General features: G+C 57.1%; 98 protein-coding genes, 1 pseudogene, 3 CRISPR repeat arrays and 1 riboswitch (2 of these 103 only partly in view). Of the genes and pseudogenes, 52 read left to right on the top strand and 47 right to left on the bottom strand.

Features of this window, described 5'->3' with window-relative positions:
• From thiQ to sgrR, 4 genes are all read right to left on the bottom strand, one after another.
• A protein-coding gene (gene thiQ / locus ACMGEE_RS15135; protein WP_301251466.1) for a thiamine ABC transporter ATP-binding protein ThiQ crosses the window boundary here: on the bottom strand, nucleotides 1-389 show its 5' portion. The gene continues 313 nt to the left of window position 1, outside the view; 389 of the gene's 702 nt are visible here — the first part of the coding sequence; it begins with the start codon at nucleotides 387-389; the stop codon falls past the left edge of the window.
• Complete coding sequence (thiP, locus tag ACMGEE_RS15130) at nucleotides 373-1,992, bottom strand: thiamine/thiamine pyrophosphate ABC transporter permease ThiP (protein ID WP_436830291.1); 1,620 nt, start codon at nucleotides 1,990-1,992, stop codon at nucleotides 373-375. Before thiP ends, thiQ begins: the two co-directional genes overlap by 17 nt.
• Nucleotides 1,968-2,954 carry a thiamine ABC transporter substrate binding subunit gene (thiB, locus tag ACMGEE_RS15125; RefSeq protein WP_370735007.1) on the bottom strand — a complete coding sequence of 329 codons (987 nt, stop codon included), beginning with the start codon at nucleotides 2,952-2,954 and terminating at the stop codon, nucleotides 1,968-1,970. The genes thiP and thiB overlap by 25 nt, the downstream gene beginning before the upstream one ends.
• Nucleotides 2,955-2,993: 39 nt before the next feature.
• Nucleotides 2,994-3,092: riboswitch (TPP riboswitch) on the bottom strand.
• Nucleotides 3,093-3,127: 35 nt separating this feature from the next.
• Complete coding sequence (gene sgrR, locus ACMGEE_RS15120; RefSeq protein ID WP_369895541.1) at nucleotides 3,128-4,789, bottom strand: HTH-type transcriptional regulator SgrR; 1,662 nt, start codon at nucleotides 4,787-4,789, stop codon at nucleotides 3,128-3,130.
• 245 nt (nucleotides 4,790-5,034) lie between these two features.
• Between sgrR and ACMGEE_RS15115 the strand changes: the two genes are divergently transcribed.
• Nucleotides 5,035-6,213: a sugar efflux transporter gene (locus ACMGEE_RS15115; RefSeq protein WP_253455294.1), complete on the top strand. Its 1,179-nt coding sequence runs from the start codon at nucleotides 5,035-5,037 to the stop codon at nucleotides 6,211-6,213.
• Nucleotides 6,214-6,258: 45 nt separating this feature from the next.
• On the opposite strand, the gene leuD is transcribed toward ACMGEE_RS15115, so the two are convergent.
• From leuD to ACMGEE_RS15090, 5 genes are all read right to left on the bottom strand, one after another.
• A complete protein-coding gene (gene leuD / locus ACMGEE_RS15110; RefSeq protein WP_436830290.1) occupies nucleotides 6,259-6,864 on the bottom strand; it encodes a 3-isopropylmalate dehydratase small subunit in 606 nt (201 codons plus the stop codon).
• A gap of 2 nt (nucleotides 6,865-6,866) precedes the next feature.
• Nucleotides 6,867-8,270, bottom strand: a complete 1,404-nt coding sequence (gene leuC, locus ACMGEE_RS15105) for a 3-isopropylmalate dehydratase large subunit (protein WP_253455292.1) — start codon at nucleotides 8,268-8,270, stop codon at nucleotides 6,867-6,869.
• Between the two features lie 2 nt (nucleotides 8,271-8,272).
• Complete coding sequence (leuB, locus tag ACMGEE_RS15100; RefSeq protein ID WP_253455291.1) at nucleotides 8,273-9,361, bottom strand: 3-isopropylmalate dehydrogenase; 1,089 nt, start codon at nucleotides 9,359-9,361, stop codon at nucleotides 8,273-8,275.
• On the bottom strand, nucleotides 9,361-10,920 hold the full coding sequence (gene leuA / locus ACMGEE_RS15095) for a 2-isopropylmalate synthase (RefSeq protein ID WP_253455290.1): 1,560 nt from the start codon (nucleotides 10,918-10,920) through the stop codon (nucleotides 9,361-9,363). The genes leuB and leuA overlap by 1 nt, the downstream gene beginning before the upstream one ends.
• Before the next feature lie 256 nt (nucleotides 10,921-11,176).
• A complete protein-coding gene (locus ACMGEE_RS15090; RefSeq protein ID WP_253455289.1) occupies nucleotides 11,177-11,464 on the bottom strand; it encodes a hypothetical protein in 288 nt (95 codons plus the stop codon).
• A 365-nt stretch (nucleotides 11,465-11,829) separates the two neighbouring features.
• Between ACMGEE_RS15090 and ilvI the strand changes: the two genes are divergently transcribed.
• The 19 genes and pseudogenes from ilvI to lpxC all read left to right on the top strand — a co-directional run bounded on the left by ilvI (nucleotide 11,830) and on the right by lpxC (nucleotide 33,570).
• Nucleotides 11,830-13,551: an acetolactate synthase 3 large subunit gene (ilvI, locus tag ACMGEE_RS15085; RefSeq protein WP_253455288.1), complete on the top strand. Its 1,722-nt coding sequence runs from the start codon at nucleotides 11,830-11,832 to the stop codon at nucleotides 13,549-13,551.
• A 2-nt stretch (nucleotides 13,552-13,553) separates the two neighbouring features.
• Nucleotides 13,554-14,045, top strand: a complete 492-nt coding sequence (ilvN, locus tag ACMGEE_RS15080; protein WP_125288984.1) for an acetolactate synthase small subunit — start codon at nucleotides 13,554-13,556, stop codon at nucleotides 14,043-14,045.
• A gap of 192 nt (nucleotides 14,046-14,237) precedes the next feature.
• Entirely contained in the window at nucleotides 14,238-15,248 is a 1,011-nt protein-coding gene (gene cra / locus ACMGEE_RS15075) for a catabolite repressor/activator (RefSeq protein WP_253455287.1), read from the top strand.
• A 546-nt stretch (nucleotides 15,249-15,794) separates the two neighbouring features.
• Nucleotides 15,795-16,253: a division/cell wall cluster transcriptional repressor MraZ gene (gene mraZ / locus ACMGEE_RS15070; RefSeq protein ID WP_125288986.1), complete on the top strand. Its 459-nt coding sequence runs from the start codon at nucleotides 15,795-15,797 to the stop codon at nucleotides 16,251-16,253.
• A 2-nt stretch (nucleotides 16,254-16,255) separates the two neighbouring features.
• Nucleotides 16,256-17,197 (top strand): 16S rRNA (cytosine(1402)-N(4))-methyltransferase RsmH, encoded by a 942-nt coding sequence (gene rsmH / locus ACMGEE_RS15065; RefSeq protein WP_253455286.1) that lies wholly within the window; start codon nucleotides 16,256-16,258, stop codon nucleotides 17,195-17,197.
• Entirely contained in the window at nucleotides 17,194-17,514 is a 321-nt protein-coding gene (gene ftsL, locus ACMGEE_RS15060) for a cell division protein FtsL (RefSeq protein WP_253455285.1), read from the top strand. The genes rsmH and ftsL overlap by 4 nt, the downstream gene beginning before the upstream one ends.
• A gap of 8 nt (nucleotides 17,515-17,522) precedes the next feature.
• Nucleotides 17,523-19,287: pseudogene (locus ACMGEE_RS15055) on the top strand (peptidoglycan glycosyltransferase FtsI).
• A complete protein-coding gene (gene murE / locus ACMGEE_RS15050) occupies nucleotides 19,274-20,761 on the top strand; it encodes a UDP-N-acetylmuramoyl-L-alanyl-D-glutamate--2,6-diaminopimelate ligase (protein WP_301730715.1) in 1,488 nt (495 codons plus the stop codon). The pseudogene ACMGEE_RS15055 and the gene murE overlap by 14 nt, the downstream one beginning before the upstream one ends.
• Nucleotides 20,758-22,119, top strand: a complete 1,362-nt coding sequence (gene murF, locus ACMGEE_RS15045; protein ID WP_436830289.1) for a UDP-N-acetylmuramoyl-tripeptide--D-alanyl-D-alanine ligase — start codon at nucleotides 20,758-20,760, stop codon at nucleotides 22,117-22,119. Before murE ends, murF begins: the two co-directional genes overlap by 4 nt.
• Nucleotides 22,113-23,195 (top strand): phospho-N-acetylmuramoyl-pentapeptide-transferase, encoded by a 1,083-nt coding sequence (gene mraY, locus ACMGEE_RS15040; RefSeq protein ID WP_253455282.1) that lies wholly within the window; start codon nucleotides 22,113-22,115, stop codon nucleotides 23,193-23,195. The genes murF and mraY overlap by 7 nt, the downstream gene beginning before the upstream one ends.
• A 2-nt stretch (nucleotides 23,196-23,197) precedes the next feature.
• Complete coding sequence (gene murD / locus ACMGEE_RS15035; RefSeq protein ID WP_436830288.1) at nucleotides 23,198-24,514, top strand: UDP-N-acetylmuramoyl-L-alanine--D-glutamate ligase; 1,317 nt, start codon at nucleotides 23,198-23,200, stop codon at nucleotides 24,512-24,514.
• Nucleotides 24,514-25,728 (top strand): cell division protein FtsW, encoded by a 1,215-nt coding sequence (gene ftsW, locus ACMGEE_RS15030; protein WP_253455280.1) that lies wholly within the window; start codon nucleotides 24,514-24,516, stop codon nucleotides 25,726-25,728. The genes murD and ftsW overlap by 1 nt, the downstream gene beginning before the upstream one ends.
• The gene (gene murG, locus ACMGEE_RS15025) at nucleotides 25,725-26,783 is read left to right on the top strand and encodes an undecaprenyldiphospho-muramoylpentapeptide beta-N-acetylglucosaminyltransferase (protein ID WP_301251453.1); all 1,059 of its coding nucleotides are present in this window, start codon (nucleotides 25,725-25,727) and stop codon (nucleotides 26,781-26,783) included. The genes ftsW and murG overlap by 4 nt, the downstream gene beginning before the upstream one ends.
• A gap of 58 nt (nucleotides 26,784-26,841) precedes the next feature.
• The gene (gene murC, locus ACMGEE_RS15020) at nucleotides 26,842-28,314 is read left to right on the top strand and encodes a UDP-N-acetylmuramate--L-alanine ligase (RefSeq protein ID WP_301251452.1); all 1,473 of its coding nucleotides are present in this window, start codon (nucleotides 26,842-26,844) and stop codon (nucleotides 28,312-28,314) included.
• On the top strand, nucleotides 28,307-29,227 hold the full coding sequence (locus ACMGEE_RS15015) for a D-alanine--D-alanine ligase (protein WP_253455277.1): 921 nt from the start codon (nucleotides 28,307-28,309) through the stop codon (nucleotides 29,225-29,227). The genes murC and ACMGEE_RS15015 overlap by 8 nt, the downstream gene beginning before the upstream one ends.
• 1 nt (nucleotide 29,228) lies before the next feature.
• Nucleotides 29,229-30,068, top strand: coding sequence for a cell division protein FtsQ (gene ftsQ / locus ACMGEE_RS15010; protein ID WP_253455276.1), 840 nt, complete (start codon nucleotides 29,229-29,231; stop codon nucleotides 30,066-30,068).
• Nucleotides 30,065-31,321, top strand: coding sequence for a cell division protein FtsA (gene ftsA, locus ACMGEE_RS15005; RefSeq protein WP_125288999.1), 1,257 nt, complete (start codon nucleotides 30,065-30,067; stop codon nucleotides 31,319-31,321). Before ftsQ ends, ftsA begins: the two co-directional genes overlap by 4 nt.
• A 72-nt stretch (nucleotides 31,322-31,393) precedes the next feature.
• Complete coding sequence (gene ftsZ, locus ACMGEE_RS15000; RefSeq protein ID WP_125289000.1) at nucleotides 31,394-32,551, top strand: cell division protein FtsZ; 1,158 nt, start codon at nucleotides 31,394-31,396, stop codon at nucleotides 32,549-32,551.
• Nucleotides 32,552-32,652: 101 nt separating this feature from the next.
• A complete protein-coding gene (gene lpxC, locus ACMGEE_RS14995) occupies nucleotides 32,653-33,570 on the top strand; it encodes a UDP-3-O-acyl-N-acetylglucosamine deacetylase (protein ID WP_125289001.1) in 918 nt (305 codons plus the stop codon).
• Between the two features lie 3 nt (nucleotides 33,571-33,573).
• Here lpxC and ACMGEE_RS14990 read toward each other — a convergent pair whose 3' ends face one another.
• Nucleotides 33,574-34,086, bottom strand: coding sequence for a DUF721 domain-containing protein (locus ACMGEE_RS14990; protein WP_125289002.1), 513 nt, complete (start codon nucleotides 34,084-34,086; stop codon nucleotides 33,574-33,576).
• Nucleotides 34,087-34,107: 21 nt separating this feature from the next.
• Here ACMGEE_RS14990 and secM point away from each other — a divergent pair, with 21 nt between their 5' ends.
• Nucleotides 34,108-34,587 (top strand): secA translation cis-regulator SecM, encoded by a 480-nt coding sequence (gene secM / locus ACMGEE_RS14985; protein WP_253455275.1) that lies wholly within the window; start codon nucleotides 34,108-34,110, stop codon nucleotides 34,585-34,587.
• A 70-nt stretch (nucleotides 34,588-34,657) separates the two neighbouring features.
• Complete coding sequence (gene secA, locus ACMGEE_RS14980) at nucleotides 34,658-37,363, top strand: preprotein translocase subunit SecA (RefSeq protein WP_253455274.1); 2,706 nt, start codon at nucleotides 34,658-34,660, stop codon at nucleotides 37,361-37,363.
• A 50-nt stretch (nucleotides 37,364-37,413) separates the two neighbouring features.
• Here the strand turns inward: secA and ACMGEE_RS14975 are convergent, their stop codons facing one another.
• Nucleotides 37,414-37,563, bottom strand: coding sequence for a hypothetical protein (locus ACMGEE_RS14975; protein WP_436830287.1), 150 nt, complete (start codon nucleotides 37,561-37,563; stop codon nucleotides 37,414-37,416).
• A gap of 108 nt (nucleotides 37,564-37,671) precedes the next feature.
• On the bottom strand, nucleotides 37,672-38,217 hold the full coding sequence (locus tag ACMGEE_RS14970; RefSeq protein WP_253455272.1) for a prepilin peptidase: 546 nt from the start codon (nucleotides 38,215-38,217) through the stop codon (nucleotides 37,672-37,674).
• A 238-nt stretch (nucleotides 38,218-38,455) separates the two neighbouring features.
• On the opposite strand from ACMGEE_RS14970, the gene mutT reads away from it, so the two are divergent.
• Nucleotides 38,456-38,851 (top strand): 8-oxo-dGTP diphosphatase MutT, encoded by a 396-nt coding sequence (mutT, locus tag ACMGEE_RS14965; protein WP_301251449.1) that lies wholly within the window; start codon nucleotides 38,456-38,458, stop codon nucleotides 38,849-38,851.
• Between the two features lie 312 nt (nucleotides 38,852-39,163).
• Here mutT and yacG read toward each other — a convergent pair whose 3' ends face one another.
• From yacG to coaE, 3 genes are read right to left on the bottom strand one after another with little or no spacing between them, the layout of a single operon-like run.
• Nucleotides 39,164-39,367, bottom strand: a complete 204-nt coding sequence (gene yacG, locus ACMGEE_RS14960; protein ID WP_253455270.1) for a DNA gyrase inhibitor YacG — start codon at nucleotides 39,365-39,367, stop codon at nucleotides 39,164-39,166.
• Between the two features lie 11 nt (nucleotides 39,368-39,378).
• Nucleotides 39,379-40,122, bottom strand: coding sequence for a cell division protein ZapD (gene zapD / locus ACMGEE_RS14955; RefSeq protein ID WP_436830286.1), 744 nt, complete (start codon nucleotides 40,120-40,122; stop codon nucleotides 39,379-39,381).
• Nucleotides 40,123-40,125: 3 nt separating this feature from the next.
• Nucleotides 40,126-40,737, bottom strand: coding sequence for a dephospho-CoA kinase (gene coaE, locus ACMGEE_RS14950; RefSeq protein WP_301251446.1), 612 nt, complete (start codon nucleotides 40,735-40,737; stop codon nucleotides 40,126-40,128).
• A 235-nt stretch (nucleotides 40,738-40,972) separates the two neighbouring features.
• On the opposite strand from coaE, the gene ACMGEE_RS14945 reads away from it, so the two are divergent.
• On the top strand, nucleotides 40,973-42,013 hold the full coding sequence (locus ACMGEE_RS14945) for a GMP reductase (protein WP_253455268.1): 1,041 nt from the start codon (nucleotides 40,973-40,975) through the stop codon (nucleotides 42,011-42,013).
• A 207-nt stretch (nucleotides 42,014-42,220) separates the two neighbouring features.
• On the opposite strand, the gene hofC is transcribed toward ACMGEE_RS14945, so the two are convergent.
• The 4 genes from hofC to nadC form a co-directional block, all read right to left on the bottom strand.
• Nucleotides 42,221-43,420, bottom strand: coding sequence for a protein transport protein HofC (gene hofC / locus ACMGEE_RS14940; RefSeq protein WP_436830315.1), 1,200 nt, complete (start codon nucleotides 43,418-43,420; stop codon nucleotides 42,221-42,223).
• Nucleotides 43,413-44,804 carry a type II secretion system protein GspE gene (gene gspE, locus ACMGEE_RS14935; RefSeq protein WP_301251444.1) on the bottom strand — a complete coding sequence of 464 codons (1,392 nt, stop codon included), beginning with the start codon at nucleotides 44,802-44,804 and terminating at the stop codon, nucleotides 43,413-43,415. The genes hofC and gspE overlap by 8 nt, the downstream gene beginning before the upstream one ends.
• The gene (ppdD, locus tag ACMGEE_RS14930) at nucleotides 44,801-45,250 is read right to left on the bottom strand and encodes a prepilin peptidase-dependent pilin (protein ID WP_253455266.1); all 450 of its coding nucleotides are present in this window, start codon (nucleotides 45,248-45,250) and stop codon (nucleotides 44,801-44,803) included. The genes gspE and ppdD overlap by 4 nt, the downstream gene beginning before the upstream one ends.
• 207 nt (nucleotides 45,251-45,457) lie before the next feature.
• Entirely contained in the window at nucleotides 45,458-46,363 is a 906-nt protein-coding gene (gene nadC / locus ACMGEE_RS14925; RefSeq protein WP_436830285.1) for a carboxylating nicotinate-nucleotide diphosphorylase, read from the bottom strand.
• A 215-nt stretch (nucleotides 46,364-46,578) separates the two neighbouring features.
• Here nadC and ampD point away from each other — a divergent pair, with 215 nt between their 5' ends.
• Nucleotides 46,579-47,145 (top strand): 1,6-anhydro-N-acetylmuramyl-L-alanine amidase AmpD, encoded by a 567-nt coding sequence (ampD, locus tag ACMGEE_RS14920; protein WP_253455264.1) that lies wholly within the window; start codon nucleotides 46,579-46,581, stop codon nucleotides 47,143-47,145.
• Between the two features lie 5 nt (nucleotides 47,146-47,150).
• A complete protein-coding gene (ampE, locus tag ACMGEE_RS14915) occupies nucleotides 47,151-48,005 on the top strand; it encodes a beta-lactamase regulator AmpE (protein ID WP_253455263.1) in 855 nt (284 codons plus the stop codon).
• A gap of 246 nt (nucleotides 48,006-48,251) precedes the next feature.
• Here ampE and ACMGEE_RS14910 read toward each other — a convergent pair whose 3' ends face one another.
• The 3 genes from ACMGEE_RS14910 to ACMGEE_RS14900 form a co-directional block, all read right to left on the bottom strand.
• Nucleotides 48,252-49,202 (bottom strand): glycoside hydrolase family 43 protein, encoded by a 951-nt coding sequence (locus ACMGEE_RS14910; RefSeq protein ID WP_301730706.1) that lies wholly within the window; start codon nucleotides 49,200-49,202, stop codon nucleotides 48,252-48,254.
• Entirely contained in the window at nucleotides 49,199-50,611 is a 1,413-nt protein-coding gene (locus ACMGEE_RS14905) for a glycoside-pentoside-hexuronide (GPH):cation symporter (protein WP_253455261.1), read from the bottom strand. Before ACMGEE_RS14905 ends, ACMGEE_RS14910 begins: the two co-directional genes overlap by 4 nt.
• A gap of 206 nt (nucleotides 50,612-50,817) precedes the next feature.
• Nucleotides 50,818-52,173, bottom strand: a complete 1,356-nt coding sequence (locus tag ACMGEE_RS14900) for an amino acid permease (protein ID WP_253455260.1) — start codon at nucleotides 52,171-52,173, stop codon at nucleotides 50,818-50,820.
• Between the two features lie 496 nt (nucleotides 52,174-52,669).
• Between ACMGEE_RS14900 and pdhR the strand changes: the two genes are divergently transcribed.
• The 16 genes from pdhR (at nucleotide 52,670) to ACMGEE_RS14820 (ending at nucleotide 78,317) form a co-directional block, all read left to right on the top strand.
• A complete protein-coding gene (gene pdhR / locus ACMGEE_RS14895; RefSeq protein ID WP_253455259.1) occupies nucleotides 52,670-53,434 on the top strand; it encodes a pyruvate dehydrogenase complex transcriptional repressor PdhR in 765 nt (254 codons plus the stop codon).
• Nucleotides 53,435-53,555: 121 nt separating this feature from the next.
• Nucleotides 53,556-56,219: a pyruvate dehydrogenase (acetyl-transferring), homodimeric type gene (gene aceE, locus ACMGEE_RS14890; RefSeq protein ID WP_253455258.1), complete on the top strand. Its 2,664-nt coding sequence runs from the start codon at nucleotides 53,556-53,558 to the stop codon at nucleotides 56,217-56,219.
• 13 nt (nucleotides 56,220-56,232) lie between these two features.
• The gene (gene aceF, locus ACMGEE_RS14885) at nucleotides 56,233-58,125 is read left to right on the top strand and encodes a pyruvate dehydrogenase complex dihydrolipoyllysine-residue acetyltransferase (RefSeq protein ID WP_436830284.1); all 1,893 of its coding nucleotides are present in this window, start codon (nucleotides 56,233-56,235) and stop codon (nucleotides 58,123-58,125) included.
• Between the two features lie 171 nt (nucleotides 58,126-58,296).
• Entirely contained in the window at nucleotides 58,297-59,721 is a 1,425-nt protein-coding gene (lpdA, locus tag ACMGEE_RS14880; RefSeq protein ID WP_125289022.1) for a dihydrolipoyl dehydrogenase, read from the top strand.
• A gap of 355 nt (nucleotides 59,722-60,076) precedes the next feature.
• Nucleotides 60,077-60,646: a CRISPR direct-repeat array (repeat unit 28 nt; unit sequence GTTCACTGCCGTACAGGCAGCTTAGAAA).
• 132 nt (nucleotides 60,647-60,778) lie between these two features.
• On the top strand, nucleotides 60,779-61,753 hold the full coding sequence (gene cas1f / locus ACMGEE_RS14875) for a type I-F CRISPR-associated endonuclease Cas1f (RefSeq protein WP_436830283.1): 975 nt from the start codon (nucleotides 60,779-60,781) through the stop codon (nucleotides 61,751-61,753).
• Nucleotides 61,753-65,010, top strand: a complete 3,258-nt coding sequence (gene cas3f / locus ACMGEE_RS14870; protein ID WP_436830282.1) for a type I-F CRISPR-associated helicase Cas3f — start codon at nucleotides 61,753-61,755, stop codon at nucleotides 65,008-65,010. Before cas1f ends, cas3f begins: the two co-directional genes overlap by 1 nt.
• Before the next feature lie 594 nt (nucleotides 65,011-65,604).
• Nucleotides 65,605-66,951, top strand: a complete 1,347-nt coding sequence (gene csy1 / locus ACMGEE_RS14865; RefSeq protein WP_436830281.1) for a type I-F CRISPR-associated protein Csy1 — start codon at nucleotides 65,605-65,607, stop codon at nucleotides 66,949-66,951.
• Nucleotides 66,948-67,904 (top strand): type I-F CRISPR-associated protein Csy2, encoded by a 957-nt coding sequence (gene csy2, locus ACMGEE_RS14860; RefSeq protein ID WP_436830280.1) that lies wholly within the window; start codon nucleotides 66,948-66,950, stop codon nucleotides 67,902-67,904. The genes csy1 and csy2 overlap by 4 nt, the downstream gene beginning before the upstream one ends.
• Nucleotides 67,905-67,922: 18 nt before the next feature.
• Nucleotides 67,923-68,927: a type I-F CRISPR-associated protein Csy3 gene (gene csy3 / locus ACMGEE_RS14855; RefSeq protein ID WP_436830314.1), complete on the top strand. Its 1,005-nt coding sequence runs from the start codon at nucleotides 67,923-67,925 to the stop codon at nucleotides 68,925-68,927.
• Nucleotides 68,928-68,935: 8 nt separating this feature from the next.
• Nucleotides 68,936-69,490, top strand: coding sequence for a type I-F CRISPR-associated endoribonuclease Cas6/Csy4 (gene cas6f / locus ACMGEE_RS14850; RefSeq protein WP_301251430.1), 555 nt, complete (start codon nucleotides 68,936-68,938; stop codon nucleotides 69,488-69,490).
• 138 nt (nucleotides 69,491-69,628) lie between these two features.
• A CRISPR array of direct repeats spans nucleotides 69,629-70,136; the repeat unit is 28 nt; unit sequence GTTCACTGCCGCACAGGCAGCTTAGAAA.
• 341 nt (nucleotides 70,137-70,477) lie between these two features.
• Nucleotides 70,478-73,075 carry a bifunctional aconitate hydratase 2/2-methylisocitrate dehydratase gene (gene acnB, locus ACMGEE_RS14845; RefSeq protein ID WP_253455256.1) on the top strand — a complete coding sequence of 866 codons (2,598 nt, stop codon included), beginning with the start codon at nucleotides 70,478-70,480 and terminating at the stop codon, nucleotides 73,073-73,075.
• 261 nt (nucleotides 73,076-73,336) lie between these two features.
• Nucleotides 73,337-74,206: direct repeats of the CRISPR family, unit length 28 nt; unit sequence GTTCACTGCCGCACAGGCAGCTTAGAAA.
• A gap of 440 nt (nucleotides 74,207-74,646) precedes the next feature.
• Nucleotides 74,647-75,504 (top strand): SUMF1/EgtB/PvdO family nonheme iron enzyme, encoded by an 858-nt coding sequence (locus tag ACMGEE_RS14840; RefSeq protein WP_436830279.1) that lies wholly within the window; start codon nucleotides 74,647-74,649, stop codon nucleotides 75,502-75,504.
• On the top strand, nucleotides 75,494-76,033 hold the full coding sequence (locus tag ACMGEE_RS14835; protein ID WP_436830278.1) for a carbapenem self-resistance protein CarG family protein: 540 nt from the start codon (nucleotides 75,494-75,496) through the stop codon (nucleotides 76,031-76,033). The genes ACMGEE_RS14840 and ACMGEE_RS14835 overlap by 11 nt, the downstream gene beginning before the upstream one ends.
• Entirely contained in the window at nucleotides 76,030-76,590 is a 561-nt protein-coding gene (locus ACMGEE_RS14830; RefSeq protein WP_436830277.1) for an SEN1982 family lipoprotein, read from the top strand. The genes ACMGEE_RS14835 and ACMGEE_RS14830 overlap by 4 nt, the downstream gene beginning before the upstream one ends.
• A gap of 281 nt (nucleotides 76,591-76,871) precedes the next feature.
• Nucleotides 76,872-77,234, top strand: a complete 363-nt coding sequence (gene yacL, locus ACMGEE_RS14825) for a protein YacL (RefSeq protein WP_369895511.1) — start codon at nucleotides 76,872-76,874, stop codon at nucleotides 77,232-77,234.
• Between the two features lie 123 nt (nucleotides 77,235-77,357).
• A complete protein-coding gene (locus ACMGEE_RS14820; RefSeq protein ID WP_253455251.1) occupies nucleotides 77,358-78,317 on the top strand; it encodes a 2-keto-3-deoxygluconate permease in 960 nt (319 codons plus the stop codon).
• Between the two features lie 133 nt (nucleotides 78,318-78,450).
• On the opposite strand, the gene ACMGEE_RS14815 is transcribed toward ACMGEE_RS14820, so the two are convergent.
• From ACMGEE_RS14815 to ACMGEE_RS14775, 9 genes are all read right to left on the bottom strand, one after another.
• On the bottom strand, nucleotides 78,451-79,740 hold the full coding sequence (locus ACMGEE_RS14815; protein ID WP_436830276.1) for a glycoside hydrolase family 28 protein: 1,290 nt from the start codon (nucleotides 79,738-79,740) through the stop codon (nucleotides 78,451-78,453).
• 122 nt (nucleotides 79,741-79,862) lie between these two features.
• Nucleotides 79,863-80,540, bottom strand: a complete 678-nt coding sequence (locus ACMGEE_RS14810; protein WP_436830275.1) for an SDR family NAD(P)-dependent oxidoreductase — start codon at nucleotides 80,538-80,540, stop codon at nucleotides 79,863-79,865.
• Entirely contained in the window at nucleotides 80,537-81,013 is a 477-nt protein-coding gene (locus ACMGEE_RS14805; protein ID WP_436830274.1) for a NanQ anomerase/TabA/YiaL family protein, read from the bottom strand. Before ACMGEE_RS14805 ends, ACMGEE_RS14810 begins: the two co-directional genes overlap by 4 nt.
• Complete coding sequence (locus ACMGEE_RS14800; RefSeq protein ID WP_436830273.1) at nucleotides 81,010-82,188, bottom strand: sialidase family protein; 1,179 nt, start codon at nucleotides 82,186-82,188, stop codon at nucleotides 81,010-81,012. The genes ACMGEE_RS14805 and ACMGEE_RS14800 overlap by 4 nt, the downstream gene beginning before the upstream one ends.
• Nucleotide 82,189: 1 nt before the next feature.
• Entirely contained in the window at nucleotides 82,190-83,605 is a 1,416-nt protein-coding gene (locus tag ACMGEE_RS14795; RefSeq protein WP_253455246.1) for a sodium:solute symporter family protein, read from the bottom strand.
• A 126-nt stretch (nucleotides 83,606-83,731) separates the two neighbouring features.
• Nucleotides 83,732-85,048, bottom strand: coding sequence for an MFS transporter (locus ACMGEE_RS14790; RefSeq protein WP_253455245.1), 1,317 nt, complete (start codon nucleotides 85,046-85,048; stop codon nucleotides 83,732-83,734).
• An 81-nt stretch (nucleotides 85,049-85,129) separates the two neighbouring features.
• A complete protein-coding gene (locus ACMGEE_RS14785; RefSeq protein ID WP_253455244.1) occupies nucleotides 85,130-86,071 on the bottom strand; it encodes a phosphoglycerate dehydrogenase in 942 nt (313 codons plus the stop codon).
• Nucleotides 86,072-86,163: 92 nt separating this feature from the next.
• Complete coding sequence (locus ACMGEE_RS14780; protein ID WP_436830272.1) at nucleotides 86,164-87,048, bottom strand: dihydrodipicolinate synthase family protein; 885 nt, start codon at nucleotides 87,046-87,048, stop codon at nucleotides 86,164-86,166.
• 15 nt (nucleotides 87,049-87,063) lie between these two features.
• Nucleotides 87,064-88,209, bottom strand: coding sequence for an iron-containing alcohol dehydrogenase (locus ACMGEE_RS14775; protein WP_301251414.1), 1,146 nt, complete (start codon nucleotides 88,207-88,209; stop codon nucleotides 87,064-87,066).
• Between the two features lie 188 nt (nucleotides 88,210-88,397).
• On the opposite strand from ACMGEE_RS14775, the gene dtnK reads away from it, so the two are divergent.
• From dtnK to ACMGEE_RS14760, 3 genes are read left to right on the top strand one after another with little or no spacing between them, the layout of a single operon-like run.
• Nucleotides 88,398-89,702: a D-threonate kinase gene (gene dtnK / locus ACMGEE_RS14770; RefSeq protein ID WP_436830271.1), complete on the top strand. Its 1,305-nt coding sequence runs from the start codon at nucleotides 88,398-88,400 to the stop codon at nucleotides 89,700-89,702.
• Nucleotides 89,695-90,675 carry a D-threonate 4-phosphate dehydrogenase gene (locus ACMGEE_RS14765; protein WP_253455240.1) on the top strand — a complete coding sequence of 327 codons (981 nt, stop codon included), beginning with the start codon at nucleotides 89,695-89,697 and terminating at the stop codon, nucleotides 90,673-90,675. The genes dtnK and ACMGEE_RS14765 overlap by 8 nt, the downstream gene beginning before the upstream one ends.
• A 6-nt stretch (nucleotides 90,676-90,681) precedes the next feature.
• Nucleotides 90,682-91,446 (top strand): DeoR/GlpR family DNA-binding transcription regulator, encoded by a 765-nt coding sequence (locus ACMGEE_RS14760; RefSeq protein WP_125289038.1) that lies wholly within the window; start codon nucleotides 90,682-90,684, stop codon nucleotides 91,444-91,446.
• A gap of 45 nt (nucleotides 91,447-91,491) precedes the next feature.
• On the opposite strand, the gene speD is transcribed toward ACMGEE_RS14760, so the two are convergent.
• From speD to ACMGEE_RS14745, 3 genes are all read right to left on the bottom strand, one after another.
• Nucleotides 91,492-92,301 (bottom strand): adenosylmethionine decarboxylase, encoded by an 810-nt coding sequence (gene speD, locus ACMGEE_RS14755; RefSeq protein ID WP_125289039.1) that lies wholly within the window; start codon nucleotides 92,299-92,301, stop codon nucleotides 91,492-91,494.
• Between the two features lie 6 nt (nucleotides 92,302-92,307).
• The gene (gene speE, locus ACMGEE_RS14750; RefSeq protein ID WP_301251408.1) at nucleotides 92,308-93,186 is read right to left on the bottom strand and encodes a polyamine aminopropyltransferase; all 879 of its coding nucleotides are present in this window, start codon (nucleotides 93,184-93,186) and stop codon (nucleotides 92,308-92,310) included.
• Nucleotides 93,187-93,290: 104 nt separating this feature from the next.
• A complete protein-coding gene (locus tag ACMGEE_RS14745; RefSeq protein WP_125289041.1) occupies nucleotides 93,291-93,638 on the bottom strand; it encodes a YacC family pilotin-like protein in 348 nt (115 codons plus the stop codon).
• Nucleotides 93,639-93,821: 183 nt separating this feature from the next.
• Between ACMGEE_RS14745 and cueO the strand changes: the two genes are divergently transcribed.
• The gene (gene cueO / locus ACMGEE_RS14740) at nucleotides 93,822-95,447 is read left to right on the top strand and encodes a multicopper oxidase CueO (protein WP_436830270.1); all 1,626 of its coding nucleotides are present in this window, start codon (nucleotides 93,822-93,824) and stop codon (nucleotides 95,445-95,447) included.
• A gap of 528 nt (nucleotides 95,448-95,975) precedes the next feature.
• On the opposite strand, the gene ACMGEE_RS14735 is transcribed toward cueO, so the two are convergent.
• The 13 genes from ACMGEE_RS14735 to ACMGEE_RS14675 form a co-directional block, all read right to left on the bottom strand.
• Nucleotides 95,976-97,001, bottom strand: a complete 1,026-nt coding sequence (locus ACMGEE_RS14735; protein ID WP_436830269.1) for a HoxN/HupN/NixA family nickel/cobalt transporter — start codon at nucleotides 96,999-97,001, stop codon at nucleotides 95,976-95,978.
• Nucleotides 96,994-99,297, bottom strand: a complete 2,304-nt coding sequence (hypF, locus tag ACMGEE_RS14730; RefSeq protein WP_369895499.1) for a carbamoyltransferase HypF — start codon at nucleotides 99,295-99,297, stop codon at nucleotides 96,994-96,996. The genes ACMGEE_RS14735 and hypF overlap by 8 nt, the downstream gene beginning before the upstream one ends.
• A gap of 115 nt (nucleotides 99,298-99,412) precedes the next feature.
• A complete protein-coding gene (gene fdhF, locus ACMGEE_RS14725) occupies nucleotides 99,413-101,587 on the bottom strand; it encodes a formate dehydrogenase subunit alpha (RefSeq protein ID WP_370734567.1) in 2,175 nt (724 codons plus the stop codon).
• 22 nt (nucleotides 101,588-101,609) lie between these two features.
• Nucleotides 101,610-102,155: an electron transport protein HydN gene (hydN, locus tag ACMGEE_RS14720; RefSeq protein WP_253455235.1), complete on the bottom strand. Its 546-nt coding sequence runs from the start codon at nucleotides 102,153-102,155 to the stop codon at nucleotides 101,610-101,612.
• Nucleotides 102,156-102,336: 181 nt separating this feature from the next.
• Nucleotides 102,337-102,822: a hydrogenase maturation peptidase HycI gene (gene hycI / locus ACMGEE_RS14715; RefSeq protein ID WP_253455234.1), complete on the bottom strand. Its 486-nt coding sequence runs from the start codon at nucleotides 102,820-102,822 to the stop codon at nucleotides 102,337-102,339.
• Nucleotides 102,815-103,234: a formate hydrogenlyase maturation HycH family protein gene (locus tag ACMGEE_RS14710; RefSeq protein ID WP_253461112.1), complete on the bottom strand. Its 420-nt coding sequence runs from the start codon at nucleotides 103,232-103,234 to the stop codon at nucleotides 102,815-102,817. The genes hycI and ACMGEE_RS14710 overlap by 8 nt, the downstream gene beginning before the upstream one ends.
• A gap of 53 nt (nucleotides 103,235-103,287) precedes the next feature.
• Entirely contained in the window at nucleotides 103,288-104,082 is a 795-nt protein-coding gene (locus ACMGEE_RS14705) for an NADH-quinone oxidoreductase subunit B family protein (protein WP_436830268.1), read from the bottom strand.
• The gene (locus ACMGEE_RS14700) at nucleotides 104,079-104,636 is read right to left on the bottom strand and encodes a formate hydrogenlyase complex iron-sulfur subunit (protein ID WP_253455232.1); all 558 of its coding nucleotides are present in this window, start codon (nucleotides 104,634-104,636) and stop codon (nucleotides 104,079-104,081) included. Before ACMGEE_RS14700 ends, ACMGEE_RS14705 begins: the two co-directional genes overlap by 4 nt.
• A gap of 11 nt (nucleotides 104,637-104,647) precedes the next feature.
• Nucleotides 104,648-106,372: a hydrogenase large subunit gene (locus tag ACMGEE_RS14695; RefSeq protein ID WP_253455231.1), complete on the bottom strand. Its 1,725-nt coding sequence runs from the start codon at nucleotides 106,370-106,372 to the stop codon at nucleotides 104,648-104,650.
• 39 nt (nucleotides 106,373-106,411) lie between these two features.
• Nucleotides 106,412-107,365, bottom strand: coding sequence for a respiratory chain complex I subunit 1 family protein (locus ACMGEE_RS14690; protein ID WP_253455230.1), 954 nt, complete (start codon nucleotides 107,363-107,365; stop codon nucleotides 106,412-106,414).
• 10 nt (nucleotides 107,366-107,375) lie between these two features.
• Nucleotides 107,376-109,268: a proton-conducting transporter transmembrane domain-containing protein gene (locus tag ACMGEE_RS14685; protein WP_436830267.1), complete on the bottom strand. Its 1,893-nt coding sequence runs from the start codon at nucleotides 109,266-109,268 to the stop codon at nucleotides 107,376-107,378.
• Entirely contained in the window at nucleotides 109,265-109,867 is a 603-nt protein-coding gene (locus tag ACMGEE_RS14680) for a 4Fe-4S dicluster domain-containing protein (RefSeq protein ID WP_253461111.1), read from the bottom strand. Before ACMGEE_RS14680 ends, ACMGEE_RS14685 begins: the two co-directional genes overlap by 4 nt.
• Before the next feature lie 145 nt (nucleotides 109,868-110,012).
• Nucleotides 110,013-110,480, bottom strand: coding sequence for a formate hydrogenlyase regulator HycA (locus ACMGEE_RS14675; RefSeq protein ID WP_253455228.1), 468 nt, complete (start codon nucleotides 110,478-110,480; stop codon nucleotides 110,013-110,015).
• Between the two features lie 341 nt (nucleotides 110,481-110,821).
• On the opposite strand from ACMGEE_RS14675, the gene hypA reads away from it, so the two are divergent.
• The 6 genes from hypA to flhA all read left to right on the top strand — a co-directional run.
• Nucleotides 110,822-111,166 carry a hydrogenase maturation nickel metallochaperone HypA gene (gene hypA / locus ACMGEE_RS14670; RefSeq protein ID WP_253455227.1) on the top strand — a complete coding sequence of 115 codons (345 nt, stop codon included), beginning with the start codon at nucleotides 110,822-110,824 and terminating at the stop codon, nucleotides 111,164-111,166.
• Nucleotides 111,167-111,191: 25 nt separating this feature from the next.
• The gene (hypB, locus tag ACMGEE_RS14665; RefSeq protein WP_436830266.1) at nucleotides 111,192-111,998 is read left to right on the top strand and encodes a hydrogenase nickel incorporation protein HypB; all 807 of its coding nucleotides are present in this window, start codon (nucleotides 111,192-111,194) and stop codon (nucleotides 111,996-111,998) included.
• A complete protein-coding gene (gene hypC / locus ACMGEE_RS14660) occupies nucleotides 111,989-112,261 on the top strand; it encodes a HypC/HybG/HupF family hydrogenase formation chaperone (RefSeq protein ID WP_253455225.1) in 273 nt (90 codons plus the stop codon). Before hypB ends, hypC begins: the two co-directional genes overlap by 10 nt.
• Nucleotides 112,262-112,264: 3 nt before the next feature.
• A complete protein-coding gene (gene hypD, locus ACMGEE_RS14655) occupies nucleotides 112,265-113,422 on the top strand; it encodes a hydrogenase formation protein HypD (protein WP_253455224.1) in 1,158 nt (385 codons plus the stop codon).
• Complete coding sequence (gene hypE, locus ACMGEE_RS14650) at nucleotides 113,419-114,435, top strand: hydrogenase expression/formation protein HypE (RefSeq protein WP_253455223.1); 1,017 nt, start codon at nucleotides 113,419-113,421, stop codon at nucleotides 114,433-114,435. The genes hypD and hypE overlap by 4 nt, the downstream gene beginning before the upstream one ends.
• A 76-nt stretch (nucleotides 114,436-114,511) precedes the next feature.
• On the top strand, nucleotides 114,512-115,343 hold the start of the coding sequence (gene flhA / locus ACMGEE_RS14645) for a formate hydrogenlyase transcriptional activator FlhA (protein WP_436830265.1). It continues 1,259 nt past the right edge of the window; only the first 832 of its 2,091 coding nucleotides appear in the window; the start codon lies at nucleotides 114,512-114,514; the stop codon falls past the right edge of the window.

Below are 115,343 nucleotides of genomic sequence, written 5' to 3'. Positions count from 1 at the left end.
AGCTCGCCCGGCAGACGGGTCAGATAGTCTTCCAGACCGACCCTCTCCGCAATCGTCTGTAAGCTTCGCTGCTGTTCCGCCGTCAGCCGCAGCCCCGGATGCAGCCCCAACCCGATATTTTGCGCCACGGTAAGATGGGGAAACAGGTTATTTTCCTGAAACAGCATGGAAACCGGCCGCCTGGCCGGCGGCGTAGCGCGATGATCTTCGCCGTTCAGCCGCAGTTCGCCACTATCGGCGGTAAGAAAACCCGCAACCAGGCTCAGCAGGGTGCTTTTACCTGCGCCGCTGGGGCCAAGTATCGCCAGGCGCTCCCCGGCCTGCATCGACAGGGAAAAGCGCATCGGCAGATGCTGGTAGATCCAGGTAAGGTTAGTCAACGTCAGCATGGCGTCCCGGCAGTTTTTCAATCAGGGTAAACAAAAGAAAGCAGAGCAGCAGCAGCAACAGCGCGGTCACCGCGCCATCCTCGCTGCGATAGGCGCCCATCTGCTGGTAAAGCCAGAACGGCAGGGTGCGGAAATCTTCGTTGCCGAACAGCGCCACCACGCCGAAATCGCCGACCGACAGCACGCTGGCAAACGCCAGCGCCTGCGCCAGCGGCCGTTTTAACGCGCGCAGCTCGATCAGCCGCAGACGGTTCAGCCCGCGAATATCCAGCGCCAGACAAAGGCGGCTGTAGCGCTCGGCGATATCGCGCAGAGGATTTTCCAGCACTTTCATCGCGTAGGGCACGGCCATCAGCGCATTGGTAAAGATAACAATGCCGTCCGCAGACTGCGGCAGACCGAGGGTATCGTTCAGCAACAGGAAAAAACCGGTCGCCAGCACGATCCCCGGCATCGCCAGGATCAGCATTCCGCTCAGCTCCATCAGCTGGCCCGCGAAAGGCTGCAGGCGCAGGCGCAGCTCGCGGCTGCTCCACAGCAGCATCGTGGTCAGCAGCACGCAGAGCACGCCGGCGCCCAGGGCGATGCGTAGCGAGGTAAAGGTCGCCTGCCAGAGCGCGGGCTGTTGCAGGACGCTAAACAGGTTGCTGTTCAGGCCGCTGGCAATCACGGCCAACAGCGGCGGCGCGATCAGCAGCAGCAGCAGCAGCAGCAGTACGCCGTCCAGCAGCTTCGCGCCCGGCGCTTCCTGCTTATCCCGCCAGCCTTGCAGATGAGTGGTGCCTGACGGCAGCGCTTTACTCAGCCGCTGGCTCAGCAACACCAGGCTCAGGCAGCAGATCATTTGCAGCAGCGCCAGTAAGGCGGCGCGGCCGGGATCGTAATCAAAATTCAGCGCCTGAAAAATCGCCAGCTCGATAGTGGTGGCCTTAGGGCCGCCGCCCAGCGCCAGCACGGTGGCGAAGCTGGCGAAGCAGAGCATAAAGATCAGCGAGCCGACCGGCAGCAGCTGGCGCCGCAGCCAGGGCCACTCAACCAGGCGAAACTGATGCCAGCCCGTGACGCCCAGCTGCGCGGCCAGCTGGCGCTGTTCGGTGGGGATTTGCTCCAGCGTTTGCAGCAGCAGCCTGGCGGCCAGCGGCAGGTTAAAAAAGACGTGCGCCAACAAAATGCCCTGCAAACCATAAGGCGTAAAGTGATAGTCCATGCCCAGCCAGGCGCACAGCGACGCCAGCCATCCCGTACGCCCGTAAACGCTGAGGATACCGAATACCGCCACCAGCACCGGCAGCACCAGCGTCATCGCGCAAAGGCGCAGCACGAGTTGCCTGCCCGGAAAGCGGCGGCGATACAACGCCCGCGCCAGCGGCACGGCGGGCGTCAGCGCCAGCAAAGCGGAGAGAAACGCCTGCCAGAAGGAAAAGCGGAGGACGTGCCACAGATAGCTGTCTTCCCAAAGCGCGCGGGCGCTGACCGGCGCGTTGCGCCCCAGCGCGATAAAGGCGAGCAGCGCCACGGCGACCAGCAGCGTGGCGGCCAGGCAGCCAGGAACGAGGCTGCCTGAAGGCTGATAGCTGGCTAGCGGCTGACGGCGCGTTGCCATTCGCTGATCCATTGGCTGCGATGGCTGGCAACGTTCTGCGACGAATATTGCAGCGTGGTTTTCGGCAGGGTCAGCGTGTCAAAGCCTGCCGGCAGCTTGCCCGCCACGGCGGGATACATCCAGTTGCCCTGCGGAATGGTCTGCTGGAAAGGCTGAGCCAGTATAAACTGCATAAACTTCTGCGCCAGCTGCGGCTGTTTACTGGTTTTAAGCTGCCCGGCGACTTCCACCTGGAGGTAATGACCTTCACTAAAGTCGGCAGCGGTATACTGCGTTTTTTTCTCGGCAATCAAATGATAAGCGGGTGAGGTGGTGTAGCTCAGCACCATGTCGGCTTCGCCCTTCAGAAACAGGCCGTAAGCCTCGCTCCAGCCTTTGGTCACGGTCACGGTTTTCTGCGCCAGCTTCTGCCAGGCGGCGGGCGCGTTATCGCCATAGACTTTCTGCATCCACAGCAGCAGGCCCAGTCCCGGCGTGCTGGTGCGCGGATCTTCGTAGATAATTTTCAGCGGCTGACTGCCCTCGACCAGCTCTTTCAGGCTTTTGGGCGGGTTTTGCAGTTTAGTTTTGTCATAGACAAAGGCGAACCAGCCGTAGTCGTAGGGAACGAAAGTGCTGTTTGACCAGCCGCCCGGCACGGTGACGCTGCGCGTATCGACGCCGCTGGCGGCAAACAGGCCGGTTTTTTCCGCCGCGTCCAGCAGGTTGTTATCCAGCCCCAGCACCACGTCGGCGCGGCTGTTTTTCCCTTCCATACGCAGGCGGTTCAGCAGCGCGACGCCGTCGGGCAGGGCGACATAGCGCAGCTCGCAGCCGCAGTCGGCCTCAAAAGCCTTTTTAATGGCCGGACCGGGTCCCCATTCGGAAGAGAAAGAGTCATAGGTATAGACCGTCAGCGCGGGTTTGGCGGCAACGGCGGAAAGCGAGCAGAGCAGCAGCAGAGGCAGGATTTTTTTTAGCACCTGGAGTTCCTTGAGGGTCAGGCGACGCGCGATCTGAGCAGGTGAAGCACTCTCAAATCCCTACGCCGGTATTAGCCGGGTCAGGTTCGACGGGTTTATCTCAGCGTCGGCCAATGCCGCGCACCCCGTTGAGAACGGCTTATTCTAATGATTTCTACAGGGTAGCGAAAGCATCATGATTCGGGCGGTGCAAACCATGCGGACTTGAAGTCAAACCAGCCCAGCGTATTCATGCGCACCCCGCGCATACTGCGTTCGCCTTCCAGCAGCAGCCAGTGATGGAAAAGCGGATGAAAGTAGCAGTCGGCGATCAGCTGCCTGCTCCAGTCGGCCAGCGGCAGCTGCTGTTCGCGCCAGCGCTGCGCATCCTGCTGCCAGTCAATCGGCACGCAGTGTTGCAGCAGCGGGATCTCATACAGCAGGGCAAACAGCGAAAACTCCAGCGGCAGGGTAAAGTTAGCGCTGCCCAGCCAGATGTCGCTTTCCGCTTCGCCCTGATGCCAGCTGGCGTAATCGACCTGCTTCGTGACCAGCGTCACCCCTTGCGCAGCCAGCAGCGGATGGAGCAAATTAGCAATAGCCTGATGCTCAAGATGATCGCCATACCAGGTCAGCGTAAGCGAGGTCAGGCCCGTCGGCTTTTCCGGCGCGTCCAGATCGCGTCGATGATGCCAGCGCGGCAGCAGCCCGTAGGCCGGAAACCAGTATCGCTGATAGCCCGCTCCGGCGCGGTTCAGCAGCGCTATCGGGTTGGCGATGGCGCTGACCCAGCGACGGATCTGCTCGTCCCGTCCCAGCGGCGAACGCTGGTCGAACAGCAGAAAATAGCAGCCTTCTTCAAGGCGGCTCTCTTCCGATTTTTCATCCAGGCTGCCGCCTTCCAGCCTGACGCCGGAATAGACCAGCTCCTCGCTGATTTCCGGTAATACCCAGATGTTGACCTCATCAAGCAGCGCGCGGTAGCCGAAATAGGCGTCGAAGGCTTCGATCTTAAGCTGGCTCTGCTGATTACGCACCACGGCATAGGGCCCGGTGCCGACGGGCTGACGGCTGAAATCGGGCAGAAAAGGCCACTCTTTCGGCACGATCAGCGCGCCGACGCCCGCCAGCAGCCACGGCAGCCAGCGGTCGGGCTGGTGCAGATGAATATCCAGCGTCCAGGGCGTGGAAGAGTGAATACGGACGATATTGGCGAAAAGCGGCTGCGTCCGCGCGCGTTCCAGCGTGGCGATCACATCCGCCATCTCCAGCTCGCGTCCGTGATGGAAATGCACCGCAGGGCGTAAATAGAAGCGCCAGTGCAGCGAAGAAACCGACTGCCAGTGGTGGGCGATATCCGGCTCGATTTCCCCGTTTTCCTCATTTATGCGCGTCAGGCCGCTGAAGATCTGCCGGGCCAGATGCGTTTCCGAACGACGCAACGCGGTGGCGGGATTCAGGTTCAGCAGCGAGCGATAATAGAGCACCCGCAGGATATGTTTTCCCTGGCGAAAGCTGCGGCCGAGATGAGAGAGCAGCATCTGCCGCACGGTATTTTTATCGCCGACCAGCTGCACCAGCTGATCGATGCGATCCTGCTCCAGCAGGTCTTCCGCGCGCTGCTGCTGAAGCGCCAGGCCCGTATAGTGAAACGTCAGCTTCGAGCGCTTGCCGCGCCCGGCTTCTGCCTGCCAGGTTAGCCAGCCCGCCTGCTGCATGGCGCCAAGCAGGTTACGCATATGGCGACGCGAACAGCTAAGCTGGAGCGCCAGCTGGTCGAGCGTGGTTTCCTGCGGCTGGCCCTCGCAGCTCTGCCAGAGCCGGATAAACTGCTGCTGTAAACGCGTTGATTGCATAAAAGGGGAACTCTTGCTGAAAAGTCGCCTGTTTTTCTTGCCCTATATTAAGGCAATACTGGTTAGCGATGAAAGTGCGGGAGGCATTCTTTTGAATGGCGCGCTTTCAAGACTTTATATCTGAGTAAGGTGTGCTTTCACCAGCCAGCAGGCGTCTTGCCCGCTGGCTTTTTTCATTTCCCGTTTTCTTCTATGCTTGCTGTTTGCGCCCGCGTGCGGGCCTCTTTATTTGCAAGGGATGTGGTATGAAATCGTTGCTTACGCGTCAACGTCGTATTAACCCGGTTTACCTCGCTTTTATGGCTGTCTCTTTTATGGTGGGTATCGCGGGGGCGCTACAGGCGCCAACGCTGAGCCTGTTTCTGACGCGCGAAGTGGGCGAGCGGCCATTCTGGGTGGGGCTGTTTTATACCGTGAACGCAATTGCCGGTATTGCGGTCAGCCTGCTGCTGGCGAAACGATCGGACAACCGTGGCGATCGACGTATGCTGATCCTCTTTTGCTGTCTGATGGCGACAGGCAACGCGCTGCTGTTCGCTTTTAACCGCGATTATCTGACGCTGATCACTTTTGGCGTGCTGCTGTCGGCGTTGGCCAGCGTCGCCATGCCGCAAATTTTTGCGCTGGCGCGCGAGTATGCGGACAGCTCTGCGCGTGAAGTCGTGATGTTCAGTTCGGTAATGCGCGCCCAGCTTTCGCTGGCGTGGGTGATTGGCCCGCCGCTCTCTTTCGCGCTGGCGTTGAACTACGGCTTTACCACCATGTTTTCCGTTGCCGCCGCGCTGTTTGTGCTCTGCATCGCGCTGATCTGGTTTGCGCTGCCTTCTGTACCACGGGTGGAACAGTCGCCGGAGGTGGTTATCACGCAAATCAGCGCGTGGAAAAACAGAGACGTGCGGCTGCTGTTTATCGCCTCGCTGCTGATGTGGACCTGCAACACCATGTATATCATTGATATGCCGCTTTATATCAGCAGCGTGCTGGGCCTGCCGGACAGGCTGGCGGGCCTGCTGATGGGCGTGGCGGCGGGCCTGGAGATCCCGGCGATGCTGCTGGCCGGGCACTATGTTAAGCGCTTCGGCAAGCGCAATATGATGCTGTTTGCCGTGGCGGCGGGCGTGCTGTTTTATCTGGGGCTGGTGCTGTTTCACTCGCGTGCGGCGCTGCTGGCGCTACAGATTTTCAACGCTATTTTTATCGGCATCATCGCCGGGATTGGCATGCTCTATTTTCAGGATCTGATGCCCGGCAGACCGGGTGCGGCCACCACGCTTTTTACCAACAGCATTTCGACCGGCGTGATCCTGGCGGGCGTGTTGCAGGGCGCGCTGGCAGAAACGTTCGGCCACTATTCGGTTTACTGGGGCGCGCTGATCCTCGCCGTCGCGGCTTTGGCGATGTCGGCTAAGGTGAAGGATGTTTGAGTGGAGGGAAGCGGCCCGCTCGGGCCGCTTTTAACCCGACTGAAGCTAGCGCAAGAACGCTGGCTGCCGCCGTTCGTACTCGCTGATGCTGGCTTCGTGCTGCAGCGTCAGGCCAATACTATCCAGCCCGTTCAGCAGGCAGTGACGACGGAAAGGATCGATGCTGAAAGCGTAACGCTTGTCGCCCGCCACCACTTCCTGCCTGTCCAAATCCACGGTAAAGCTGACGCCCGGCTCGGCGGCGACCCGTTGAAACAGCGCATCAATTTCGGCTTCGCTTAACGTTACCAGCAGCAGCTGGTTATTAAACGCGTTATTGGCAAAAATATCGGCGAAATCGCTGCCGATAATCGCCTGGATACCGTAATCGGTCAGCGCCCAGGGCGCGTGTTCGCGCGAAGAGCCGCAGCCGAAGTTCTCCCGCGTCAGCATAATGCTGGCGCCGCGAAAGGCCGGTTTATTCAGGATAAAGTCAGGGTCAGGGATCTGACCTTCCGCATCCTTGTAGCGCCAGTCGTAAAACAGGTTGCGGCCAAAACCGGTGCGCGTCACCATCTGTAAAAACTGCTTCGGGATAATGGCGTCGGTGTCGACGTTGGCGGCGTCCATCGGTACCACCACGCCCGTATGCTGCGTAAATTTTTTCGCCATAGTTACTCCTTATCCAGCTCGCGGATATCGGCAAAGCGACCGGCTACCGCCGCAGCGGCGGCCATCGCCGGGCTGAGCAAATGCGTACGTCCGCCACGGCCCTGGCGGCCTTCGAAATTACGGTTGCTGGTTGAGGCGCAGCGCTCGCCCGGACTCAGGCGATCGTTATTCATCGCCAGACACATCGAGCAGCCGGGCAGGCGCCATTCGAAACCGGCAGCCAGAAAGATTTGATCCAGACCTTCCGCTTCGGCCTGCGCTTTGACCGGCCCGGAGCCGGGCACGACGTAAGCCTGCACGCCAGCGGCGATTTTATGCCCTTTGACCACGGAGGCCGCCGCGCGCAGATCCTCAATACGGGAATTGGTGCAGGAGCCGATAAATACCTTATCAATCCGCACGTCAGTCAGCCTGATGCCCGGTTTGAGATCCATATAGGCCAGCGCTTTTTCCGCCGAGGCGCGTTCAATGGGATCGCTGAAGCTGGCCGGATCGGGGATGACGTCGTTGACGGCGATCACCTGGCCGGGATTGGTGCCCCAGGTGACCTGCGGCGCGATCTCACTGGCATTAAGCGTCACGACTTTATCAAAGCGGGCACCGCTATCGGATTTCAGCGTGCGCCAGTAGGCGACTGCCTGTTCCCAGGCCCCATCTTTGGGCGCAAACTGGCGGCCCTTCACATAATTAAACGTGGTCTCATCCGGCGCGACCAGGCCCGCTTTCGCGCCCAGCTCAATCGCCATATTGCACAGCGTCATGCGGCCTTCCATGCTGAGCTGCTCCACGGCCGGGCCGCAGAACTCCACCACGTGCCCGTTGCCGCCGCCGCTGCCGGTTTTACCGATGATCGCCAGCGCGATATCCTTGGCGGTAATGCCCGGCGCCGTCTGCCCCACGACTTCGATCTTCATGGTTTTAGCGCGCGACTGCTTCAGCGTCTGCGTTGCCAGCACGTGTTCGACTTCTGACGTGCCGATGCCAAACGCCAGCGCGCCGAAAGCGCCGTGGGTAGAAGTATGCGAATCGCCGCAGACGATGGTCATACCGGGCAGCGACATGCCCTGTTCAGGCCCGATAACGTGCACAATGCCCTGAAAAGGATGCTTCAGATCGTACAGCCGCACGCCGAATTCTTCGCAGTTTTTGATCAGCATCGACATCTGAATGCGCGCCATCTCGCCGCTGGCGTTGATATCCCGCGTTTGCGTAGAGACGTTGTGATCCATCGTGGCGAAAGTTTTACCCGGCTGACGCACCGGGCGGCCGTGCGCGCGCAGACCGTCAAAAGCCTGCGCCGAGGTCACTTCATGCACCAGGTGCCTGTCGATATAAAGCAGCGGCGTCTCGTCAGGCGCTTCATACACGACATGGGCGTCAAACAGCTTCTCGTATAATGTTTTCATAATCAGGCTTCGCGGATAAATCGGGCGATAACGGAACCCATCTCCTCGGTGCCGACGGCATCGCCGTCGCCAGCCAGGTCGCCGGTACGGTAATTTTCTGCCAGCGCGCGGCTGATGGCCTGCTCAATGGCATCGGCCGCGTCGGCGGCTTGCAGGCTGTAGCGCAGCAGCAGCGCCAGCGACAGGATCTGAGCGACAGGATTGGCAATATTTTTTCCGGCGATATCCGGCGCGGAGCCGCCTGCCGGTTCAAACAGGCCAAAACCCTGTTCGTTAAGGCTGGCGGAAGGCAGCATCCCCATCGAGCCGGTAATCATCGCGCACTCGTCGGAGAGAATATCGCCAAACAGGTTAGAGCAAAGCATAACGTCGAACTGTGAAGGTTCTTTGATCAGCTGCATCGTGGCGTTATCAATATACATATGATGCAGCTCGACATCCGGGTAATCCTGCGCCACTTCCGTTACGATCTGCCGCCATAAAATGGACGATTGCAGCACGTTTGCTTTATCAATCGACGTCACTTTTTTACGGCGCTTGCGGGCAGATTCAAAGGCGATGCGGGCGATGCGTTCGATCTCGAAGCGGTGATAAACCTCGGTATCAAAGGCGCGCTCGTGCTGGCCGCTGCCTTCACGGCCTTTCGGCTGGCCGAAATAGATGCCGCCGGTCAGCTCGCGCACCACCAGAATATCGAAGCCTTTGGCGGCGATATCTGCGCGTAGCGGGCAGAACGCTTCCAGCCCCTGATGCAGGCTGGCCGGCCGCAGGTTGCTGAACAGTCTGAAGTGCTTACGCAACGGCAGCAGCGCACCGCGCTCCGGCTGCTCCGCTGGCGGCAGGTGTTCCCATTTCGGGCCGCCGACGGAGCCAAACAGGATCGCATCCGCCTGTTCGCAGCCCGCCACGGTGGCCGGCGGCAGCGGCTCGCCGTGACGGTCGATGGCAATGCCGCCGACGTCATACTCGCTGGTGGTGATGCGCAGATCGAAACGCTGACGTACCGCATCCAGCACCTTCGCGGCCTGCGCCATGACTTCCGGCCCGATGCCGTCGCCCGGCAATACGGCAATATGATAAGTCCTTGTCATTATACGGCTTCCTTTTCGTTGGCTTTGCGCTGCAGTTCCTGCTCGACCTGACGCGCGCGCCAGATATTGTTCAGGGCGTTGATCATGGCTTTGGCGGAGGATTCCACGATATCCGTCGCCAGGCCCACGCCGTGGAATTTACGGCCGTTATAGTTCACCACGATATCAACCTGGCCCAGCGCGTCTTTGCCATGGCCTTTGGCGGTCAGCTGATATTTCACCAGCTCGATATCAAAGTCGGTAATACGGTTGATCGCCTGGTAAACGGCATCCACCGGCCCGTTGCCCGTCGCGGCTTCGGCGATGGATTCTTCTCCGCAGTTCAGCTTGACCGAAGCGGTTGCCATCACGCTGGAGCCGGACTGCACGCTGAAGTAGTCCAGGCGGAAATGTTCCGGCTCTTCGTTCTGCTTGTTAATAAAGGCCAGCGCTTCCAGATCGTAATCGAACACCTGGCCCTTTTTATCGGCCAGCTTCAGGAAGGCGTCGTACAGGCTGTCCAGATTGTAATCCTGCTCTTTGTAACCCATCTCCTCCATGCGGTGTTTCACGGCCGCACGACCGGAGCGAGAGGTCAGGTTCAGCTGGATTTGGTGCAGGCCGATCGATTCCGGCGTCATGATTTCGTAGTTTTCGCGGTTTTTCAGCACGCCGTCCTGGTGAATACCGGAGGAGTGGGCGAAAGCGCCGCTGCCCACCACGGCTTTATTGGCCGGGATTGGCATATTGCAGATCTGGCTGACCAGCTGGCTGGTGCGGTAGATTTCCTGATGGTGAATATGGGTATGCACGTTCATCAGCTGGCTGCGGGTTTTTATCGCCATGATGGCTTCTTCCAGCGCACAGTTGCCCGCACGCTCGCCCAAACCGTTAATGGTGCCCTCAATCTGGCGCGCGCCAGCCTGCACGGCGGCGATAGAATTGCCGACCGCCATGCCCAAATCGTCATGGGTATGCACTGACAGGATCGCTTTGTCGATATTGGGCACGCGGTTGCGCAGCTGGGTGAAAATGTTGCTGTACTCGCTCGGCAGGGTGTAGCCCACGGTGTCAGGGATATTGATGGTAGTGGCGCCGGCGTTGATGGCGGCTTCCACGACGCGGCACAGATCGTCGATTGGCGTCCGACCGCCGTCTTCGCAGGAAAATTCGACGTCGTCGGTGTAGTTACGCGCATGTTTTACCATACGCACGGCGCGCTCGATCACTTCCGGCAGCGTGCTGCGCAGCTTGGTGGCGATATGCATGGGCGACGTCGCCAGAAAGGTGTGGATGCGGTAGGCTTCGGCCACGCGCAGCGCTTCGTAAGCCGCATCGATATCTTTTTCCACACAGCGGGCCAGCGCGCAAACACGGCTGTTTTTTACCTGGCGAGCGATAGTCTGCACGGATTCGAAGTCGCCTGGCGAAGAAACCGGAAAACCGACCTCCATCACGTCAACGCCCATACGCTCCAGCGCCAGCGCTATCTGCAATTTCTCTTTCACGCTCAGGCTGGCCTGCAATGCCTGTTCGCCATCACGCAGCGTGGTATCGAAAATAATAACTTGTTGGCTCATCAGATAATTCCTTTCATGTTTGCATCGCTAATGCTACGAGCATAAAAAAACCCGCGCAGTAGCGCGGGTTTTTTAGTTTGCAAGCCTGAATCAGTGATTCATTCCGCCCACAAGTCTACCGCGCATAAATATGCGTTTAGTAGTAGACCAGGTAGGAGGAGGGTACGGATCATTGAGTCAGGCCTCATAAATTTGCTGTTCCTTTATTGATACTTGAAAGCGGGGGGCGATGTCAAGGCGAGTCACAAGGTTATAATTAGCGACGTAAAATCAGCGCAGAGAAATTATTCTGGCTCAGCAAAGGCAGACAGAACAAAAAGGCGTACGGCAGGCCGCCCAGCAGAAAACCATCGAAAAACAAAAGGGAGTGCTGGCGGTTTTTAGCAAAAATAGCCTTTTTTATCAGGATATTACATAGGTTTTTCTTATAAACAACTTTCACCAACAATGCCCGGTTAGTTAGCGCATTCTTTTTCAGATAGATCGGGAAGCAGCAGAAAAAACTAAATCCGCCGCGATGTTTGAACAGGTAAACTTTATTCAAAGAAGTTCACTCATTAATAACGAAACGATCACACTGGAAAATAAAGCGCAGTCAGCATAAACCGCTTTTTTCCTGGCGAATAGTTAGTGTAAACGTCGACGCGTTAGCGAAACAGGTAGTGCCTTAATAAGGGCTTTCATTCATCAGTCACGTGCAGGACGTTTGCCTGTCGGGTTTTCTGCGGTTATGGTAAATCTTCACTCAAAGCAAAAATAAAACGGGCATCGCCCTGTACCTGGCCGCTGAAAATATTTTTAGCGGTTGAATAAACACAGGTTTTGAACTTATCGGCAGGCAGGCGTTATTTTCTGCATAAGCGCGTTAAGCACGTCGGTAAATCAGCACCTTAAAGCCTGGAGGCAAAAATGGAGATGTTGTCAGGAGCCGAGATGGTGGTCCGATCGTTAATCGATCAGGGCGTAAAACATGTGTTCGGCTACCCCGGCGGGGCAGTACTGGATATCTATGACGCATTGCAAACCGTGGGCGGCATTGACCACGTGCTGGTGCGCCATGAGCAGGGCGCTGTACATATGGCCGATGGCTACGCACGCGCTACCGGCGAAACCGGCGTGGTGCTGGTCACGTCCGGGCCGGGCGCCACCAACGCTATTACCGGCATTGCCACCGCCTATATGGATTCTATTCCTATGGTCGTGCTCTCCGGGCAGGTTCCTTCCTCCCTTATTGGCTATGACGCCTTCCAGGAGTGCGACATGGTCGGTATTTCGCGGCCGATCGTCAAACACAGCTTTATGGTGAGGCAGGTTGAAGATATCCCCACCGTCGTGAAAAAAGCCTTCTGGCTGGCGGCCAGCGGGCGTCCCGGCCCGGTGGTGATCGACCTGCCAAAAGATATGATGAATCCGGCGAACAAGCTGCCGTATCAGTGGCCGGAATCGGTCAGTATGCGCTCTTACAATCCCACGACGCAGGGGCATCGGGGCCAAATCAAGCGCGCGCTGCAAAGCCTGCTGGCGGCGAAAAAACCCGTTCTCTATGCGGGCGGCGGCGTAATCAATGCCGACTGCGCCAACGAGCTGCGCGAGTTCGCCGAACAACTCAATTTGCCGGTGACCTGCTCGCTGATGGGCCTGGGCGCTTTCCCCGGCACCCATCGCCAGTGTTTAGGCATGTTGGGGATGCACGGCACCTATGAAGCGAATATGACGATGCACAATGCCGACGTTATTTTCGCCGTTGGCGTGCGTTTCGATGACCGCACCACCAATAATTTAATGAAGTATTGTCCGAACGCGACGGTGCTGCATATTGATATTGATCCCGCGACTATCTCCAAAACCGTGCCGGCAGATGTGCCGATCGTCGGCGATGCCCGCGATGTGCTGAAGCAGATGCTGGAGATGCTAAAACAGCACAGCGAGCAGGATTGCGACAGCCTGCGCGACTGGTGGCAGAGCATCGAACAGTGGCGAGCGCGTCAGTGCCTGGCGTTCGATCGCAGCAGCGAGAAAATCAAACCGCAGGCGGTAATCGAAACGATCTGGCGTCTGACCAACGGCGACGCCTACGTGACCTCCGACGTGGGGCAGCATCAGATGTTCGCCGCGCTTTATTACCCCTTTGACAAGCCGCGCCGCTGGATCAACTCGGGCGGTCTGGGCACGATGGGCTTCGGCCTGCCTGCCGCGCTGGGCGTCAAGCTGGCGCTGCCGGAGGAAACCGTGGTTTGCGTCACGGGCGACGGCAGTATTCAGATGAATATTCAGGAGCTGTCGACCGCGCTGCAATATAATCTGCCGGTGCTGGTGCTGAGCCTTAACAATCGCTATCTGGGCATGGTGAAGCAGTGGCAGGATATGATCTATTCGGGACGGCATTCGCAATCCTATATGGAGTCGCTGCCCGATTTTATCAGGCTGGCGGAGGCTTACGGCCATGTCGGCATCGGCATTAATCATCCGCATGAGCTGGAAGAAAAACTGAGCCAGGCGCTGGTAGAGCTGCGTAAAGGCCGCCTGGTGTTTGTGGACGTTAACGTTGACGGCAGCGAGCACGTTTACCCGATGCAGATCCGCGGCGGCGGAATGGACGAAATGTGGCTGAGCAAAACGGAGAGGACATAATTATGCGTCGTGTTTTATCGGTACTGCTGGAAAACGAATCCGGCGCATTATCGCGGGTAGTAGGGCTTTTTTCTCAGCGCGGTTACAACATCGAAAGCCTGACCGTCGCGCCTACTGACGATCCGACGCTGTCGCGGATGACTATTCAGACCGTGGGTGACGAGAAGGTGCTGGAGCAGATTGAAAAGCAGCTGCACAAGCTGGTGGACGTGCTGCGCGTCACGGAGCTGGGCCAGGGCGCGTTTGTCGAGCGCGAGATCATGCTGGTGAAAATCCAGGCGACCGGCTACGGGCGTGAAGAGGTTAAGCGCAGCGCGGAAATCTTCCGTGGGCAGATCGTCGACGTGACGCCTTCGCTTTATACGGTTCAGCTGGCGGGCACCAGCGACAAGCTGGACGCTTTTTTAAGCACCGTTCGTGAAGTGGCGGAAATCGTTGAGGTTGCACGTTCAGGCGTTGTCGGTGTTGCGCGCGGCGAGCGAATTATGCGCTGATTGCCCCGCGTGATAATTGCGAAAAGCTTCTAACCCGGCGTAATGCCGGGTTTTTTTATTTTTGCCAGAAAGCTCCCGACTGGGGCTAAAAGAGGTTGCTGGCGCAGCCGTTAGATGTAAGATTATCTTATCCTTAGCCGCGACATGGCTATTTTTTCTGCGCCGTCATGGTGCCTGAAGCGTGGAGTTATTGTGAAACTGGATGAAATTGCGCGTCTTGCTGGTGTATCGCGCACGACGGCCAGCTACGTTATAAACGGAAAAGCCCGGCAGTATCGTGTCAGCGACAAGACCGTAGAAAAAGTCATGGCGGTGGTTCGCGAGCATAATTATCACCCTAATGCGGTCGCCGCAGGCTTAAGGGCAGGGCGTACCCGCTCGATAGGCCTGGTTATTCCCGATTTAGAGAATACCAGCTATACGCGGATCGCGAATTATCTGGAGCGCCAGGCCCGTCAGCGCGGCTATCAGCTGCTGATCGCCTGCTCCGAAGATCAGCCGGATAACGAAATGCGCTGCGTGGAACACCTGTTACAGCGCAAGGTAGACGCGATTATCGTTTCGACCTCCCTGCCGCCGGAACACCCTTTTTACCAGCGCTGGATTAACGATCCGCTGCCGATCGTAGCGCTGGATCGCGCACTGGATCGCGAACACTTCACCAGCGTCGTCGGCGCCGATCAGGATGATGCCGAGATGCTGGCGGCCGAACTGCGCAAGCAGCCGGCTGAATCCATTCTTTACCTCGGCGCGCTGCCGGAGCTGTCCGTCAGCTTCCTGCGTGAAATGGGCTTTCGCCAGGCGTGGCAGGGCGACGAGCGCCATATCGACTATATCTATGCCAACAGCTTTGAGCGCACGGCGGCGGCGGCGCTGTTTGAAACCTGGCTGGAAACGCACGCCATGCCCGATGCGCTGTTTACCACTTCTTTTGGTCTGCTGCAGGGCGTGATGGACGTGGCGCTCAAGCGGGAAGGGCGGATGCCGACCGATTTATCAATAGCCACCTTCGGCGATCATGAGCTGCTGGATTTTCTGGATTGTCCGGTACTGGCGGTAGGTCAGCGTCATCGCGACGTGGCCGAGCGGGTGCTGGAACTGGTGCTGGCCAGCCTGGACGAGCCGCGTAAGCCAAAACCCGGCCTGACGCGTATCCGTCGCAATCTTTACCGGCGTGGACGCCTGAGCCGTAAAGGAAGTTAATCAGTTGCTAAAAGGGTGTCTTTTATTGGCACCTTTTATTTTTCTGGTTTCGCAACTTTTCGCGCGGTGCCGGATGCCCAAATAAGACCGGTGCGTTTTTGGTTTGTCGTTAGCGTAAATAAAAGTAAAGATAAAGTTTCAAATGATTTTAACTTTCCGAAAATGCACGCTTATTAAAACGTTAGCGACACGCCTTCGCTGCCGCATCAGGCAGAACGGCACTATCAGGCCATTTTCTTAGGAAATTCCTTAAAATACCGGTCAACGGCTAAAGTTGGCGGCCGGAATTTTACGGGTAACGGCTGGTATATTTTTGAACAACTCAGAATTTCTCATCAATTTCCCGTCACTATTCATTAGTTTAATTTTCGATAGCGCGCTAAAGGCGCTTCTTTTTTAACTCTTTGCTGTTTTTTCTGGAAAAGAAATAATTCTTCAGGGCCTGCGCTGTCGCTTGACAATGATTTCCTCCGCTCCGTACACTCCTCCGGGTGGGAATTTGTGGTGTAAAGTGGGACTTAAGGGTAATCAAAGGGGAAGACTGGCATGTTCCGTGGAGCAACGTTAGTCAATCTCGACGGCAAAGGGCGACTGGCTGTGCCCATGCGCTACCGCGAAACGCTGATCGGGGAATCTCAGGGGCAAATGGTGTGTACTATTGACCTCCATCAGCCATGCCTGCTGCTTTACACCCTGCCTGAATGGGAAATTATTGAACGTAAGCTGGCTCGCTTATCGAGCATGAACCCGGTAGAGCGCCGTATTCAGCGCTTGTTGCTTGGTCATGCCAGCGAATGCCAGATGGATAATGCAGGCCGTTTGCTGATTGCGGGTACGCTCCGTCAGCACGCGAATCTGACCAAAGAAGTGATGCTGGTTGGACAGTTTAACAAGTTTGAGCTGTGGGATGAACAGACCTGGTATCAACAAGTCAGGGAGGATATTGACGCGGAGCAGTCGTCTCAGGAACCGCTATCTGAGCGCTTGCAGGACTTGTCATTATAGCTATGCAGGAAAATTTTAAACATACCACGGTGCTGCTGGACGAGGCGGTCAACGGCCTCAATATCAAACCAGACGGCATCTATATTGATGGCACCTTTGGACGAGGCGGGCATTCCCGACTGATCCTCTCCGCGCTGGGCGAACAGGGGCGTCTGTACGCCATCGACCGCGACCCGCAGGCTATTGCCGCCGCCGCCGCCATTACCGATCCGCGCTTTACCATTATACATGGGCCTTTCTCCGCGCTGGCGGAGTATGTTGACGCGCGCGGGCTGACCGGCCGCATCGACGGCATTTTACTGGATTTGGGCGTCTCTTCGCCGCAGCTGGATGATGCCGAACGCGGCTTCTCTTTTATGCGCGACGGCCCGCTGGATATGCGCATGGATCCGACCAAAGGCTTATCTGCTGCGCAGTGGCTGCTTCAGGCAGAGGAGAGCGATATCGCCTTTGTGCTGAAAACCTTTGGCGAAGAGCGCTTCGCAAAACGCATCGCGCGCGCCATCGTCGAGCGCAACCGCGAGCAGCCAATGACCCGCACCAAAGAGCTGGCGGACGTGATTTATGCCGCTACGCCGGTAAAAGATAAATTCAAGCATCCGGCAACGCGCAGCTTCCAGGCTATCCGTATTTGGGTCAACAGCGAGCTGGAAGAGATTGAAAAAGCGCTGAAAGGCGCGCTTTCCGCGCTGGCGCCGCAGGGCCGCCTGTCGGTGATCAGCTTCCACTCGCTGGAAGACCGTATCGTCAAACGCTTTATGCGCGAACAGAGCCGTGGCCCGCAGGTTCCGGCCGGTATTCCGATGACGGAAGCGCAGCTGAGCAAACTCGGCGGCCGTCAGCTTAAAGCGCTGGGCAAAATGATGCCGGGCGAAGCGGAAGTGGCGGAAAACCCGCGCGCGCGCAGTTCCGTATTACGTATCGCTGAGAGAACAGACGCATGATCGGCAACGAGCGACACAGTTTACCCGGCGTGATTGCAGGCGATCTTTTACGCCACGGCAAAATCCCGCTGATCCTGGCTGTCGCCGTGCTCGTGTCTGCGGTGCTGGTGGTGACCACGGCGCATAAAACCCGCCTGCTCACCGCGCAGCGCGAGCAGCTGGTGCTGGAACGCGACGCGCTGGATATCGAATGGCGCAACCTGATTCTGGAAGAGAATGCGCTGGGCGATCACAGCCGCGTGGAAAGAACGGCGATGGAAAAACTGCAAATGCAGCATGTCGATCCTTCGCAGGAAAATATTGTGGTACAGCCATAAGGGCATAAATGAAAGCCGCAGTTAAGACGCTTAAGACAAAACGTCAGGAAGATCAGGCCAGCTTTGTCAGCTGGCGTTTTGCGTTGTTGTGCGGCTGTATTTTACTCGCGCTGGGCGGACTGCTGGCGCGCATGGCTTATCTGCAGGTGATTAACCCGGATAAGCTGGTGCGGGAAGGCGATATGCGCTCGCTGCGCGTCCAGGCCGTTCCGACCTCTCGTGGCATGATCACCGATCGCGCCGGGCGGCCGCTGGCCGTCAGCGTGCCGGTCAACGCTATCTGGGCCGATCCGAAAGAGCTGCACGCCAAAGGCGGCATCACGCTGGACAGCCGCTGGCAGGCGCTTTCCGATGCGCTTTCCATTCCGCTGGATCAGCTGGCGGCGCGCGTTAACGCCAACCCCAAAGGGCGCTTCGTCTATCTGGCGCGCCAGGTCAATCCGGCCATCGGCGACTACATTAAAAAACTCAAGCTTCCCGGCATCTTTTTACGGGAAGAGTCGCGTCGCTACTATCCGGCAGGGCAGGTCACGTCACATCTGATCGGCTTTACCAACATTGATGGTCAGGGCATTGAAGGCGTCGAAAAGAGCTTTGATAAATGGCTGACGGGCGAGCCGGGCGAGCGCACCGTGCGCAAAGACCGCCATGGCCGCGTGATTGAGGATGTCTCTTCCGTAGACAGCCGGGCGGCGCACAACCTGGCGCTGAGCATTGACGAACGCCTGCAGGCGCTGGTCTATCGCGAACTGAACAATGCCGTCGCCTTTAACAAGGCGGAGTCGGGCACCGCCGTGCTGGTGGATGTTAACACCGGCGAAGTGCTGGCGATGGCCAACAGCCCGGCCTATAACCCGAACAACCTTACCGGCGTTACCAAAGACGTAATGCGCAACCGCGCCATCACCGATATTTTCGAGCCGGGTTCAACCGTCAAACCGATGGTGGTCATGACCGCGCTACAGCGCGGCGTGGTGCGGGAAAACAGCGTGCTGAACACCGTGCCTTACCGCATTAACGGCCATGAGATCAAAGACGTGGCCCGCTATAACGAGCTGACGCTGACCGGCGTTCTGCAAAAATCGAGTAACGTCGGCGTTTCCAGGCTGGCGTTAGCGATGCCGTCCTCGGCGCTGGTAGAAACCTACTCGCACTTTGGACTGGGTAAAGCGACCAATCTGGGACTGGTCGGAGAAAGTAGTGGCTTATATCCCCAAAAACAACGGTGGTCTGACATAGAGAGGGCCACCTTCTCTTTCGGCTACGGGCTGATGGTAACGCCGTTACAGTTAGCGCGAGTCTACGCCACAATCGGCAGCTATGGTCTCTATCGCCCGCTGTCGATTACCAAAGTCGATCCGCCCGTGGGCGGACAGCGCGTATTTTCTGAAGAAGTGGTTCGCACCGTCATGCATATGATGGAGAGCGTGGCGCTGCCCGGCGGCGGCGGCGTAAAAGCGGCCATCAAAGGCTACCGCATCGCCATTAAAACCGGTACGGCGAAAAAAGTCGGGCCGGACGGGCGCTACGTTAACAAATATATTGCCTACACCGCCGGCGTTGCACCGGCAAGCCGTCCCCGTTTTGCGCTGGTGGTGGTGATCAACGATCCCCAGGCCGGTAAATATTACGGCGGCGCGGTTTCGGCTCCGGTGTTTGGCGCCATTATGGGCGGTGTATTGCGCACCATGAATATCGAACCTGATGCGCTACCGGTCGTTGAGAAAAACGAGCTGGTAGACAATAAGTGAGGGATCAAGTGACAGATCGTAATCTGCACGACTTACTGGCGCCGTGGGTGCCTGGCGCGCCCGCGCTGCCGCTGCGTGAAATGATCCTGGACAGCCGTTTAGCGGCTGCCGGCGATCTCTTTGTCGCCGTAAAAGGCCATACGGCAGACGGCCGTCGTTTTATTCCCCAGGCTATCGCGCAGGGCGTGGCGGCGATTATCGCCGAAGCGGAAGGCGAAGCGGAAGATGGCGACATCACTACCGTGCACGGCGTGCCGGTGATTTATCTGGCGCAGCTGAGCCAGCGGCTTTCCGCGCTGGCCGGGCGCTTTTATCAGCAGCCGGGCGAAAAACTGCGCCTGATTGGCGTAACCGGCACCAATGGCAAAACCACCACTACTCAGCTGCTGGCGCAATGGGCGCAGCTGCTGGGCGAAACCGGCGCGGTGATGGGCACCGTCGGCAACGGCCTTTACGGCCATCTGGCGCCGGTTGAAAACACGACCGGCTCGGCGGTTGAGGTACAGCAGACGCTGGCTTCGCTGGTGGAGCAGGGCGCGACGCTGGCCGCGATGGAGGTTTCCTCCCACGGTCTGGTGCAGCATCGCGTAGCGGCGCTGCCTTTTGCCGCTGCGGCCTTTACCAACCTCAGCCGCGATCACCTGGACTACCACGGTGATATGACGCGCTATGAGTCCGCCAAATGGCTGCTTTTCTCCGAGCACATGGTCGGCCAGGCCATTATCAATGCCGATGACGAGACGGGACGCCGCTGGCTGGCGAACCTGCCGGACGCCGTTGCCGTTACGCTGGAAGATAACCTGGAGCCGGGCTGTCATGGCCGCTGGCTGAAGGCGACGGACGTGCGCTATCACGACAACGGCGCCGCTATCCGTTTTGACTCCAGCTGGGGCGGCGGCGAGCTGGAAAGCCGTCTGATGGGCGCGTTTAACGTCAGCAATCTGCTGGTGGCGCTGGCAACGCTGTTGGCGCTGGGTTATCCGCTCAACGAGCTGGTGGCGACCGGCAACCGACTACAGCCGGTCACCGGCCGTATGGAAGTCTTCAGCGCGCCCGCGAAGCCAACGGTAGTGGTGGATTATGCCCACACGCCGGACGCGCTGGAAAAAGCGCTGGAGGCCGCTCGCCTGCACTGTAAAGGCAAGCTGTGGTGCGTCTTCGGCTGCGGCGGCGATCGCGACAAAGGCAAGCGTCCGCTGATGGGCGCCATTGCCGAGCAGTTCTCCGACGTGGTGGTGATCACCGACGATAACCCGCGCAGCGAAGATCCTGCCGCTATCGTGGCCGACATTCTGACCGGCCTGCTCGATCCGGGCCGCGCCCGCGTGGTAGCCGGGCGAGCACAGGCGGTCACTAACGCCATCATGCAGGCTAAAGAAGAAGATATCGTGCTGGTTGCCGGTAAAGGTCATGAAGATTATCAAATCGTCGGCAACCGTCGGCTGGACTATTCCGACCGCGAAACCGTGGCGCGTCTGCTGGGGGTGATGGCATGATCGCACTCTCTCTGCAAAAGCTGGCTGAGATCACCGGCGGTGAACTAATCGGCAGCGACCTTACCTTTAGCGAAGTGACCACCGATACGCGCAAGATAAGCGCCGGCTGTCTGTTTATCGCGCTGAAGGGCGAGCGTTTTGACGCGCACGAGCTGGTCGGCGACGCAATAGCGGCCGGTTCGGCGGCTCTGTTAGTCAGTAAGCACTTACCTGTTGCGGTTCCTCAGGTGGTGGTCAGCGATACGCGCATAGCGCTGGGCCGGCTGGCCGGCTGGGTTCGCCAGCAGTCGACGGCGCGCGTCGTGGCGCTGACCGGCTCTTCCGGCAAAACCTCGGTCAAAGAGATGACCGCCGCCATTCTGCGCCAGTGCGGCGAAACGCTGTATACCGCAGGCAATCTGAATAACGATATCGGCGTCCCGCTGACGCTGCTGCGTCTGAGCGCGCAGCACCAGTACGCGGTGATTGAGCTGGGCGCTAACCATCAGGGCGAAATCGCCTGGACCACCAGCCTGGCGCGACCGGAAACGGCGCTGGTCAACAACCTGGCGGCCGCGCACCTGGAAGGGTTCGGCTCGCTGGCAGGCGTGGCCAAAGCCAAAGGCGAAATTTTTCAGGGGCTGCCGGACAACGGCACCGCCATTCTGAACGCCGACAGCAACGACGAGGCTAACTGGCAGCCGATGCTGAAGGGCAAAACGGTCTGGCATTTCTCTTCCCAACCGCAGGCCGAAAGCGAGTTTGCCGCCAGCGATGTGCAAATCACCAGCGCGGGCACCCATTTTGTGATGAAAACGCCTGTAGGCAGCGTAGCCGTTCAGCTGCCGCTGCCGGGGCGTCACAATATCGCGAATGCGCTGGCCGCCGCCGCGCTGGCTATCTCCGTCGGCGCTTCCCTGGAAGCGGTACAGCTTGGCTTAGGCCAGCTTGAAGCCGTGCCGGGCCGCCTTTTCCCGGTTCTGCTGGCGGAAAATCAGCTGCTGCTGGACGACAGCTATAACGCCAACGTCGGTTCGATGACCGCAGCGGCTCAGGTGCTGGCGGACATGCCGGGCTATCGCGTGATGGTCACCGGCGATATGGCGGAGCTGGGCGAGGAGGCCGAAGCGTGCCATCGCGAAGTGGGCGAAGCGGCCCGTCGTGCCGGTATTGATAAGGTGCTTAGCGTGGGCACATTAAGCCGTGCTATCGGCGAGGCCAGCGGCGTGGGCGAACATTTTACCGATAAGGCTGCCGTCACGGCGCGTCTGCGGACGCTGCTGGCGGAACAGCCGACGATCACCATTTTAGTTAAAGGTTCACGTAGTGCCGCCATGGAGCAGGTAGTACAGAGCTTACAGGAGAAAAGAGCATGCTAGTCTGGCTGGCCGAACATCTGGTCGCTTTTTATTCAGGCTTTAACGTCTTTTCCTATCTGACGTTTCGCGCCATCGTCAGCCTGCTGACCGCGCTGTTTATCTCGCTGTGGATGGGGCCGCGCATGATCGCCCGCCTGCAGGAAATGTCCTTCGGTCAGGTCGTGCGTAACGACGGCCCGGAATCGCACTTCAGCAAGCGCGGCACGCCGACCATGGGCGGCATTATGATCCTGTTCTCCATTACCGTCTCGGTGCTGATGTGGGCCTATCCGTCCAACCCTTACGTCTGGTGCGTGCTGGTGGTGCTGGTGGGCTTTGGCATCATTGGGTTTGTGGACGATTATCGCAAGGTGGTGCGTAAAGACACGAAAGGGCTGATCGCGCGCTGGAAATATTTCTGGATGTCGGTGATTTCGCTGGGCGTCGCCTTTACGCTCTATGCGACAGGAAAAGGCACGCCGGCGACGCAGCTGGTGGTGCCGTTCTTCAAGGACATCATGCCGCAGCTTGGCCTGTTTTACGTGGTGCTCGCCTACTTCGTTATCGTCGGCACCGGTAATGCGGTGAACCTGACCGACGGGCTGGACGGCCTGGCGATCATGCCTACCGTTTTTGTGGCCGCCGGTTTTGCGTTGGTTGCCTGGGCCACCGGTAATATGAACTTCGCTAACTACCTGCATATTCCCTATCTGCGCCACGCAGGCGAACTGGTGATTGTCTGTACGGCAATCGTCGGTGCCGGGCTGGGCTTTTTATGGTTTAACACCTATCCGGCGCAGGTCTTTATGGGTGACGTCGGATCGCTGGCGCTGGGCGGCGCGCTGGGCACCATCGCCGTGCTGCTGCGTCAGGAGTTTTTGCTGGTGATTATGGGCGGCGTCTTTGTGGTGGAAACCCTGTCGGTGATCCTACAGGTGGGGTCGTTCAAGCTGCGCGGCCAGCGAATTTTCCGCATGGCGCCTATTCATCATCATTACGAACTTAAAGGCTGGCCGGAACCGCGCGTTATCGTACGTTTCTGGATCATTTCACTGATGCTGGTGCTGATTGGCCTGGCGACGCTGAAGGTGCGGTAATAATGACTGATTACCAGGGTAAAAAAGTCGTCATTATCGGTCTGGGATTGACCGGGCAGTCGTGCGTTGACTTCTTTTTAGCGCGTGGCGTCACGCCGCGCGTCATGGATACCCGACTTGTTCCGCCGGGCCTGGAAAAGCTGCCAGCAGAAGTGGAACGCTGGCTGGGTTCGTTGAACGACGACTGGCTGCAAAGCGCCGATCTGATTGTCGCCAGCCCCGGGCTGGCGCTGTCGCATCCGTCCCTGACGGCGGCGGCGAAAGCGGGCGTGGAGATCGTAGGCGACATCGAGCTGTTTTGCCGCGAGGCGCAGGCGCCGATTGTGGCGATCACCGGCTCTAACGGCAAAAGCACCGTGACCACGCTGGTGGGCGAGATGGCTACAGCCGCAGGCTGGCAGGTCGGCGTGGGCGGCAATATTGGCCTGCCGGCGCTGATGCTGCTTGCTCAGCCCGCCCGGCTCTACGTGCTGGAACTCTCCAGCTTCCAGCTGGAAACGACCCACAGCCTGAAAGCGGCGGCGGCGACCATCCTGAACGTGACGGAAGATCATATGGATCGCTATCCGTTCGGGATGCAGCAGTATCGGGCGGCCAAGCTGCGCGTTTACGAACAGGCAGACGCGTGCATTGTGAATGCGGACGATGCGATGACCATGCCGGTACGCGGCGCGGATAAACGCTGCATCAGCTTTGGCGTCGACGTCGGCGACTATCACCTGACGCGCCAGCAGGGCAGCACCTGGCTGCGCGTTAAGGGCGAAAAAGTGCTGAACACCAGCGAGATGTCCCTGGTCGGCCAGCATAACTATACCAACGCGCTGGCGGCCCTTGCGCTGGCCGATGCCGTGGGTTTGCCTCGCGCCTCCAGCCTGAAAGCGCTGACTACCTTTACCGGCCTGGCGCACCGCTTCCAGCTGGCGCACGAGCGTAACGGCATTCGCTGGATCAACGACTCCAAAGCGACCAACGTCGGCAGCACCGAAGCGGCGCTGAACGGTCTGACCGTGCAGGGCACGCTCTGGCTGCTGCTGGGCGGCGACGGCAAATCCGCCGACTTCACTCCGCTGGCTCGCTACTTACAGGGCGATAACATCAGAATTTACTGCTTTGGTCGGGATGCGGCCGCGCTGGCGGTGCTGCGCCCGGAAAGGGCAGTGCAGACCGCAACGATGCAGGAAGCCATGCAGCAGATTGCCGCCAAAGCGCAGTCGGGCGATATGGTGCTGCTGTCGCCGGCCTGCGCCAGCCTCGATCAGTTTAAAAACTTCGAGCAGCGCGGCGACGTGTTCACTCGACTGGCAAAGGAGCTGGGCTGATGCGTGTTCCGGGTTTAAGCGTTGCCAGCTGGCTGTCAGAACGCCTGAAAGAGTGGGTGATGGGCTCGCGCGAGAGCGATGCCAGCACCATGGTGCTTTACGACCGCACGCTGCTCTGGCTGACGATAGGGCTGGCGATTATCGGCTTCGTGATGGTGACGTCGGCCTCCATGCCGGTGGGCCAGCGTTTATCGGACGATCCTTTTTACTTCGCCAAGCGCGATGCCTTTTACATCGTGCTGGCGTTCGGCATCGGGCTGGTCACGCTGCGCGTGCCGATGGCTTTCTGGCAGCGCTACAGCAACATTATGCTGCTGGTCACGGTGGTGATGCTGCTGATTGTGCTGGTGGTGGGCAGTTCGGTAAACGGCGCCTCGCGCTGGATTGCGCTCGGCCCGCTGCGTATCCAGCCTGCGGAGCTCTCCAAGCTTTCGCTGTTCTGCTATCTCGCCAGCTATCTGGTGCGCAAGGTAGAGGAAGTGCGCAACAACTTCTGGGGTTTCTGCAAGCCGATGGGCGTGATGGTGGTGCTGGCGGTCCTGCTGCTGGCGCAGCCCGATCTGGGTACCGTGGTGGTGCTGTTTGTCACCACGCTGGCGATGCTGTTCCTGGCTGGCGCAAAATTATGGCAGTTTCTGGCGATCATCGGCTCCGGTATTTTTGCGGTTTGCCTGCTGATTATTGCCGAACCTTACCGTATGCGGCGCGTCACCTCTTTCTGGAACCCGTGGGAAGATCCCTTTGGCAGCGGCTACCAGCTGACCCAGTCGCTGATGGCGTTTGGCCGCGGCGAATTCTGGGGCCAGGGGCTGGGCAACTCGGTACAGAAACTGGAATATTTACCGGAAGCGCACACCGACTTTATCTTCTCGATTATCGGTGAAGAGCTGGGTTATATCGGTGTGGTTTTAGCGCTGTTAATGGTATTCTTCGTCGCTTTTCGCGCGATGTCCATCGGGCGCCGCGCGCTGGAGCTTGACCAGCGCTTCGCCGGTTTTCTGGGCTGCTCTATCGGCGTCTGGTTTAGCTTCCAGGCGCTGGTTAACGTTGGCGCCGCAGCAGGTATGCTGCCGACCAAAGGCCTGACGCTGCCGCTGATCAGTTACGGCGGCTCCAGCCTGATAATTATGTCAACCGCCATCGTATTTTTGTTACGCATAGATTATGAAACGCGTCTGGCAAAAGCCCAGGCGTTTACGCGAGGTAGTCGATGAAAGGGAAGCGACTGATGGTTATGGCCGGCGGCACCGGAGGACACGTTTTTCCGGGGCTGGCGGTGGCGCACCATCTGATGGCGCAGGGCTGGCAGGTGCGCTGGCTCGGCACGGCTGACCGTATGGAGGCCGATCTGGTGCCGAAACACGGCATCGACATCGATTTTATTCGCATCAGCGGCCTGCGCGGCAAAGGGCTGAAGGCGCAGCTGGCCGCGCCGCTGCGGATTTTCCACGCCGTACGCCAGGCCCGCGCAATCATGAAGGCTTATAAACCGGACGTGGTGCTGGGCATGGGCGGCTACGTTTCCGGGCCGGGCGGCCTGGCGGCGTGGAGCTGCGGTATTCCGGTGGTGCTGCATGAACAAAACGGCATCGCCGGATTAACCAATAAGTGGCTGGCGAAAATCGCCAAAAAAGTGATGCAGGCGTTTCCCGGCGCGTTCCCTGATGCGGATGTGGTCGGCAACCCGGTACGGACAGACGTGCTTGCTCTGCCGTTGCCTGCTGAACGTATGGCCGATCGCAGCGGCCCGGTTCGCGTATTGGTTATCGGCGGCAGCCAGGGCGCCCGCGTGCTGAACCAGACGCTGCCTCAGGTGGCCGCGAAGCTGGGCGACAGCATTACGCTGTGGCACCAGACGGGCAAAGGCGCGCTGGCTGAAGTCAACGACGCCTACGGTAAGGTTGGACAGACGCAGCATAAAGTCACCGAATTTATTGACGATATGGCAGCGGCCTACGCCTGGGCGGACGTTATCGTCTGCCGCTCCGGCGCGCTGACGGTCAGCGAAGTGGCCGCCGCAGGCTTACCGGCGATCTTCGTGCCGTTTCAGCATAAAGATCGTCAGCAGTACTGGAACGCGCTGCCGCTGGAAAAAGCGGGCGCGGCAAAAATTTACGAGCAGCCGCAGTTTACGGCTGACACCGTGGCGCAGACGCTGGCCGCATGGGATCGCCCAACGCTGATGGCGATGGCGGCGAAGGCCCGTGCCGTGGCGATCCCGGATGCGACCGAGCGTGTCGCAGCCGAAGTCAGCAAAGCGGCGCTATAGCACAGGACGAGACTTGTCCCGGAACAGGGTGCCAGCAGGTACCGACAGGCAGAAAGAGATGAATACACAACAACTGGCAAAACTGCGTTCTATCGTGCCCGAGATGCGTCGCGTCCGGCACATTCACTTTGTTGGCATCGGTGGTGCCGGCATGGGCGGTATTGCCGAAGTGTTGGCCAACGAAGGCTATGAAATCAGCGGTTCCGATCTGGCGCCGAATGCGGTCACGCAGCATTTGAGCGCGCTGGGAGCGACCATCTATTTTAACCATCGTCCTGAAAATGTCAGCGACGCCAGCGTGGTGGTGGTATCCACCGCGGTGTCGCAGGATAACCCGGAACTTATCGCGGCGCGTGAAGCCCGCATTCCGGTGATCCGTCGGGCGGAAATGCTGGCCGAGCTGATGCGCTTCCGTCACGGCATCGCCGTCGCCGGGACGCACGGAAAAACCACGACCACGGCCATGGTCTCCAGCATTTATGCGGAAGGCGGCCTGGATCCGACCTTCGTTAACGGTGGTCTGGTCAAAGCGGCCGGCACCCATGCGCGCCTGGGCAGCAGCCGCTATCTGATTGCGGAAGCGGATGAAAGCGATGCGTCCTTCCTGCACCTTCAGCCGATGGTGGCTATCGTCACCAATATCGAAGCTGACCACATGGATACCTATCAGGGCGATTTTGAGAACCTGAAGCAGACCTTTATCAATTTCCTGCACAACCTGCCGTTCTATGGCCGCGCGGTGCTCTGCGTGGATGACGCGGTGATCCGCGATCTGATCCCGCGCGTAGGCCGCCAGATCACCACTTACGGCTTTAGCGAAGATGCCGACGTGCGTATCGCCAGCTACGAGCAGCACGGCGCGCAGGGCCACTTCACGCTGGCCCGCCACGATAAGCCGCTGATGCAGGTGACGCTGAACGCGCCTGGCCGCCACAATGCGCTGAACGCCGCCGCCGCGGTAGCCGTCGCGACGGAAGAGGGCATTGACGATGCAGAAATCCTGAGCGCGCTGGAAAGCTTCCAGGGCACCGGTCGTCGCTTCGATTTCCTGGGCGAGTATCCGCTACAGGAAGTGAACGGCGTGCAGGGCACCGCGATGCTGGTTGACGATTATGGTCATCATCCCACGGAAGTTGACGCCACGATCAAAGCGGCCCGCGCGGGCTGGCCGGACAAGCAGCTGGTAATGATCTTCCAGCCGCATCGCTATACGCGCACCCGCGATCTCTATGACGATTTCGCGAACGTGCTGTCTCAGGTGGATGTGCTGCTGATGCTGGACGTTTACTCCGCTGGCGAAACGCCGATCCCCGGTGCCGACAGTCGCTCGCTGTGCCGCACCATCCGTGGGCGCGGCAAAGTGGATCCTATCCTGGTGTCGGACCATGACGCCGTGCTGGAAATGCTGGCGCCGAAGCTGTCCGGCAACGATTTAATTCTGGTGCAGGGCGCGGGCAACGTTGGTCGTATTGCCCGCACGCTTGCTGAAAATAAGTTACAACCGCAGAAAGAAGGTAAACATCATGGCTGAGAAAGTAGCGGTATTGCTGGGTGGCACTTCTGCGGAACGCGACGTTTCCCTGATGTCGGGCAACGCCGTGGTGAGCGGACTGCTTGAGGCGGGCATCGACGCGCATGCCGTCGATATCCGTGATTTTCCGGTAACGCGCCTGAAAGAAGAAGGCTTCGATAAAGCTTTTATCGCGCTGCACGGTCGCGGCGGCGAAGACGGCACCCTGCAGGGGCTGCTGGAGTTTCTGGCTATTCCCTATACCGGCAGCGGCGTGATGGCTTCCGCCATTACCATGGACAAGCTGCGCACCAAATGCCTGTGGCAGGGCTGCGGCCTGCCGGTATCGCCTTACGTGGCGATTACCCGTAAAGAGATGGACGCCGGGCTTAACGACGAGATCCGCGCCCGTATCGCAGCGCTGGGCCTGCCGGTTTTCGTTAAGCCCAGCAGCGAAGGCTCCAGCGTCGGCATCAGCCGCGTTAACGACGCTGATTCGCTTCAGGCTGCGCTGACCGAGGCTTTCCGTCACGACGACGACGTGCTGGTAGAGGCGTTTCTGAGCGGCCCGGAATACACCGTAGCGGTGATCGGCGACGATATTCTGCCTTCCATTCGTATTCAGGTGGCTTCGGAGTTCTATGACTATGAAGCAAAATACTTTTCTGACGAAACGCAGTACTTCTGTCCAAGCGGTTTATCGGCCGAGCGGGAAGCGGAACTGAGCGAGATCGTGATTAAAGCGTGGCGCGCGCTGGGCTGTAGCGGCTGGGGACGCGTCGATCTGATGATGGGCGGCGACGGCCAGTTTTACCTGCTGGAGGTGAATACCTCGCCCGGCATGACCAGCCACAGCCTGGTGCCGATGGCCGCTAAGCAGGCCGGCATGAGCTTTTCGCAGCTGGTAGCCCGCATTCTGGAACTGGCGGACTGATATGTCCCAGGCTGCTCTGAATGTTCGCAATCGCGAGGCGCAGGAAAAAGCGCGCACCGGCCGCAGCAACGGCTCGCGGCTGGCCGGCATTCTTTTCCTGTTGATAGTGCTTGGCGTGATGTCGGCAGGCGGTTACGTAGTGGTACGCTGGATGAACGACGCGTCCCGGCTGCCGCTGTCGAGGCTGGTGGTGACGGGGCAAATGCACTACACCACCAACGACGATATTCGTCAGGCTATCCTGTCGCTGGGCGAGCCTGGCACTTTTATGTCGCAGGACGTGGATGTTATCCAGCAGCAGATCGAACGGCTGCCCTGGATCCAACAGGTCAGCGTGCGTAAGCAGTGGCCGGACGAATTAAAGATTCATCTGGTTGAATATGTGCCCGTTGCCCGCTGGAATGACCTGCATCTGGTTGATGCAACGGGAAAATCGTTCAGCGTGCCGGCTAATCACCTCGGCAAAGAGAAGATGGTGATGCTTTACGGGCCGGAAGGCAGCGAATCCGAAGTGCTGGCAGGCTACCATCAGATGGACGCTATGCTGGCCGCCGGAAAATTTAAGCTGAAGGCGGCGTCAATGACGGCGCGGCGTTCATGGCAGCTGGTGCTGGATGACGATACGCGTCTGGAACTGGGACGCAACGAGGATATGAAGCGGCTGAAACGCTTCATTCAGCTCTGGCCGACGCTCCAGCAGCAGGCGCAAGCGGAAAATAAGCGGATCGGTTATGTGGACCTGCGATACGACTCTGGCGCGGCAGTAGGCTGGGCACCGCCACTTATTCAGACCACTGACGGTAATAAGCAACAGAATCAGGCACAGGTTAAACAACAATGATCAAGGCGACGGACAGAAAACTGGTAGTTGGACTGGAAATCGGCACCGCGAAGGTCGCCGCTTTGGTAGGGGAAGTTTTGCCCGATGGTATGGTCAATATCATCGGGGTGGGTAGCTGTCCTTCTCGCGGCATGGATAAAGGCGGCGTCAACGACCTGGAGTCGGTCGTCAAGTGCGTACAGCGTGCAATTGACCAGGCCGAACTGATGGCGGACTGCCAGATTTCGTCGGTTTATCTGGCGCTGTCCGGAAAACACATCAGCTGTCAGAACGAAATAGGGATGGTTCCTATTTCAGAAGAGGAAGTGACCCAGGAAGATGTGGAAAACGTGGTGCACACCGCGAAATCCGTGCGTGTTCGTGACGAACACCGGATTTTGCACGTTATTCCGCAAGAATATGCGATCGATTATCAGGAAGGGATCAAAAATCCGGTAGGCTTATCGGGCGTGCGTATGCAGGCGAAAGTCCATTTGATCACCTGCCATAACGATATGGCGAAAAACATCGTTAAAGCGGTTGAACGATGCGGCCTGAAAGTTGACCAACTGATTTTCGCCGGTCTGGCCTCCAGTTTCGCCGTGCTGACCGAAGATGAACGCGAGCTGGGCGTTTGCGTTGTGGACGTCGGCGGCGGCACAATGGATATCGCGGTCTATACTGGCGGGGCGCTGCGCCACACCAAGGTTATCCCGTATGCGGGCAATGTGGTCACCAGCGACATCGCCTATGCGTTCGGCACGCCGCCGACCGATGCGGAAGCCATTAAAGTGCGTCACGGCTGCGCGCTCGGCTCCATCGTCGGCAAAGACGAAAACGTCGAGGTGCCGAGCGTGGGCGGACGGCCGCCGCGCAGCCTGCAGCGCCAGACGCTGGCAGAGGTCATTGAGCCGCGCTATACCGAGCTGCTGAACCTGGTCAACGACGAGATTTTACAGCTGCAGGAGCAGCTGCGTCAGCAGGGCGTCAAGCATCACCTGGCCGCAGGCATCGTCCTGACCGGCGGCGCAGCGCAGATTGAAGGCCTGGCGGCCTGCGCGCAGCGCGTGTTTCATACGCAGGTACGCATCGGCCAGCCGCTGAATATCACCGGCTTAACAGATTATGCGCAGGAGCCTTACTATTCGACGGCTGTCGGGCTTCTGCACTACGGAAAAGAGTCTCATCTTAACGGTGAGGCGGATGTGGAAAAAAGAGCGTCAGTGGGCAACTGGTTCAAGCGAATCAACAGCTGGCTGAAAAAAGAGTTTTAATTTAGAGAAAAGGAGATCATGCTAGGCTTATTTTATGATCTCCAGGCGACAGGCACATAACGGAGAGAAATTATGTTTGAACCTATGGAATTAACCAATGACGCGGTGATTAAAGTCATCGGCGTCGGCGGCGGCGGCGGTAACGCCGTAGAGCATATGGTGCGTGAGCGCATCGAAGGCGTAGAATTCTTTGCCGTTAACACCGACGCTCAGGCGTTGCGCAAAACGGCAGTAGGCCAGACCATCCAAATCGGTAACGGGATTACCAAGGGTCTGGGTGCCGGGGCAAACCCGGAAGTAGGACGCAATTCAGCGGAAGAAGATCGTGAAGCATTACGTCAGGCGCTGGAAGGCGCGGACATGGTGTTTATCGCCGCAGGTATGGGCGGCGGCACCGGTACCGGCGCGGCGCCGGTCGTGGCCGAAGTAGCCAAAGATTTAGGTATCCTGACCGTGGCCGTCGTGACCAAGCCTTTCAATTTTGAAGGCAAGAAGCGTATGGCTTTCGCGGAGCAGGGTATTGCCGAGCTCTCCAAGCATGTCGATTCTCTGATTACTATTCCAAACGACAAGCTGCTGAAAGTGCTGGGTCGCGGTATTTCTCTGCTGGACGCGTTCGGCGCGGCTAACGACGTGCTAAAAGGCGCAGTGCAGGGCATTGCCGAACTGATTACCCGTCCGGGCCTGATGAACGTCGACTTTGCCGACGTGCGCACCGTGATGTCCGAAATGGGCTATGCGATGATGGGCTCCGGCGTGGCGTGCGGCGAAGACCGTGCGGAAGAAGCGGCCGAAATGGCGATCTCCAGCCCGCTGCTGGAAGATATCGACCTTTCCGGCGCGCGCGGCGTACTGGTCAACATCACGGCTGGTTTCGACCTGCGTCTGGACGAATTTGAAACCGTGGGTAACACTATCCGCGCCTTCGCTTCCGACAACGCGACCGTGGTTATCGGTACCTCGCTGGATCCGGAAATGAACGACGAGCTGCGTGTGACCGTGGTCGCAACCGGCATCGGCATGGACAAACGTCCGGAAATCACGCTGGTGACCAACAAGCAGGCACAGACTCAGCCTGTTATGGATCATCGTTATCAGCAGCACGGTATGGCGCCGCTGCCTCAGGAACAAAAGCCTGCGGCGAAGGTGGTCAACGAGCCCGGCACGCAAACCAACAAAGAGCCTGACTATCTGGATATTCCGGCCTTCCTGCGTAAGCAGGCGGACTAAGAATTCCCTGAAGGTTGGGGTTCTCCGCTCTTTGTGTTAAAGTGTTCGCCCGTCAGTGATTTATACTGGCGGTCGGATGAGTAATTTTGCGAGATAATGCGATGATCAAACAACGGACATTAAAACGTATTGTTCAGGCGACTGGCGTCGGTTTGCATACCGGCAAGAAAGTCACTCTGACGCTACGCCCTGCGCCGGCTAACACCGGGGTCATCTATCGTCGCACTGACTTGAATCCACCGGTTGATTTCCCGGCTGATGCCAAATCCGTGCGTGATACCATGCTCTGTACCTGTCTGGTCAACGAGCATGACGTGCGTATTTCCACGGTCGAGCACCTGAATGCGGCCCTTGCCGGTCTCGGCATTGATAATATCGTGGTGGAAGTTAACGCGCCTGAAATCCCTATTATGGATGGCAGCGCGGCGCCCTTTATTTATCTGCTGATGGACGCGGGTATTCAGGAGCTGAACTGCGCGAAAAAATTTGTGCGCATCAAACAGCCTGTCCGGGTTGAAGACGGCGACAAATGGGCCGAACTGGTCCCGCACAACGGCTTTAAGCTCGATTTCACCATCGACTTTAAGCACCCGGCTATCGACGCCAGCTCACAGCGCTACAGCATGGATTTTTCCGCTGAAGCCTTTGCGCGTCAAATCAGCCGTGCCCGTACGTTCGGCTTTATGCGCGACATCGAGGCGTTACAGTCTCGCGGTCTTTGCCTGGGCGGCAGCTTCGACTGCGCCATCGTGGTGGACGACTATCGCGTGCTGAACGAAGACGGCCTGCGTTTTGAGGACGAGTTCGTGCGTCACAAAATGCTGGATGCGATCGGCGACCTGTTTATGTGCGGACACAACATCATTGGCGCGTTTACCGCGTTCAAAGGTGGTCACGCGCTGAACAACAAGCTGCTGCAGGCCGTGCTGGCGAAGCAGGAAGCCTGGGAATGGGCAACGTTTGAAGACGAAGCCGAGCTGCCGGTGACCTTCCGTGCGCCAAACCTGGTGCTGGCTTAAGCACTATTTATGACGACTGGTTGAGCGGGTACTCTCTCCGGCCAGCAAGGCCAGTCGTTCTAATGTTTTCTTTAGTTTTTCCGGGCTACGGCTCGCGACTCCCCGTAAAATTTCCGCACTCTCTTCGCTAAGCTGACGCCCCAGATTATTCTCTTTTGCTGGCCGAACGCTGTTTTCCTGCGCGTTTTCCTGAGCTTTTGCCGCCATCGTTGGATTTATCCTGATGTCGATTGACGTCAATGATGGTAATATTTGCGCTCGTAAAGCTGACAGCAGGCTGGATTGTTCATAGCGTAAGCGCATCATCCAGCTGGCATTAGCGGTTTCAAGCACCAGAACGCCCTGGCGGAAATTCGCCACGCGGCACCAGGGATGCAGCTGAGCCGGGATAATACCCTGCAACGCACGGTTCAGCTTATTCAGCGCAATAGCGCGTTGCTGAATGGATTGCAGCATACTCTGGCCTTCGGCAGCTTCGAAAAAACTTTCAATTGATTGCGGGCGACTATCGCGCATAGCAGGCTCCGGCGGAAAACAGTGGGTATTCTTAATTGTTGGCGACAATTTGGCAGACGTTACTTCTGGCCGCATCTCCTGTTGGGGATGGTCGCGGCGAGCTTTGGTCTGCCTCACGCCTCAGGTGATACCTTACCAGAAACGGCTTCCAGAAGCCTGAATATCAATAATAGCGTGCGCTTCGACAGCCTTGCGTTGTTAAACGCGCGTCGCGCCAGCTTTAATGTGGATTACTGGCATCAACACGCCATCCGCACCGTTATTCGCCATCTCTCTTTTACGCTGACGCCCGCTGCCGTTATTGAGCAGGCCACGCCGCTTGAGGTGCATCGGCTGGCGCTGCTGGACACGCTGAATGCGCTACTCACGCATGAAGCCAGACCGCCCGCGATTGTTCGCCAGACCACGCCGCAGCAAACAACCGACGCGCCTCGCTATCAGACCGGCCTGTGGCTGGCCAGCGTGCAGGGCATTCGCGCCGGGCCTGTCTCTCTCGCATAAATCGACTATAGTTCCCCCATTAAAAGTTTAGTGATGCGCTGTAGAAGCAGTGGCTGAGAGAATATTGTTTATGTTAATCAAATTATTAACCAAGGTTTTTGGTAGCAGTAACGACCGTACGCTGCGCCGTATGCGCAAAGTGGTTGAGCAGATCAACAAGATGGAACCGGACTTTGAGAAGCTGTCCGATGATGAGCTGAAGGCGAAGACCGCCGAGTTCCGCGCGCGTCTGGAAAAAGGCGAAGTGCTGGAAAACCTGATCCCGGAAGCCTTTGCGACCGTACGTGAGGCCAGCAAGCGCGTCTTTAACATGCGTCACTTTGACGTGCAGCTGCTGGGCGGCATGGTACTGAACGATCGCTGCATCGCGGAAATGCGTACCGGTGAAGGTAAAACCCTGACCGCTACGCTGCCTGCTTACCTGAACGCCCTTAGCGGCAAAGGCGTGCACGTCGTCACGGTCAACGACTATCTGGCGCAGCGTGATGCGGAAAACAACCGCGCGCTGTTCGAGTTCCTGGGACTGAGCATCGGCATCAACCTGCCGGGAATGCCTGCTCCGGCCAAACGTGAAGCCTACGCTGCCGATATTACCTACGGCACCAACAACGAATATGGCTTTGACTATCTGCGCGATAACATGGCGTTCAGCCCTGAGGATCGCGTGCAGCGCAAGCTCAACTATGCGCTGGTGGATGAGGTCGACTCCATCCTGATCGATGAAGCGCGTACGCCGCTGATTATCTCCGGCCCGGCGGAAGACAGCTCCGAACTCTATATCAAAGTTAACAAAATCATCCCTCACCTGATCCGTCAGGACAAAGAAGACTCCGACACCTTCCAGGGCGAAGGCGACTTCTCCGTGGATGAAAAAGGGCGTCAGGTGCATCTGACCGAGCGTGGCCTGATGAAGGTGGAAGAGCTGCTGGTCAGCGAAGGCATCATGGAAGAGGGCGAGTCGCTTTATTCGCCGGGCAACATCATGATGATGCACCACGTCACGGCGGCGCTGCGCGCCCATGCGCTCTTTACCCGCGACGTGGACTATATCGTGAAAGACGGCGAAGTGATTATCGTCGATGAACATACTGGTCGTACCATGCAGGGCCGTCGCTGGTCGGATGGTCTGCATCAGGCGGTAGAAGCGAAAGAAGGCGTGGAGATCCAGAACGAAAACCAGACGCTGGCTTCTATTACCTTCCAGAACTATTTCCGCCTTTACGACAAGCTGGCCGGTATGACCGGTACGGCAGATACCGAGGCTTTTGAGTTCAGCTCTATCTACAAGCTGGAAACGATTGTCGTGCCGACCAACCGCCCAATGGTGCGTAAAGATCTGCCGGATCTGGTCTATATGACCGAGAAAGAGAAGATCGACGCGATCATTGAAGATATCCGCGAGCGTACCGCTAACGGCCAGCCGGTGCTGGTGGGAACGATCTCTATTGAGAAATCGGAAGTGGTGTCAGCCGAGCTGACTCGCGCCGGGATCAAACACGAGGTGCTGAACGCCAAGTTCCACGCCCGTGAAGCGGATATCGTGGCGCAGGCTGGTCAGCCGGGCGCGGTTACCATCGCAACCAACATGGCGGGTCGCGGTACGGATATCGTGCTGGGCGGCAGCTGGCAGGCGGAAATCGCCGCGCTGACCGATCCAACCCCTGAGCAGATCGAAGCGATCAAGAGCGCCTGGAAAGTGCGTCACGATGCGGTACTGGCTTCCGGCGGTCTGCATATCATCGGCACCGAGCGTCATGAATCACGCCGTATCGATAACCAGCTGCGCGGCCGCTCCGGTCGTCAGGGCGATAACGGCTCCTCACGCTTCTATCTGTCGATGGAAGATGCGCTGATGCGTATTTTCGCCTCCGATCGCGTCTCTAATATGATGCGTAAACTGGGCATGAAGCCGGGCGAAGCGATTGAGCATCCGTGGGTGACCAAAGCTATTGCCAATGCACAGCGCAAAGTGGAAAGCCGTAACTTTGATATTCGTAAGCAGCTGCTGGAATATGATGACGTGGCTAACGATCAGCGTCGCGCTATCTACACCCAGCGTAACGAGCTGCTGGACGTTTCCGACGTATCGGAAACTATCACCAGCATCCGTGAAGACGTGTTTAAAACCACGATCGATACCTACATTCCACCGCAGTCGCTGGAAGAGATGTGGGATGTGCCAGGCCTGCAGGAACGTCTGAAAAACGATTTCGACCTGGAGCTGCCAATTGCAGAGTGGCTGGACAAAGAGCCTGACCTGCATGAAGAGACGCTGCGCGAACGTATTATGACGCAGGCCAAAGAGCAGTATCAGCGTAAAGAAGAAGTGGTCGGCATTGAGATGATGCGCAACTTTGAAAAAGGCGTGATGCTGCAAACGCTGGATTCGCTGTGGAAAGAGCATCTGGCTGCAATGGACTATCTGCGTCAGGGCATCCATCTGCGTGGCTATGCGCAGAAGGATCCTAAGCAGGAGTACAAGCGCGAGTCTTTCGCCATGTTCGCCGCAATGCTGGAGTCGCTGAAGTATGAGGTGATCAGCACGCTGAGCAAGGTGCAGGTGCGGATGCCGGAAGAAGTCGAAGCGATGGAAGAGCAGCGTCGTGAAGAAGCCGAGCGTCTGGCGCAGCAGCAGCAGCTGAGCCATGTGGATACCGAAACGGAAGCAGCGATGGCGCTGGCTGAGCAGACCGGCGAGCGCAAAGTCGGACGTAACGATCCTTGCCCTTGCGGCTCAGGAAAAAAATATAAGCAGTGTCACGGCCGCCTGGCCTGACGGGTATTGCTGACCACGCTTTAAAAAACCGGGGAATTCCCCGGTTTTTTTTATGGCGGAGAGACAGGGCAAACCAGTACGCTCTTGCACAGCCCCAGCCCCAGCCCCAGCCACAGCCACAGCCACAGCCACAGCCACAGCCCCAGCCACAGCCACAGCCACAGCCACAGCCACAGCCACAGCCACAGCCACAGCCACATAATTTTTACTAAAGCCAGCTCACCTTGCGTCAGTTATAGTCTTTGCCAAAGCGAGGCCGTGTTATGCCAGTTATAGTCTTTGCCACGTCAGGGCCGGCCTCCTGGCCGTTATCCATAGAGCCAGAGAAATATCGTCCAGCCTGCAAAGGCCAGCGCAGGCCCAAAAGGGAAAGGCGCATTAAGCGGATGCCTGAACATCAGCCACGCGGCAAACAGTGCGGCTGAGGTGATAAGCGTCGCCAGCAGCACGATCCAGGGCAGCCGCTCCAGGCCCGTCCAGGCGCCCAGCGCCGCCAGTAATTTGGCATCGCCCAGCCCCAGCCCCTCTTTGTTTCTCAGCAGCCAATAGCCGCGCGAGAGCAGCCAAAGCGTGCTGTAACCCGCCGCTGCGCCATAAACGGCCTGCTCCGGCGTCAGACCCGGCAGCAATCCGATCGTGCTGGCAAGCAGTCCAAGCCAGAGCAGCGGCAGCGTCAGCATATCCGGCAGCAGAAACAGGCGATAATCCACGACTGCCAGTGCTAATAACGTCCAGCTTAGCAGCAGCGCCGGCAGCCACAGCCTCAGAGGCAGCTGCGCTATGACGATTGTTGTCACTGCCAGTAGCGCTGGCAGCATGAGCATGTTTACCTGAAGGCTAAAGATGCGGCGCATATTTCTCTCCTCTTATCCGTGAGTCGGCAGACGTCGCCGTGCCTGTCTGCTTTGCTTAAGACGGGCTTCCCTGAAACGAAATTCTACGCTTTGTTTTTACTGCCGTACCGGCCTTCGGCCATTTTCATGCTGTTACATAGCTGATTTTCGTAACGGCTCGCAGTTTACAATCGGGCTTGCGATTGTGCCGCAACGCTGGAATAGTGGCGGCGTACTTCAGGCAATCCAGAGAACAGTTATGAAGCATTTGCAGGTGGCAGTAGGCATCATTCGTGACGGGCAGAAAAGAATATTTCTAACCCAGCGCTCCGCTAAATCCCATATGGCTAACCGATGGGAATTTCCCGGCGGGAAAATCGAAGCAGGCGAAACGCCGGAACAGGCGCTGAAGCGCGAGCTACAGGAAGAAACGGGCATCACTCCGCTGAGCGCATCGGCCTGCGGTATGGCCAGCCATACGGACAGCGAGCTACAGGTCACGCTGCATTTCTTTCTGGTAGAGGCCTGGCAGGGCGAACCGTGGGGACGTGAAGGGCAGCCGCAACGTTGGGTCGCGCAGCAGGCGCTGGTGGCGGAAGAATTTCCTCCCGCCAATGCAGAACTGATCGCTCGCCTGCAGGCCGGACTGATTTAGACGCGATCGTTGCCCGTAGGCTTGGGTGGATTCAGGCGATATCGCTCGCAGGCCGTGCTGATTCAGACGATATCGTTGCCTGCAGACACAGGCTAATTTGAGCGATATTTCTCGTGTGCAGGCCGTGCTGATTCAGGCAATATCGTTGCCTGCAGACACAGGCTAATTTGAGCGATATTTCTCATCTGCAGGCCGGGGCTGATACAGGCGATATTGTTCGTCTTCAGAGCGGGTCAACGTAGACGATATTGCCTCGCTGCTGGCTGAAAAGGGCCATATTCAGCCAGCGGTCATCTTCCTGGTAGTAGGCTTTCAGTAGCGATCTTTCGGTTCTTCGCTCCATTCATCGCTGTCGGAAAGATCGCCCTCGCTGGGAATACGTTTCTCTTCGTTAGCCCATTCGCCCAAATCGATCAGTTGGCAGCGCTTGCTGCAGAAGGGCCGCCAGGGGCTCAGCTCATCCCAGATAACCTCTTTATCACAGGTTGGACAGTTTACGGTGATGACTTCATTCATTGATCGTTACCTCAGCAGCAGGCAAGTTGAAAATCGAGGCGCGCCGGCACCTCGCCGTGCTCGCTGTCGAGCGGCAGAAAGCGGATAGCATAGCGGCTTTTATGGCCGGAAACCTGCGGATAAAGCGAGTCCTCCAGCATCAGCCGCAGGCGCAGCAGATCGGCGCCTTCCGCATTGTCCTGATAAAATCCGTTCAGGCTGGTCTGATGGCGAAAAGCGCCCGACTGGCGAATTAAGTCCAAAATCAGCGTCAGCGCGTCGCGGATAGGCGCAAGCGAGTTCATCCACAGCGCAACCTGACTGTCCCGTTTCTCCTGTTCTATATGCAGCCAGATATGCAGCGTAGGCAGGTCGAAACTGCAGCAGCCGCCGGGAATACTTAAGCGCTGACGCACCAGTCCGATCAACCGATCTTCCCGCATCATCTGTCCCATACGCGGAGCGGCCATCAGCGCAGTCGAACGCGTTTTCAGACTGTCGTGCAGCTTATGCACCAGATCCATATCCACACCCGGCACTTCCGCCCAGGAGCGCAGCTTCTGCTGCTGCTTATCCAGCTCTTTGACAATTTCGGTACGCAGTTCGCCGCGTTCAAATACATCCAGCAGCTCGGCCGCATTGCGGAAAAAAGTTAGCGCGCTGACTGAATCGACGATGGTGCGGCTGCTATCCAGCTGATTCATTAAAAATTCAATGCGCAGCCAGGTCCGCATTTTTTCATTTAATGGGTACTCAAATAAAACCGTTGTGCTCATGCTTTAATCCTGATCTGTTGCTCCGGCAAGCTGGCGATAGCGCTGGTCCAGCCGGGCAACTTTGGCGGCCACATCATCAGGTGTGCCGCCGTTATCGATAATGTCGTCGGCTACGGCAAGTCGCGCTTCACGCGTGGCCTGCGCAGCCAAAATATGTTCAGCCTGTTCACGGCTGATGTGGTCTCTGCTCATGGTACGCGCCAGCTGCGTTTCGCGATCGACATCCACAACCAGCACCCGATCGGCCAGCTGTTGCAGATTGTTTTCAACCAGCAAAGGAACGACCCACAGGCACCAGACGGAGCGGGTTAACGCCAGCTGGCGACGGGTCTCACTATGGATCAGCGGATGCAGAAGGGCGTTCAGCCAGGCTTTTTCCTGCGCGGAACTAAAAATCCGCTGACGCAGCGCGGCGCGATCTAACGAGCCGTCCGGGCGAATGACCGCCGCACCGAACCGCTCTTGTATCGCTTTCAGCGCGGGTTGACCGGGCTCCACGACCTGCCGGGCAATAATATCGGCGTCAACGATATCCACGCCTCTGGCCGCGAAGGCGTTAGCGATAGTGGTTTTCCCGCTGCCGATACCGCCGGTCAGCGCAACAGTATAGCTCATAGTCCCGATTCTCACGGCTCCGATGTGGCCGCATCCGCTCAGGCCAGCATTGACGCGGCCGCTAAAAGTGGGGTGCAGATCACATAAGAGAATCACAGATAAATTTATGGGATTGTAGCCTAAATAAACCTGTTTTCGCAGTCTTGTCCGTGCGTTTTTAGCGCGTATGATAAGGCTACTGGAGCTGGCAGCAGCACCCAATCATCAGATTGCGCCATCAACCAGGAAGTGATTTATGCGTATTGAAGAAGATATTAAGCTAGGTTTTAAAGATGTCCTGATCCGCCCCAAGCGTTCCACCTTGAAGAGTCGTTCACAGGTTGACCTGAACCGTCAGTTCACCTTCAAACACTCCGGCGTCGCCTGGTCAGGCGTGCCGATCATTGCCGCCAATATGGATACCGTCGGCACCTTCAGCATGGCGGAAGCGCTGGCCTCATTCCAGGTCCTTACCGCCGTTCACAAACATTATAGCGTGGCACAATGGCAGGCCTTTATCGATCGCGTACCTGAAAGCGTACTGCAATACGTGATGGTTTCTACCGGCACTTCCGATGCCGATTTCGTTAAAATGCAGCAGATCCTCGCGCTGTCGCCCGCGTTAAATTTCATTTGTATTGACGTTGCTAACGGCTACTCCGAACACTTTGTCGAGTTTTTACAGCGCGCTCGCGAGGCCTGCCCGGATAAAACTATCTGTGCGGGTAACGTAGTGACGGGCGAAATGGTGGAGGAGCTTATTCTTTCCGGTGCCGATATCGTAAAGGTGGGCATCGGCCCCGGATCCGTCTGTACTACAAGGGTGAAAACTGGCGTAGGCTATCCGCAGCTTTCCGCCGTAATTGAATGTGCGGATGCGGCGCATGGGCTGGGCGGTCAAATTGTCAGCGACGGCGGCTGTTCGGTACCGGGCGACGTGGCGAAAGCCTTCGGCGGCGGCGCCGATTTTGTGATGCTCGGCGGGATGCTGGCCGCGCATGATGAATGCGAAGGCACGCTGGTGGAAGAGGACGGCGAGCAGTTTATGCTGTTTTACGGCATGAGTTCTGAATCTGCGATGAACCGGCACGTTGGCGGCGTGGCGGGCTATCGGGCGGCAGAAGGCAAAACCGTTAAGCTTCCCGTTCGCGGCCCGGTAGACAACACGGCGCGAGACATTCTTGGCGGCCTGCGCTCTGCCTGTACCTACGTTGGCGCTGAGCGGCTGAAAGAGCTGACCAAGCGCACGACCTTTATCCGCGTGGCGGAGCAGGAAAACCGGGTGTTCAACCGTTAAAGTCGGCAACCGGCCTGCCGCTTGCGCTGAGCGGCAGGTTTTTACGCTGTCGCTTTCACACCCTGCCTGGCAGAACGGCATCACTTTGCCTGCCTTAAAGCGTCGCCTGTCCCAAAATGTTACCTGCTTCAAAACATTGCCTGCCTTAAAGCGTTGTCTGTCTTAATACGTCCTCTGTGTGAATATATCGCCTGGTCAAAACGGTCACTATCCCAAAGCATCGCCCAGGTTAAAGATGGGCAAGTACATCGCGACTACCAGCGTGCCGACCAGCACGCCGGTAACGATCATCATTAACGGTTCCAGCGCGGCGGCCAGATTATCCGCCAGCTCATGCGTGCTGGCCTCATGCCATTCCCCTAGCCGCAGCAGCAGGCTGTCCAGCGCGCCAGCCTCTTCGCCCACCTTAATCAGCTGGTAACACAGCGGCGTGAAAAGCTCGTGCTGTGCCAGCGCCTGGTACAGCGGGTTACCGGCGGCGATATGCTGCTGCAGGGCGACTATCGCCTCCCGCCACAGCAGATGATCGAGCGTTTTCTCTACCGCCTGCAGCCCCTGCAACAGCGTCAGACCAGCCTGCTGCGTCAGCGTCAGGGTCAGAAAGATACGGCTGAGCTGGCCGCCGCGATAAAGCCTGCCGATAAGCGGCAGCTGTAACAGACATCGCTGCTCGTTACGCTGCCAGACGGGCAGGCGACGGCTCTGCCAGCGCCAGTAAGCGAGGCTGCCGAAGGCCAGCGGCAAAATAAGCATGCCATAACGCTGCAGCCCCTCGGACAGCGCGATTATGGCCGCGGTAAAAGCCGGTAGCGGCGCTTTAAAGGAACGATAGATAGCTACAAACTCCGGCAAAACGAAAACCAGCATCCCGATGCTGACCAGCAGCGCGACGGCGACCACAAACAACGGGTAGCGCAGCGCTTTCATTACTTTCTTTTGCAGCTGTTGTTCTCTTTCCTGCTGACCGGCCAGCCGCAGACAGCATTCGTCCATTCTGCCGGTCAGTTCGCCAACCGCGATCAGGGCAGGGTAGAGCGGTGGGAAAACTACAGGCCAGTCGGCCAGCGCCTGTGAAAAGGGTATGCCTTCCGACACGCTTTGCTCTATCTGCGTGAGTAAAGCCTGCCAGCCGGGATCGGCATGGCCTTCAGCCGTCAGCCGCAGGCTGGCAGAAAGCGTCATGCCTGCCTGCAAAAGCGTAGCCAGCTCGCGGAAAAAGGTAATCTTGTGCTGCCATTTCCAGTCGCCGGCGTGATAGCGGCGTCCTTTGCTAACCTTTAGCGGCAGCAGGTCGAGCGCCATGAGCCGTTCCGTTGCTTCCTGGCGGCCACGGCAAAAACAGGCTCCCTGATGAAAAGCGCCTTCTTTGTCCATGGCCTGCCATTCCACTAACAGCGGATCAGTCATCGTCATTACCGACAATTCGATTCAGCTCTGCCAGCGTGGTTTCGCCTTTATTCACGCTATGTAGTCCTTCTACAAACAGCGAGTTTATATTTTGCTGCCGGGTAATTTTCAGCAGCGCCTCCTGAGCGCTGTCGGTCGCGATAGCATTTTGCAGCCGCGCATTAACGGGAAGCAGCTCGAACAGCGCCAGCCTGCCATAAAAGCCGGAATAGCAGCGTTCGCAGCCGACGGCGCGCCAGTTTTGCACCGTACCCGGCCAGAGATCCTGAGGGAAATGGGCCAGCGCTTCGGCGGGTTCGCGACAGTGCGGGCAGAGACGGCGTACCAGACGCTGGGCGATAACCAGCTTTAGCGCGGAGGCAAGCTGGTAGCCGGGAATGCCGATTTGCCTTAGCCGGGTCAGCGTTTCCGCCGTGGAGTTGGTATGCAAAGTCGACAGAACCAGATGGCCGGTCTGCGCCGCCTTGATGGCGATTTCCGCCGTTTCCGCATCGCGGATTTCGCCAATCATAATTACGTCGGGATCCTGACGCAGCAGAGCGCGTAGCACGCGGTTGAAATCAAGTCCGGTTTTAGGATGTACCTGGGTTTGATTAACGCCCGGCAGCGGGATTTCCACGGGATCTTCCACGCTGCACAGGTTGCGGCCCGGCGTGTTAAGCGAGCTCAGCCCGCTGTAAAGGGTAAAGGTTTTCCCGCTGCCGGTAGGGCCGGTAACCAGAATCAGCCCCTGCGGCCTCGCCAGCGCCTCGCGAAAGCAGCGCAGCGCCGCTGGCGACATGCCGAGATTCTCCAGCGACACGGACTGGGTGTCAGTTTGCAGCAGTCGGATAACCGCTTTTTCACCGCAGCGCGTGGGCAGCGTCGAGAGGCGAAAGGAAGCGGGTTTTCCCAACAGTGCCAGCGTGAACTGGCCATCCTGCGGGATCCGGCGTTCGGCGATATCCAGGTTAGCGACTATTTTCAGCCTTGCCAGCAGCGCCGCGGCGTTGTCGGCTGGCGAAGTCGGCACGTTTTGCAGCACGCCATCCACCCGAAAACGGATGCGTAACGCGTCGGCCTGAGGTTCGATGTGGATATCGGACGCGCGCTGCTGTATCGCCAGCGCCAACAGATTGTCGATACGCTGGATGGTGGTTTCGCTATGTGCCGCCGCAGGTTCCGATGCGGCCGGACGATCCTGTCGATACTGTTCCAGTCGCGCCGGTGGCCAGTACTCAATCTCAATCGCGCCCTGAGCGGTAAAACGCAGCGCCGCCATCATATCGGCCGAGGGCGGCGTCGCCATCGCGATGTGCAGCCGCTGCGGCGTAAGCGAAAGCACCACGGCGTGATGACGTTGACAAAGGGCCTCGACGGCCTGCAGAGAGGAAGACGCTGTCATTCCGCCACCTCGCTGTCATCGTCAAAGCGGAAGATATTTTCACAGGCTTCTTTCAGCCCCGTTTGCTGGGTAGCGCAGGTGCGCTGCCAGCCGATTTGGCCTTCGGCACCGTCCCACTGCGGTTTCATCGTTACCGTCAGGCCGTTCAGGCTTTCCTGGCCCGTCAGCGTCAGCGCGCCGCCCTGCACGGCCACAGTGGCAACATAGCGCGACCCTTTCCCGGACGGCACGCCGTTGCTGCCTGCGCTACAGCTTTCCGCGCCGCCGTGCTCGATGGCACACAGTTCCACGGCGGTTTTAAAAGGCATCGCCGTTTGCAGCATATCGGTCAGCGCGGCTTTTTGCAGATAGTTCTGGTAAGCCGGCAGGCCGATAGCGCTGAGAATGGCGATGATAGCGATAACTATCATTAGTTCGACCAGGGTAAATCCCTGCTGATTTTTCATGATGTTGACTTCCATGTGTTTAAGGAGTCAGCAACGTACCGCTGAAAAAAAAGCACAAACCAGCGGCAAAAAAACGTTTCCGAAGAAGGGCAGCAGGAATTCTTTCGCTATTACATCAGCAGACAAAAAGGCGGGAAGACGGCTCGCAAAATTCAGTGATGGGAGCGAAAACGCCATCCGGAGACGGCGTTAAAATGACAGGTAAAATTAATGGGCGGCAGCGGGGCGAAAGCGCATGGAGAGATCCAACGCCCGCACGTGCTTGGTTAGCGCGCCGACCGAGATGTAATCCACGCCCGTTTCGGCGAAAGTCCGTAGCGTCTCGTCGGTGACGTTGCCGGAAACCTCCAGCAGCGCGCGGCCGTTGGTCAGGCGCACCGCTTCCCGCATCTGCTCAACGCTGAAGTTATCCAGCATGATGATATCCGCCCCGGCCTCGATCGCCTGACTAAGCTCGTCCAGCGATTCAACCTCAACTTCCACCGGCACGTCCGGATGCAGCCAAAACGCCTTTTCCACGGCCTGGCGTACTGAACCGGTGGCGATAATATGGTTTTCCTTGATCAGGAAAGCGTCGGAAAGGCCCAGTCGGTGGTTAGCGCCGCCGCCGCACAGCACGGCATACTTCAGCGCGGTGCGCAGTCCCGGCAGCGTTTTTCTCGTATCCAGCAGCTGCGTTTTGGTGCCTTCAAGCATAGCCACATAGCGGCTGACCTCGGTCGCCACGCCGGATAACGTCTGGACAAAATTCAGCGCGGTGCGTTCCGCTGTCAGTATCAGCGAGGAAGGGCCGGTTACTTCAAACAGCGGCTGGTTGGCGACGATCGCGTCACCATCCTCCACGTGCCAAATCATCTGCGTCTTATTACCAAGCTGGATAAAAACTTCTTCGACCCAGCGTTTCCCGCAGAAAATACCCGGTTCACGGGTAATCACTACGGCATGAGAGCGGGCATCTTCTGGTAACAGGCTGGCGGTAATATCCCGGCTGACGTCGATCTCGCCGCCCAGGTCTTCTCGCAGCGCCAGGGCGACGGCAGGAGGAATATCATCCTTAATACGTTCCAACAGCGCGGCACGGCGGCTGTCCGCATCGTAGCGACGGGTTGTCATGGTCAAACTCCAAAAGGGCGGATTGAAGAGAGAACCATGCTAGCTTTTTTACCTGCGGCTGGCGAGTCGGTTACTGCGCCAGGGCAGCCGATTTTTTGCCGCCTGACAGGGCAAAAAGCGACGAAACTTCCCCGAGCTGTTTCTGCGGCGGCGGGGCTTCCCGCGTCAGGGATTCATGTTACTCTGATGTTATCTATAGAAAAGGAGAGCAGGCCATGCAGTTGCAGTCAGGCTGGCTGACCGGCGTGAAGCGGGTGCCGTCGCCGCATTTTAATCAGCGCCCGCAAAACGAAACGCCCACGCTTCTGGTTATTCATAATATCAGCCTGCCGCCGGGCGAGTTCGGCGGCCCGTGGATCGATGCGCTATTTACCGGCCAGCTGGATGCCGGGGCCCATCCTTACTTTGCGGATATCGCGCATCTGCGGGTTTCCGCGCATTGCCTGATCCGTCGCGATGGTGAAATCATCCAGTACGTGCCTTTTGATTTACGCGCCTGGCATGCGGGCGTTTCCTGCTATCAGGGACGGGAGGCCTGCAATGATTTTTCTGTTGGCATTGAGCTGGAAGGCACCGATGTGCTGCCCTATACCGATGCGCAATACCAGGCTTTGCAGGCGGTGACCCGTTTACTGGCAAAGCACTATCCGCAAATAGTCGAAAATATTACCGGGCATAGTGATATCGCGCCGGAAAGAAAAACCGATCCCGGACCGGCGTTTGACTGGGAAAGATTTCGGAGCGGGCTGGAGCACGATCCCTCCGCTGTACAGCAGGAGTAACAGGCATGACGCTTTTTAGTTTGTTATTGGTTCTGGGTTGGGAACGCTTGTTTAAAATGGGCGAGCACTGGCAGTTGGATCACCATCTGGCCCGGTTGTTCCGTCGTCAGCGGCGCTTTTCGCTGCTGCGCACGCTGGCGATGACGCTGGCGGCGATGGCGGTGGTCGCACTCTGTTTACTGGCGCTGAAGGGCCTTTTTTTCGGCGTTTTACAGCTGCTGTTCTGGATTGCCGTTGGGCTGTTGTGCATCGGTGCGGGGTCGGTAAGGCTGCATTATCATGCCTATCTGAAAGCGGCCAGCCATAACGATACGGACGCGCACAGCGCCATGGCAGAAGAGCTGACGCTGATCCACGGCCTGCCGATGGAGTGTAACGAGCGCGAATATCTCTGCGAACTGCAAAATGCGCTGCTGTGGATTAACTACCGCTTTTATCTGGCACCGCTGTTCTGGTTTGTCGTGGGCGGCCCATGGGGACCGGTTCTGCTGGTGGGATATGCTTTTCTGCGCGCGTGGCAGAGCTGGCTGGCGCGTCGTTATACGCCACTGGAACGGTCGCAATCCGGCGTGGATGCTATTCTGCACTGCGTTGACTGGATCCCGGTAAGACTGGCGGGAGTTGCCTATGCCTTATTGGGACATGGCGAACGCGCGCTGCCGGCCTGGTTTGCTTCATTGGGCGACCGGCATACCTCGCAATATCAAGTGCTGACCCGACTGGCGCAGTTTTCGCTGGCGCGCGATCTGCATACGGACAAGGTGCAAACGCCGCGAATTGCCGTTGCGCTGGCCAAGAAAGTGTCGCTGGTGATCGTGGTAGTGGTGGCGCTGCTGACTATTTACGGCGCGCTGGTATAGCAGGAATAATCCGGCCCGCAGGCCGGATTATTGGCTGTCAGGTTATTGCTCAGGCAGCCGCGCTGTCGTTGGTGCCAAACCCTCCCTCGATAAAATTACCCACGCTGCTGCCAATCCAGCTACCGATCCGTTTTCCAATATAGCCGGTTGCTTTGGATACCAAAGTGGAAATAACCGGGATAGTCGTCAGGTTGCCGACCGCAGCGCCAATAAACTCGCCTGCCCGGCATCAAATTAACGGCTTTGTTAATCCACGGCCGCCGGCGGTTCGCCAAAGACCGGCATGCCGTCGCTATCCCAGGTAAAGGTTTTAATGCAGGTGTGCCGGTTGGGATCGTAAAGCGGATCGCCTTCGATTTCCGTGTAGTCTCTCGCATGATAAACCAGTACGTCCTCACCCTGTTCCGTTACCGTAAAGCTGTTATGCCCCGGCCCGAACTGGCGGTTTTCCCAACTGGTTTTAAAGACCGGCTGAGGGGATTTTTGCCAGTTTTCCGCTTTCATCGGATCGGCAGCAACGTCGATCCACAGCAGGCCCATACAGTAGTTTTCATCCGTCGCGCTGGCCGAATAGCTGACGAACAGGCGGTTGCCGTGACGAATAACCGCAGGCCCTTCGTTGACGCTGAAGCCCACGCATTCCCAGTCGAACTCAGGCCGACTCAGCATCACCGGCGCGCTTTTCAGCGACCAGGGCGTTTCCAGTTCGGCCAGATAGAGATTGGAGTTGCCGGGGATCGCCGGATCTTTTTGCGCCCACAGATACCAGTTTCTGTCCTGATGCACGAAGTGGGTCGCGTCCAGCGCAAAACTGTCGATGGGCGTCACGACCTGACCGCATTCATGCCAGGCGCCGGTAAGCGGATCGTCGTCATGACAGGCGATAGCGAACATGCGGTGCTGGAACAGCCCATCTTTGATTTCTCTGGACGGCGCGGCGGCAAAATAGATGACCCAGACGTTATCAATAAGATGCAGTTCAGGCGCCCAAATCAGCTCGCTCATTTCGCCGCTGGCGTGTTTTTTCCAGACCACGACGGCTTCGGCTGCCGCCAGATCGGCTAAGGTCGCGGCGCGGCGCAGCTCAAGCCGATCGTATTCAGGTACGGAGGCGATAAAATAGTAATGCTGCCGATGGCGCAGAATAAAGGGATCGGCGCGCTGTGCAATAAGGGGGACGGGCCAGTGACTGCTCATGCTCCTGTTCCTTCTGGTTTAACCGGCGCTTTGCCGTGATGATAATCGTTAAGTTCGCGGAAATTATGGCGACGCTGTTCCAAATCCAGCTGGATTTTTTGCATCGTTGGTCGGTCAACCTTCAGCAGCCTGACCACGCCAGCGGTAATCAGATAACCGACGCCCGGAATAATGGTAAACAGCAGCGTGATGCCGTTGACGGCCAGCGGCGACTGGGCTTTCGCGCCCGCGTCGTAGCCGTAAAAAGAGAGCAGGAAGCCAACCATCGCGCCTGCTACGGCCAGGCCAACCTTGAGGAAAAACAGATTGCCTGAAAAGCTGATGCCGGTAATGCGCTTGCCGGTTTTCCACTCGCCGTAATCGTCCACGTCCGCCATCAGCGACCAGTGCAGCGGCGAAGGGATCTGATGCAGAATATTCAGCAGGAAGTACATCACCACAATCAGTACCGTAGCGTGCGGATCCAGGAAATAGAAGCCGCAGGAGAACAGCGCCAGCACGATATTGGTCCAGAAGAAGACTTTCAGTTTGCACCAGCGATCGGTCAACACTTTGGCCAACGTGCTGCCCAACATCATGCCTATTACGCCCAGGCTGATAAACAGCGTGGCGAAATGGGTCGTTTGCCCCATGACCCAGGTGACGTAGTACATGGTGGCCGCCATGCGGATAAAGCCGGGACAGACGTTACAAAAGGTCAGCAGCAGGATGCGCACCCACTGGTCGTTTTTCCACACGTCCCGTAAATCGGATTTCAGATCGCTGTTGCTCGGTACGGCAGGATGAATGCGTTCACGCACCGTGGCGAAGCAAAAAAGGAACATGCAGAGGCCGATAAAGGCCAGCACGCTCATCGCCATCTGGTAGCCGCGCGCTTTGTCGTCGCCGCCAAACCATTCCGCCATCGGCAGCAGGGAGAGCGACAGGATCAGCGTGGCGATGCCGACCATTACAAAGCGGTAAGACTGGCAGGAGACGCGTTCGCCGGGATCGTTGGTAATCACGCCGCCAAGCGAGCAGTAAGGAATATTGATAGCGGTATAGGTTAACGACATCAGAAAGTAGGTGGCAAACGCGTAGATAACCTTATTGTCATAGCTCCAGTCCGGCGTGGTAAACATCAGCACGCTGAACAGCACATAGGGCAGGGAAATCCATAGCAGCCAGGGGCGAAAACGTCCCCAGCGGCTCTGCGTTCTGTCGGCCAGCGCGCCCATAATGGGGTCGGTAATCGCATCCAGCACGCGCACGGAAAGCAGCAGGACGCCGACCAGCGCGGGCGCAAGGCCAAAGACATCCGTATAAAAATAGTTAAGGAAAAGCATGATCGCGCCGCCGATCATATTGCAGCCCGCGTCTCCCATGCCATAGCCAATCTTCTCTTTTACCGAAAGCGCCGCGCTCTTCATGGATAATCTCTCCCACAGGATGAAGCAGAGATTATCACTGGCTTAATAGCGTCTTGCGCTGGCGCAAAAGGTTGCAGAGATGGACAAAACGGCTGTAACCGGAAAAGTGTGAGTAAGCTGGCAATTCGCGCGGTGAGGGCCATAAAAGGTAAGGCAGGCTGGAGGATTAGCGCGCAGTAAAAAGGGCGCCGAAGCGCCCCGGGCCATCAGGCTTTTTGCAGCCGGTTTTTTACCGCGTAGCCAATGGCCAGCACGATAATCCACGGCGGAATAAGCCATACGGAAATCGCCATGCCCGGCGTCATCGCCATAATGACCAGAATGCCGATCATAAACAGCAGGCAAATCCAGTTGCCGGCGGGATAGAGCAGCGCCTTGAAGCGAGTCTGCACGCCTTCGCGCGCTTTCGCCTGGCGGAACTTCAGATGGGCGTAGCTGATCATCGCCCAGTTGATCACCAGCGCGGAGACCACCAGCGCCATAAACAGGCCCAGCGCCTCGCCCGGCATCAGATAGTTCACCAGCACGCAAATCGCCGTGGTAGCGGCTGAGAGCGCCAGTGCCACGTAAGGCACGCCACGACGGTCAACCTTCAGCAGCGCCTTCGGGCCGTTGCCCTGACGGGCCAGGCCGTAAAGCATCCGGCTGTTGGAATAGACGCAGCTGTTATAAACGGAGAGCGCCGCCGTTAAAAACACCAGGTTCAGCACGTTCGCCGCCAGGCTTTCACCCAGGTCGTGGAAAATCATCACAAACGGGCTGCTGTTGGCGGTAACTTTTGTCCAGGGATAAAGCGAAAGCAGCACGATAATCGAGCCGACATAAAAGATCAGGATACGCCAGATCACCTGGTTGGTGGCCTGCGGAATGCTTTTTTGCGGGTCATCCGCTTCGGCCGCCGTGATGCCTACCAGCTCCAGGCCGCCGAAAGAGAACATAATGATCGCCATCGCCATCACCAGTCCGCCCACGCCGTGCGGGAAAAAGCCGCCGATCGCCCAGATATTGCTGATCTTCGCATCCGGGCCGCCATGACCGCTGAACAGCAGCCAGCAGCCGAACACAATCATCGCCACCACGGCGACCACTTTCACAATCGCCAGCCAGAACTCCATTTCGCCAAAGATTTTTACGCTGGTCAGGTTGATAGCGTTAATCAGCACAAAGAAGATGGCGGCGGCGGCCCAGGAAGGAAACGCGGGCCACCAGACCTGAATATACTGGCCGACGGCGGTCAGTTCCGCCATCGCGACCAGGATATAGAGCACCCAGTAGTTCCAGCCGGAAGCGAAACCGGCAAAGTTGCCCCAGTATTTATAGGCAAAATGGCTGAAAGAACCGGCAACCGGCTCTTCCACGATCATTTCGCCCAGCTGGCGCATAATTAAAAAGGCAATAAAGCCGCCGATGGCGTAGCCCAGTAAGACGGACGGGCCCGCCATTTTAATGGTTTGTGCGATCCCCAGAAAAAGGCCGGTGCCGACGGCGCCGCCTAATGCAATTAGCTGAATATGGCGGTTTTTCAGGCCGCGCTTCAGCATATCGCCCTGCTGTTGTTCCATAGTGATCCTCTTGGTCTCGTTATTGTACTAAGGGCGAGCCTTTGTCATCATTTTATTACGATAAATGTACTTAAATGTTTACATAAGAAACCCCGCAAAAGCGGGGCTGCCTCTACTTTCGCGATAAGAATAATGATAAGCGCCGGGTAATGCACTCGCTTTCTGTTTAAGCCGGGACGGCTGCAAAAAAAACAGGTTTCGGCAACGTTTGTTTTTGTCATAAAGGATGCCTGAAGACGAATCGATTTTACTTATGACGCCGTTAATCGGGCGCCATTAACTGCCTGGTCTTCTTCACAAAAGTTAATTTTTTTAACATTCTTTCTAACGCTTTTAACCTGTTATAAGGCGTTAATTCGCGCCCGTAAAACGAGACATGCGTCTGGTTTTGCGCCGTTGCCATATAGACATCAGGTGAATACTTTGTTACTTTACGGGCTCCTTTTTGCAATTGGTATGACCAATTTACTCGGGCAAACGGCACGAAGAAGGGATGATGGCCTACAGCAAAATCCGCCAACCAAAGCTATCCGATGCTATCGAGCAGCAGCTTGAGTCCTTGATTATGGAAGGGACGCTGCGTCCCGGTGAAAAGCTCCTCCCTGAACGCGAGCTGGCTAAACAGTTCGACGTCTCCCGTCCCTCTTTGCGTGAAGCTATCCAGCGTCTGGAAGCAAAAGGCCTGCTGCTGCGCCGTCAGGGCGGTGGCACTTTTGTAAAGACTAACCTCTGGCAAAGCCTGAGCGATCCGCTGGTGGAACTGCTGGCCGATCACCCTGAATCGCAGTTCGATCTGCTGGAAACGCGCCACGCGCTGGAAGGGATAGCGGCCTACTATGCGGCGCTACGAGGAACGGAAGAAGATCTGGCACGTATCCGGGATTGCCATCTGCAAATCCAGACCGCGCAGGAGAGCGGCGACCTTGATGCCGAAGCCAACGCGGTCATGCAGTATCAGATAGCTGTCACAGAGGCGGCGCATAATGTGGTGCTGCTGCATTTGCTACGCTCAATGGGGCCGATGCTGCAACAGAACGTCCGACAGAATTTTGAATTGCTCTACTCGCGCCGCGAAATGCTGGCGAAAGTGAGCGGTCACCGCGCCAGTATTTTCGAGGCGATTGTGGCGCGCGAACCCGAAAAGGCACGCGAGGCCTCACACCGCCATCTGGCGTTTATCGAGGAAATATTGCTGGACAGAAGCCGGGAACAGAGCCGAAGAGAGCGCTCCCTGCGCCGATTACAGCAGCGTAAGGATTAACGCGTAATCATAACGCGACAACCACGAAGGGCCTGTCTCTCTGTGTTTTGCACTGAGCCAGAGGATAGAGAGACAGGCTCCAGACAATTCAACGTATTAGACACAGATAAGGAATACCCCCATGTCAGAACGTTTACACAATGACGTGGATCCGATTGAAACTCGCGACTGGCTACAGGCGATCGAATCGGTCATCCGTGAAGAGGGCGTGGAGCGCGCGCAGTTCCTGATCGATCAGGTATTGAGCGAAGCACGCAAAGGCGGCGTAAAGGTAGCGGCGGGCACTGGGGCCGGCAGCTACATTAACTCTATCGCCGTTGAGGACGAACCTGACTATCCGGGTAATACCTCGCTGGAACGTCGTATCCGTTCCGCCATCCGCTGGAACGCCATCATGACCGTTCTGCGTGCATCGAAGAAAGATCTGGAGCTGGGCGGCCATATGTCTTCCTTCCAGTCCTCGGCGACCATTTATGAAGTGTGCTTTAACCACTTCTTCCGCGCGCGCAGCGAAAAAGACGGTGGCGACCTGGTGTACTTCCAGGGCCACATTTCGCCGGGCGTCTACGCGCGTGCTTTCCTGGAAGGCCGCCTGACCGAAGAGCAGATGAACAACTTCCGTCAGGAAGTGCACGGCAAAGGCCTCTCTTCTTATCCGCATCCAAAACTGATGCCGGATTTCTGGCAGTTCCCGACCGTTTCGATGGGTCTTGGCCCAATCGGCGCCATCTACCAGGCGAAATTCCTCAAGTATCTTGAGCACCGTGGCCTGAAAGATACCTCACAGCAGACCGTTTACGCCTTCCTGGGCGATGGCGAGATGGACGAGCCGGAATCCAAAGGCGCGATCACCATCGCCACCCGCGAGAAGCTGGACAACCTGGTGTTCATCATCAACTGTAACCTGCAGCGCCTGGACGGCCCGGTAACCGGCAACGGCAAAATCATCAACGAGCTGAGCGGCATCTTTGGCGGCGCAGGCTGGGAAGTGATCAAGGTTATCTGGGGCGGACGCTGGGACGAGCTGCTGCGCAAAGATACCAGCGGCAAGCTGATCCAGCTGATGAATGAAACCGTTGACGGCGACTATCAGACCTTTAAATCCCGCGATGGCGCCTACGTGCGCGAGCACTTCTTTGGTAAATATCCGGAGACCGCCGAGCTGGTCAAAGATATGACCGACGACGAGATTTGGGCGCTGAACCGTGGCGGCCACGATCCGAAGAAAATCTACGCGGCGCTGAAAAAAGCGCAGGACACCAAAGGCAAACCTGTGGTGATCCTGGCGCATACCATTAAAGGCTATGGTATGGGCGACACGGCAGAAGGCAAGAACATCGCTCACCAGGTGAAGAAAATGAACATGGATGGCGTACGCTACATCCGCGATCGTTTCAACGTGCCGGTAGAAGATGACAAAATCGAAAGCCTGCCGTACGTCACCTTCGACAAAGAGTCGGAAGAGTACAAATATCTGCATGGCCAGCGCGAGAAGCTGGGCGGCTATCTGCCGACGCGTCAGCCTAACTTCAGCGAGAAGCTGGAGATGCCTGCGCTGGAAGACTTCCGTCAGCTGCTGGATGAGCAGAACAAAGAGATTTCCACCACGATCGCCTTTGTGCGTGCCCTGAACGTGATGCTGAAGAACAAGTCGATCAAAGATCGTCTGGTGCCGATCATCGCCGACGAAGCGCGTACCTTTGGTATGGAAGGCCTGTTCCGTCAGATCGGCATCTACAGCCCGAACGGCCAGCAGTACACGCCGCAGGACCGTGAGCAGGTTGCCTACTACAAAGAAGATGAGAAAGGTCAGATCCTGCAGGAAGGCATCAACGAACTGGGCGCAGGCGCATCCTGGCTGGCGGCGGCAACGTCCTACAGCACCAACAACCTGCCGATGATCCCGTTCTACATCTACTACTCGATGTTTGGCTTCCAGCGTATCGGCGATCTGTGCTGGGCGGCGGGCGACCAGCAGGCGCGCGGCTTCCTGGTCGGCGGCACCTCCGGTCGTACCACGCTGAATGGCGAAGGCTTGCAGCATGAAGATGGTCACAGCCACATTCAGTCGCTGACTATCCCTAACTGCATCTCTTACGATCCGGCTTACGCTTACGAAGTCGCCGTTATCATGCATGACGGTCTGGTGCGTATGTACGGCGAAGCGCAGGAAAACATCTACTACTACATCACCACGCTGAACGAAAACTACCACATGCCGGCGATGCCGCAGGGCGCAGAAGAAGGTATCCGTAAAGGTATCTACAAGCTGGAAACGGTAGAAGGCAGCAAAGGTAAAGTCCAGCTGTTGGGTTCAGGCTCTATCCTGCGTCACGTTCGTGAAGCGGCACAGATCCTGGCGAAAGACTACGGCGTTGGCTCCGATGTTTACAGCGTGACCTCCTTCACCGAACTGGCTCGTGACGGTCAGGACTGCGAGCGCTGGAACATGCTGCACCCAACTGAAGCGCCTCGCGTGCCTTACGTTGCGCAGATCATGCACGACGCACCGGCCGTGGCTTCAACCGACTATATGAAACTGTTCGCCGAGCAGATCCGTACCTATATTCCAGCCAGCGACTATCGCGTGCTGGGCACGGATGGTTTCGGTCGTTCCGACAGCCGCGAAAATCTGCGTCACCACTTCGAAGTGGACGCGTCTTACGTGGTGGTTGCAGCGCTGGGCGAACTGGCTAAACGCGGCGAGATCGATAAGAAAGTGGTGGCGGAAGCCATCACCAAATTCAATATCGATGCCGATAAAGTCAACCCGCGTCTGGCATAAGAGGTAAAGAGTAATGGCTATCGAAATTAAAGTACCGGACATCGGTTCCGACGAAGTGGAAGTCACCGAGATCCTGGTCAAGGTCGGCGACAAAGTGGAAGCAGAGCAGTCGTTGATCGTCGTTGAAGGCGACAAAGCCTCAATGGAAGTGCCTTCGCCAGAAGCGGGCGTGGTCAAAGAAATTAAAATTTCTACCGGCGACAAAGTGGAAACCGGCTCGCTGATTATGATCTTTGAATCTGCCGACGCGGCTGCGCCAGCGCCAGCCAAAGCGGAAGCAAAAGAAGAGAAGAAAGAAGCGGCGCCGGCTGCCAAAGCGGAAAGCAAAGACGTCAACGTACCGGACATCGGCGGTGATGAAGTTGAAGTCACCGAGATCCTGGTCAAGGTTGGCGATAAAGTCGAAGCCGAGCAGTCGCTGATTACCGTCGAAGGCGACAAGGCCTCAATGGAAGTGCCTGCGCCGTTTGCCGGCACGGTAAAAGAGATCAAAATCGCTACCGGCGACAAAGTCAGCACCGGCTCGCTGATTATGATCTTTGAAGCGGAAGGCGCAGCACCGGCCGAAGCGCCGAAGCCAGCGATGAAAGAAGAAGCGGCAGCGGCGCCTGCGGCGACCAGCGGCGCGAAAGAAGTGCAGGTGCCGGACATCGGCGGCGACGAAGTTGAAGTCACCGAAGTGATGGTTAAGGTTGGCGATAAAGTCGAAGCCGAGCAGTCGCTGATCACCGTCGAAGGCGACAAGGCCTCGATGGAAGTGCCTGCGCCGTTTGCCGGCACGGTAAAAGAGATCAAAATCGCGACCGGCGACAAAGTGAGCACCGGCTCGCTGATTATGATCTTTGAAGTGGAAGGCGCGGCGCCTGCTCCGGCAGCGAAACAGGAAGCGGCTCCGGCTCCGCAGGAAGCCAAAGCGGCGCCTGCTGCGGCACCGGCTCCAGCGAAAGCGGAAGCAAAAGGCGACTTCTCCGAGAACGACGCCTACGTCCACGCCACGCCGGTTATCCGTCGTCTGGCGCGCGAGTTCGGCGTTAACCTGGCGAAGGTAAAAGGTACGGGACGTAAAGGCCGTATTCTGAAAGAAGACGTGCAGGCGTACGTGAAAGACGCGGTGAAACGCGCCGAGACCGCGCCAGCGGCTGCCGCCAGCGGCGGTGGTCTGCCAGGCATGCTGCCGTGGCCGAAAGTGGACTTCAGCAAGTTCGGTGAAATCGAAGAAGTCGAGCTGGGCCGCATCCAGAAAATCTCTGGCGCGAACCTGAGCCGTAACTGGGTGATGATCCCGCACGTTACGCACTTCGACAAAACCGATATCACCGATCTGGAAGCGTTCCGTAAACAGCAGAACGCCGAAGCCGAGAAGCGCAAGCTGGACGTGAAATACACGCCGGTTGTGTTCATTATGAAAGCCGTTGCCGCCGCACTGGAGCAGATGCCGCGCTTTAACAGCTCGCTTTCTGAAGATGCGCAGAAGCTGACGTTGAAAAAATATATCAACATCGGCGTGGCGGTCGATACGCCTAACGGCCTGGTGGTTCCGGTCTTTAAGGACGTGAATAAAAAAGGCATCACCGAGCTTTCCCGCGAGCTGATGGCAACCTCGAAAAAGGCGCGCGACGGCAAGCTGACGGCCAGCGATATGCAGGGCGGCTGCTTCACCATCTCCAGCCTTGGCGGTCTTGGCACCACGCACTTTGCGCCGATCGTCAACGCGCCGGAAGTAGCTATCCTGGGCGTCTCTAAATCCGCGATGGAGCCGGTCTGGAACGGTAAAGAGTTTGTGCCGCGTCTGATGATGCCAATCTCTCTTTCCTTCGACCACCGCGTTATCGACGGGGCTGACGGTGCCCGCTTTATCACCATCGTCGGCAATCTGTTAGCCGATATTCGCCGACTGGTGATGTAAAAGTACTCTGGCCGGCTTATGCCGGCCTTCTTATAGCCGACTCTCGCTGTTTTAGTCGACAAGTTGTGATGGTTTGGGGCAGGTTGTTTGCACTCTGTTAACAATTCTGTAAACTCTTGCCCTGAATACGAACCGGTGGATGGATATCCGCCAGTTAACTAAGAGGTCATGATGAGTACAGAAATTAAAACTCAGGTCGTGGTACTTGGGGCAGGTCCGGCAGGTTACTCTGCGGCATTTCGCGCTGCTGATTTAGGTCTGGAGACCGTGATTGTTGAGCGTTACAGCACCCTGGGCGGCGTTTGCCTGAACGTGGGCTGTATTCCTTCCAAAGCGCTGCTGCACGTGGCGAAAGTCATTGAAGAAGCCAAAGCGCTGGAAGAACACGGCGTGGTGTTCGGCAAGCCGCAAACCGACATCAACAAAATCCGTACCTGGAAAGAGAAGGTCATTAATCAGCTGACCGGCGGTCTGGCCGGTATGGCGAAAGGCCGTAAAGTGAAAGTGGTCACCGGCGAAGCTAAGTTCACCGGCGCGAACACTATGTTCGTTGACGGCGAAAACGGCGGCACCACTATCAACTTCGATAACGCGATTATCGCTGCCGGTTCTCGTCCTATTCAGCTGCCGTTTATTCCGCATGAAGATCCACGTGTGTGGGATTCCACCGCCGCGCTGGAGCTGAAAGAAGTGCCTGAGCGTATGCTGGTCATGGGCGGCGGCATCATCGGCCTGGAAATGGGTACCGTTTATCACGCGCTGGGTTCTCAGATTGACGTGGTTGAGATGTTCGATCAGGTGATCCCTGCGGCCGATAAAGACGTGGTGAAAGTCTTCACCAGGCGCATCGAGAAGCAGTTCAACCTGATGCTGGAAACCAAAGTGACCGCGGTAGAAGCCAAAGAAGATGGTATCTACGTCACGATGGAAGGCAAAAAAGCGCCTGCTGAACCACAGCGTTACGACGCGGTGCTGGTGGCGATTGGCCGCGTGCCGAACGGTAAAGGTCTGGATGCCGGTAAAGCGGGCGTGGAAGTGGACGATCGCGGCTTTATCCGTGTCGATAAGCAGATGCGTACCAACGTGCCGCACATTTTCGCTATCGGCGACATCGTTGGTCAGCCAATGCTGGCGCATAAAGGCGTGCACGAAGGCCACGTAGCGGCGGAAGTGATCTCCGGCAAGAAGCACTACTTCGATCCAAAAGTGATCCCATCTATCGCCTATACCGAGCCGGAAGTTGCCTGGGTTGGCCTGACCGAGAAAGAAGCGAAAGAGAAGGGCATCAGCTACGAGACGGCGACCTTCCCGTGGGCGGCATCAGGCCGTGCTATCGCTTCCGACTGCGCAGACGGCATGACCAAGCTGATTTTTGATAAAGAGACGCATCGCGTGATCGGCGGGGCCGTTGTTGGCACCAACGGCGGCGAGCTGCTGGGCGAAATCGGTCTGGCTATCGAAATGGGCTGCGACGCCGAAGATATCGCGCTGACTATCCATGCTCACCCGACGCTGCACGAGTCGGTAGGCCTGGCGGCGGAAATCTTTGAAGGCAGCATCACCGATCTGCCAAATGCGAAAGCGAAGAAGAAGTAAGCGCTAAAAGCATTCGAAGCGGCTCCGAAAGGGGCCGTTTTTTTATCTCATTTCCGCGTCATTTTTCTGATTAAACGCCTGCAAATACTCAATAAAACAGCGCAGCGCCATTCCTTTGATGAAAAATGCAAGACTTATAGTGTGCAGGGTTATCCGATTATAACTGCGTTTTTTGCCACGAAAGTGGGTAGCAGGCCGCGGATGAGTTTAAAGCAGGGCGCTGAAACCCTTTTTTTGAGGGGTATTTCAACGGACTGTTTTATAAGGAGATTAAGTAATGGATGAAAAAGAGGGGTTTTATCGGGTTTTGGTCAAAATTCTTTTAACATAAGTGCGTTATGTTGTATCGCCAACTGTTCACTGCCGTACAGGCAGCTTAGAAATACTGTGCAAAGCGGGGAGGCTACGATTGCCCGTTCACTGCCGTACAGGCAGCTTAGAAACTCGTCATAAAAATCGGCCTTCAGCGCGTAGTGTTCACTGCCGTACAGGCAGCTTAGAAAGACGCTACTCGGTACGCGTGGGAGTGAAATAAGTTCACTGCCGTACAGGCAGCTTAGAAAAACTCAACCCCTCATCATTAGAGAAATCAGCCGTTCACTGCCGTACAGGCAGCTTAGAAAAGAACCAGATAACCACCAATACGCCGATCAATGTTCACTGCTGTACAGGCAGCTTAGAAATATAAACGATCCGACTGCTCTTATCTGTCTGAGTTCACTGCCGTACAGGCAGCTTAGAAACAATACGCACGCTATAACCGCTTCGCTTTCCCGTTCACTGCCGTACAGGCAGCTTAGAAACACTAACGAACTTGCCGCATCTGAATTAAATAAAGTTCACTGCCGTACAGGCAGCTTAGAAGACCAAGAAGTGATGCTGGTTGCGCGGCTGGTGGTTCACTGCCGTACAGGCAGCCCAAAAATATCCCCATACTGCTATTCCCATCCTTAAACTTGTCGCTAAAACCCTACTGACCTCTCATTACCTTTTCTGATGATTTAATACACTGCTTGCCTGATGGAAATCAACGGCCAGGCTGACGCAAGGAATGCGTATGGAACACTTAAAACCCTCCGATTTAAAAACTATTCTTCATTCAAAACGCAGCAACATCTATTACCTGCAGTATTGCCGCGTGTTGGTCAACGGCGGACGCGTAGAATATGTGACAGATGAAGGCAAGCGTTCGCTTTACTGGAATATCCCCATCGCAAATACCACGGTAATTATGCTTGGCACCGGCACTTCTGTTACCCAGGCCGCTATGCGTGAATTCGCCAGAGCGGGCGTACTGGTCGGTTTTTGTGGCGGCAACGGCACGCCGCTGTATGCCGCTAATGAAGCTGAGGCCGCCGTTTCCTGGCTGACATCGCAGAGTGAATATCGACCTACGGAATATCTGCAACATTGGGTGAACTTCTGGTTTGATGACGAGAAAAGGTTAGCGGCGGCAATAGCTTTTCAGCGAGAGCGTATTAAACAAATCCAAAAACACTGGCTTAGCGAGCGACTGAGCAGACAGGAAAAATTTGTTATTCAGCAGCCCGTTCTTCAAACCTTATTGGAACGTTATGAAAAAAGCCTGATTACCTGTACCAGCGTGCAATATTTGCTGGCGCAGGAAGCGGTACTGACAAAGGCGCTTTATAAGCTGGCCGCCGAGGCGACGAAATACGGCGAGTTTACTCGTGCAAAACGCGGCGGCGGCGCTGATATCGCTAATCGTTTTCTGGATCACGGCAACTATCTGGCCTACGGACTTGCCGCTACGGCCTGTTGGGTAACAGGACTACCGCATGGCTTGGCGGTCATGCATGGCAAAACACGACGCGGCGGTCTTGTTTTTGATGTGGCCGATATTATTAAAGACGCGCTGATTTTGCCGCAGGCATTTATTTCCGCAATGGCCGGAGAAGACGAGCAGGAATTTCGCCAGCGCTGTATTAGCGGTTTGCAAAAAGCCGATGCGCTGGATGTGATGATCGAAACTTTGCAATCAACTGCTGAATACTTTGGCCGGGCGGTCTGATGAATATCTTACTTATCTCTCAGTGCAGCAAGCGCGCTTTAGTAGAAACCAGACGCATCATCGATCAATTTGCCGAGCGTAAAGGAGAAAGAACCTGGCAGACGGCCATCACGCTGGAAGGGCTTAATACGCTACGGAAGCTGCTGCGTAAAACCGCCAGGCGAAACAGTGCTATTGCCTGTCACTGGATTAAAACTTCTGGCCAGACCGAGCTGCTATGGATTATCGGCAACCTGCGACGCTTTAATCGCGATGGTAGTGCACCCACGCATTCGACAGAGCGCGACGTGCTGAAAAGTCAGGATGAAAATCAATGGCAAAGCGCTCAGGCTATTGGGCTGATAGCCGCTATTGCCGGGCTGTTTCATGATTTTGGCAAAGCAAACCGGCTTTTTCAGCAAAACCTGTTTGGCGAGGGGAAAAACTTCCAGCCTTATCGTCATGAATGGATATCGTTACGGCTTTTTTGTGCCTGGGTAGGGGAGCGTAATGACTCGCAATGGCTACAGGCGTTAGCCGCTGTTGACGCTAATGACGAAGCGGAAATGCTGGCCAGAGTGATACAGGATCCGGCCCCCCTTAATCCCTTTGCGACGCTGCCGCCCGTCGCCGCAACGGTAGCCTGGCTTATCCTGTCGCATCACCGGTTACCGACTTATCCTTCAGGACGCAGTAATCCACCGCAGCTCGCGGAGGCGGATGGCTGGTTGACGCATCAGCTGGAACCGATTTGGAACGCGCTGAATCATTTGAAATATGAGTGGCAGGACAAAGAGTTAAAGGCGCAGTGGCTTTTTTCGCAGGGAACGCCAATCCAAAGCCGTACCTGGCGCGCTAAAGCGCAAAAAATGGGTCGTCGTGCGCTTACCCAGCCTTCGCTGCTGCGTTTTGCCCGGCTGGATCAGGCCTTTACCTGTCATATGGCACGGTTGGTGTTGATGCTTGCCGATCATCATTACTCTGCTTTGCCCGCCACGTCTGGCTGGCAGGATGCTGACTATTCGCTGTTTGCCAATACCGGGAAGCCGCGCGTGGGCAGACAAAAGCTGGATGAACACAATCTTGCCGTTGCACATAATGCATTATTGCTGGGAACCAGTCTGCCTCATCTACGTAAAACCCTTCCGGCGATAACGCGGCATAAAACCTTTCGCGAGCGGGCGACAGACACAAAGTACAGATGGCAGGATCGCGTGTTTGACCTTGCGGCCTCACTACGTGAACAAACCGAAAGCCAGGGATTTTTCGGCGTGAATATGGCTTCTACCGGTTGCGGAAAAACATTCGCCAATGCCCGAATAATGTATGCATTAAGCGACGAAAAGTTGGGATGTCGTTTCTCTGTCGCATTAGGGTTACGTACGCTGACGCTGCAAACAGGCGACGCGTTGCGTGAAAGGCTGCGGCTTGCCGAGGACGATCTGGCGGTGATGGTTGGCTCGCAGGCAGTAAAAGATTTGCATCAGCTTTACAGCGCCAATGATGAAGAGGAAGCGGATGCCGGAAGCCAGTCTGCTGGGGCGTTTTTTCATGAGCATCAATATGTTCGTTATGACGGCAGTCTGGATGATGGGCGGCTCAGCCGCTGGCTGCAAAATAAGGGTAAACTGCACAAGCTATTAAGCGCGCCGGTGCTGGTTAGTACGATTGATTATCTAATTCCCGCAACGGAAGGGTTGCAGGGCGGCAGGCAGATTGCGCCGATGTTAAGGCTGCTTACGGCTGATTTAGTGCTGGACGAGCCGGACGATTTTGATATCAACGATCTGTCGGCGCTCTGCCGACTGGTGAACTGGGCCGGAATGCTTGGCTCACGCGTGCTGCTCTCTTCCGCCACGTTGCCGCCCGCGCTGGTGCTGGCGCTGTTTAACGCCTATCGCTGTGGGCGCGCCGAATGGCATAAAAACGCCGGTCGTACAGAGGTTACTCCAGCGGTTTGCTGTGCGTGGTTCGATGAATATGAAGCTTTGCATCAGGACATTGATTCAGGAAGGGACTTCCGGCAGCAGCATGATGCTTTTGTAGCGAAGCGGGTTATTAAGTTACAACATGCTAAAGCGCTCAGAAAAGGCTCGCTGGTAGATGTTACGCCAGAGAGTCGTACAGAAAACGATGTGCTGGCGGCGCTGGCAACAACGTTTTATGCTGCCATGCAGCAGCTTCATTCTGTACATCATCAGCAGCATAAACCCAGCGGAAAGCGCATATCGCTGGGTGTTATTCGCATGGCGAATATCGATCCGTTGGTAGCGGTGGCGCAGCGTTTGCTGACTATGCCTGCACCGGAAAATACGCAAATCCACTACTGCATCTATCACAGCAGGCATCCCTTAGCGATGCGATCTTATATAGAAAACCGACTGGAAGTGACATTGACGCGTCACGATGAGCAGGCGCTGTGGCAGGTTGCAGAAATTAAGCAGGCGCTGGAAAACAGCGCAGCGCGGGATCATCTGTTTGTGGTACTGGCCAGCCCCGTCATTGAAGTCGGAAGAGATTTTGATTTTGACTGGGCCATTGCGGAACCCAGTTCAATGCGTGCGCTTATCCAGCTGGCGGGCCGGGTACAGCGCCATCGGCAGTGGGTGCCTGCAGAACCTAATATCTGTTTACTGCGTAAAAATTATCGGGCCTTGCGCTTCCCGGATAAAGCCGCCTATAACCGTCCCGGATTTGAAGATGGCGAGTTTCAGTATACCAGTCACGATCTGCACGATTTATTACGCGAGAAAGAAAATTTTGTGATTGATGCCAGACCACGCGTGCAGGAGCCTGACAATATGCAAACGCACGGGCCTTTTACGCATTTTGATGATTTGGAGCACGCCAGGCTGCGTACAGAACTGTTGGGAAGAAAGCGCGAGCCGGAAAAATATTGCGCGGCGCTGTGGTGGCGTAAGCCCGTCAGCTGGTGTGGTGAAATGCAAAAGCGACGTCCTTTTCGGCAATCATCACCGGATGAGCTGCACTATCTGCTGATGAAGGAAGAGGGCGATGCAGGGCGTTTCTGGCAGCCGGATGACGGTATCGTCGGGCGGAAAGCCAGCGCGATGGAATATGTGGCAATACCGGAACTGGCAGAGGGCGTGGCGATATGGATAGCGCCGGACTATCAGCAGATTTATACGAGACTGGCCGACGAGTTGGGTATGGAGCTGGTGGAGGTGAGCGAAAGGTTTGGCGAGATACGGTTAGATAAAAAAGAAGAGGCATGGCATTTTCACCCGTTATTGGGCGTGTTTGGCGCACTCGACTGAGTGCGCCGCTGCCTGTACGGCAGGAAAGAAGGGTATCGTTACAGGTGACAATTGATTATTTCTAAGCTGCCTGTACGGCAGTGAACTTTATGAGCCACGATGACCTGGATCGCCAGCTTTTCTAAGCTGCCAGTGCGACAGTGAATAGCACGCTCCAATAAATCCCGCTTATGACTTCTTTCTAAGCTGTCTGTGCGGTAGTTCAGAAATGATAGTGCTTTAGGTTTGTTATGCAAAATATATTTAAAATGATTTTTTTGTTTGGAGGCCAAATCCTGCGCTAGATCTAAATAAAAAGAAACGTTTCAGTCTTAAAGTTAACGTAATAATTTTACTATCATTCAGTACAATGTTACTAATGAATGCGTCTGTTTTTTACGAATATTTTTATACAATAGATTAGGAGGTAATAAAGCAAAGTTGTGGGGTGACTTTCTTCTGGTAATGGCATTGATGCTGCTGGGTTATTAGATTGGTAGCATTTTTTATGAGGTGTAAACTTATTGTTTTTTATAGTTATGTTTCGGAAGGTGATTTTAATTCTTCAGGTTCCTTGTATTTGTACGTGAGTAATTTCTCAAAGGGAGGCAAAGGATGCCAGAAAAAGGACTTACATCATTTATTATTCAATATATAGCCGAGCGCAAACAGCCAAAGCGCGAAGCGCTGGAAAAAGAAGAGGTAAAAGCGCTGGCTGGCGTACAGTTAGCGGCAGAGCAGGCAGCCATCAAAAATGATTATGCGCGCCAGTACGCAGAGCTGGATGAAAAGTATGAAGTACGCAATTGGCTAAGCGATGCGGCAATACGTGCAAGTCAAATTAGCTTAATAACTCATGCGCTTAAATTTACCCATAGCGACGCTAAAGGCAGTAGTGTTTATCAAGCCCTTGGTGTGGGAAGCCCTGATTATCTTTCTTCCGCCTCATTAAAAAATCCTGAGCTGGACGCGGTTGGGAACGCAGCCGCGCTGGACGTTGCCAAACTGCTGCAAACTGAATATCAGGGCGATTCGCTGATTGCCAGCCTGCTCCGTGATGATACTTCCGCACTGGCTGAGCTGGCAGAAAATGAGCAGCAGTTAGCAGAGTGGGTTTCTGGCTTTAATCAGGTACTAGCCAGTGCTAATCCCGCCTCGCACAAGCTGGCAAAGCAAATCTACTTCCCAATCGGCGACGGCCAGTACCACCTTATCAGCCCATTATTTGCTACCTCATTAGCTCATGTGTTACATGAACATCTTACTGCATCGCGTTTTAGCGAAGAGGCCAAAGAGATCAACGCCACCGTTAAAGCCGGAACCTGGCATAGCCAGTCCAGAACCACTTATCTTCAAACTGCCGTGCAAAAGTTTGGCGGCACCAATAAGCAAAATATTTCTTACCTCAACAGTGCTCGCGGCGGCAGAGTCCGGCTCTTATCCAGCGCCGCGCCGGTCTGGCAATCCATTAATAAACCACCTCTGCAACATAAAACCATTTTTCATTTCCGCAGTGAATTTGCCTGGTTAGCACGTGCAAGCGTGGCGGGCCTTAAGCGCCATCTATTAAGCAGCTATACGAAACAAAATAATGAGGAAATTCGCCAGCAGCGCCTGAGCTATGTCGATGAAATTATCGATATCTTATTTAACTACGTAACCGGTATTCAGCAGCCTGAATTCGCCAACTGGAGTAAAGATACAAACTGTGAGCTAAAACGATCGCAGCAGCTATGGCTTGATCCTTTGCGCAGTAAAGCTGACGAACATTTTCGTTTTGAGCGGGAAGCGGGCGACTGGCAAAAAGAGGTCGCGCGAGATTTCGGCTACTGGCTGAGCCGTCAGCTTAGCGTTAATCCTCTGAATATGGGCGAAGTGGAACGGCGCTATTTTTCAACGGCAGCACTATTTAAAAAACGCCTGCGTGAAATGGAACAGGACTTAAAAGAGGAGCTGCTATGAGCCACCTGATTATTTTGCGCCGTTTGCGTGTGGAAAATGCCAATGCCGTCGCCGGATTCACCTGGGGTTTTCCCGCCATAACTCATTTCCTGGGATTTACTCACGCTTTGTCGCGCAAACTGGAGAAAAGCCATGGGATAAGCCTGAGCGGCTGCGGCGTCATTTGCCATCAGCAGCAAGTTCATGCGCACTCTTCTGGTTATGACCACGTATTTGCTCTGACGCGCAATCCGTTAACCAAAGAGGCGAAAACAGCTTCTTTTAACGAAGAAGGCCGTATGCATCTGACCGTCTCGCTGTTGTTGCAGTGCGAAGGCAGTATTGCGGGCGGTGAACATGGCGCGGCCGAGTTGGCACGGTATCTTGAACAGCTCTGCCAGGTACAGCGGCTGGCTGGCGGCAACATTGTACAGCTTGAACGGGTTGACGTTATTGGCTGGCCGGAAGAGGAACAGACAACGCGTAAAATTCTGCGTCGTTTATTGCCTGGTTTTGCGCTGTTGGATCGCTCGTCGTTACTGGCGGAGCATTTTTCTCAGCTTCAGCAGAGCAACCCGACGGCGGACATGCTGGATGCCTGGCTTGACTTTGCCAGCCTGAAGATGCGCGCCGTAGCGGAAACCGAAGATCCGCAGCCAGGAGACAAAGCTCGCTGGGAGTATCAACCCAAACCGGCCAGCGGTTTTTTGGTGCCGTTAATGACAGGCTACCGCGCTATTTCGCCCGTATTGGCACCTGGTCAGGTCGCCAATTCACGTGATAACGACACGCCTTTCTGCTTCGCCGAATCCGTATACGGCGTGGGAGAGTGGCGCAGCCTGCATCGGATTACCCGCCTCGATGAGCTGATATGGCGCCATGCATATGAAAACGGGCACTACCTTTGCCGCAGCAGTCAGGCTGTAAGCCAGACGATTTACGACGATGTTGAAGATGAATTTAACGACGAATAACTGATAAGGAAATTGAAAATGGCTAAAGCAACTTTGAAAACCGCCTCCGTATTAGCATTTGAAAAAAAATTAGCGAACTCTGATGGCATGATGTTTGCCGGAAAATGGCAGCAAAAAGAACCGTGGCAGCCTGTAGTCATCAAGGAAAAAGCGGTACGTGGCACTATTTCCAACCGCCTGAAAAATGCGCTGGCCAGCGATCCGCTAAAGCTGGATGCAGAAATTCAAAAGGCCAACCTTCAACGTGTGGATGTTGCTGCACTGCCAGCGGATACCGACACGCTAAAAGTCGTTTTTACGCTGCGTATTCTTGGCGATCTGGCTACACCTTCGGTTTGTAACGATCAGGCTTATCAGGCTGAACTGACTAAAGTCATCAATGGTTACGTAGAGCAGCATGGCTTTAACGAGCTGGCCGCACGCTATGCCGAAAATATCGCCAATGGTCGTTTTCTGTGGCGTAACCGAATCGGTGCAGAGTCGATAGAGGTTCACGTAAAACAGGGCGAAAAAAACTGGGTATTTAATGCTCATAGTTACAACATGCGAAGCTTTACTCAGCCGAACGGCGATCTGGCGGAGCTGGCAGATGCTATCAGTGAAGGTCTGGCCGGAAAGTCATTTGTTTTGTTAAACGTGGAGGCTTTTGTCCGCTTAGGCAACGGTCAGGAAGTTTATCCTTCTCAGGAACTGGTGCTGGACAGCAACAGTAAGAAAAGCAAGCTGCTGTACCAGGTTGATGGCACGGCAGCTATGCATTCTCAAAAAATTGGCAACGCATTACGTACGATTGATACCTGGTACCCACACGCGGAAGATCCAGACATGGGGCCGATCGCGGTAGAACCCTATGGATCCGTGACCAGTCGAGGCCTGGCTTATCGCCAGCCTAAACAGAAGATGGACTTTTATACGCTGCTTGATAACTGGGTAACCAAAGGCGAGGCGCCTGCGGTAGAGCAGCAGCACTATGTTATTGCCACCTTGATCCGCGGCGGCGTCTTTGGTGAGAAAAGCGAGTAGGGGGAGGTATGAATTATTATCAGGATATCCTTATTCTGCCCGATCCGGAGATAGCGGATCAGGTGCTGATGGCGGCGCTTTTTGCTCAGCTGCATCTTAAATTGTTCCATGTTGGCGAAGGCCGTATCGGGATCAGTTTTCCAGCGGTAGGCCTGACACCGGGAAACCGGTTACGACTACATGGCTCGCAAGACGATCTGACAAAGCTTGCTGCAACCGACTGGTATGACAACCTCAAGGAGTACATTTTTTGCAAATCGGTGCGTCCTGTACCCGAAGGTTGCCGATACCGTACCGTACGTCGGGTACAGTATAAAAGTAACGCGGAAAGACTACGGCGGCGTTCAGTGAAAAAGGGCTGGCTTACCCAGGAACAGGCGCAACAGCAGATTAGCGTGCTGAGTGAAAAAAGAGGCAGGCTGCCATTTTTATCAATGAAAAGCCGCTCGAACGGGCATTCATGGTTGCTCTTTTTTGAGCACGGGCCGCTAAGAGAAAAACCGACAGAAGGGACTTTTAGCAGCTATGGCCTGAGTGCTGTAGCAACCGTCCCCTGGTTTTAACTGTTGATACCTTTTTTTTGATGGTGTTTATAACTCATTGAAATTAAATGGTTATTTCATCAAGCTGAAAAAAGGGTATTTTTGAAAAAAGTGGATGATTTATTTTTTTTTTCAACAGTTAAGTGGTCAAAGCTAACTGTTCACTGCCGCACAGGCAGCTTAGAAAGCCGGGCAAAGGGGCGGCGGCGCAAAGTTCGGGTTCACTGCCGCACAGGCAGCTTAGAAATGCGTAACTTGTTCCCGAAGGTATTTTTCCGTGTTCACTGCCGCACAGGCAGCTTAGAAAGTTGACGCAGGAGCTGTACGGCAGTTCTCGGAGTTCACTGCCGCACAGGCAGCTTAGAAAACCAGGGAGAATCCTTTTTTTAAAACGGAGGCGTTCACTGCCGCACAGGCAGCTTAGAAAGGCCTGGTCGCTCACGCGGTTACGGTTCTGCCGTTCACTGCCGCACAGGCAGCTTAGAAACGGTGATGATGCACAGTTAGAATCGTCATATCGTTCACTGCCGCACAGGCAGCTTAGAAATCAACGTCGCCCAGCACAATGATGCTCGGCTCGCTCACTGCCGCACAGGCAGCTTAGAAAGTATCCGCAGCGGGAATACACGCAGCTGGGGTGTTCACTGCCGCACAGGCAGCTCGGCAGCCTCAATTAACATCACGCCCTAATCTCTGGCACCTACTAAACCGCTATAACGGCTAGTTAATCCACCGCCACGCTCGCAATACAAAAAGTGCGGATAACCAGGCAACACGGTGCAGTTGCCGTCCCCGCAAGCCGCTTAAAAGGCCTTTCCGGTCGAGTAATCCGTGCCTGATCCACTCTGTTAATGATGTTGCTTTTTTGTAAACAGATTAACACCGCATCAAAATCCTGCTATGCTGGCCCTCGCGAAACCGGGCACCTTACCCTACAGAAAAGAGCGCAAAGCATTTGCGATAAGCCTGAAGGCGCCCGGTCATTACACTGTGAGCGAGGAGAACGTCGTGCTAGAAGAATACCGTAAGCACGTTGCCGAGCGTGCTGCCGAAGGGATCGTTCCTAAACCATTAGATGCTTCCCAAATGGCCGCGCTGGTTGAACTGCTGAAAAACCCGCCAGCGGGTGAAGAAGAATTCCTGTCCGATCTGTTGATTAATCGGGTTCCGCCGGGCGTTGACGAAGCGGCCTATGTAAAAGCCGGATTCCTGGCTGCTGTCGCCAAAGGCGAAGCGACCTCTCCTCTGGTTACTCCTGAAAAAGCGATTGAACTGCTGGGCACCATGCAGGGCGGCTACAACATCCATCCGCTGATTGACGCGCTGGATGACGAAAAGCTGGCGCCGATTGCCGCTAAAGCCTTGTCCCACACGCTGCTGATGTTCGACAGCTTCTACGATGTAGAAGAGAAAGCCAAAGCCGGCAACCCACACGCAAAACAGATCCTGCAATCATGGGCGGATGCCGAATGGTATCTTTCCCGTCCGGAGCTGGCGGAAAAAATCACCGTCACCGTGTTCAAGGTCACCGGCGAAACCAATACCGACGATCTTTCTCCTGCACCTGATGCCTGGTCACGCCCGGATATCCCTCTGCACGCGCTGGCGATGTTGAAGAATGCCCGCGAAGGCATCGAGCCGGATCAGCCTGGTGCCGTTGGCCCGATCAAACAGATCGAGGCGCTTCAGGCCAAAGGCTTCCCGCTGGCTTATGTCGGCGACGTAGTCGGCACCGGTTCTTCCCGTAAATCCGCCACCAACTCGGTGCTGTGGTTTATGGGCGACGACATCCCTTACGTGCCGAACAAAAAAGGCGGCGGCGTGGTGCTGGGTAACAACATTGCGCCAATCTTCTTCAACACGATGGAAGATGCTGGCGCGCTGCCAATTGAAGTGGATGTGCAAAACCTGCATATGGGCGATGTTATCGACATCTATCCTTATAAAGGCGAAGTCCGTAACCACGAGACGGGCGAAGTGTTAGCTAACTTTGCGCTGAAAACTGACGTTCTACTCGATGAAGTTCGTGCGGGTGGTCGTATCCCGCTGATCATCGGTCGCGGTCTGACGACTAAAGCTCGTGAAGCGCTGGGCCTGCCGCAAAGCGACGTGTTCCGTCAGGCGAAAGACGTGGCGGCAAGCACGCGCGGCTACTCGCTGGCGCAGAAAATGGTTGGCCGCGCCTGTGGTACGGAAGGCGTGCGTCCGGGCGCATACTGCGAACCAAAAATGACTTCCGTGGGTTCGCAGGACACCACCGGCCCAATGACCCGTGACGAGCTGAAAGACCTGGCCTGCCTGGGCTTCTCTGCCGATCTGGTGATGCAGTCTTTCTGCCACACGGCAGCCTATCCTAAGCCGGTTGACGTCTCTACGCACCACACGCTGCCGGACTTTATTATGAACCGTGGCGGCGTATCGCTGCGTCCGGGCGACGGCATTATCCACAGCTGGCTGAACCGTATGCTGCTGCCGGATACCGTAGGAACAGGCGGCGATTCGCACACCCGTTTCCCAATCGGCATCTCTTTCCCGGCCGGTTCCGGGCTGGTGGCGTTTGCGGCGGCAACCGGCGTGATGCCTCTGGATATGCCAGAGTCCGTGCTGGTGCGCTTCAAGGGCAAAATGGAGCCGGGCATTACGCTGCGCGATTTGGTTCACGCCATTCCGCTGTATGCCATCAAGCAGGGCCTGCTGACCGTTGAGAAGAAGGGCAAGAAAAACATCTTCTCCGGCCGCATCCTGGAAATCGAAGGCCTGCCGGATCTGAAAGTCGAACAGGCGTTTGAGCTGTCCGATGCGTCCGCCGAGCGTTCTGCGGCTGGCTGTACGATCAAGCTGGGCAAAGATCCTATTATTGAATACCTCAACTCCAATATCGTGCTGCTGAAGTGGATGATTGCGGAAGGCTACGGCGATCGCCGCACGCTGGAACGTCGTATTCAGGGAATGGAAAAATGGCTGGCGGATCCGCAGCTGCTGGAAGGCGATGCGGATGCGGAATACGCGGCGGTTATCGAAATCGATCTGGCTGAAATCAAAGAGCCAATCCTGTGCGCGCCAAACGATCCGGATGATGCTCGTCTGCTGTCGGACGTGCAGGGCGAGAAGATTGACGAGGTCTTTATCGGTTCCTGTATGACCAACATCGGTCACTTCCGTGCCGCCGGTAAGCTGCTGGACAGCCATAAAGGCCAGCTGCCGACGCGCCTGTGGGTGGCTCCGCCAACCAAGATGGATGCGGCACAGCTGACGGAAGAGGGTTACTACAGCGTCTTTGGCAAGAGCGGCGCGCGTATCGAAATCCCTGGCTGTTCACTGTGCATGGGTAACCAGGCACGCGTGGCGGACGGTGCGACGGTGGTTTCCACCTCAACCCGTAACTTCCCGAACCGCCTGGGCACCGGCGCGAACGTTTATCTGGCTTCAGCAGAGCTGGCTGCGGTTGCTTCGCTGTTGGGCAAACTGCCAACGCCGGACGAATATCAGCAGTTTATGGCGCAGGTTGATAAGACGGCGGTGGATACCTATCGCTATCTGAACTTCGATCAGCTGAGCCAGTATACGGAGAAAGCCGACGGCGTGATTTTCCAGACGGCGGTTTAAATCCTCGATAAGCGTTATTCAGAGCCGAATAGCGCTTTCGCGGTAAATAAAAGTCCGGGGCTGTTTTCAGTCCCGGATTTTTTATGGGCGCAAATCAGAGGATCGTATGAAGGAATCAGGCAGGTCCTTTGAAACCCTTTTTTAGAGTGGTTATTTAATCTATTGATTTTAAGTGGTTTTAATGAAGGGCTAAAAAAGGGTTTTTACCCGAGATAGGTCAATTTTCCCTGCAATACATGATGTTAAACTGAAAGCGTTACTGTTCACTGCCGCACAGGCAGCTTAGAAAATGCAACCACAGCCAGCCTTGATCTTGTGAGAGTTCACTGCCGCACAGGCAGCTTAGAAAAGCAGGATCCGCAAGGAACGCAGCGCATTATCGTTCACTGCCGCACAGGCAGCTTAGAAATAACGCGGTTGAAAATGCAGCAGGCAGTGCGGGTTCACTGCCGCACAGGCAGCTTAGAAAAGCGAGAGAAATACCCAGCCCGCCCTCGCATCGTTCACTGCCGCACAGGCAGCTTAGAAAAAAAATAGGGACGGTTCAGAGCGTAAGGCGTAGTTCACTGCCGCACAGGCAGCTTAGAAAATAGCCCAGCAGATCGCCAATCTGCGCCGTGGGTTCACTGCCGCACAGGCAGTTTAGAAAAGGCTCAGCGCCTGACACTGCTCCACGTCGAGGTTCACTGCCGCACAGGCAGCTTAGAAACGGCATCGATACGCTGTTCATCGCGCAGTAGCGTTCACTGCCGCACAGGCAGCTTAGAAAGCTCGGAAGACATTTTTTTGAGCAACGGGACGGTTCACTGCCGCACAGGCAGCTTAGAAAATCATATCGAGAAGAGCAGGCGCAGGGAGACAGTGTTCACTGCCGCACAGGCAGCTTAGAAACTATTCCGGCAGCGATCAGGCATACAATTAATGTTCACTGCCGCACAGGCAGCTTAGAAAAGAACTGCGCCCCATCATCAGTCCACATCTCAGTTCACTGCCGCACAGGCAGCTTAGAAATACTGCCTTCAGGATGCCAGCGTCTAGAAGCTGTTCACTGCCGCACAGGCAGCTTAGAAAATTTCGGTTACGCAGCTTTTAAAGCGCTCAGTGTTCACTGCCGTACAGGCAGTTTAAAATCAGGGAATGATACGCATCCGCCATTTTTATCCCTAAGCACCACTCTTACCCTCCTATGGCAAAAGTGAACGCCAGGAGACATTTCTGTGCCCCTTCAGATAAGCCGCTACCTTGCCGTCCATTTAAAAAGGAAAATAGTGTAGCGGCAAACGCTCAGGAAAAATAACGTCGGATAAAAGCGCAGTCCAACAAGAAAAGATAATATAGATGTGGGCTGAAAACTAAAGCTGACTTATGCCGACAAACCACGCATTGCCTGTTTATAAATTAGCGCATGATAAATCACTACGCAAAAAAAATGATACAGCGTCTCATTATTTTTCAGGAAGGGCAGGTAAGCGCATAACCTTCCTTTTAAAGACCAGTTCGGTTATTGTGGGAATGTCCCTATACTGATTTTAAAAACATCCTGTAACTATCTTCTGATATGTCGAGGCTCAATGAACATCCTGGCAAGAAATCTCATCATCTTTCTATGCTTCTTTTCTTATAAGGTTTTTGCTCAACCCGATATCTCTGAAGTTTTAATAAAGGGCGGTGATTATTACGTAGGCGACGTTTTTGGCAAACACGACTATGCACAGCATGCCAATGCAAAAATAAAAAGCTTTTACATCATGCAAACCGAGGTTAGCTACGCGCTTTATCAACAGATCTATGCGTGGGGGCAGAATAATAACTATTTGTTTAACCCCGGCTGCAATGGCGCTATTTATGAAGATTGTCGCGAGCCTGATTACGAACAGGGAAAGCATCCGGTAACTAATATCGAATGGGGCGATGCCGTTGTCTTTGCCAATGCGTTAAGCGTGTTACAGCATTTGCAGCCCGTCTATCTGACGAACAAAGGCGCTATTGTCTATAATGTTGAAGAGACTGACAACCTGCATGAGGACAGCCACGCAGACGGTTATCGCTTACCTGATATTAATGAATGGCAGGTAGCCGCGCGAGGCGGAGAAAAAGCAGTAGCCAAAGGTCGCTATGGCAATCGTTTTTCTGGCAGTGACAGAGCCGACAGCGTCGCCTGGTATCCACCGTTTAACAGTCAGCAATTTGGCACGGCCAAAGTAAGTTCGTTAAAACCAAATGATGCGGATATTTATGATATGAGCGGTAACGTCTATGAATGGATAAACGATAAAAGCGAGACGGCAGGCATTGCCATGCACTATTTTTGCGGAGGAAGCTATATTGCCCATTCTGCTTCCCTGGCAAGCTGTGACTCGCATAGTGCAAAATTCGTCATGTCTGATATCGGTTTTCGCCTGGTCAGGAATGCCGTCAGTGAAAAATAAATTTTTACTGATGGGTCTGCTCTTTTCGGGATTTGCCAGCGCTCAGGCTGAATACGTCTCTTTACACAGCGGGCAGAACGTTATTGATATCAATGCCGATGGTCTGAAAGATATTTTGTTTATCGCGGATTATGACAATAACACGTCTCATCCCAGCCAGACGATGAATATTTTTATAAAAAATAAGCAGGGTGGTTACAACAGCGTTCCCTGCCCGCAGGCCAGCGGTTTTACATGGGCCGATATCAGGCTTTCTGCCTCTGGCGTTAAAATATATGATTACAGATTGCTCGTTTACCACAACGGATATTCTTTAGTTAGCGCTGAAAAATTCGCTACTGATAATGATGGCAGCGACGTATTGAACTCAGGCCTGGTCAGGATAAATCGCTATGTTATGACGGAAGGGGAAAACGATCCGGGCATCCCTGCGTTTCAATGGAGCCTGGCGGGAAGCTACATCACCAAAGAAAAATTCAACGACGTGGACGACGCGCTTAAAAATATTAATATGGATGAGTTTAAATGAAAGCAATTATCATGCTGGCGGCAGCGTTATTTACTGTATCTTGTCATGCCGGTAACGCTGGCGTGAATGATAATAACTATAAAGCGGCGATACAGCAGGCATTAGATAACCAGCCGCCACTTTGTCTTGGCGAGAAAACCTGGCCAGCCGTTACAAATACGCAGGGCTATAGCTGGATAAATGCAAAAATGGAGGCGTTAAAAGAGGCTGGTCTGATTACTAAAAAAACTACAGGCGGAAAAATAGACTGGCGGTTGACCACATACGGCCAAAAAGCTTTCAACCAGTCCGGTGACTTTTGCTACGGTAATTTTAAGGTTAGTAAGATAACCGATCTCAATCATCATAACGATGGCACGGTGACCGTTGATTTTACCTACCAGATAACCGCTTTACCCGCATGGGCTAAAAACAAAGCCGTCAGAGTGGCCTATACCGATCTGGATAATGACGTTATGGGAATAGGCCATGCCAGATATGAAATCGTTTTCCGAAAAGAAAATTCAGGCAAGCTGGTGGTGCTTTCTCCACCTTCGCAGCTCGATCTACTTTACTGAAGCTAATTAATCCAATGTTTTTAGCCCTTTTCTGTATGCCGAACGGCCCGAAGTTTAGTGTATATGCATTATAGCGAGTTTATCTTACGTTCCCGGACAGAGCCGCCCGAGCGGTTGATCATACGTCTGCCGTTTTTGCGAGATCGTTGTTTCATTTCTTCTCTCTTTCCTTTTCTTTGGCCCTTATGCTGCGATAATAGAAAGGTTAACCCGTTCACAGGAGCGGGCCGGCGCAGGCGGCAGATTGAGGCCGCAGCCCGGTAAGGTCAGAGGAAAGCAGTATGGAATATGAATTTTTACGCGACGTTACCGGCACGGTAAAAGTACGCATGTCGATGGGGCATGAAGCTATCGGCCACTGGTTTAATGAAGAGGCAGCGGACAATTTAGCGCTGCTGGATGAGGTAGAGGCCGCCGTCGCCGAAGTGAAAGGCAGCGAGCGCCAGTGGCAGCGCGTGGGCCGCGAATATACGATCTGGCTGGATGAAGAAGAGGTGATCGTGCGCGCCAATCTGCTCAGTATTGAAGGCGACGAGATGGAAGAGGGCATGAGCTACTACGATGAAGAGAGCCTGTGCTTCTGCGGCGTCGAGGATTTTCTGGCGGTGATTGCCGCCTATCGCGGTTTTCTTCAGGGGCGTTGATCCGCCTTCTTTGACATTTTTTAATCAATCTGGATGCTTTTATCTGCGATCGTGATCGTTTTTATTCACTTTTGATTCATTAGAATCAAACGGGGGATAACCTTAAAACGAGGCAGGATGCTGATGAAACTGAAAAGGATGATTGAGAAAATTCCCGGCGGCATGATGGTCGTGCCGCTGGTTGCCGGAACCACCCTCAATACCTTCGCGCCACAGCTGCTGGAAATCGGCGGCTTCACCACGGCCTTGTTTAAACAGGGCGCCGCGCCGCTTATTGGCGCTTTTCTAATCTGCATGGGGGCCGGCATCGGTTTTGGCGCGGCGCCTCGCGCCATTCTTCAGGGCGGCAGCATTACGCTGGTTAAGCTGCTCGTCGCGGTGGCGCTTGGGTTTGCTGTCGATAAGTTCATGGGGGCGGAAGGCGTTTGGGGGCTGAGCAGCGTAGCGATTATTGCCGCGATGAGCAATGCCAACGGCGGCCTCTATGCGGCGCTGGTTGGGGAGTTCGGCAGCGAAAGTGATATCGGCGCGATCCCGCTGATGACGTTAAGCGATGGCCCCTTTTTCACGCTGATTGCGTTGGGCGCGGCCGGTATGGCTTCCGTCCCGCTGATGGCGCTGGTTGCCGTGATCGTGCCGCTACTGGTCGGCATGATGCTGGGGAATCTTGATGCCGATATGCGGCAGTTTCTTACCGCTGGCGGGCCGCTGCTGATCCCCTTCTTCGCTTTTGCGCTGGGCACGGGGATCGATCTGGCGATGCTGATTGAAGGCGGCCTGGCTGGCGTCGCGTTGGGCCTGTTGACTACTTTTTTCGGCGGCTTTTTTAACGTTCGTATCGATCGCCTCGTTGGCGGAACGGGAATAGCAGGCGCCGCGGCCTCCAGTACGGCGGGGAACGCGGTTGCCACCCCGCTGGCGATTGCGCAAGCCGATCCTTCTCTTCTGCACGTGGCTTCCGCCGCTACGCCGCTGATTGCCGCTTCTGTGATCACCACGGCCATCCTTACCCCGTTATTTACCTCATGGATAGCCAGGCGCAACGTCCGGCAAAGCGTTGCCGCCCAAAAGGTCGAGCAATAGACAGGCTGAGGGATGCAGGGCAGGCGCACGTTTTGCCGTTAAGTTTTTGCGGCAGCAACGCAAATCCGGTGCGCCCGAGAATTATTGCAGCAGGCCGGATAAGATACGGGGATGATGTGCATCCCCATCAGGTTTACCGTTCGTAAGCGTCGTTTTTTTCCAGCGTGACGGCGGGGGCATTCACGCTAACCTGTTCAAAGCTCAGCTTATTCACGCCAGCGATTTTGCCGAACTCCTGCGCCTGCAAGGTAATATGGCTGAAGTGCAGCCGTTCGATCGGACGTTCCTCTGCGCCTTCGATAAAAAATGCGCGAGAAAAATGGTGCGGCGCGGTTAACCGGCTGGTAACGTGAGAAACGGCAATGTTTTCTACCTGCGTGAGTCCCGCCGCGCCTTCCACGCCTTCGCTGAGTTTGCGCCAGTGCGGAGGGCTATCCTCACCCACCTGCTGGCCGTAGCTGTACTGCGGAAACCAGTTAAGCTGCATCATAAAGGGATAGCTGACGTCTTCCAGCCGCAGCTGGCGCACGGTAATATTCCTGATCCAGCCGCCGCGATTACGCGCAGATTTGATGCGAAAACCGACGCCGGTGCCAAAAAAGCGGTTATGTTCAATCAGCACATTTTCGATCCCGCCGGACGTTTCGCTGCCCAGCGTAATGCCGGAGCCTTTATGCAGTTCACAGTCGCGAATAACAATATCGCTCGTCGTTTTTGCCAGTCGCTGCGCTTCCGCGCCGCGTCCCGATTTGACGCAGATATTATCGTCATTGCAGGAAACCACGCATCGTTCCACGCGAACATGCTCGCACGAATCGATATCAATGCCGTCGGTACTGGGACCGGTCGCGTTACTCACCCGCAGATCCTGTAAAAAGACCCGATGCGAATAGCAAAGATGAATATTCCAGAAGCCGGATTCGCGTGAATGAAAACCGTTCAGCTCTACCGCTTCGCTCTGGTAAACCACCACGTTGCGCGGGCGCTCGCATTCGTAATCCACTACCCAGCGCAAGCCCTGCCGACTGTATTCCGCCAGCATGCCGCCGTTTTCATCCTCGCCCCAGAATTTATGCCACCAGACCGCGCCCTGGCCGTCAATCGTGCCCTCGCCCGTGATTTTCACCGCCTGACACCGGTTGATATTAACGATCCCCGCCGGCCAGAGCATATCAATACCGGCAACGCGGGTGGCGATTTTAGGGTAATCCTCCAGGCGCTGGCTGCCGAGCAAAACCGCGCCTTCGGCCAGTTCCAGCGTCATCTCGCTTTTTAAAAACAGCGAGCCGGTAAGATAGCGTCCGGCAGGGATAAGGACGCGGTCGCCCGCCGCCGCCTGGTTGATGGCGCTTTGTATCGCGCCGGTTGATAAGGTTGTTCCGTCAGGTACCGCACCGAAATCCAGAATATTCAGGATCGCCATGTTTTTTCCTTTCCATGCTGAATAAAAAACAGGCAGGCACTATAGCATTTCTGACCGTTGCCATATTTCCTGAGATCAAAGGAGCTGCCGTTGGCGGCAGCTGCTTGCCCTTAAAACCTCGGCTACAGCGATCCGCCGCCGCAGATCACCAGCTCCTGGCCGGTGATAGCATCGGCGGCGGGGGAGAGCAGATAGCCGACCAGCGCGGCGACCTCTTCCGGCTGGATATAACGCCCGATCGGCGGCATTTTCGGCGGCGAACTTTCCCGTCCGGGCTGGCTTAACATCGGCGTCGCCGTTGCGCCCGGCGCGACAATATTGGCGGTAATGCCGCGCGGCGCCAGCTCCGCCGCCCAGCTTCTTACCATGCCTTTCATCGCCGATTTGGTACTGACATACTGGCTGCGTCCCGCCGCGCCGGTTGAGGTGCGGCTGCCGATCAGTACAATGCGCCCGCCCGTGGGTAGCTGCGGCGCCAGCTGATTCGCCAGCACCTCTGCTACCCGAATATGCAGTTGCCAGAGCTTTTCGCTTGTCTCCTCATCCAGATCGCCCAGCGGCGCGGCCTTCATCATGCCAGCGGCGTGAATAACCGCATCGACCGGCGGCACGCTAACCAGCGCCCCCTTCAGCGCGGCGGTGTTAAACAGATCCACCGAAAGCGAGACGAAAGCGTCGCTGTCGCGCTTTACCAACGTGCGGCTTAGCCCGGTTACGCGCCAGCCTTCTTCCAACAGCTTATCGGCGATGGCGGCGCCAATGCCGGAGCTGACGCCCGTGATTAACGCGTGACGGCTCATGCGCGCGCCTCCAGCATCGCCAGCGGGATCTTAAATACCGCCTTGCGTACCGCTGCCGCTTCGCCGACCGCGCAAAGCGCCTGATGCGCTTCGCCAGGATAGAAAATCACGAAATCGCCGGGCTGCAAACGCACCGAATGCGGCAGCCAGGGGCGCTCAACGATAAACAGATCCGGCTTGCGCTCTTCCGCCTGCTGGTTACGGGCATCGGCACAGGAAAAGTGGACGATCTCTTCACCCGCCAGCAGGATCTGAATATCCAGATACTGCCGGTGAAATTCGGTATGCCGCGTTGCCGCCGGTGCGGTGCGCGTCGGACTCAGCGTGCAGAACCAGCTTTCCCCTTCCGGCTGGATGCGGCCGTCATCCCGCGCCTGTAGCGCCGCCAGATGATGTTCCGGCCTGGCAAGCAGCGCGGCAAGCACGGGCGGCAGCGTTGCCATTTTCAGCGTCGACAGATTACCGGTAATCATGGCGCCTCCTTAGCCCAGGCCTCGTCCACGCAGACGTATTTAATCGCCTGGCGGAAATAGGTGTAGGCAATATGCAGTTCGCCATTCAGCCCCTGTTTGATGCTGGGATAGGAGAACTCGCGGTTCAGCTTCTGCTGCGAGTTATTGGTCATGCAGTAACCGTCGCCTTCGTCGAGGTTGCGTTGCCACGGCCAGCTGCGGCCGCCGTCGGCTGAAATCGCCAGCGTCATCGGCGCGCGCGGCGCCCCCCAGAACGCCGTTTTTCCGGCGTGCGTCACGGGCGCAACGGCCGTATCGCCTTCCTCATCCTCAATTTCATCGTAGAGGGAAAGACGCCGCTCGCTGGCGCCCTCGGCGCTCATGGCGTTAAATACCAGCGCCAGATCGCCGTTAGTCAGCGTCGTGACCTGGATTGACGAATTATTATTCGGCAGTTCCGTCGGCTGCGGCGCCGACCAGCTTTCGCCGTTATCAACGGAACGGCTGGCGTAAATATTATCCGCCCAGCGGCTGCGAAACAGCGCCAGCAGCGAGCCATCTTTCAGCAGGGTAATATTCATATGCACGCAGCCGGTGCTTTCCGGCACCGCCACGTCGCGCCAGGTTTTACCGTGGTCAGCGGAGATTTTCACCGCGCTGGTATCCTCGTTGCCGACCCATTTTTCGCCGGACCGCGTGGTGCAGTAGAACACCGGCAGCAGCCAGTTGCCGTTGGCTAACACCACAATCGGCTGACGAATAAAGGTGCCGGGCTTGTCCAGCAGCGTGGCGATCGGCCCCCAGCTTTTGCCGAAATCCTGCGACTGACGAAAACGCACGATGGCGGTGTCCTGATTGCCGGATTTCTGCGCCGTCCACAGCAGCCACAGCACGTTGTCGGGCGCTAAAAACAGCACCGGATTTTGCTCGGAACGGCTGCTGTCGTCGGAAAGTTTTTGTGGTTCGCTCCAGCGCTCGCTGTTTTTCGCCAGCCGCGAGCACCAGATGGAGATATCGGCAATGCCTTCTTGAGTGCCGCCAAACCAGACGCAAAGCAGATCGCCATCCGGCAAAGGCAGCAGATTAGCCGCGTGATTTTGCGGGCAGGGCGAGGGCAGCATGGCGCTGCGCAGTCGCGAGGCGTTATCCGCGGGCTGCACAAGGCCGCTGCGTTCTACGGTCAGGGTTTCACTCATCTCAGGCTCCACTTTTTTGCATACGGTTGTCGGTTTTCTTCACGCTCTGACGGCTCGGGATCATATAGTCGATAGCCATAATCACCGCTGGCGTAATCAGCGCGATATACATGTTGTTGATGCCGAAAGGATCGCCCAGCACAAACCAGACGGAGGTCATTACGCAGGCGCCAATCAGCCCCCAGTTTGCGCCGCGCGCGCTTTTAAACATCGGCAGATAGAAGGCGATGATCGCCACCACGGAAATCGACAGGCGAATGGCGCGGGTAAAGAACGAAAGCTTAAGCACTTCCGGCACGAACAGCACAAAGACCAGCGGCGCAAAGCCGATTGCCAGCGACAGCCAGCGGGTCATTTTGAATTCGCGCTCCGGCGTGGGGTTGCGGTACGGCACATAGAAATCTTTTACAATCAGCGACGCGATAGCCAGCGCCACGGTGCCGACGCTGACGAAGATCGACGCGACCAGCGACGTGGTGACGATACCGGCCAGCCACGGGCTCATATCCTGCAAAAACACCGGCAGCGCATAGAGGCTGTTGATCTCAGGGTGCAGATATTTCGCCGCCACGCCGATCATGGCGATAGCGATACCGATAGGCAGGCAGAAGAAAAAGGCGACCCAGGTGGCGCGTCTGGCCGCCGCCGGGCTTTTAGTGGAAGAGATCGCCTGAATCACAAACTGGGTGCAGAAGATCGAGCCGATGGTGCCAATCAGCCAGGCGACGATGGTGCTGGCGCCGACATGGCCGTCCCACGTCCAGTAAAAGGACGGCATTTTCTCGACCATCGGCGTGATGCCGCCGGTCATTTTCAGCGCCACGCCAAGAATAATCAGGATGCCGACATATTTCAGCGCGCTGTGCAGCATGGTGACCCACGCCATACCTTTCATGCCGCCAAAGGCGAAATAGAAGGTGCTGACGATAGCGGTAATAAAGGCCGCAACGGGCAGATTAACTTTTAATACGGTGGAAATAGCCGCCGCGCCGCTGACGTAATTCCCTACGTTCACCAGCAGCAGCGCATAAATCATAATAATAGAGATAATATTCTTGGTGGTGCTGCCGTACTTTTCCGCTATCGCGCCGGAAATAGTAATCTTGCCGGTATTATAGATACGCTTGACCAGCAGCAGCCCGAAAATGGGAAAGCCAATTGCCGCGCCGATGACCGACCAGGAAGCGGCAAAACCATCCTCAAAGGCGGCCTGCGCCGTGCCGATGGTGGATTTGGCGCCGATATATTCTGACATCAGCATAATACCCACGATAAAAGCGGGCATAGCGCGCGACCCTTCCATAAAGTCGCCGGAGCTTTTACTTCTTAAGCGGTAAGTCAGCCAGGTGGTAAATAAAATATAGGCGACCACCATACAGATAATAATCAACGTGCCTTCAGTAGAAAACGCTTTCATTGTGATGCCTCACTATGAGCAGACGCGGCGGCCTTGCGGCTCTTTTCACGCCTTTGTAGGGTTAAGCGCCGAAAGCGCTGGAGGTAGATCCCCGTACGGCCTGCATACTGCCGCACGGGCTGAAAATTATGTCCGACTCGCTACCGCCTGGGGCGACGAGGCGTGCTCTTCTTCGTTAATTGGTTCAACTTTACCCATCAAAAACAGGTAGTTAATGATGCCAATCATCACCAGCGCGGCGGAGAACACCAGCGCCCAGGTAAAAGATCCGGTCGCGGCGACGATAGCGCCGGTCACAATTGGCCCGATAGCGCCGCCCATATTGGAAACGGTGTTCTGCAAGCCGGCCACGATAGAGACGCTGTTTTTCGGCGCGACGTCGCCGGGCAGCGCCCAAACCTGCGAGGCGGCTACCGTGGTGCCGGACTTCGCCACGCAGAGCAGAAACACGGTCATAAACACGGAATCGGTAAAGGGCGCAAAGCCGATGCAGAGCGCCATCAGCAGGCCGACAGTCAGGAAAAGCTTGCGGGTGGCGGTCAGAGACAGCACCTTCTTATGCACCAGCCGATCGGAAGCCCAGCCTGCTGCCACTTCGATAATCATGCCGCACAGCAGCGGCAGGGCGGCGATCATCCCCATCTTGATAAAATCCATGCCTTTCTCTTTCACCAGATAAGTGGGCAGCCAGGTGATAAAGAAATAGGAGGTGTAGTTGATGGTGAAAAAACCGATGCACATGGCCCAGATGTTGCGGTAGCGCAGCAGCTTGTACCACTTCATCGGGCGAACGTTTTTATCGCCGTGCTTACGGGCCTGGCCGTCGCGGATCAGGCTGATTTCCTGAGCGCTGATAGCTTTGTGCTCTTCCGGGTTCTCCGCATAGATAAAATACCAGGCGATCACCCACAGCAGCCCGACCGCGCCGATAATCAGAAAGGTCAGGCGCCAGTCGAACAGATAGATCATCCAGACGATCAGCGGCATCGCCACGGCGCCGCCGAATTTAGAGGCGCTGTCGAACAGACCAGAGACGGTGGCGCGCTCTTTATCCGGGAACCAGCGCGCCGTAATGCCCGCATTGCTGGGATAGGCGGCCGCTTCGCCGACGCCTAACGCCAGGCGCAGCGCCAGTAGCGATTTAAAGCCGGTCGCCAGCCCCATCATGGAGGTAGCGATGGACCACCAGGCAACGGCCAGCCCCAGCCCTTTTTTCTGTCCGAAGCGGTCGGCAAACCAGCCCGCCGGGATCTGCAACAGCGAATAGGACCAGAAGAACGCCGCCATAATAAAGCCCATCAGTTCGGGGCTGAGCTTCAGCTCGTCGATCAGGTGCGGCGCGGCGGCCGACAGCACGGTGCGGTCGATATAGTTAATGGCGATAGCCAGCCACATCAGGCCAGCGATCCACCAGCGGATACGGGTTGGGTTTGCAGTTTTCATCGTCCTGGCTCGGTCAGAGGTTAGTGGCCGACTCGACGGTCGGCTTTTTAAGTCGGGACGGAAACGGCGTCCCGCGTTTGACTACAGGGCATTTACCGGCCGCTGCTGTTGTTTAACGCACTGAATAATTTGCTGAACGCAGCGCTCGCCGATGGCGCTGATAGCGCCGTCGGTATAGCCAGCAATATGCGAGGTGGGCATAAAATTAGGCAGTGAAAACAGCGGATGGCGCTCCAGCGGCTCGTGGTCGAATACGTCTGCGGCGGCACCAGCAATCAGGTTGTCGGCCAGCGCGTGGTACAGATCGTTTTCGTTCACCACGCCGCCGCGTGAGACGTTAATTAAAAAAGCGGACTGCTTCATGCTGCGGATGCGCGTGGCATCAAACAGGCTGTGCGTCTCTGCGGTCAGCGGCGTGTGCAGCGTAATAAAGTCGCTTTGTTCGGTCAGCTCATCCAGAGAGACGAACCGGATATTATGTTCGGCGGCAAATTTCTCGTCGGGATAGTAGTCAAAAGCCAGCACGCGCATATTAAAGCCGCTGGCGCGCAGCGCGACCTGCTTGCCGATATTGCCCAGGCCGACAATGCCCAGCGTTTTGCCATAGACGTCGGTGGCGAAAATACGCGGCCAGTTCCCGGCGCGCGTTTCCGTCACCGCCTGCGTCACCTGACGGGCAGCGTTGAGGATCAGCGCAAAGGCGAAGTCCGCCACGGCATGCTTGTTGGCGTCCGGCACGTTGGTAACGGTCACGCCGCGCGCCTTAGCCGCATCGAGATCGATGTTGTCCACGCCGACGCCGTGCTTGCAGACAATTTTCAGCTGCGGCGCCAGCGCCAGCAGCGCGTCGTCGACCTCGGTAAAGGCCACGATCATCGCCACCGTCTTGGCCAGATGCGGCATCAGCGCGTCCAGCGACGCGTCGGCGGGCAGCGTTATCAGCTCAAAGCCCTGCGCCTTCAGCGTGGCGATGGGCTGCGCGTCATATTTGGCAAACGAGGGCGAGGTACAGATCACTTTCATTTTGCTTGTCCTGGTCGAAGAGCGGGCGCGCCGCAAAATAAAGGGTCGACGAAGCGGGGCGCGGTCATTTTTGCCGCGTCGCCACGGTCGGGTTACCGGGTGTACTGATTAACAATCTGGCGAATACGCTGCTCTTCTTCGGCGCTGAAGCGCACGGCATAGCGGCTTTCGCCTACGTCATAGCCCATCAGCGCCACGGCTTTTTTCACCGCCGCTGGCGAGAAGGCGACGCTGTAAAGGTCGGTGCGCAGACCGGTCACGTTTTCCTGCGCGCGGCGCGACCCCTCGATATCGCCGTCGTTAAAACGCGCCCAGATGGCGTTGATCTCTTTCGGCGCGACGTTGGCCAGCCCGGAGATGCAGGCGGCGCAGCCGTCAACAAAGCCCTGATGGATCAGCGAGTCCGGGCCGTTCAGCACGCTGAAATTTTCCGTGCCCTGCGCCGCCTGCAAAAAGCCGCTCAGGCTCTCATAACTGCCCGCGCTGTCTTTGATGCCAACGATATTGGGATGCGCGGCCAGTTTGCGCACCGTCTGCGGCTGGAGCGTGTTGCCGGTGCGGGCCGGAATGTTATACAGAAAGACCGGCACCTCCAGCGCGTCGGCGACCGCCTCGTAATGGGCGATCAGCTCCTCCTGTTTTAGCGGCACGAAGTAAGGCGTGATAACCGAAACGGCATCCACGCCCAGTATGGCGACCTGCTTGCCCAGGCGAATGGTTTCGCGGGTGGAGATTTCGCCCACGTGCGCCACCAGCGGCGCTTTGCCCGCGACTTCCTCCACGCAGGTGGCGGTGACCGCCAGCTTTTCCTGCTCGTTAAGCACAAAAAACTCGCCGTTGGTGCCGCCGCAAAAAATACCGTTGCCAGCGGCAAGCTGGCGCTGGATCTGCTGGCGCATCGCCTGCTCGCAGTAGTCGCCGTCAGCGGTAAAAGGGGTGACGATGGCGGTCAGTACGCCGGTGATTGTGTTCATCATGGCCTCATTATTCGTTTAGTGATTCAGGGTCGGAAACAGGGTCAGATAGACCTCGCGGACGTCGTCGGCGCTGACCGCACACGGCACGTTTTTCATCAGGCGCTGCACGTCCAGCGCGGCCTCGACCAGATAAGGCAGATGCTCAGCGTTGATGCCCAGCTCGTCCAGGCTGGCAGGCAGCTTCAGGCGCTTCACCAGCGCGGCGAAATAGTCAACCAGCGCCACGGACTTCGCTTCTTCGCTCAGCGAGGCGTCGGCGTCCGGCAGCAGGTCGTAAGCCTGGGCGAACTTGCTGACCGCCGCAGGACGGACAAAACGCATACACGGTGCCAGCAAAATGGCGTTCGCCACGCCGTGCGGCAGGTGATATTTGCCGCCCAGCGGATAGGACATGGCGTGCACCAGGTGCGTACCGGCATGGGCGATGGCCGCGCCGCCGTAATACGATGCCCAGAGCATATCCAGACGCGCCGCCAGGTTATCCGGCTCCGCAATCGTCTTTTCCAGGCTGGCGAACAGCTTTTTCATGCCGATCAGCGCGTAGTTGTCGCTGACCGGATTGGCGACGGTGGCGGTGAAGCACTCAATCAGATGGCAAAGCGCATCGATGCCGGTGGAAGAGGCGATATGCGCGGGCATACTGGTGGTCAGCTCGGGCGCCAGCACCACGTAATCCGGCAGCATCACCGGCGAGATAATGCCGACCTTGGTTTCTTTCTCCGGGATAGCGAGGATCGCGTTTGGCGTGGCTTCGGAACCCGTGCCTGCGGTCGTTGGGATCAGCAGCGAGGCCGTGCGGCGCAGCGGTTTTTCACCGGCCAGCAGCGCTTCCAGCGAAGGCGCGTCCTCAACGCAGAGCACGGAAAGCAGTTTGGCGACGTCCAGCACGCTGCCGCCGCCGACGCCAGCCACCATATCCACCTTTTTCCCCGGCAGCGACGCCACTATAGCCGCCACGTCATGCTGGCTCGGCTCCGGCGGCACGCTGTCCACAATGCTCAGCGTCGCTCTGCTGCCAATCTGTTGGATCAGCGTTTGCACCGCCGGAATGCCGACAATGTTTTTATCCGTCACCAGCAGCACGTGCCGATGGTTTTGCAACAGATAGCCGATGTCGCTAAGCGCCTGGTAACCAGCAATCACGGTGCTGTTAATGGTCATAAGTCCTGTCCTGGTTGAGGGTGAATTGATTACATTTGGTCATTAACCTGCTCATTCGCGGCAGGCAGGAGGAATTTATAGGGCAAATTGATTTTGATTAATTTGACCGTGCTCACATATAATCAATTGTGATTGAATATAATCAATCCCAATGAAAACCGGCTTGTCGAACTTAGGGAGTGATGAAGATGCGCACAAAATGGAAGATGCCTGTGCTGGTGATTGCGGATGACTTTACCGGCGCGAACGATGCCGGGGTCGGGCTTGCCAACGTCGGCGCGCGGGTTCATGTGCTGTTTGATGCGGCCACGCCCACCGTGGAACAGGCCGATGCCTGGGTCGTCAATACCGACAGCCGGGCGACCAGCGCGGAACAGGCCGCCCGGCGTACCGCTGCGGCAATAGCGGGCAGAAGAGATGTGGCCCGCGACGGCTGGCTGTTTAAAAAAATCGACTCGACGCTGCGCGGCAATCCCGGCGCGGAAATCGAAGCGGCTTTGCTGACAGGCGATAAACGCGTGGCGCTGATAGCGCCAGCGGTGCCCGCGCTGGGCCGTACCACCGTAGAAGGCTGCTGCTATATCGATGGCCGCCTGCTGACGGAAACGGAATATGCCAGCGATCCTAAAACGCCGGTAAGCAGTGCCAGCATAGCGGCGCGCCTTGGCGAGCAAACCACGCTGCCGGTTGGCCTGATCCCGCTGTCGGCGCAGGCGGATCTGCGGCAACGCATCGAAGCGGCTATTGCTGACGGCAAGCGGCTGATCGTGCTGGATGCGCAAACGGACGCCGATCTGCAACGCATCATGCAGGCGGCGGACGAGCTGGACGAGCGCCCTTTGCTGGTGGGTGCCGCCGGGCTGAGCGACGCGCTGGGCAGGCGGCTGACGAGGCTGGCGCAGCAGGCGCCGGGCGGGACGGCAGGCTCGCCCGCTCCGGTAAACGCCGGGCTGGCGGTTATAGGCTCGATGAGTGAAGTCGCGCAGCGGCAGATAACGCAGCTGATGCAGCAAAAGGCAATCCGGCTGATCGATGTGGATATCAGTCAGCTTTTTAGCGGCGGCGCGCCGGGACAGCGCTGGCGACAGGCGGTGACGGAGGCGCTACAGCAGGGCCGACACTGCGTGATCCGCACCTGCCAGCAGGCGGAGCAGCGTCAGGCTATCGCCTCGCTGTGCGAACGGCTCGATCTCAGCCGCCAGCAGCTTGGCGAACAGATTTGCGCTTACCTGGCGGAGCTGACCGCCGACGTGCTGCGCGACGTTACGCCTTCAGCGCTTTATCTCTCCGGCGGCGACGTGGCGATAGCGGTGGCGCGCGGGCTGGGCGCGCAGGGCTTTCAGATTTCAGGGCAGGTGGCGGGCTGCGTGCCTTACGGCCATCTGCTGCAAGGTAACGACAACCTGCTGGTGCTTACCAAGGCTGGCGGTTTTGGTGATGAAAACACCCTGGTAGAAGTTTTTCGTTTTATTGAGGAGAAGGCGAGTGAGTAAAATTATTGCGGTTACCATGGGCGATCCGGCGGGTATTGGCCCGGAAATAATCATCAAATCCCTGGCGGAGGGCGAGCTTTCCGGCGCGCCTGCGGTGGTAGTGGGCTGCGCCAGCACGCTGCGGCGGATTATGACGATGGGCATTACGCCGCAGGCGGAGCTGCGGATAGTTAACAGCGTGGCCGAAGCGCGCTTTGCGCCGGGCATTATTAACGTTATCGACGAGCCGCTGGCCGATCCTGATGCGTTAAAGCCCGGCGTGGTGCAGGTAGCCGCAGGCGATTTGGCCTACCGCTGCGTGAAGCGCGCAACCGAACTGGCGCTGGCGGGCGAAGTGCAGGCTATCGCCACCGCGCCGCTGAACAAAGAGGCGCTGCATTCGGCGGGCCATCTCTATCCCGGCCATACCGAGCTGCTGGCGAAGCTGACCGACAGCAAAAACTACGCGATGGTGCTTTATACCGATCGCCTGAAGGTGATCCACGTCACCACGCATATCGCGCTGCGTAAGTTCCTGGATACGCTCAACCGCGAGCGGGTGGAGACGGTAATCGGCATGGCGGAAACCTTCCTCAGGCGCGTCGGCTATGATAAGCCGCGCATCGCGGTGGCGGGCGTTAATCCGCACGCGGGCGAAAACGGGCTGTTCGGCGACGAAGAGATCGCCATCGTCGGCCCGGCCATAGAAGCCATGAAAGCGCAGGGCGTCAACGCCTTCGGCCCGTGCCCGCCGGATACGGTGTTTTTGCAGTGTTATGAAGGCCAGTACGACATCGTGGTGGCGATGTACCACGACCAGGGGCATATTCCGCTTAAGCTGCTGGGCTTTTACGACGGCGTGAATATTACCGCTGGCCTGCCGTTTATCCGCACCTCGGCCGACCACGGCACGGCGTTTGATATTGCCTGGACAGGTAAAGCGAAGTCTGAGAGCATGGCGATTTCCATTCAGCTAGCGATGCAGCTTGCATAAGGACCTATGAAGGGACAAAGTCGCCTGGACCAGATCATGGACTATCTGAAAAGCCATAATCTGGTGACTGTCGATCAGCTGGTGGCGGCGATTTCCGCGTCGCCGGCTACGATCCGACGGGATCTGATCAAACTGGATCGGGAAGGGGTAATCAGCCGGACGCACGGCGGCGTTACCCTTAACCGCTTTATTCCCGCTCAGCCCACCACGCTGGAAAAAATGCAGCGTCATCTCACGGAAAAACAGGCTATCGCCCTGGCGGCGGCCAGCCTGGTGAAAGCCAACGACGCGGTGGTGCTGGATGCCGGCACCACCATGCTGGAACTGGCGCGTCAGCTGACGCATCTGCCGCTGCGGGTGATCACCGCCGACCTGCATATCGCGCTGTTTCTGTCGGAGTTCAGGCAGATTGAGGTGACGATTATCGGCGGGCGCATCGACGACTCCAGCCAGTCCTGCATTGGCGAGCACGGGCGCAGGCTGCTGCGGAATATCTACCCGGACGTCGCGTTTGTCAGCTGTAACTCGTGGAGCCTGGAGAAGGGCATCACCACGCCGACCGAAGAAAAAGCGGGGCTGAAAGAGGATTTGCTGATCAACGCGCGACGCAGGGTGCTGTTAGCGGACAGCAGCAAATATGGTTCCTGGTCGCTGTTCTGCGCCACGCCGCTGCAAAGCCTGACCGATATCATTACCGACGAGCTGCTGGGCGAGCAGGAAGTGAAGGCGCTGAGCGGGCAGCCGTTTACGCTGACGCTGGCGAAACCCTGAGCAAAACGGGCCGCCTACAGGCCGCCCGTAGTAGAGACCAGCTTCTTACAGCGTTTTAAAGCCTACAGAAGGAATATTGCGGCCGTAGTAAATTTCCCGCATCTCTTTCCACAGCAGGTCGGTAATGCGCTTGTGCTCCTGCGGTGTCAGATCTTCCGGGCGGGTATTGAAAAGATAATGTTTTAAATCAAACTCTTTCAGCAGCATCTTGGTATGGAAGATGTTCTCCTGATAGACGTTGACGTCCATCATGTCGTACATCGACTTCATATCTTCCGACATAAAATTCTGAATCGAGTTGATCTCGTGATCGATAAAGTGCTTCACGCCGTTCACGTCGCGGGTAAAGCCGCGCACGCGATAGTCGATGGTGACGATATCCGATTCCAGCTGGTGGATCAGATAGTTCAGCGCTTTCAGTGGCGAAATCACGCCGCAGGTCGACACCTCAATATCCGCGCGGAAGGTGCAGAGTCCGCCTTCCGGGTGGCTCTCCGGATAGGTATGCACGCAGATATGGCTTTTATCCAGATGCGCGACCACCGAACCCGGCAGCGGGCCAGGATGCTCCGACTTATCGATATCTTTCGGATCGATCGGCTCTTCGCTCACCAGAATGGTGACGCTGGCGCCCTGTGGCTCATAGTCCTGGCGCGCAATATTCAGCACGTTAGCGCCGATAATCGAGCAGGTTTCGCTAAGGATCTCCGTCAGACGGTTGGCATTGTACTGCTCATCAATGTACGCAATGTAGCCGTCACGCTCCGCATCGGTATTCGCGTAACAGATATCGTAGATACAAAAACTCAGGCTTTTCGTCAGGTTGTTGAAGCCATGTAGTTTAAGCTTTTGCAATTTCGTTCACCCCCTTAAAATGCCCGGCTGGTCAGCCAGCGCATTCAACAGATATTGCGGCAGGGCAAAGCTGCCGGTGTGGATCGCCGGATTGTAATAGCGACAGGTCAGGCCGGCCTGCTGATAACGCGCCGCAAGCGTGGCCGTATCCAGCTGGCGCAGCGCCGGGTTGTCGCTTGCCCAGGCAAAGGTCATGATGCCGCCGTAATAGGTCGGTACGGCCGCCTGGTAAAAGCTGACGTCGCGGAAATAGTGGCTCAGCTTGCGATGGCTGTTGACCGCTTCGTCCTGCTGCAGGAAGCAGACGCCATTCTGCGCCACAAAAATGCCGTTTTCATTGAGGCAGCGCCGGCATCCTTCATAAAATTCCGAGGTAAACAGACTTTCGCCCGGTCCAATCGGATCGGTGCAGTCAGAAATAATGACGTCGAATTTTTCATTGCACTGGCGCACGAAATTGACGCCGTCATCGATTACCAGCCTGAAGCGCGGATCTTCATAAGCCCCCGCATTATGATTCGGCAGATACTCTTTGCAGAACGTCACCACGCCCGCGTCGATTTCTACCATCGTAATCTGTTCAATGTTTTGATGACGGCTGACTTCACGCAGCATTGCGCCGTCGCCGCCGCCGATAATCAGCACGCGCTTCGCCGCGCCGTGCGCCAGCAGCGGCACGTGGGTCATCATCTCGTGATAGATAAATTCATCGCGCTCGGTGGTTTGCACCACGCCGTCCAGCGCCATCACCCGACCCAGCTCGGCGTTTTCAAAGATAACCAGATCCTGATGTCCGGTTTGTTCGCGGTATAAAATTTTATCGACAGCAAAATACTGCCCAAAACCGGTATGAAGCGTTTCATACCACATCTCTTTTTCGGCCATGGTACGGCTCTCCTGGTTGTAGCAGCCACGAAAAATGGGCGCGATATGATAGCCAACTCTGACCGTGCTTGCACGGTCAAACTGGCGGCGGAAAACGGCGGGGGTTACTTCACGTAGGCAAGCAGGCTGAGCGAATCGCGGGCCAGTGATTTGCATTTGGTGTCGTTGGGCACGGCGATGCCGCTTAAATCGCGATAGCTGTCCGCGCCCAGCGATTTCATATTAAAGCTGCTGTAGTTGCTCAGATCCCAGCGGTTCTGCCGGGCGAAAAAGACCAGCGCGCGACGGATCTGTCCGTCCGGAAGATCCTGATAGCCGCAGTCATTTTTCAGGTAAACAAAAACAGCGGTCAGATCCGCCAGATCTTCCGCTTCCGACTCGCTCAGCGCAAAACTTGTCGATGAGAAGCCAAACAGGCCCAGTAACAACAGAGCCTTGATGCTTTTCTTCATAACTGTACTCAAAGGGTGTCAATACTCTGACGTTAGCACAGTTACCGTCGGTCGACAGTCAATTTCAGCAGAGAAATGTCCGTAAAACGCAATTTTCCAGCAGGGCGCGGCGAAACTTGACCTTCCCTTGGGGGAAGGGTTTATGCTGCAGGCAATAAATAAGAGCCGGGTCGAGGAAGACTGATGCAACGTCGTGATTTTATAAAGCTGAGCACCGCGCTGGGCGCGGCCAGCGCACTACCCCTGTGGAGCCGATCGCTGATGGCCGCGCAGCCACGTCCCGCGCTGCCCATTCCGGCCTTATTAACGCCGGATGCGCGTGGCGAGATGACCGTAACGGCGCAGCAGGGCAGCACCCGCTGGCTGGATAAAGCGGTGCCGACCTGGGGCTATAACGGCAGCCTGCTCGGCCCGGCGATTCAGCTGGAGCGCGGCAAGCCGGTCACCATCAACCTGCGCAATCAGCTGCCGGAAGCCACCACGGTTCACTGGCACGGGCTGGAGCTGCCGGGCGGCGTAGACGGCGGCCCGCAGGCGCAGATTGCCCCCGGCGCCACGCGCACCGTCAGCTTTACCCCCGATCAGCCCGGCGCGACCTGCTGGTTCCATCCTCATCAGCATGGCCGCTCCGGCTATCAGGTCGCCCAGGGCCTGGCCGGTCTGGTTATCCTGAAAGACGACGCAACGGAGAAACTGCTGTTGCCGAAAATCTGGGGCATCGACGATATTCCGGTGATCCTCCAGGATAAAAAACTGTCGGCGGACGGCAGCAAAATTGACTACGAGCTGGACGTGATGAGCGCTGCCGTAGGCTGGTTTGGCAATACGATGCTGACCAACGGCGCGATTTATCCACAACACGCCGTGCCGCGCGGCTGGCTGCGGCTGCGGCTGCTCAACGGCTGTAACGCCCGCTCGCTGAATATTGCCGCCAGCGATCGGCGCCCGCTTTATGTGATTGGCGGCGACGGCGGCCTGCTGAGCGAGCCGGTAAAAGTGACCGAGCTGTCGATGATGCCGGGCGAGCGCTTTGAGGTGCTGGTCGACACGCTGGACGGCAAGCCGTTTGATTTGCAGACGCTGCCGGTGCGGCAGATGGGCATGTCGCTGGCGCCGTTCAACCAGCCGCTGCCGCTGCTGAGCATTCAGCCGCTCCGGGTGATGGCCAGCGGGTCGCTGCCGGATAAGCTGGTGGACGTGCCGCCGCTGCCCGCCCAGGCCAATCTGAAAACTCGCTGGCTACAGCTGTCGATGGATCCCGAGCTGGATCGTCGCGGCATGGTGGCATTGATGCAAAGATACGGCCACGCGGCGATGGCCGGTATGAGCGGCGATGCGCACGACGGCGAATCAATGCAGGACATGGGCGGAGACCACGCGGCAATGCCGGGAATGCAGGGCCACGCTATGGACGGCGGCGCAGACCACTCGATGGCGCATCAGCAGCCTGAGCAGTACGATTTTCATAACGGCAATAAGATCAACGGGGTCGCTTTCGATATGACCAAACCCGCTTTCGATGTAAAGCAGGGCGTGACGGAAAAGTGGACGATTTCCGGCGAGGGCGACGAGATGCTGCATCCATTCCATATTCACGGCACGCAGTTTCGTATTATCTCTGAAAACGGCAAGCCGCCCGCGCCGCACCGCAGCGGCTGGAAAGACACGGTTCGGGTGGAAGGCTGGCGCAGCGAAGTGCTGGTGCGCTTTGACCATCTGGCGGACAAAGAGCGGGCCTATATGGCGCACTGTCATCTGCTGGAGCATGAAGATACCGGCATGATGCTTGGCTTTACGGTCAGCGCGTAGCGGCTGACGGACGGCACCCTTTTTTTGGTGGCTTGCTTAAGTGATTGATTTCAAATGCACTGAATCACGTGGCTGAAAAAAGGGTTTTTACAGGGCTAAGGTCAATTTCGCTGAAAAAATATTGGGTTAAGCTAAAGAGGCAACTGTTCACTGCCGTACAGGCAGCTTAGAAAGTATCGTCACAATCAAATGTTACTGGGTATCTGTTCACTGCCGTACAGGCAGCTTAGAAAACCAGCACTTTGCCGCGCCGAACCTGCAATAGGTTCACTGCCGTACAGGCAGCTTAGAAATGACTACTTCAGGCTGTCAGCTTCAACACAGGGTTCACTGCCGTACAGGCAGCTTAGAAAATCTTGCGGGCAGGGACCGGGCCTGTATGGCGCACTGTCATCTGCTGGAGCATGAAGATACCGGCATGATGCCTGGCTTTACGGTCAGCGCGTGGCGGCGAGGCCGAGGCCGCTGTTTTCACAGCATTGCCGACAGCGCGAGCCTTTCGACCGCTGTCGGCAATGGCGCTCCCGGTTACGGCTGGGTAATATTTAGCGCATCATAATTTTTACGGCGATAGTTCAGCACCGAGAAGCCCCAGGCAGCGACGAAAATTGCCACGCAGAGGTAGCCAACGCTGCCCATATTGCCGTTCAGATTGTTGACGATCGTCCATATCCCGCCGTGTAAATCGAGCTTATCCGCCAGTAATCCCAGCGCTTCCAGTCCGCCGATCAGCAAGGCAATCAGCACGCTGGTCGCCGTAATCATCATGTTGTAGTAGAGCTTGCGTACCGGCTGCTTAAACGCCCAGCCATAGGCGCCCACCATCATAAAATTGTCCAGGGAATCCACCAGCGCCATGCCGCTGGCGAACAGCGCCGGGAACACCAGAATGCTCCAGACCGACATTCCGCTGGAAGCGCCTGCCGCAGAGAGGCCCAGCAGGCCGATCTCCGTAGCCGTATCAAAGCCCAGACCGAACAAAAAACCCACCAGATACATCTGCCAGCTTTTATTAACCAGGGTAAAGGCGCGGCCAAACAACCTGCTCATTACGCCGCCCGGCAGGGCAGGCCGATCGCTGAAGGCTTTTCTCTGTTTCGCCTGCTGAAAACGGTGATAAACATCACGCAGGATCAGCGTATTCAGCAGCGCCATCAGCAACAAAAACAGCGCGGAAACCAGCGTGCCGATAACGCTGCCATAGTGATGCAGCCAGCTGATTTCGCTGCCGGAGAGCAGAGCGGCGGCGGCAATCGCCACGCACGCCAACACCACGATGCTGGAATGGCCGAGAGAGAAAAACGCGCCGACCGCCACAGGCCGCTGATTTTGCTGCATCAGTTTACGGGTGACGTTATCAATGGCGGCGATGTGGTCAGCGTCTACCGCATGGCGCAGGCCGTAACCATAGGCAAGCACGGCCGCCGCAATCAGCGTGGCATGGTGGCGGAAAAGCACCAGCGCCCAGCCCCAGGCCAGCAGATTGGCCATCAGCAGGGCGCTTAACAGCCAGAAAGCCCGGCGATGAGTACGAAAAAAAGCAGAGTTAGTCATAACAATCCCTGGTAACAGTATGAGGAGCCGCGTTGTGCAAGCGGGCGCAGGCAATAACGGCCTGGCCCAGCGCCAGCCCGCCGTCGCCAGCGGGAATATGCTGCGGCATCAGCACATGAAGAGGCGATAAATAGCGTTGTAAAAGCTGGCGCAGCAGGCGCGATTGCAGGACGCCGCCGCCAGCCGCGACGGTATCCAGACCCGTTTGTCCGGCATGATAATGGGCGAGGGCGGCAAATCCCCGCGCCAGCGCGTCATGGAAGGCAAACGCGCGCGCCGCAGGGGCTGCCTGCCAGTCCAGCCATTGCTGCCAGAACACCGCCAGGTCCAGCCGCGTGCCCGTTGCCGTATGGCGCAGCGGCAGCGTAACGGGATGCGCTATGTCTGCTGCCTGCCTGGCCAGAACCTCCAGGCGGCAGGCGGCTTCTCCTTCCCAACTAAGCACGGCAGGCGCGCAGCCGAGCACGGCGGCTATCGCGTCAAACAACCGGCCGCAGGAAGAAGCCAAAGGGGAGTTAACGCCAGCGGCCACCGCGCGCGCAAGCGGCTGCCAGGGCTTGCCCAGCAGCGCCTTAGACTCTGGCCGCTGCTGCCAGTCCGGGACAAAGGCCAGCCAGTGCGCCAACAGGTTGCGCCAGGGTTCCCGCGCGGCACGGTCGCCGCCCGGCAGCGCGACGGCGGGCAACCCTCCCAGATGCTGACAGCGGTGATAGTCTGCCAGCAGGCATTCACCGCCCCAGAGCGCGCCGTTTTCGCCGTAGCCCAGCCCGTCCAGCGCCAGGCCGATGACCGGGCCGTGCGCCAGCGGCCAGCGATGTTCCGCCAGGCAGGCGGCGATATGCGCATGATGATGAAGCACCTCCAGCACCGGCCGTTCGCTCTGCTGGCTGCCGACGTAAGCAGGATGCGCATCCTGCACGATCGTTGCGGGCGTGCAGTTATATAGCTGCTGAAAATGGATAACGGCCTGCTGCCGCTGGCACGCAATATCGCTGTTTGCCAGCGATCCGAAATGCGTGCTGAGCATAGCCCGATCGCCCTGTACCAGGCAGAAGGTGTTTTTCAGGTCGCCGCCCATCGCCAGCAGCGGCGAGCGGGCCGTCAGGCCGGGAGGAAGCGTGACGGCATCCGGCACATAGCCTCGGGCGCGGCGCAGTATTTCCAATCCCTGCGGCCCCAGACGAACCAGAGAGTCATCGGCGCGCTGGATGATATCGCGGTCGTGCAGCAGCCAGATATCGGCAATGCCAGCAAGCTGGCTCAGCGCCTCTTCGTTGGTCAGCGCCGGCGCGCGGTCGGCGCCGTTGCCGGAAGTCATCACCAGCGGCACCCGGCAGGCCTGCATCAGCAGATGGTGCAGCGGCGTAAACGGCAGCATCAACCCCGTTTCATCCAGCCCCGGCGCAACGGCTGCGCACAGCGGCGACGTCGCGTTTTTTTCCGTGAGCACAATGGGCGCGGCGGCAGACAGCATCAGCGCCTGCAACGCCCGATCGCGCCTGCCGCAGCGGGCCAGCCAGCTGATGTCCGGCAGCATCACCGCCAGCGGTTTGGCCGGTCGCCGTTTGCGCTGGCGCAGACGCATAACGGCCTGCTGCTGGGTAGCATCGCAGGCAAGATGAAAGCCGCCCAGCCCTTTGATCGCCACAATTTTGCCCGCAAGTAGCGCTGCTGCGGCATAGTCAATCGCGGCGCTTTCCCGTGCCAGCGTGGTGCCATCCTGCCCGGTGGCAAAGAGCTGCGGCCCACAGTGCGGGCAGGCGACTGGCTGGGCATGAAAGCGGCGGTCGGCCGGATCCTGATACTCCCGGCGACAGGCGGGACAAAGGCGAAATGCCGCCATGCTGGTGCCTGACCGGTCATAGGGCATGGTGCGGATGAGCGTAAAGCGCGGGCCGCAGTGGGTACAGTTAGTAAAGGCATAGCCTGAACGACGGTTGCCCGCGTGCAGCACCTCCTCCAGACAATCGGGGCAGGTTGCCGCATCGGGGGCAACCTGGGTCATCATCCGGCCCTGACGGGTTTCCGCAATGATAAAATCCTGCGGCGGAGACGGCCAGGCATAAGGCTGGACGCTGAGGCTGTCGATACGCGCCAGCGGCGGCGGCTCGTGCCGTAGCCGTTCGATAAAGAGCGGAATGGCGGCAGACTGAAGCAGGCGTATTTCCACGCCCGCGCTGTCGTTGCAGACTTCGCCGCGTAGCCGTAGCCGCCTGGCTAACTGCCAGACAAAAGGCCGAAAGCCGACGCCCTGCACTTTGCCGCTGACGCGCACGGACACTCCTGAATCGGACATAGTCAGCTCCTGAAGGACCGGGCTGCCCGGTCCTGGATCGGATTAGCCTGAACCCTTGCGGAAGGAATGCGGGATGTCATATCCACCTGGCTCCCGTTCCGCGTTGGCGCAGAACTTAAGCGGTTACGGCAATCGGGATCGCATCGTCCACGGCGCTGCGCAGGCGCGCTTTCATCTCGCTGTAGGTTTGACGCGCATAGTTCTCCGCCCACGACTGATCGGCAATCCGCTCCACCTTCACCGCACAGTATTTGGTTTCCGGCGTTTTAGAAATGGGGTCAAGGTTCTCCTGAGTCAGTTCGTTGCAGGCGCCAATCCACCATTGATAGGTCATATAGACTGCGCCAACGTTAATACGCTCGTTGTGATTAGCGCGTGAAATCACTTTACCGCGGCGCGAGGCGACCCAAACCAGTTGCCCATCGCGTATGCCCAGCGCCTGCGCATCCTGCGGATTGATCTGCACAAAACCCGGCTCATCCGCCAGCGTTTGCAGCGCGGAACAGTTGCCGGTCATTGAGCGGCAGGAGTAGTGGCCGACCTCGCGCACGGTACAGAGCACCAGCGGATAATCTGCGTCCGGCACCTCGGCCGGCGCGCGCCATGGCGCGGCAAAAAGCTGGCCTTTGCCGGTTGGTGTGGTGAAACGATTGTCCTGATAGAGATAAGGCGTACCAGGGCTGTCCAGCGTGGTGCAGGGCCACTGCACGTGTCCCAGCGTGCCCATTTTTTCATAGGTAGCGCCGTAGAACAGCGGACAGAGTTCGCGCATTTCATCCCAGATTTCTTGATTATCGTTGTAATGCATCGGATAGCCGAGTTCCGTTGCCAGCAGGCTGATAATTTCCCAGTCACGCTTAACATTATCTTTGGGTTCGATAGCTTTTTCAAAGCGCTGAAAGCCGCGATCGGCACAGGAGAATACGCCGCCGTGTTCGCCCCAGGAGGTGGCGGGTAAAATGACGTCAGCCTGCTCGGCGGTTTTGGTCATAAAGATATCCTGCACCACCACAAAATCCAGCGCCTCAAACCCCTTGCGCACCAGGCTTAAATCGGCTTCGGTCTGCAGCGGATCTTCACCCATGATGTAGTAGGCTTTGACGTGTCCTTCCAGCGCCAGATGCGGGATCTCGGTAATGCGATGGCCGATTTCCGCGTCCATCCGCTCGGCGTCAATACCCCAGGCAGCGGCAAATTTTGCCCGGACCTGCGGATCGGTCACCGACTGATAGCCAGGGAACTCATTCGGCAGCACGCCCATATCGCAGGCGCCCTGCACGTTGTTTTGCCCGCGTACCGGGCCGACGCCGACGCCAGGCCGGCCCAGATTGCCGGTCAGCAGCGCCAGGCCAGCGAGGCCTTTCACCACGTCGACAGCCTGACCAAACTGCGTCACGCCCATCCCCCACATAATGGTCGCGGAGGGCGCAGCAGCAAAGGTACGCATAGCCTGACGGATTTGCTGAGCGGACACGCCGGTCTGTTCGGCAACCGCCTCCGGCGAATAGTCGGCCAGCTGGCGACGGTACTCGTCAAATCCTTCCGTATATTTCGCCACGTAGTCACGATCGTAGAGATCTTCTTCGATCAGCACGTAGGCAAAGGCGTTAACCAGCGCCATATTGCAGCCGTTTTTGATTTGCAGATGCTGGTCGGCGATACGGGCGGTTTCGATGCGGCGGGGATCGCAGACAATGATCTGCGCGCCTTTTTCTTTGGCTTTTATTACGCGGCGAGCCACGATAGGGTGGGAATCCGCACAGTTATAGCCGATCACCAGCAGGCATTTGGAATTTTCAATATCGTTGATGGAATTGCTCATCGCGCCGTTGCCGAGCGTGGCCTGTAAACCGGCCACCGACGGGCCATGACAAACGCGGGCGCAGCAGTCGACATTATTGGTGCCGATCACCGCGCGGGCAAACTTCTGCATGACATAGTTGGTTTCGTTGCCGGTACCGCGAGAAGAGCCGGTATGCATAATCGCGCGCGGGCCGTGCTTCTCTTTGATTTCTTTCAGGCGCTTAGCGGTATAGCGGATAGCCTCATCCCAGCTGACTACTTCGAATTTCCCGCCCTTCTGACGGCGGATCATCGGCTGCGTCAGGCGCGGCGTCAGCAGTTTAGTGTCGTTGAGAAAATCCCAGCCATAGTAGCCTTTCAGGCACAGCTCACCCTGATTGGTTACGCCATCGGCGGCTTCGGCACGGAGAATTTTATTGTTTTCCACGACCAGGTTCAGCTTGCATCCGGCCCCACAGTAAGGACAGACGGTGGTGACTTTTTTCATCTTATTTTTCCTCTTTCCGGGGTTAAAACAGCAGGCCGGAAGTGCTGGCAAGCGCCGCACGGCGGCGTTTTTCTACGTTCATTTCCTTGAGCCGATCGCGGTCAACGGTCAGCAAGGCCTTGGTCGGACAGACTTCCTGACAGGCTGGGCCTTCTGCACGGCCCTGACACAGATCGCATTTATGCGCTTCGGCTTTATCTGCGACGGCGGTCATCGCCGCCGCGTTCTGACGAAAAAGGGGTTTGACCACGACCTCCATCGCGCCATAAGGGCAGGCGACGACGCAGGTTTTGCAGCCAATGCAGTGCTCCTGCATTACCTGGATTGCGTCGCCGCTGCGCACGATTGCGCCGTTCGGACAGACGTTGGCGCAGGGGGCATCTTCACACTGGCGGCACAGCACCGGCGTACTGAGGTTGACGCTTTTGATCACATGCAAACGCGGCGTGAAGGTGGTGGTATTGAGCTGCGAGATATCCTGCGACAAGCTGTGAGCCATCACGCAGGCGATTTCACAGGTACGGCAGCCGATACATTTTTGGGGATCGGCAATGATGAACCGGTTCATCTGAATCTCCTGATTCCATTAAATAAGCGGCCGACGGATCCCGGCCTTATGGCGGAGGTAATGCATAAAGCGTTCCAGCCAGAGGGATTATTTTTTCTTATTTATTTTCAATTGGTTAATAAGGATTCGTAGGGAGTGACTGTGGTCTGTCGGCCGTATCGTCATTTTCCCGACACTTATGTCATGTTGGCCTCGGGCGAAAAGGCGCGATGCCCAGGCCCGTCTCCAGCAGAGGAAGCCGCTGATAAAGCTCGCCAACCGCCCGCTCGACCGCTGGGCTAAGGGGATAGTAAAAAGCCACCACATCGGGCTGGATGCCGACAAAGGTAATCTGCGGAATAGCTTCCCGTAGCTGCTGAATTAAAAAGCTGAGCGGCAGCGTGTGGGTGGTCATCACGAACATTTCGGCGATATCGCTTTCGTCGATAAGGCGCATTTCGCCGGGAGCCAGCCCCATGTCGGTGGCGTCCACAATCACCAGGCGATCGGGCCGCTGCTCGCGCAGGTAGCCAATATCGTTTTCCGGCGCGGCTCCGCCATCCACCACCGTCCAGCCGGGCAAAGGGGCGGCGGCGCAAAGTTCGGCCAGGCGTGGCCCGGCGCCGTCGTCGCCCATCATGCTGTTGCCCACGCATAACAGCGCGTAGCGGGAAGAGGAATTAAGCATCGTATCTCCTGACCATCAGGTACATGGCGGGGTCGTTTTCAATTTGCTGGAGCAGGGCGATCAGGCGATCGCTCCACGCTTGCTGCTCTGCACTCATCCGCTCACGGGCGTCGCGCAGCGCCAGGGCCAGCAGATGGGTGTGACTGCTGTCGATAGTGATTTCGCCAAAGCGGCGCACGCCTGCCATTTTCCGCTGGGCTTCGCTGTTTTCCGCCAGGCAGGCAATCCATTGCAGATAGCCTTGAAGCGGGCAGGTGAGCTGCGGTTGCAGACAGTCGATAACGCCAACGTGGTGACCAATCGCCAGGCTGTAGTAAACCACCTCTTGGGCTTTCTTCGAGCTACGCTGCTGCGCGCATTTTTCATCGACGAATTTGCTGCCCAAAGCGTAAAACACCACTTTGTCGTGCAGGACGCGGGCCGACGGCTGATGCCGGGCGTAACGCTGTTGGTTAACCTCGGTGCTCACAGGCGAACCTCCCCGCGCAGAACCTGCTGATAAATTTGCTGTAAATGCCCCACGATCTCCGCCAGGCGGAGATCGCCCTGCTCATCCAGCCAGTCCGCCACGCGCTGTTCTACGGACTGCACGCCGGGCGCGGCCAGCGCCTGCATAAAGCGATCGGCAATCTGGCGACCATAGCGATAGCCGGCCATGCGTCGCGCTTCGCGATCCAGCAATACCCGCAGCGGCTGCGGCAGCGTAGGGTGCAGCAACGCCGCCGGTTCAGCCGCCTCAGGGTGCTGCTGACCTTTAATTTTTTGATCGAGCAGGCCAAGCGCCATGGCAAAACCATAAATAGTGGCGGCGGGCGTGGGCGGGCAGCCGGGAATATAAACATCCACCGGCACAATCTTGTCCGTGCCGCCCCAGACGCAATAAAGGTCGTGAAAAATGCCGCCGCTGTTGCCGCAGGCGCCATAAGAGATACAGATTTTCGGGTCTGGCGCCGCGTCCCAGGCCCGCAGCGCAGGCATGCGCATGGCGCGGGTGACGGCACCGGTAAACAGCAGAATATCGGCATGACGCGGGGAAGGAACTACCTTGATGCCAAAGCGTTCGGCGTCGAACAGCGGTGAAATGGCGGCAAAAATCTCTATTTCGCAGCCGTTGCAGCCGCCGCAGTCAACCCGATAAACGTAGGCGGAACGGCGAATGTTGTTCAACAGCGTGCTTTTCAGGCTGGCGATGCTCTCGTCGAGCGTAACGGGCACCGGCAACCCGTTTTCGTCGCGTGGCCCGTGCAGGATCTGGCTCATAGCTGTGCCTCGGGGGTCAGATGGCGGCCAATATCTATCCGGCTGGATGCGGGCAGCTGATGCTTTTTCTTGCAGGACGGACAGGTTTCATACTGCTCGCGACGTTCAGCAATCTGCCGTTCACTCAGCGCTGCGCTTTCCTGTAACAGAGAAAGCGCGAAGTCGATCTCTTTCTGCACGGCATAGGGATGGCCGCATTCCCGGCAGCGGCAAACCGGGAAATCAGCGGTTTCAAACAGATCCTCTTTACGCCATACCGCCAGTTCAAATTCTTGCGACAGCCTGATGGCGGCCGTCGGGCAGACTTCCTCGCAGCGCGCGCAGAAAATACAGCGGCCCAAAAACAGCGACCAGCGGATCGCCTCGCCTTCTTCTGGCGGCGTCATGGTCAGCGCGTTGGACGGACAGGCATTGGCGCAGGCACCGCAGCCGATACACTGCTGCGCGTTGTACTGAGGTTTGCCGCGAAAGTTGGCCGCCATCTCCAGCGGTTTTGCCGGATAGGCCACCGTTGCGGTACCGGTTTTCAGCACTTTTTTAATCAGCTTTAACATGTTGTCCCTCCCTAAAGCGGCGAGTTTTTGCGTTCAATGCCGTAACGTTCGATCTCTTTGTAAGGCACGACGACGGTGGTTTTCTTACGTACGTCGACCACCGTCATCCTGTCGGTGCAGGAATAGCAGGGGTCAAGGCTGCCGATAATCAGCGGCGCGTCCGAAACGGTATTGCCCCGCAGCATGTAGCGCAGCGTTGGCCAGTTGGCGTAGGTCGCCGCGCGGCAGCGCCAGCGAAACAGCTTCTGGTTGTCGCCGGTCATGCTCCAGTGCACGTCATCGCCGCGCGGCGCTTCGGCAAAGCCCAGCGCGAAACGGTGGGGAATATAGGTAAAGCCTTCGCTCATCAGCGGCCCCTGCGGCAGATTTTGCAGGCCGAACTCGATCATATTCAGCGAGTTAAACACTTCGTGGATGCGCACCTTCAGGCGGGAATAGACGTCGTTGCCGGTTTCGCTGTGAAGCGTAAACGGCAGGCTGGCATAGCCGGCATAGGGATGATCCGCCCGCATATCGCGGCGGTGGCCGCTGCCGCGTATCATCGGGCCGACGTTACTGAAATCGCGCGCTATCTGCGGGTCTAACAGGCCGACGCCGACGCTGCGCTGTTCGGTATTCGGCGTACTGAGCAGAATATCCACCAGGTCGTTCAGCTCGCCGCGCATCCCTGCTGACAGCGCGATAGTCTGGATCATGTCCTCTTTCAGAATGTCGCGACGCAGGCCGCCAATCAGGTTCATCCCGTAGGTTTTACGGGCGCCGGTCAGAATTTCCGCCATTTTCATCGACTGCTCGCGCACGCGGAAAAACTGCATAAAGCCGGAATCGAAGCCGACGAAGTGGCAGGCCAGGCCCAGATTCAGCAGATGGCTGTGCAGACGTTCAACCTCCAGCAAAATGGAACGGATAGTCTGGGCGCGCGCCGGCACCACAATGCCCATCGCGTTTTCAACCGAGGTGGTATACGCCACGCTGTGGGTAAAGCCACAGATGCCGCAGACGCGATCGGAAAGAAAGGTGACTTCGTTGTAGCCCATGCGGGTTTCGGCCAGTTTTTCCATGCCGCGATGCACGTAAAACAGCCGGTAGTCGGCGTCAATAATGTCTTCGCCGTCGACGAAAAGGCGAAAGTGTCCGGGTTCGTCAGAAGTGACGTGAAGCGGGCCGATTGGCACAATCGTGCTCGCTTCCTTTGTTTCAGAGATAAAGGGATAGGTTTCGTTATCGGTCGTTGGGGCCGGGCGTTGGCGGTAATCCATCGCGTCTTTACGCAGCGGATACAAATCGTCTGGCCAGTCATCCGGCAGCACCAGGCGGCGTTCATCCGGCAGGCCGACCGGGCGCAGGCCATACATATCCCGCACTTCGCGCTCGCCCCAGACGGCCGCCGGGACGCGCGGCGTGACCGACGGGAACTCCAGCGAGACGGGATCCACTTCGGTGCGCACGGTGATCCAGCACTTTACGCCTTGCTCCATTGACAGCACATAATACAGCGCGTAGTTGCCGCACAGCGTGCGCTCATCATTGCCAAACAGCACGGAAAGCCAGCCGCCCTGCTGATAGTAGAGCCACTCCACGACCTCCGGCAGCGCGTTCAGCCTGACGGTGACGGTGGCCTGCGTATCGGTCTGCCATTCGCTGTAGAGCAGCGCCGCAGGAAACTGTTTTTCCAGCGCCGCCAGATAGTGCAGGCCGACCGGATGTTGATTTAATGCCGTTGTGACTTCACTCATTATCAAACCTCTTCCCGCCGTGGCGGGACAAGAAAAATGTCAGCCCGCTATCAGCCAGGAAACCAGCGCCAGAAACGCCAGGCCGAATCCCGCCCAGGTGGTGCGGGAAGTGTTTAAAAAGCGCAAACGCGCCACGCTGTTTTCAATGAGCGCCACCAGCAGCACGGCAACCAGCAGTTTTGCCAGACAGAGCGCGGTGGCGATCAGCAGGCCGAACGGCGTTGGCTCCGCCGCCAGGCCAAAGGGGAGAAACAGGCCGAGAAACAGCTGAAGCACCACCAGCTGCTTCAGGCTGAGGCCGAGTTTCAGCACGCCCAGCGTCGCGCCGGAATATTCGGTCAACGGGCCTTCCTGCAGCTCCTGCTCGGCTTCGGCCATATCGAACGGCAGCTTGCCCATTTCGATATAGGTGGCGAAGGCGCAGGCCAGCCCGGCCAGCAGCAGGGTCAGCGAGGACGAAAGCGGCCAGTGCAGCACCTGCGCGCTAATGGCGCTAAGCGCGGTCGAACCGGCCACCAGCGCGGCTATCCACAGGCCCAGCAGCAGGATGGGTTCGACCAACACGCCCAGCACGGCTTCCCGGCTGGCTCCGATGCCGGTAAAAGGGCTGCCGGTATCCAACCCGGCGATAACAAAGACAAAGCGCGCCAGGGCGAACAGATAAATAAGGGTGATGAGATCGCCTGCGCCAGCCGCTGGCGAAGCAAGCGTTACCACGGGCAGCGCGCTGGCAATGACCAGCAAGATGCCGGTGAGGAGCCAGGGCATAGTGCGAAAAGCCGGGCCAGAAGCCGCCGGCGCCACGCTCTGCCGCTGTAACAGTTTGGCGATATCGCGATACTCCTGCAGTACGCCAGGCCCCTGGCGATTATGCATACGGGCGCGCAGCACGCGGCTGATGCCGGTAAACAGCGGCGCGATGGCCAGCAGCCCTGCCGCCTGGATAAGCGCCAGCGGCCACAGCGAACCGGTAAGAACAAAGGGAAAGGTCATCGTCAGTTCCTCAGGCCAGCGCCGCGACCAGCAGCACGGCCATTTCAATAAATGCCAGACGGCGGCACAGCGCAGCCAGCCCGCCCTGATGCAGGGCCGTCGTCAGGGCGGCAGGCAGCAGACGCTGGCGCAGACGATACAGCGGCGCAAACATCACGCGCAGCGGCTGAGCGAAACCGGTGGCGGTTACCACCATCCCGGCGGAATGAGCGTAGCCACAGGCCCAGGCGTCGCCGCGTCGCCGGTTCGGCAGGCGGCTGCCGCGCAGCGCAACGGCAATAAGCCAGGGCAGCAGCGGCATCGCCAGCAGTAAAATCGCCACCATCGGAGCGGAAACCGCCGACGTAGCCGAGAAGACGGCGCCATGCTGCGTAACGACAGGCGCGGTCATATGCAGCACGTCGGCGGCAACGAGGGAAAACAGGGGAACGATCCAGGGAGACGCGACGCCAGACACCACGCACAGCAGCGCCGGGATAACCACGCTGAGCGTGACCGCCAGAGGAGCAGGGCTGGCCCCGGCGGTGCCGCCGCGTGGGCTGCCCAGAAAGGCAACGCCAAAAACTTTGGCGATACACATCAGCGCCAGCGCGCCAGTCAGCGCCAGCCCGACGGCAAGCAGCGGGCCGAGCAGGCGAGTCAGCCAGAACGGGCTGCTGCCAAGCTGGAAAAAAGACTGGTAAAGCAGCCATTCGCTGGCAAAGCCGTTTAGCGGCGGCAGAGCGGCCATCGCCATCAGCGCAATCAGCATTGCGCCCGCCGTCCACGGCATCAGACGCGCCAGCCCGCCGAGCCGCTCAATATCTTTCGTTCCGGTCTGCCTCTCTATTTCGCCCGCGCCTAAAAACAGCGTGGTTTTAAACAGGCCGTGGTTAAAGAGATGGAACAGACCGGCCAGCAGCGCCAGCGCTGCCAGCAGCGGCAAACGCAGCGTGACGCCAATCATCGCGCCGCCCACGCCCAGCAGAACGATCCCGACATTTTCCAGCGTGTGGTAAGCCAGCAGGCGGCGGATATCATGTTCCATTAGCGCGTAAAGCCCACCGATAAAGGCGGTTAGCATCGCCAGCAGGATGACCAGCACGCCCCACCACAGCGGCGGTGCGCCCAGTAGATCCAGCCCGACTTTGATTACCCCTAAAATGCCGACTTTCATTAACGCCGAAGAGAACAGCGCGGCGGCATGAGCGGGGGCGCTGGTGTGCGACTGCGGCACCCAGCCATGCAGAGGAATAATCCCGGCGTAAAGCCCGAAGCCGGTCAGCGACAGCAGAAAGGCCGTCGACCTGACGCCCGCAGAAAGCTCGCTGTGCCGCAGCACGTCAAAGTTCAGGCTGCCGCTGGTGTGATAAAGCAGGCCAAAAGCCAGCGCCAGGCAGAGCGTGCCAAGCCGCGCGGACAAAAACTGATTTAAGCCGGCGCGACGGCTTTTCACGTCGTCATTCTGCACAATCAGCAGTCCGGCGCAGAGCGCGGCCAGCTCCATCGACAGGATCAGTTGCACCGCGTTGACGGCCAGCACGGCTGTCGTCAGCGTCGCCATCAGCAAATGGCACAGCAGGCCAGCCCGCGCGCGAACAGGCCCACCGACGCTGCGCAGCCAGACCCAGGCGTACAGGTTGCAAAATAGCGCGGGTAGCCAAATAGCCAGCAGCAGCAGCGCGTTCAGCGGGCTGAAGCCTGCCTGAAAAGAGAACGGCGGCAGGGCGACGGTCAGCGCGTCACCGGGCAGGATTTGCATCGCTGCCGCTATCGTCGCCAGAGAAGCCACCAGGCCGCCGCTGCTAAAAACAGCCGCGCTGACACGGGCAGCCCCGGCGAGCAGCCAGCCGATGCCGCCGCTCAGCAGCAGGAGCAGCAGCGCAAACGTCAACAGCGGCGCGGGCGAAAAAAGGGAGGTCATGATGGGTTCTCCTTGCCAGAGATAAACAGATCGACAGGGAGCGAGCTGGCCGCATTCAGGCGCTTCCGTTGACTGGCGTGCAGGGACAAATCGACGGTAACCAGCTTGATGGCCTGGGTCGGACAGGTTCTGATGCAGGCGGGGCCATCCTCGCTGAAACTGCACAAATCACATTTCACGGCCACCGCCCGCACGCCCGGCACGCAATCAAGGAAAGGGCTGAGTGGACGCGGCGGCAGCGGGGCGGGCAAGGCTTTCGGCGTATTGCAGTCACGGGGTGTTGCTACCGGCGTGCTGCCGGAAAAAGTGATGGCGCCAAACGGGCAGGCGATGCCGCATAGCTTGCAGCTGACGCACAGATTCTCATTCAGCTGAACAGCGCGATCCCGCAAGGTAATAGCATTAACCGGACAAACTTTGGCGCAGGGCGCATCCTCGCACTGGCGACACATGACCGGCGCGGAATCCTGAAGGTTGCGCATTACCTCCAGGCGCGGCGCGGACTGCAGACCATAACGCTGATGTTCCTGTGAGCAGCTGGCTACACAGGTATTACAACCGATACAGCGTCTGGCATCGGCTATCACATAATGATTCATGGCGGTCGGGCGGCTCATGAAATCTCCTTGGGATTTCGTCAAAAGTGACGAAATTGACGTTGAAAACAGAGTTTCGTCATTTATGTCGTCATTACTGCCCCTGTGCAGGCCATCAGATCTATTCCAGGGGATAATGGCTGGCCTGTTAAAAGGCTTTAATTAACTTTTCCAACTGCGGATGGATTGGGGTGCTGCTATGAATAGCGTCATAAATACACTGATAAATAGCGGCTATTTTATTCAGGTAGTGATCAAGCACGGCCTGCCTGTCGTGAATATCAACAGCGTTATCAATACGGCCGTCTTCGGTTAATGTCGCCCGGGAAAAGGCCTGAAAATCTTCCGGCTCACCTGGCTGCGCCATATTAAGGCTGTAGACGATTTGCTGACTGTAAAAGTCAGCCTGCAAATGGATGCTGATAATAAAATGGTTAAATAAGACAAAATGGATGCCGCGCTCGTTGCTGCAGGTGAATTCATGATTAATGTTGTGACTGGAAAGGGCTACGGCCTGCGTCAGCGCGTTCTGATAGGTACGCCAGTGCGCTTTCAACTGGTTGTTTTTACTGGCGATATACTCAGCCTGGTCGGCCAGTTCGCTAAGGGAGCTCATAAGCATTACCACGGGTTAAGGTGAACAGGATACCGTTTCGACATTGCTATTACGCCAACGAAACAGGATTGCTGAGAACCTAATGGCATAAAGTGTGCCAGGTCATGAAAATATTCTAAAACACTTTGTAGTTCATCAATTTAAAGGCGATTGGCGGTAATCTCTTTGCCCGATTATTTAGCGCTGTCGATGTCAAAGACATGTCATTTCGTCATATCTGACGGTCAGTTAAATACGCGTTTCTTTCCGGCTCTGGCCATATCGATAAGGCATAAACGCCGTGTCGAAAAAAGCTGGCATTGATATTGCAAATTACTCCTCAGCATCCGAGGAGAAAGGCAATGCACGAAATTACTTTGTGTCAAAACGCCGTAGAAATAATGCAGCAGTTTGCCCTGCGTCATCATGCCCGACGTATTACCTCCGTATGGTTGGAAGTCGGCGCGTTTTCCTGTGTCGAGCCCGAAGCGCTGCGCTTCTGTTTCGACCTGGCCTGTCGGCAAACGCTGGCGGAAGGCTGCGATCTGCATCTTGATACGCCAGCGGCGGTCAGCTGGTGTCACGACTGCCAGCGCGATATCACCTTATTGATGGCGGGCGTGCTGCTCTGCCCGGACTGTGGCGGACGTCGTCTGCGGGTGATTGCGGATGACGGCATGAAAATTAAACGTATCGAAATTGAATAGCGGGCCAGCGCCCGGGGAGAAAATTATGTGCAGTACCTGCGGCTGTGCCAGCGGCGAGCTTCATATTGAAGGCGTGAGCGGCGACGCCTTGCATTCTCACGATGGCGGCGGCCATTGCCATCACCACGGCGGCCATGCTCACAGCTATCAGGAGCGCGCCCATGGGCTGCCTTATGCGCCGCGCCGTCTGGTCGATATAGAAACCGAAGTCCTGGCAAAAAATAACCACATCGCCGCGCATAATCGCGAGCATTTTGCCGCCGCGTCCATTCTGGCGCTGAATCTGGTTTCCAGCCCCGGTTCGGGTAAAACAACCCTGCTGACGAACACTCTGCTGCGCCTTGCGCCGCTGCAAGCGTGCGCCGTTATCGAGGGCGATCAGCAAACCGCTAACGATGCCGAGCGCATCCGCGCGACCGGCGTCCCGGCAATTCAGGTCAACACCGGCAAAGGCTGTCACCTGGATGCGCAAATGGTGCATCAGGCGGTACATCAGCTGGCTCCTGAAAACCACAGCCTGCTGTTTATCGAAAACGTCGGCAATCTGGTGTGCCCGGCCAGTTTCGATCTTGGGGAGCATTGCAAAGTGGCGGTACTGTCGGTCACGGAAGGGGAAGACAAGCCGCTGAAATATCCCCATATGTTCGCAGCGTCGCGCCTGATGATCCTGAATAAAATCGACCTGCTGCCTTACCTGAATTTTGACGTTGAAGCCTGTATCGCTAACGCGCGGCTGGTCAATCCACAGATTGACGTCATTCAGCTGTCGGCCACCACCGGAGAAGGCATGGCGCGCTGGCTGGCATGGCTGGAGCAACAGCAATGTGCATAGGCATTCCGGGGCAGATTGTCGCGCTGCATGAACAGCACAGCGATCATGCCTGGGCTGAGGTCTGCGGCCTGCGTCGCGAAGTCAATATCGCCCTGGTCTGTGGCGATAACCGCGAGGCCTTGCTCGGAAGCTGGGTGCTGATCCACGTGGGTTTTGCGCTGGCCCGGCTGAACGAGCAGGAAGCGCAGGAGACGCTGGCCGCCCTTCATGCCATGGAAGAGCTGGAAGCCGACGTGGCGCTGTTCCTGGCGGGTGAGAGGTAAAATATGCGTTTTGTTGATGAGTTTCGCGATCCGGCGCTGGCGAAGAAGCTGCTTGAACGGCTTAACCAGCAGGCGACGCGGCTGCCTTTTACCGCAGAAAAACCGATGCGGATAATGGAGGTGTGCGGCGGGCATACCCATGCCATTTTTAAATTCGGCCTGGATAAGCTGCTGCCGCCACCGCTGGAGTTTATCCACGGGCCGGGCTGTCCGGTCTGCGTGCTGCCTATGGGCAGAATCGATGCCTGCTGTGAGATTGCCGCCCGGCCAGACGTCATTTTTTGTACCTTTGGCGATGCGCTGCGCGTGCCGGGCAAGCAAGGCTCGCTGTTACAGGCCCGCGAGCGCGGCGCGGACGTCCGCGTGGTTTACTCGCCGCTCGATGCGCTTAAGCTGGCGCGGGAAAATCCCCGGCGGCAGGTGGTCTTTTTTGCGCTGGGCTTTGAAACCACCATGCCGGTTACTGCCGTTACGCTGCAACAGGCAAAGCGGCAGCGGCTCGGCAATTTCAGCGTGTTTTGTCAGCATATTAGCCTGATGCCCACCTTACGCAGCCTGCTGCAGCAGGAAGATGTACGAATTGACGCGTTTCTGGCGCCCGGCCACGTCACCATGATCACCGGAACCGCACCATACCGGTTTATCCATCAGCAATTTGGCAAGCCGCTGGTGGTCAGTGGGTTTGAGCCGCTGGATATACTGCAAAGCGTCCTGATGCTGGTGGAGCAGGTGTGCGAGTCAGGCTGTAAAACAGAAAACCAATATCGACGCGTGGTGCCGGAAGAGGGGAACCTGCTGGCGCAGCGGGCGATACGGGAAGTCTTTCAGCTTGCCGGCAGCAGCGAGTGGCGCGGACTGGGGCTGATTGAGGCATCCGCTATTTCGCTGACCGAAGCCTATGCCGGTTTTGACGCCGAACGGCGCTTTACACCGGGCACATACGCCGTCGCCGATCATCCCCAGGCGCGCTGTGGCGATGTGCTCACAGGACGTTGTAAACCGCACCAGTGCCCGCTGTTCGGTACCGCCTGCACGCCGCATAACGCCTTTGGTGCGCTGATGGTTTCTTCCGAAGGCGCCTGCGCCGCCTGGTACCAGTATCGGCACCAGGAAACCCCGGCGGAAGTTCCGCCAGGGGCAGCTACGAGGGTAACCGAATGACGGCACAAACCGTAACGATGGCGCACGGCAGCGGCGGCCGCGCCATGCAGCAGATGATTGAACGGATGTTTCTGCAGGCGTTTGATAATCCCTGGCTTAACGAGCGGGAAGACGGCGCCCGGCTGTCGCTGGCCGATTTTACCCGTCAGGGCGACCGGCTGGCTTTTTCCACCGACAGCTATGTTATCGATCCCATTTTCTTTCCTGGCGGCAATATCGGCAAGCTGGCGGTCTGCGGTACAGCGAACGATCTGGCGGTCTGCGGCGCCATACCCACTTACCTCTCCTGTGGTTTTATCCTGGAAGAGGGCCTGCCGCTTGACGATTTGCAGAGCATCGTCAGTGCCATGGCGCAGACCGCGCAGCAGGCTGGCATCGCTATCGTTACCGGTGATACCAAGGTAGTTCAGCGTGGCGCAGCCGATAAGATCTTTATTAACACGGCAGGGATCGGTGCGATCCCAACGGCGGTGAAATGGGCGGCCAGCACCGTTCAGCCAGGAGACAAGATCCTGGTGAGCGGTACGCTTGGCGACCATGGCGCCACTATTCTGAATCTGCGCGAGCAGTTGGGAATGGATTTGGACGTGCAGAGCGACTGTGCGGTGTTAGCTCCCCTGATTGCGCCGCTGCGTTTGCTGCCCGGCGTGCACGCGCTGCGCGACGCCACGCGCGGCGGCGTCAATGCAGTCCTGCATGAGTTCGCCGGGGCCAGCGGGCTGGGTGTCTCAATAGAGGAAAATGCCCTGCCGGTAAAGCCTGCGGTAAGAGGGATTTGTGAGCTGCTGGGGCTGGAGGCGCTGAATTTCGCTAACGAAGGCAAGCTGGTGCTGGCGGTTTCCGCCCGGGCAGAGCAGCAGGTGCTGAGCGTGTTGCGCAATCATCCACTGGGCGCGGATGCGGTCACTATCGGCGAGATGACGGCAAATCCGCAGGTCTGCTTACGCGGCGCGCTGGGGGTTTCGCGCCAGCTGATGTTACCCCATGCAGAGCCTTTGCCGCGCATTTGTTGACCTTAATAAAAGCGTATCGGATCTGACTTTCTTTGCGCAATTCTCTTTCTTATCAGAGGTTATCCAGGGTAAAGCTATGCAAACTGCCACTCTAAGCAACACCAAACAAGAAGGATTGTTGACGCTGACGCGAACCCTGCTGCGGCAGCAAACCATGAGCTCGCTGTTGCAAGCCCTGACCCAGGTGGTACAGCGCGTGAATATGGCAGAAGCCGTCACGCTGCTGCTGTTCGGCAACAATGCCCGCGTCCATTTTTACGGCACCGATGCGATGCATCAGCCGATTGTGTATGAGGATGAGACGCTGCTGGCAAGCGGCCCGGTGCATTCACTGCGTAAAACGGCAAGCACGCAGGTCTGGCGTGGTGAAGCGCTGCATCGGCATTATCCGCAGCTGGCCGCGCTGGATCTTTATCCGCCGTTTACCGACTACTGCCTGGTGCCGCTAACAGGGCCGTCCGGCGTGCTGGGCGGCTGCGAATTTATGCGTCAGAACGGCCAGGCGTTTACTGTTGAAGATAAAAAGGCGCTGAATGAGCTGTGCCTGCTGGCTGCCGTGGCGGTTGAACAGATCCAGCTGCATGAGAATGCCCAGCTACAGCAGTCGCTGTTGCGTCATGAACGGGATGATTTTCGTCTTTTGGTCGATATTACTAACGCAGTCATTTCCCGCCTGGATCTGGATGAACTGACCGGTGAAATTGCCAAAACGATCCACCACTTTTTTCATATCAACGCCATCAGCATCGTACTGTGCGACGTGGATAAAACGAGCGAGCAGGCAAATGTTTACACCACTCACTATATAGAGGCGCACGTCGCGGAGCGTGAACAGTCCCGCATCACGCTGGTCGGCACGCTGGAAGAGCAGGTGATGAAAAGCGGTGAAAGCCTGCTCGTCAACGTGC

Origin of the sequence: Erwinia artemisiae (genome assembly GCF_051400835.1) — a bacterium.
Taxonomy (GTDB): Bacteria; Pseudomonadota; Gammaproteobacteria; order Enterobacterales; family Enterobacteriaceae; genus Erwinia; species Erwinia aeris.
Note: the sequence above shows the minus strand (reverse complement) of the source record. Positions and strands in the feature narration are given on the sequence as shown.

Excerpts from the sequence above, each read along its gene's own strand:
- thiP (WP_436830291.1), bottom strand. The coding sequence starts at position 1,992 with ATGGCAACGCGCCGTCAGCCGCTAGCCAGCTATCAGCCTTCAGGCAGC.
- sgrR (WP_369895541.1), bottom strand. The coding sequence starts at position 4,789 with ATGCAATCAACGCGTTTACAGCAGCAGTTTATCCGGCTCTGGCAGAGC.
- ACMGEE_RS15115 (WP_253455294.1), top strand. The coding sequence starts at position 5,035 with ATGAAATCGTTGCTTACGCGTCAACGTCGTATTAACCCGGTTTACCTC.
- leuD (WP_436830290.1), bottom strand. The coding sequence starts at position 6,864 with ATGGCGAAAAAATTTACGCAGCATACGGGCGTGGTGGTACCGATGGAC.
- leuC (WP_253455292.1), bottom strand. The coding sequence starts at position 8,270 with ATGAAAACATTATACGAGAAGCTGTTTGACGCCCATGTCGTGTATGAA.
- leuB (WP_253455291.1), bottom strand. The coding sequence starts at position 9,361 with ATGACAAGGACTTATCATATTGCCGTATTGCCGGGCGACGGCATCGGG.
- leuA (WP_253455290.1), bottom strand. The coding sequence starts at position 10,920 with ATGAGCCAACAAGTTATTATTTTCGATACCACGCTGCGTGATGGCGAA.
- ilvI (WP_253455288.1), top strand. The coding sequence starts at position 11,830 with ATGGAGATGTTGTCAGGAGCCGAGATGGTGGTCCGATCGTTAATCGAT.
- ilvN (WP_125288984.1), top strand. The coding sequence starts at position 13,554 with ATGCGTCGTGTTTTATCGGTACTGCTGGAAAACGAATCCGGCGCATTA.
- mraZ (WP_125288986.1), top strand. The coding sequence starts at position 15,795 with ATGTTCCGTGGAGCAACGTTAGTCAATCTCGACGGCAAAGGGCGACTG.
- rsmH (WP_253455286.1), top strand. The coding sequence starts at position 16,256 with ATGCAGGAAAATTTTAAACATACCACGGTGCTGCTGGACGAGGCGGTC.
- ftsL (WP_253455285.1), top strand. The coding sequence starts at position 17,194 with ATGATCGGCAACGAGCGACACAGTTTACCCGGCGTGATTGCAGGCGAT.
- murF (WP_436830289.1), top strand. The coding sequence starts at position 20,758 with ATGATCGCACTCTCTCTGCAAAAGCTGGCTGAGATCACCGGCGGTGAA.
- mraY (WP_253455282.1), top strand. The coding sequence starts at position 22,113 with ATGCTAGTCTGGCTGGCCGAACATCTGGTCGCTTTTTATTCAGGCTTT.
- murD (WP_436830288.1), top strand. The coding sequence starts at position 23,198 with ATGACTGATTACCAGGGTAAAAAAGTCGTCATTATCGGTCTGGGATTG.
- ftsW (WP_253455280.1), top strand. The coding sequence starts at position 24,514 with ATGCGTGTTCCGGGTTTAAGCGTTGCCAGCTGGCTGTCAGAACGCCTG.
- murG (WP_301251453.1), top strand. The coding sequence starts at position 25,725 with ATGAAAGGGAAGCGACTGATGGTTATGGCCGGCGGCACCGGAGGACAC.
- murC (WP_301251452.1), top strand. The coding sequence starts at position 26,842 with ATGAATACACAACAACTGGCAAAACTGCGTTCTATCGTGCCCGAGATG.
- ACMGEE_RS15015 (WP_253455277.1), top strand. The coding sequence starts at position 28,307 with ATGGCTGAGAAAGTAGCGGTATTGCTGGGTGGCACTTCTGCGGAACGC.
- ftsQ (WP_253455276.1), top strand. The coding sequence starts at position 29,229 with ATGTCCCAGGCTGCTCTGAATGTTCGCAATCGCGAGGCGCAGGAAAAA.
- ftsA (WP_125288999.1), top strand. The coding sequence starts at position 30,065 with ATGATCAAGGCGACGGACAGAAAACTGGTAGTTGGACTGGAAATCGGC.
- ftsZ (WP_125289000.1), top strand. The coding sequence starts at position 31,394 with ATGTTTGAACCTATGGAATTAACCAATGACGCGGTGATTAAAGTCATC.
- lpxC (WP_125289001.1), top strand. The coding sequence starts at position 32,653 with ATGATCAAACAACGGACATTAAAACGTATTGTTCAGGCGACTGGCGTC.
- ACMGEE_RS14990 (WP_125289002.1), bottom strand. The coding sequence starts at position 34,086 with ATGCGCGATAGTCGCCCGCAATCAATTGAAAGTTTTTTCGAAGCTGCC.
- secA (WP_253455274.1), top strand. The coding sequence starts at position 34,658 with ATGTTAATCAAATTATTAACCAAGGTTTTTGGTAGCAGTAACGACCGT.
- ACMGEE_RS14975 (WP_436830287.1), bottom strand. The coding sequence starts at position 37,563 with ATGTGGCTGTGGCTGTGGCTGTGGCTGTGGCTGTGGCTGTGGCTGTGG.
- ACMGEE_RS14970 (WP_253455272.1), bottom strand. The coding sequence starts at position 38,217 with ATGCGCCGCATCTTTAGCCTTCAGGTAAACATGCTCATGCTGCCAGCG.
- mutT (WP_301251449.1), top strand. The coding sequence starts at position 38,456 with ATGAAGCATTTGCAGGTGGCAGTAGGCATCATTCGTGACGGGCAGAAA.
- yacG (WP_253455270.1), bottom strand. The coding sequence starts at position 39,367 with ATGAATGAAGTCATCACCGTAAACTGTCCAACCTGTGATAAAGAGGTT.
- zapD (WP_436830286.1), bottom strand. The coding sequence starts at position 40,122 with ATGAGCACAACGGTTTTATTTGAGTACCCATTAAATGAAAAAATGCGG.
- coaE (WP_301251446.1), bottom strand. The coding sequence starts at position 40,737 with ATGAGCTATACTGTTGCGCTGACCGGCGGTATCGGCAGCGGGAAAACC.
- ACMGEE_RS14945 (WP_253455268.1), top strand. The coding sequence starts at position 40,973 with ATGCGTATTGAAGAAGATATTAAGCTAGGTTTTAAAGATGTCCTGATC.
- hofC (WP_436830315.1), bottom strand. The coding sequence starts at position 43,420 with ATGACTGATCCGCTGTTAGTGGAATGGCAGGCCATGGACAAAGAAGGC.
- gspE (WP_301251444.1), bottom strand. The coding sequence starts at position 44,804 with ATGACAGCGTCTTCCTCTCTGCAGGCCGTCGAGGCCCTTTGTCAACGT.
- ppdD (WP_253455266.1), bottom strand. The coding sequence starts at position 45,250 with ATGAAAAATCAGCAGGGATTTACCCTGGTCGAACTAATGATAGTTATC.
- nadC (WP_436830285.1), bottom strand. The coding sequence starts at position 46,363 with ATGACAACCCGTCGCTACGATGCGGACAGCCGCCGTGCCGCGCTGTTG.
- ampD (WP_253455264.1), top strand. The coding sequence starts at position 46,579 with ATGCAGTTGCAGTCAGGCTGGCTGACCGGCGTGAAGCGGGTGCCGTCG.
- ampE (WP_253455263.1), top strand. The coding sequence starts at position 47,151 with ATGACGCTTTTTAGTTTGTTATTGGTTCTGGGTTGGGAACGCTTGTTT.
- ACMGEE_RS14910 (WP_301730706.1), bottom strand. The coding sequence starts at position 49,202 with ATGAGCAGTCACTGGCCCGTCCCCCTTATTGCACAGCGCGCCGATCCC.
- ACMGEE_RS14905 (WP_253455261.1), bottom strand. The coding sequence starts at position 50,611 with ATGAAGAGCGCGGCGCTTTCGGTAAAAGAGAAGATTGGCTATGGCATG.
- ACMGEE_RS14900 (WP_253455260.1), bottom strand. The coding sequence starts at position 52,173 with ATGGAACAACAGCAGGGCGATATGCTGAAGCGCGGCCTGAAAAACCGC.
- pdhR (WP_253455259.1), top strand. The coding sequence starts at position 52,670 with ATGGCCTACAGCAAAATCCGCCAACCAAAGCTATCCGATGCTATCGAG.
- aceE (WP_253455258.1), top strand. The coding sequence starts at position 53,556 with ATGTCAGAACGTTTACACAATGACGTGGATCCGATTGAAACTCGCGAC.
- aceF (WP_436830284.1), top strand. The coding sequence starts at position 56,233 with ATGGCTATCGAAATTAAAGTACCGGACATCGGTTCCGACGAAGTGGAA.
- lpdA (WP_125289022.1), top strand. The coding sequence starts at position 58,297 with ATGAGTACAGAAATTAAAACTCAGGTCGTGGTACTTGGGGCAGGTCCG.
- cas1f (WP_436830283.1), top strand. The coding sequence starts at position 60,779 with ATGGAACACTTAAAACCCTCCGATTTAAAAACTATTCTTCATTCAAAA.
- cas3f (WP_436830282.1), top strand. The coding sequence starts at position 61,753 with ATGAATATCTTACTTATCTCTCAGTGCAGCAAGCGCGCTTTAGTAGAA.
- csy1 (WP_436830281.1), top strand. The coding sequence starts at position 65,605 with ATGCCAGAAAAAGGACTTACATCATTTATTATTCAATATATAGCCGAG.
- csy2 (WP_436830280.1), top strand. The coding sequence starts at position 66,948 with ATGAGCCACCTGATTATTTTGCGCCGTTTGCGTGTGGAAAATGCCAAT.
- csy3 (WP_436830314.1), top strand. The coding sequence starts at position 67,923 with ATGGCTAAAGCAACTTTGAAAACCGCCTCCGTATTAGCATTTGAAAAA.
- cas6f (WP_301251430.1), top strand. The coding sequence starts at position 68,936 with ATGAATTATTATCAGGATATCCTTATTCTGCCCGATCCGGAGATAGCG.
- ACMGEE_RS14840 (WP_436830279.1), top strand. The coding sequence starts at position 74,647 with ATGAACATCCTGGCAAGAAATCTCATCATCTTTCTATGCTTCTTTTCT.
- ACMGEE_RS14830 (WP_436830277.1), top strand. The coding sequence starts at position 76,030 with ATGAAAGCAATTATCATGCTGGCGGCAGCGTTATTTACTGTATCTTGT.
- yacL (WP_369895511.1), top strand. The coding sequence starts at position 76,872 with ATGGAATATGAATTTTTACGCGACGTTACCGGCACGGTAAAAGTACGC.
- ACMGEE_RS14820 (WP_253455251.1), top strand. The coding sequence starts at position 77,358 with ATGAAACTGAAAAGGATGATTGAGAAAATTCCCGGCGGCATGATGGTC.
- ACMGEE_RS14815 (WP_436830276.1), bottom strand. The coding sequence starts at position 79,740 with ATGGCGATCCTGAATATTCTGGATTTCGGTGCGGTACCTGACGGAACA.
- ACMGEE_RS14810 (WP_436830275.1), bottom strand. The coding sequence starts at position 80,540 with ATGAGCCGTCACGCGTTAATCACGGGCGTCAGCTCCGGCATTGGCGCC.
- ACMGEE_RS14805 (WP_436830274.1), bottom strand. The coding sequence starts at position 81,013 with ATGATTACCGGTAATCTGTCGACGCTGAAAATGGCAACGCTGCCGCCC.
- ACMGEE_RS14800 (WP_436830273.1), bottom strand. The coding sequence starts at position 82,188 with ATGAGTGAAACCCTGACCGTAGAACGCAGCGGCCTTGTGCAGCCCGCG.
- ACMGEE_RS14795 (WP_253455246.1), bottom strand. The coding sequence starts at position 83,605 with ATGAAAGCGTTTTCTACTGAAGGCACGTTGATTATTATCTGTATGGTG.
- ACMGEE_RS14790 (WP_253455245.1), bottom strand. The coding sequence starts at position 85,048 with ATGAAAACTGCAAACCCAACCCGTATCCGCTGGTGGATCGCTGGCCTG.
- ACMGEE_RS14785 (WP_253455244.1), bottom strand. The coding sequence starts at position 86,071 with ATGAAAGTGATCTGTACCTCGCCCTCGTTTGCCAAATATGACGCGCAG.
- ACMGEE_RS14780 (WP_436830272.1), bottom strand. The coding sequence starts at position 87,048 with ATGATGAACACAATCACCGGCGTACTGACCGCCATCGTCACCCCTTTT.
- ACMGEE_RS14775 (WP_301251414.1), bottom strand. The coding sequence starts at position 88,209 with ATGACCATTAACAGCACCGTGATTGCTGGTTACCAGGCGCTTAGCGAC.
- dtnK (WP_436830271.1), top strand. The coding sequence starts at position 88,398 with ATGCGCACAAAATGGAAGATGCCTGTGCTGGTGATTGCGGATGACTTT.
- ACMGEE_RS14760 (WP_125289038.1), top strand. The coding sequence starts at position 90,682 with ATGAAGGGACAAAGTCGCCTGGACCAGATCATGGACTATCTGAAAAGC.
- speE (WP_301251408.1), bottom strand. The coding sequence starts at position 93,186 with ATGGCCGAAAAAGAGATGTGGTATGAAACGCTTCATACCGGTTTTGGG.
- ACMGEE_RS14745 (WP_125289041.1), bottom strand. The coding sequence starts at position 93,638 with ATGAAGAAAAGCATCAAGGCTCTGTTGTTACTGGGCCTGTTTGGCTTC.
- cueO (WP_436830270.1), top strand. The coding sequence starts at position 93,822 with ATGCAACGTCGTGATTTTATAAAGCTGAGCACCGCGCTGGGCGCGGCC.
- ACMGEE_RS14735 (WP_436830269.1), bottom strand. The coding sequence starts at position 97,001 with ATGACTAACTCTGCTTTTTTTCGTACTCATCGCCGGGCTTTCTGGCTG.
- hypF (WP_369895499.1), bottom strand. The coding sequence starts at position 99,297 with ATGTCCGATTCAGGAGTGTCCGTGCGCGTCAGCGGCAAAGTGCAGGGC.
- fdhF (WP_370734567.1), bottom strand. The coding sequence starts at position 101,587 with ATGAAAAAAGTCACCACCGTCTGTCCTTACTGTGGGGCCGGATGCAAG.
- hydN (WP_253455235.1), bottom strand. The coding sequence starts at position 102,155 with ATGAACCGGTTCATCATTGCCGATCCCCAAAAATGTATCGGCTGCCGT.
- hycI (WP_253455234.1), bottom strand. The coding sequence starts at position 102,822 with ATGCTTAATTCCTCTTCCCGCTACGCGCTGTTATGCGTGGGCAACAGC.
- ACMGEE_RS14705 (WP_436830268.1), bottom strand. The coding sequence starts at position 104,082 with ATGAGCCAGATCCTGCACGGGCCACGCGACGAAAACGGGTTGCCGGTG.
- ACMGEE_RS14700 (WP_253455232.1), bottom strand. The coding sequence starts at position 104,636 with ATGTTAAAGCTGATTAAAAAAGTGCTGAAAACCGGTACCGCAACGGTG.
- ACMGEE_RS14695 (WP_253455231.1), bottom strand. The coding sequence starts at position 106,372 with ATGAGTGAAGTCACAACGGCATTAAATCAACATCCGGTCGGCCTGCAC.
- ACMGEE_RS14690 (WP_253455230.1), bottom strand. The coding sequence starts at position 107,365 with ATGACCTTTCCCTTTGTTCTTACCGGTTCGCTGTGGCCGCTGGCGCTT.
- ACMGEE_RS14685 (WP_436830267.1), bottom strand. The coding sequence starts at position 109,268 with ATGACCTCCCTTTTTTCGCCCGCGCCGCTGTTGACGTTTGCGCTGCTG.
- ACMGEE_RS14680 (WP_253461111.1), bottom strand. The coding sequence starts at position 109,867 with ATGAATCATTATGTGATAGCCGATGCCAGACGCTGTATCGGTTGTAAT.
- ACMGEE_RS14675 (WP_253455228.1), bottom strand. The coding sequence starts at position 110,480 with ATGAGCTCCCTTAGCGAACTGGCCGACCAGGCTGAGTATATCGCCAGT.
- hypA (WP_253455227.1), top strand. The coding sequence starts at position 110,822 with ATGCACGAAATTACTTTGTGTCAAAACGCCGTAGAAATAATGCAGCAG.
- hypB (WP_436830266.1), top strand. The coding sequence starts at position 111,192 with ATGTGCAGTACCTGCGGCTGTGCCAGCGGCGAGCTTCATATTGAAGGC.
- hypC (WP_253455225.1), top strand. The coding sequence starts at position 111,989 with ATGTGCATAGGCATTCCGGGGCAGATTGTCGCGCTGCATGAACAGCAC.
- hypD (WP_253455224.1), top strand. The coding sequence starts at position 112,265 with ATGCGTTTTGTTGATGAGTTTCGCGATCCGGCGCTGGCGAAGAAGCTG.
- hypE (WP_253455223.1), top strand. The coding sequence starts at position 113,419 with ATGACGGCACAAACCGTAACGATGGCGCACGGCAGCGGCGGCCGCGCC.